This is a genomic window from Bradyrhizobium sp. 956_D2_N1_4, from assembly GCF_052076025.1.
GTDB lineage: Bacteria > Pseudomonadota > Alphaproteobacteria > Rhizobiales > Xanthobacteraceae > Bradyrhizobium > Bradyrhizobium barranii.
This window is the reverse complement of sequence record NZ_CP197237.1, coordinates 8787364-8898863: the sequence shown is the minus strand read 5'-3', so window position 1 is coordinate 8898863 and position 111500 is coordinate 8787364. Positions and strand designations below refer to the sequence as shown.

Annotated in this window: 110 protein-coding genes, 1 tRNA gene and 1 pseudogene (1 of these 112 running past the window's edge); 50 read left to right on the top strand and 62 right to left on the bottom strand. The window is 65.2% G+C overall.

The features are described from left to right. Nucleotides 1–291, top strand: the final stretch of a protein-coding gene (locus AB7535_RS42185; protein ID WP_354114295.1) for an NAD(P)-dependent oxidoreductase. Its footprint begins 618 nt before the window's first position; 291 of the gene's 909 nt are visible here — the last part of the coding sequence; its start codon lies off the left edge, out of view; its stop codon occupies nucleotides 289–291. 207 nt (nucleotides 292–498) lie between these two features. On the opposite strand, the gene lysA is transcribed toward AB7535_RS42185, so the two are convergent. From lysA to argH, 3 genes are all read right to left on the bottom strand, one after another. Beyond that, nucleotides 499–1764: a diaminopimelate decarboxylase gene (gene lysA / locus AB7535_RS42180; RefSeq protein WP_354114296.1), complete on the bottom strand. Its 1266-nt coding sequence runs from the start codon at nucleotides 1762–1764 to the stop codon at nucleotides 499–501. A gap of 23 nt (nucleotides 1765–1787) precedes the next feature. Next, nucleotides 1788–2081, bottom strand: a complete 294-nt coding sequence (lptM, locus tag AB7535_RS42175; protein WP_063985789.1) for an LPS translocon maturation chaperone LptM — start codon at nucleotides 2079–2081, stop codon at nucleotides 1788–1790. Between the two features lie 93 nt (nucleotides 2082–2174). After that, the gene (argH, locus tag AB7535_RS42170) at nucleotides 2175–3572 is read right to left on the bottom strand and encodes an argininosuccinate lyase (protein WP_354114297.1); all 1398 of its coding nucleotides are present in this window, start codon (nucleotides 3570–3572) and stop codon (nucleotides 2175–2177) included. A 109-nt stretch (nucleotides 3573–3681) separates the two neighbouring features. Between argH and tlpA the strand changes: the two genes are divergently transcribed. Further along, complete coding sequence (tlpA, locus tag AB7535_RS42165) at nucleotides 3682–4347, top strand: thiol:disulfide interchange protein TlpA (RefSeq protein WP_166103824.1); 666 nt, start codon at nucleotides 3682–3684, stop codon at nucleotides 4345–4347. Nucleotides 4348–4357: 10 nt separating this feature from the next. Here the strand turns inward: tlpA and AB7535_RS42160 are convergent, their stop codons facing one another. The 6 genes from AB7535_RS42160 to AB7535_RS42135 form a co-directional block, all read right to left on the bottom strand. Then, nucleotides 4358–4552 (bottom strand): hypothetical protein, encoded by a 195-nt coding sequence (locus AB7535_RS42160; RefSeq protein WP_015688853.1) that lies wholly within the window; start codon nucleotides 4550–4552, stop codon nucleotides 4358–4360. A gap of 237 nt (nucleotides 4553–4789) precedes the next feature. Beyond that, nucleotides 4790–5671 carry a 3-hydroxybutyryl-CoA dehydrogenase gene (locus AB7535_RS42155; protein WP_063985792.1) on the bottom strand — a complete coding sequence of 294 codons (882 nt, stop codon included), beginning with the start codon at nucleotides 5669–5671 and terminating at the stop codon, nucleotides 4790–4792. 210 nt (nucleotides 5672–5881) lie between these two features. Further along, nucleotides 5882–6826: an electron transfer flavoprotein subunit alpha/FixB family protein gene (locus AB7535_RS42150; RefSeq protein WP_063985793.1), complete on the bottom strand. Its 945-nt coding sequence runs from the start codon at nucleotides 6824–6826 to the stop codon at nucleotides 5882–5884. Then, entirely contained in the window at nucleotides 6826–7575 is a 750-nt protein-coding gene (locus AB7535_RS42145; protein ID WP_166103829.1) for an electron transfer flavoprotein subunit beta/FixA family protein, read from the bottom strand. Before AB7535_RS42145 ends, AB7535_RS42150 begins: the two co-directional genes overlap by 1 nt. 125 nt (nucleotides 7576–7700) lie before the next feature. Next, complete coding sequence (locus tag AB7535_RS42140) at nucleotides 7701–8273, bottom strand: cob(I)yrinic acid a,c-diamide adenosyltransferase (protein ID WP_014491644.1); 573 nt, start codon at nucleotides 8271–8273, stop codon at nucleotides 7701–7703. A gap of 2 nt (nucleotides 8274–8275) precedes the next feature. Beyond that, nucleotides 8276–8470, bottom strand: coding sequence for a twin transmembrane helix small protein (locus tag AB7535_RS42135; protein ID WP_028147306.1), 195 nt, complete (start codon nucleotides 8468–8470; stop codon nucleotides 8276–8278). Nucleotides 8471–8711: 241 nt separating this feature from the next. On the opposite strand from AB7535_RS42135, the gene AB7535_RS42130 reads away from it, so the two are divergent. After that, the gene (locus AB7535_RS42130) at nucleotides 8712–9605 is read left to right on the top strand and encodes a YihY/virulence factor BrkB family protein (RefSeq protein ID WP_166103836.1); all 894 of its coding nucleotides are present in this window, start codon (nucleotides 8712–8714) and stop codon (nucleotides 9603–9605) included. Here the strand turns inward: AB7535_RS42130 and AB7535_RS42125 are convergent. Together AB7535_RS42125 and gluQRS are read right to left on the bottom strand one after the other, a co-directional pair. Continuing rightward, nucleotides 9532–10806 (bottom strand): ATP-binding protein, encoded by a 1275-nt coding sequence (locus AB7535_RS42125; RefSeq protein ID WP_063985796.1) that lies wholly within the window; start codon nucleotides 10804–10806, stop codon nucleotides 9532–9534. The genes AB7535_RS42130 and AB7535_RS42125 overlap by 74 nt on opposite strands. A gap of 103 nt (nucleotides 10807–10909) precedes the next feature. After that, a complete protein-coding gene (gene gluQRS, locus AB7535_RS42120; RefSeq protein WP_354114298.1) occupies nucleotides 10910–11782 on the bottom strand; it encodes a tRNA glutamyl-Q(34) synthetase GluQRS in 873 nt (290 codons plus the stop codon). A gap of 224 nt (nucleotides 11783–12006) precedes the next feature. Between gluQRS and AB7535_RS42115 the strand changes: the two genes are divergently transcribed. Then, a complete protein-coding gene (locus tag AB7535_RS42115; RefSeq protein ID WP_354114299.1) occupies nucleotides 12007–12660 on the top strand; it encodes a DNA-3-methyladenine glycosylase family protein in 654 nt (217 codons plus the stop codon). A gap of 147 nt (nucleotides 12661–12807) precedes the next feature. Here AB7535_RS42115 and AB7535_RS42110 read toward each other — a convergent pair whose 3' ends face one another. Beyond that, nucleotides 12808–13695 (bottom strand): LysR family transcriptional regulator, encoded by an 888-nt coding sequence (locus AB7535_RS42110; RefSeq protein WP_354114300.1) that lies wholly within the window; start codon nucleotides 13693–13695, stop codon nucleotides 12808–12810. Nucleotides 13696–13876: 181 nt separating this feature from the next. On the opposite strand from AB7535_RS42110, the gene AB7535_RS42105 reads away from it, so the two are divergent. The 7 genes from AB7535_RS42105 to AB7535_RS42075 all read left to right on the top strand — a co-directional run bounded on the left by AB7535_RS42105 (nucleotide 13877) and on the right by AB7535_RS42075 (nucleotide 22537). Next, nucleotides 13877–14851, top strand: coding sequence for an NAD(P)H-dependent flavin oxidoreductase (locus AB7535_RS42105; protein WP_354114301.1), 975 nt, complete (start codon nucleotides 13877–13879; stop codon nucleotides 14849–14851). 51 nt (nucleotides 14852–14902) lie between these two features. After that, on the top strand, nucleotides 14903–16078 hold the full coding sequence (locus AB7535_RS42100; protein WP_354114302.1) for an ABC transporter substrate-binding protein: 1176 nt from the start codon (nucleotides 14903–14905) through the stop codon (nucleotides 16076–16078). A 10-nt stretch (nucleotides 16079–16088) separates the two neighbouring features. Beyond that, nucleotides 16089–17615 carry an acyl-CoA synthetase gene (locus AB7535_RS42095; protein ID WP_354114303.1) on the top strand — a complete coding sequence of 509 codons (1527 nt, stop codon included), beginning with the start codon at nucleotides 16089–16091 and terminating at the stop codon, nucleotides 17613–17615. Nucleotides 17616–17713: 98 nt separating this feature from the next. Then, on the top strand, nucleotides 17714–18799 hold the full coding sequence (locus AB7535_RS42090; RefSeq protein WP_354114304.1) for a DUF2855 family protein: 1086 nt from the start codon (nucleotides 17714–17716) through the stop codon (nucleotides 18797–18799). A gap of 77 nt (nucleotides 18800–18876) precedes the next feature. Beyond that, the gene (locus tag AB7535_RS42085; protein ID WP_439037193.1) at nucleotides 18877–20652 is read left to right on the top strand and encodes a flavin-containing monooxygenase; all 1776 of its coding nucleotides are present in this window, start codon (nucleotides 18877–18879) and stop codon (nucleotides 20650–20652) included. Nucleotides 20653–20781: 129 nt separating this feature from the next. Beyond that, complete coding sequence (locus AB7535_RS42080; protein WP_354114306.1) at nucleotides 20782–21759, top strand: peptidyl-alpha-hydroxyglycine alpha-amidating lyase family protein; 978 nt, start codon at nucleotides 20782–20784, stop codon at nucleotides 21757–21759. 220 nt (nucleotides 21760–21979) lie between these two features. Then, entirely contained in the window at nucleotides 21980–22537 is a 558-nt protein-coding gene (locus AB7535_RS42075) for an HNH endonuclease (RefSeq protein WP_063985805.1), read from the top strand. 90 nt (nucleotides 22538–22627) lie between these two features. Here AB7535_RS42075 and AB7535_RS42070 read toward each other — a convergent pair whose 3' ends face one another. The 3 genes from AB7535_RS42070 to AB7535_RS42060 all read right to left on the bottom strand — a co-directional run bounded on the left by AB7535_RS42070 (nucleotide 22628) and on the right by AB7535_RS42060 (nucleotide 26677). After that, on the bottom strand, nucleotides 22628–24019 hold the full coding sequence (locus AB7535_RS42070) for an NAD(P)/FAD-dependent oxidoreductase (RefSeq protein ID WP_439037192.1): 1392 nt from the start codon (nucleotides 24017–24019) through the stop codon (nucleotides 22628–22630). 139 nt (nucleotides 24020–24158) lie between these two features. Then, nucleotides 24159–25673 (bottom strand): GH1 family beta-glucosidase, encoded by a 1515-nt coding sequence (locus tag AB7535_RS42065; RefSeq protein WP_354114308.1) that lies wholly within the window; start codon nucleotides 25671–25673, stop codon nucleotides 24159–24161. A 2-nt stretch (nucleotides 25674–25675) separates the two neighbouring features. Next, nucleotides 25676–26677 carry a glycoside hydrolase family 16 protein gene (locus AB7535_RS42060; protein ID WP_354114309.1) on the bottom strand — a complete coding sequence of 334 codons (1002 nt, stop codon included), beginning with the start codon at nucleotides 26675–26677 and terminating at the stop codon, nucleotides 25676–25678. Nucleotides 26678–26998: 321 nt separating this feature from the next. On the opposite strand from AB7535_RS42060, the gene AB7535_RS42055 reads away from it, so the two are divergent. Further along, nucleotides 26999–28246 (top strand): glycosyltransferase family 87 protein, encoded by a 1248-nt coding sequence (locus AB7535_RS42055; RefSeq protein ID WP_354114310.1) that lies wholly within the window; start codon nucleotides 26999–27001, stop codon nucleotides 28244–28246. 5 nt (nucleotides 28247–28251) lie between these two features. On the opposite strand, the gene AB7535_RS42050 is transcribed toward AB7535_RS42055, so the two are convergent. Further along, nucleotides 28252–29133, bottom strand: a complete 882-nt coding sequence (locus AB7535_RS42050) for a DMT family transporter (RefSeq protein ID WP_354114311.1) — start codon at nucleotides 29131–29133, stop codon at nucleotides 28252–28254. Nucleotides 29134–29279: 146 nt separating this feature from the next. Here AB7535_RS42050 and AB7535_RS42045 point away from each other — a divergent pair, with 146 nt between their 5' ends. The 4 genes from AB7535_RS42045 (at nucleotide 29280) to AB7535_RS42030 (ending at nucleotide 33593) form a co-directional block, all read left to right on the top strand. Beyond that, nucleotides 29280–29501, top strand: a complete 222-nt coding sequence (locus AB7535_RS42045) for a dodecin (protein ID WP_085401916.1) — start codon at nucleotides 29280–29282, stop codon at nucleotides 29499–29501. 179 nt (nucleotides 29502–29680) lie between these two features. Beyond that, nucleotides 29681–31585 carry a sensor domain-containing diguanylate cyclase gene (locus tag AB7535_RS42040; protein ID WP_354114312.1) on the top strand — a complete coding sequence of 635 codons (1905 nt, stop codon included), beginning with the start codon at nucleotides 29681–29683 and terminating at the stop codon, nucleotides 31583–31585. A gap of 229 nt (nucleotides 31586–31814) precedes the next feature. Then, nucleotides 31815–32840 carry a helix-turn-helix domain-containing protein gene (locus tag AB7535_RS42035; protein WP_208084320.1) on the top strand — a complete coding sequence of 342 codons (1026 nt, stop codon included), beginning with the start codon at nucleotides 31815–31817 and terminating at the stop codon, nucleotides 32838–32840. Between the two features lie 129 nt (nucleotides 32841–32969). Beyond that, nucleotides 32970–33593, top strand: coding sequence for an HAD family hydrolase (locus tag AB7535_RS42030; RefSeq protein WP_439037191.1), 624 nt, complete (start codon nucleotides 32970–32972; stop codon nucleotides 33591–33593). A gap of 24 nt (nucleotides 33594–33617) precedes the next feature. Here AB7535_RS42030 and AB7535_RS42025 read toward each other — a convergent pair whose 3' ends face one another. The 6 genes from AB7535_RS42025 to AB7535_RS42000 form a co-directional block, all read right to left on the bottom strand. Continuing rightward, complete coding sequence (locus AB7535_RS42025) at nucleotides 33618–34586, bottom strand: ABC transporter ATP-binding protein (RefSeq protein WP_071909320.1); 969 nt, start codon at nucleotides 34584–34586, stop codon at nucleotides 33618–33620. Then, the gene (locus AB7535_RS42020) at nucleotides 34583–35578 is read right to left on the bottom strand and encodes an ABC transporter ATP-binding protein (RefSeq protein WP_354114314.1); all 996 of its coding nucleotides are present in this window, start codon (nucleotides 35576–35578) and stop codon (nucleotides 34583–34585) included. The genes AB7535_RS42025 and AB7535_RS42020 overlap by 4 nt, the downstream gene beginning before the upstream one ends. Next, entirely contained in the window at nucleotides 35578–36495 is a 918-nt protein-coding gene (locus tag AB7535_RS42015; protein WP_014491615.1) for an ABC transporter permease, read from the bottom strand. The genes AB7535_RS42020 and AB7535_RS42015 overlap by 1 nt, the downstream gene beginning before the upstream one ends. Further along, nucleotides 36461–37420, bottom strand: coding sequence for an ABC transporter permease (locus tag AB7535_RS42010; RefSeq protein WP_152103647.1), 960 nt, complete (start codon nucleotides 37418–37420; stop codon nucleotides 36461–36463). Before AB7535_RS42010 ends, AB7535_RS42015 begins: the two co-directional genes overlap by 35 nt. Nucleotides 37421–37449: 29 nt before the next feature. Beyond that, entirely contained in the window at nucleotides 37450–39240 is a 1791-nt protein-coding gene (locus AB7535_RS42005; RefSeq protein WP_071909319.1) for a peptide ABC transporter substrate-binding protein, read from the bottom strand. Nucleotides 39241–39500: 260 nt separating this feature from the next. Next, complete coding sequence (locus AB7535_RS42000; protein ID WP_354114315.1) at nucleotides 39501–40919, bottom strand: M20 family metallopeptidase; 1419 nt, start codon at nucleotides 40917–40919, stop codon at nucleotides 39501–39503. A gap of 284 nt (nucleotides 40920–41203) precedes the next feature. Here AB7535_RS42000 and AB7535_RS41995 point away from each other — a divergent pair, with 284 nt between their 5' ends. From AB7535_RS41995 to AB7535_RS41985, 3 genes are all read left to right on the top strand, one after another. Further along, nucleotides 41204–42175 carry a S1C family serine protease gene (locus tag AB7535_RS41995; RefSeq protein WP_354114316.1) on the top strand — a complete coding sequence of 324 codons (972 nt, stop codon included), beginning with the start codon at nucleotides 41204–41206 and terminating at the stop codon, nucleotides 42173–42175. Between the two features lie 29 nt (nucleotides 42176–42204). Beyond that, nucleotides 42205–43275 (top strand): phospholipase, encoded by a 1071-nt coding sequence (locus AB7535_RS41990; RefSeq protein WP_354114317.1) that lies wholly within the window; start codon nucleotides 42205–42207, stop codon nucleotides 43273–43275. 82 nt (nucleotides 43276–43357) lie between these two features. After that, complete coding sequence (locus AB7535_RS41985) at nucleotides 43358–43564, top strand: hypothetical protein (RefSeq protein WP_085401909.1); 207 nt, start codon at nucleotides 43358–43360, stop codon at nucleotides 43562–43564. Between the two features lie 78 nt (nucleotides 43565–43642). Here the strand turns inward: AB7535_RS41985 and AB7535_RS41980 are convergent, their stop codons facing one another. The 3 genes from AB7535_RS41980 to AB7535_RS41970 all read right to left on the bottom strand — a co-directional run bounded on the left by AB7535_RS41980 (nucleotide 43643) and on the right by AB7535_RS41970 (nucleotide 45306). After that, a complete protein-coding gene (locus AB7535_RS41980) occupies nucleotides 43643–44302 on the bottom strand; it encodes a DsbA family protein (RefSeq protein WP_208084313.1) in 660 nt (219 codons plus the stop codon). Between the two features lie 98 nt (nucleotides 44303–44400). Then, the gene (locus AB7535_RS41975; RefSeq protein ID WP_354114318.1) at nucleotides 44401–44877 is read right to left on the bottom strand and encodes a PaaI family thioesterase; all 477 of its coding nucleotides are present in this window, start codon (nucleotides 44875–44877) and stop codon (nucleotides 44401–44403) included. Between the two features lie 3 nt (nucleotides 44878–44880). Beyond that, nucleotides 44881–45306: an acyl-CoA thioesterase gene (locus tag AB7535_RS41970; protein ID WP_166103918.1), complete on the bottom strand. Its 426-nt coding sequence runs from the start codon at nucleotides 45304–45306 to the stop codon at nucleotides 44881–44883. A gap of 111 nt (nucleotides 45307–45417) precedes the next feature. Here AB7535_RS41970 and AB7535_RS41965 point away from each other — a divergent pair, with 111 nt between their 5' ends. After that, a complete protein-coding gene (locus tag AB7535_RS41965; protein ID WP_166103921.1) occupies nucleotides 45418–45966 on the top strand; it encodes a TetR/AcrR family transcriptional regulator in 549 nt (182 codons plus the stop codon). Nucleotides 45967–46006: 40 nt separating this feature from the next. Here AB7535_RS41965 and AB7535_RS41960 read toward each other — a convergent pair whose 3' ends face one another. Next, complete coding sequence (locus AB7535_RS41960) at nucleotides 46007–46498, bottom strand: hypothetical protein (RefSeq protein ID WP_439037190.1); 492 nt, start codon at nucleotides 46496–46498, stop codon at nucleotides 46007–46009. Nucleotides 46499–46697: 199 nt separating this feature from the next. Between AB7535_RS41960 and AB7535_RS41955 the strand changes: the two genes are divergently transcribed. Together AB7535_RS41955 and AB7535_RS41950 are read left to right on the top strand one after the other, a co-directional pair. Further along, the gene (locus tag AB7535_RS41955; RefSeq protein ID WP_166103925.1) at nucleotides 46698–46988 is read left to right on the top strand and encodes a PsiF family protein; all 291 of its coding nucleotides are present in this window, start codon (nucleotides 46698–46700) and stop codon (nucleotides 46986–46988) included. 101 nt (nucleotides 46989–47089) lie between these two features. Then, nucleotides 47090–48175 (top strand): AbrB family transcriptional regulator, encoded by a 1086-nt coding sequence (locus tag AB7535_RS41950; RefSeq protein WP_071909311.1) that lies wholly within the window; start codon nucleotides 47090–47092, stop codon nucleotides 48173–48175. Between the two features lie 163 nt (nucleotides 48176–48338). On the opposite strand, the gene AB7535_RS41945 is transcribed toward AB7535_RS41950, so the two are convergent. Then, nucleotides 48339–48878, bottom strand: coding sequence for a disulfide bond formation protein B (locus AB7535_RS41945; RefSeq protein ID WP_166103928.1), 540 nt, complete (start codon nucleotides 48876–48878; stop codon nucleotides 48339–48341). Between the two features lie 158 nt (nucleotides 48879–49036). Between AB7535_RS41945 and AB7535_RS41940 the strand changes: the two genes are divergently transcribed. Continuing rightward, nucleotides 49037–49121 (top strand) — tRNA-Leu (locus AB7535_RS41940). Between the two features lie 192 nt (nucleotides 49122–49313). Further along, nucleotides 49314–49616, top strand: coding sequence for a hypothetical protein (locus AB7535_RS41935; RefSeq protein ID WP_166104306.1), 303 nt, complete (start codon nucleotides 49314–49316; stop codon nucleotides 49614–49616). A 35-nt stretch (nucleotides 49617–49651) separates the two neighbouring features. Here AB7535_RS41935 and AB7535_RS41930 read toward each other — a convergent pair whose 3' ends face one another. After that, a complete protein-coding gene (locus AB7535_RS41930) occupies nucleotides 49652–50101 on the bottom strand; it encodes a DUF6314 family protein (RefSeq protein WP_224580946.1) in 450 nt (149 codons plus the stop codon). 176 nt (nucleotides 50102–50277) lie between these two features. Between AB7535_RS41930 and AB7535_RS41925 the strand changes: the two genes are divergently transcribed. Further along, nucleotides 50278–50508 (top strand): hypothetical protein, encoded by a 231-nt coding sequence (locus tag AB7535_RS41925; RefSeq protein ID WP_063985827.1) that lies wholly within the window; start codon nucleotides 50278–50280, stop codon nucleotides 50506–50508. 7 nt (nucleotides 50509–50515) lie between these two features. Here AB7535_RS41925 and AB7535_RS41920 read toward each other — a convergent pair whose 3' ends face one another. After that, nucleotides 50516–51475 (bottom strand): AraC family transcriptional regulator, encoded by a 960-nt coding sequence (locus AB7535_RS41920; RefSeq protein WP_208068187.1) that lies wholly within the window; start codon nucleotides 51473–51475, stop codon nucleotides 50516–50518. Between the two features lie 301 nt (nucleotides 51476–51776). On the opposite strand from AB7535_RS41920, the gene AB7535_RS41915 reads away from it, so the two are divergent. The 5 genes from AB7535_RS41915 (at nucleotide 51777) to AB7535_RS41895 (ending at nucleotide 58056) form a co-directional block, all read left to right on the top strand. Next, nucleotides 51777–52019 (top strand): hypothetical protein, encoded by a 243-nt coding sequence (locus AB7535_RS41915; protein ID WP_063985829.1) that lies wholly within the window; start codon nucleotides 51777–51779, stop codon nucleotides 52017–52019. A 24-nt stretch (nucleotides 52020–52043) separates the two neighbouring features. Next, entirely contained in the window at nucleotides 52044–52295 is a 252-nt protein-coding gene (locus AB7535_RS41910) for a GCG_CRPN prefix-to-repeats domain-containing protein (RefSeq protein WP_071909307.1), read from the top strand. A 274-nt stretch (nucleotides 52296–52569) separates the two neighbouring features. Next, complete coding sequence (locus tag AB7535_RS41905) at nucleotides 52570–55317, top strand: DUF2235 domain-containing protein (protein WP_354114111.1); 2748 nt, start codon at nucleotides 52570–52572, stop codon at nucleotides 55315–55317. A gap of 121 nt (nucleotides 55318–55438) precedes the next feature. Then, a complete protein-coding gene (locus AB7535_RS41900) occupies nucleotides 55439–56122 on the top strand; it encodes a response regulator (RefSeq protein ID WP_028170124.1) in 684 nt (227 codons plus the stop codon). Continuing rightward, nucleotides 56119–58056: a sensor histidine kinase gene (locus tag AB7535_RS41895; RefSeq protein ID WP_354114110.1), complete on the top strand. Its 1938-nt coding sequence runs from the start codon at nucleotides 56119–56121 to the stop codon at nucleotides 58054–58056. Before AB7535_RS41900 ends, AB7535_RS41895 begins: the two co-directional genes overlap by 4 nt. A gap of 139 nt (nucleotides 58057–58195) precedes the next feature. Here the strand turns inward: AB7535_RS41895 and AB7535_RS41890 are convergent, their stop codons facing one another. Next, the gene (locus AB7535_RS41890; RefSeq protein WP_014491556.1) at nucleotides 58196–58477 is read right to left on the bottom strand and encodes a hypothetical protein; all 282 of its coding nucleotides are present in this window, start codon (nucleotides 58475–58477) and stop codon (nucleotides 58196–58198) included. Nucleotides 58478–58703: 226 nt separating this feature from the next. On the opposite strand from AB7535_RS41890, the gene AB7535_RS41885 reads away from it, so the two are divergent. Continuing rightward, a complete protein-coding gene (locus AB7535_RS41885; protein ID WP_354114109.1) occupies nucleotides 58704–58928 on the top strand; it encodes a cysteine rich repeat-containing protein in 225 nt (74 codons plus the stop codon). A gap of 130 nt (nucleotides 58929–59058) precedes the next feature. Here AB7535_RS41885 and AB7535_RS41880 read toward each other — a convergent pair whose 3' ends face one another. The 7 genes from AB7535_RS41880 to AB7535_RS41850 all read right to left on the bottom strand — a co-directional run bounded on the left by AB7535_RS41880 (nucleotide 59059) and on the right by AB7535_RS41850 (nucleotide 64776). Next, nucleotides 59059–60948: a hypothetical protein gene (locus tag AB7535_RS41880; RefSeq protein ID WP_354114108.1), complete on the bottom strand. Its 1890-nt coding sequence runs from the start codon at nucleotides 60946–60948 to the stop codon at nucleotides 59059–59061. Between the two features lie 2 nt (nucleotides 60949–60950). After that, nucleotides 60951–61418: a hypothetical protein gene (locus AB7535_RS41875; protein WP_354114107.1), complete on the bottom strand. Its 468-nt coding sequence runs from the start codon at nucleotides 61416–61418 to the stop codon at nucleotides 60951–60953. A gap of 8 nt (nucleotides 61419–61426) precedes the next feature. After that, entirely contained in the window at nucleotides 61427–61648 is a 222-nt protein-coding gene (locus AB7535_RS41870; protein ID WP_354114106.1) for a hypothetical protein, read from the bottom strand. Nucleotides 61649–61778: 130 nt separating this feature from the next. Next, nucleotides 61779–62465, bottom strand: coding sequence for a hypothetical protein (locus AB7535_RS41865; RefSeq protein WP_354114105.1), 687 nt, complete (start codon nucleotides 62463–62465; stop codon nucleotides 61779–61781). 87 nt (nucleotides 62466–62552) lie between these two features. Beyond that, nucleotides 62553–63260 (bottom strand): hypothetical protein, encoded by a 708-nt coding sequence (locus AB7535_RS41860; RefSeq protein ID WP_166104261.1) that lies wholly within the window; start codon nucleotides 63258–63260, stop codon nucleotides 62553–62555. Between the two features lie 131 nt (nucleotides 63261–63391). Further along, nucleotides 63392–63640, bottom strand: a complete 249-nt coding sequence (locus AB7535_RS41855) for a hypothetical protein (protein ID WP_028147356.1) — start codon at nucleotides 63638–63640, stop codon at nucleotides 63392–63394. Between the two features lie 170 nt (nucleotides 63641–63810). Then, nucleotides 63811–64776: an NAD(P)H-dependent flavin oxidoreductase gene (locus AB7535_RS41850; protein WP_354114104.1), complete on the bottom strand. Its 966-nt coding sequence runs from the start codon at nucleotides 64774–64776 to the stop codon at nucleotides 63811–63813. Between the two features lie 108 nt (nucleotides 64777–64884). On the opposite strand from AB7535_RS41850, the gene AB7535_RS41845 reads away from it, so the two are divergent. Next, a complete protein-coding gene (locus AB7535_RS41845) occupies nucleotides 64885–66447 on the top strand; it encodes an AMP-binding protein (protein WP_439037189.1) in 1563 nt (520 codons plus the stop codon). A 421-nt stretch (nucleotides 66448–66868) separates the two neighbouring features. Here AB7535_RS41845 and AB7535_RS41840 read toward each other — a convergent pair whose 3' ends face one another. From AB7535_RS41840 to AB7535_RS41810, 7 genes are all read right to left on the bottom strand, one after another. Beyond that, nucleotides 66869–67642 (bottom strand): thioesterase family protein, encoded by a 774-nt coding sequence (locus AB7535_RS41840; RefSeq protein ID WP_354114102.1) that lies wholly within the window; start codon nucleotides 67640–67642, stop codon nucleotides 66869–66871. 149 nt (nucleotides 67643–67791) lie between these two features. Then, nucleotides 67792–68760 carry an NAD(P)H-dependent flavin oxidoreductase gene (locus AB7535_RS41835; protein ID WP_014491545.1) on the bottom strand — a complete coding sequence of 323 codons (969 nt, stop codon included), beginning with the start codon at nucleotides 68758–68760 and terminating at the stop codon, nucleotides 67792–67794. A 155-nt stretch (nucleotides 68761–68915) separates the two neighbouring features. Beyond that, on the bottom strand, nucleotides 68916–70316 hold the full coding sequence (locus AB7535_RS41830; RefSeq protein WP_354114101.1) for an aspartate ammonia-lyase: 1401 nt from the start codon (nucleotides 70314–70316) through the stop codon (nucleotides 68916–68918). A gap of 27 nt (nucleotides 70317–70343) precedes the next feature. Then, a complete protein-coding gene (locus tag AB7535_RS41825; RefSeq protein ID WP_354265347.1) occupies nucleotides 70344–70883 on the bottom strand; it encodes a hypothetical protein in 540 nt (179 codons plus the stop codon). 122 nt (nucleotides 70884–71005) lie between these two features. Beyond that, nucleotides 71006–71608: a YqaA family protein gene (locus tag AB7535_RS41820; protein WP_081369120.1), complete on the bottom strand. Its 603-nt coding sequence runs from the start codon at nucleotides 71606–71608 to the stop codon at nucleotides 71006–71008. Nucleotides 71609–71741: 133 nt separating this feature from the next. After that, the gene (gene hisE / locus AB7535_RS41815) at nucleotides 71742–72146 is read right to left on the bottom strand and encodes a phosphoribosyl-ATP diphosphatase (protein ID WP_028147364.1); all 405 of its coding nucleotides are present in this window, start codon (nucleotides 72144–72146) and stop codon (nucleotides 71742–71744) included. A 148-nt stretch (nucleotides 72147–72294) separates the two neighbouring features. Then, the gene (locus AB7535_RS41810; RefSeq protein ID WP_208084267.1) at nucleotides 72295–72669 is read right to left on the bottom strand and encodes a hypothetical protein; all 375 of its coding nucleotides are present in this window, start codon (nucleotides 72667–72669) and stop codon (nucleotides 72295–72297) included. Between the two features lie 227 nt (nucleotides 72670–72896). Between AB7535_RS41810 and AB7535_RS41805 the strand changes: the two genes are divergently transcribed. The 6 genes from AB7535_RS41805 (at nucleotide 72897) to AB7535_RS41780 (ending at nucleotide 80524) form a co-directional block, all read left to right on the top strand. Continuing rightward, complete coding sequence (locus AB7535_RS41805) at nucleotides 72897–73946, top strand: ABC transporter substrate-binding protein (RefSeq protein ID WP_208084266.1); 1050 nt, start codon at nucleotides 72897–72899, stop codon at nucleotides 73944–73946. A 91-nt stretch (nucleotides 73947–74037) separates the two neighbouring features. Then, nucleotides 74038–75834 (top strand): glucan ABC transporter ATP-binding protein/ permease, encoded by a 1797-nt coding sequence (locus AB7535_RS41800; RefSeq protein WP_354114099.1) that lies wholly within the window; start codon nucleotides 74038–74040, stop codon nucleotides 75832–75834. A 176-nt stretch (nucleotides 75835–76010) separates the two neighbouring features. After that, on the top strand, nucleotides 76011–77480 hold the full coding sequence (locus tag AB7535_RS41795; protein ID WP_354114098.1) for a D-alanyl-D-alanine carboxypeptidase family protein: 1470 nt from the start codon (nucleotides 76011–76013) through the stop codon (nucleotides 77478–77480). Nucleotides 77481–77671: 191 nt separating this feature from the next. Beyond that, nucleotides 77672–79357, top strand: coding sequence for a long-chain fatty acid--CoA ligase (locus AB7535_RS41790; RefSeq protein WP_354114097.1), 1686 nt, complete (start codon nucleotides 77672–77674; stop codon nucleotides 79355–79357). Nucleotides 79358–79387: 30 nt separating this feature from the next. Then, nucleotides 79388–79942 carry a DUF924 family protein gene (locus AB7535_RS41785; RefSeq protein ID WP_354114096.1) on the top strand — a complete coding sequence of 185 codons (555 nt, stop codon included), beginning with the start codon at nucleotides 79388–79390 and terminating at the stop codon, nucleotides 79940–79942. Between the two features lie 96 nt (nucleotides 79943–80038). Then, complete coding sequence (locus AB7535_RS41780; protein ID WP_007597501.1) at nucleotides 80039–80524, top strand: peroxiredoxin; 486 nt, start codon at nucleotides 80039–80041, stop codon at nucleotides 80522–80524. Between the two features lie 138 nt (nucleotides 80525–80662). Here AB7535_RS41780 and rnhA read toward each other — a convergent pair whose 3' ends face one another. From rnhA to ispH, 3 genes are read right to left on the bottom strand one after another with little or no spacing between them, the layout of a single operon-like run. Then, on the bottom strand, nucleotides 80663–81127 hold the full coding sequence (rnhA, locus tag AB7535_RS41775) for a ribonuclease HI (RefSeq protein WP_354114095.1): 465 nt from the start codon (nucleotides 81125–81127) through the stop codon (nucleotides 80663–80665). After that, nucleotides 81124–82107 carry a homoserine kinase gene (locus AB7535_RS41770; protein ID WP_354114094.1) on the bottom strand — a complete coding sequence of 328 codons (984 nt, stop codon included), beginning with the start codon at nucleotides 82105–82107 and terminating at the stop codon, nucleotides 81124–81126. Before AB7535_RS41770 ends, rnhA begins: the two co-directional genes overlap by 4 nt. A gap of 6 nt (nucleotides 82108–82113) precedes the next feature. Then, nucleotides 82114–83082, bottom strand: coding sequence for a 4-hydroxy-3-methylbut-2-enyl diphosphate reductase (ispH, locus tag AB7535_RS41765; protein ID WP_354114093.1), 969 nt, complete (start codon nucleotides 83080–83082; stop codon nucleotides 82114–82116). 265 nt (nucleotides 83083–83347) lie between these two features. On the opposite strand from ispH, the gene AB7535_RS41760 reads away from it, so the two are divergent. Further along, a complete protein-coding gene (locus tag AB7535_RS41760; RefSeq protein ID WP_354114092.1) occupies nucleotides 83348–84043 on the top strand; it encodes a DUF1013 domain-containing protein in 696 nt (231 codons plus the stop codon). Nucleotides 84044–84346: 303 nt separating this feature from the next. Here AB7535_RS41760 and AB7535_RS41755 read toward each other — a convergent pair whose 3' ends face one another. The 5 genes and pseudogenes from AB7535_RS41755 to AB7535_RS41735 all read right to left on the bottom strand — a co-directional run bounded on the left by AB7535_RS41755 (nucleotide 84347) and on the right by AB7535_RS41735 (nucleotide 90231). Further along, on the bottom strand, nucleotides 84347–85093 hold the full coding sequence (locus AB7535_RS41755) for an OmpW/AlkL family protein (RefSeq protein ID WP_247313474.1): 747 nt from the start codon (nucleotides 85091–85093) through the stop codon (nucleotides 84347–84349). Nucleotides 85094–85274: 181 nt separating this feature from the next. After that, nucleotides 85275–85535 carry a hypothetical protein gene (locus AB7535_RS41750; RefSeq protein WP_071909285.1) on the bottom strand — a complete coding sequence of 87 codons (261 nt, stop codon included), beginning with the start codon at nucleotides 85533–85535 and terminating at the stop codon, nucleotides 85275–85277. Between the two features lie 170 nt (nucleotides 85536–85705). Further along, a complete protein-coding gene (locus tag AB7535_RS41745) occupies nucleotides 85706–87616 on the bottom strand; it encodes a propionyl-CoA synthetase (protein ID WP_354114091.1) in 1911 nt (636 codons plus the stop codon). Nucleotides 87617–87950: 334 nt separating this feature from the next. Further along, nucleotides 87951–89335 (bottom strand): annotated as a pseudogene (locus AB7535_RS41740) (tetratricopeptide repeat protein). A 131-nt stretch (nucleotides 89336–89466) separates the two neighbouring features. Next, complete coding sequence (locus AB7535_RS41735) at nucleotides 89467–90231, bottom strand: tetratricopeptide repeat protein (protein WP_354114089.1); 765 nt, start codon at nucleotides 90229–90231, stop codon at nucleotides 89467–89469. Nucleotides 90232–90348: 117 nt separating this feature from the next. On the opposite strand from AB7535_RS41735, the gene AB7535_RS41730 reads away from it, so the two are divergent. Together AB7535_RS41730 and AB7535_RS41725 are read left to right on the top strand one after the other, a co-directional pair. Then, a complete protein-coding gene (locus tag AB7535_RS41730; protein ID WP_354114088.1) occupies nucleotides 90349–91926 on the top strand; it encodes a cation:proton antiporter in 1578 nt (525 codons plus the stop codon). Between the two features lie 86 nt (nucleotides 91927–92012). Further along, on the top strand, nucleotides 92013–92783 hold the full coding sequence (locus AB7535_RS41725) for a hypothetical protein (protein ID WP_085400939.1): 771 nt from the start codon (nucleotides 92013–92015) through the stop codon (nucleotides 92781–92783). Nucleotides 92784–92949: 166 nt separating this feature from the next. On the opposite strand, the gene AB7535_RS41720 is transcribed toward AB7535_RS41725, so the two are convergent. From AB7535_RS41720 to AB7535_RS41700, 5 genes are all read right to left on the bottom strand, one after another. Then, nucleotides 92950–93756, bottom strand: a complete 807-nt coding sequence (locus tag AB7535_RS41720; RefSeq protein ID WP_063985858.1) for an SDR family NAD(P)-dependent oxidoreductase — start codon at nucleotides 93754–93756, stop codon at nucleotides 92950–92952. 42 nt (nucleotides 93757–93798) lie between these two features. Beyond that, nucleotides 93799–94212 (bottom strand): DUF1850 domain-containing protein, encoded by a 414-nt coding sequence (locus AB7535_RS41715; protein ID WP_166348701.1) that lies wholly within the window; start codon nucleotides 94210–94212, stop codon nucleotides 93799–93801. Further along, nucleotides 94173–96281, bottom strand: a complete 2109-nt coding sequence (locus AB7535_RS41710) for a TRAP transporter permease (RefSeq protein WP_439037188.1) — start codon at nucleotides 96279–96281, stop codon at nucleotides 94173–94175. Before AB7535_RS41710 ends, AB7535_RS41715 begins: the two co-directional genes overlap by 40 nt. Nucleotides 96282–96465: 184 nt before the next feature. Next, nucleotides 96466–97413, bottom strand: a complete 948-nt coding sequence (locus AB7535_RS41705; protein ID WP_166348695.1) for a TAXI family TRAP transporter solute-binding subunit — start codon at nucleotides 97411–97413, stop codon at nucleotides 96466–96468. Nucleotides 97414–97622: 209 nt separating this feature from the next. Continuing rightward, nucleotides 97623–98102: a hypothetical protein gene (locus tag AB7535_RS41700; RefSeq protein WP_354114086.1), complete on the bottom strand. Its 480-nt coding sequence runs from the start codon at nucleotides 98100–98102 to the stop codon at nucleotides 97623–97625. A gap of 197 nt (nucleotides 98103–98299) precedes the next feature. Between AB7535_RS41700 and AB7535_RS41695 the strand changes: the two genes are divergently transcribed. Then, a complete protein-coding gene (locus AB7535_RS41695; protein WP_166353586.1) occupies nucleotides 98300–98608 on the top strand; it encodes a hypothetical protein in 309 nt (102 codons plus the stop codon). A gap of 172 nt (nucleotides 98609–98780) precedes the next feature. Here the strand turns inward: AB7535_RS41695 and AB7535_RS41690 are convergent, their stop codons facing one another. Next, on the bottom strand, nucleotides 98781–99995 hold the full coding sequence (locus AB7535_RS41690; protein ID WP_166348689.1) for a hypothetical protein: 1215 nt from the start codon (nucleotides 99993–99995) through the stop codon (nucleotides 98781–98783). A gap of 56 nt (nucleotides 99996–100051) precedes the next feature. Further along, nucleotides 100052–100678 (bottom strand): NUDIX hydrolase, encoded by a 627-nt coding sequence (locus AB7535_RS41685; protein ID WP_354114085.1) that lies wholly within the window; start codon nucleotides 100676–100678, stop codon nucleotides 100052–100054. 71 nt (nucleotides 100679–100749) lie between these two features. Here AB7535_RS41685 and AB7535_RS41680 point away from each other — a divergent pair, with 71 nt between their 5' ends. The 7 genes from AB7535_RS41680 to AB7535_RS41650 all read left to right on the top strand — a co-directional run bounded on the left by AB7535_RS41680 (nucleotide 100750) and on the right by AB7535_RS41650 (nucleotide 106229). Continuing rightward, nucleotides 100750–101175 carry a PaaI family thioesterase gene (locus AB7535_RS41680; RefSeq protein WP_354114084.1) on the top strand — a complete coding sequence of 142 codons (426 nt, stop codon included), beginning with the start codon at nucleotides 100750–100752 and terminating at the stop codon, nucleotides 101173–101175. Nucleotides 101176–101545: 370 nt separating this feature from the next. Beyond that, the gene (locus tag AB7535_RS41675) at nucleotides 101546–102568 is read left to right on the top strand and encodes an aldo/keto reductase (protein WP_354114083.1); all 1023 of its coding nucleotides are present in this window, start codon (nucleotides 101546–101548) and stop codon (nucleotides 102566–102568) included. Between the two features lie 12 nt (nucleotides 102569–102580). Beyond that, nucleotides 102581–103897 carry a tetratricopeptide repeat protein gene (locus AB7535_RS41670; protein WP_354114082.1) on the top strand — a complete coding sequence of 439 codons (1317 nt, stop codon included), beginning with the start codon at nucleotides 102581–102583 and terminating at the stop codon, nucleotides 103895–103897. A gap of 202 nt (nucleotides 103898–104099) precedes the next feature. After that, complete coding sequence (locus AB7535_RS41665) at nucleotides 104100–104675, top strand: hypothetical protein (protein WP_071917092.1); 576 nt, start codon at nucleotides 104100–104102, stop codon at nucleotides 104673–104675. Nucleotides 104676–104730: 55 nt separating this feature from the next. After that, nucleotides 104731–105078: a DUF3088 domain-containing protein gene (locus AB7535_RS41660; protein WP_354114081.1), complete on the top strand. Its 348-nt coding sequence runs from the start codon at nucleotides 104731–104733 to the stop codon at nucleotides 105076–105078. 133 nt (nucleotides 105079–105211) lie between these two features. Continuing rightward, entirely contained in the window at nucleotides 105212–105787 is a 576-nt protein-coding gene (locus tag AB7535_RS41655; protein WP_354114080.1) for a cysteine hydrolase family protein, read from the top strand. A gap of 121 nt (nucleotides 105788–105908) precedes the next feature. After that, complete coding sequence (locus AB7535_RS41650) at nucleotides 105909–106229, top strand: hypothetical protein (RefSeq protein ID WP_354114079.1); 321 nt, start codon at nucleotides 105909–105911, stop codon at nucleotides 106227–106229. A gap of 46 nt (nucleotides 106230–106275) precedes the next feature. Here AB7535_RS41650 and AB7535_RS41645 read toward each other — a convergent pair whose 3' ends face one another. From AB7535_RS41645 to AB7535_RS41635, 3 genes are read right to left on the bottom strand one after another with little or no spacing between them, the layout of a single operon-like run. Further along, the gene (locus tag AB7535_RS41645) at nucleotides 106276–107544 is read right to left on the bottom strand and encodes a flavin monoamine oxidase family protein (RefSeq protein WP_354114078.1); all 1269 of its coding nucleotides are present in this window, start codon (nucleotides 107542–107544) and stop codon (nucleotides 106276–106278) included. 9 nt (nucleotides 107545–107553) lie between these two features. Continuing rightward, complete coding sequence (locus AB7535_RS41640; RefSeq protein ID WP_354114077.1) at nucleotides 107554–108264, bottom strand: RibD family protein; 711 nt, start codon at nucleotides 108262–108264, stop codon at nucleotides 107554–107556. Between the two features lie 19 nt (nucleotides 108265–108283). After that, nucleotides 108284–108946 carry an FABP family protein gene (locus tag AB7535_RS41635; RefSeq protein WP_354114076.1) on the bottom strand — a complete coding sequence of 221 codons (663 nt, stop codon included), beginning with the start codon at nucleotides 108944–108946 and terminating at the stop codon, nucleotides 108284–108286. A 143-nt stretch (nucleotides 108947–109089) separates the two neighbouring features. Between AB7535_RS41635 and AB7535_RS41630 the strand changes: the two genes are divergently transcribed. After that, on the top strand, nucleotides 109090–111210 hold the full coding sequence (locus AB7535_RS41630; protein WP_354114075.1) for an ATP-binding protein: 2121 nt from the start codon (nucleotides 109090–109092) through the stop codon (nucleotides 111208–111210). The last annotated feature ends 290 nt before the right edge of the window (nucleotides 111211–111500 follow it).

The window sequence follows — 111500 nt, the reverse complement described above, 5'->3', positions numbered from 1 at the left end:
GGCTCCGGCATGAACACCGCGAGCCGCGACAAGTTTCCGCGCTCGGTGCTGCCTCGGACCTTCGACTTCGGCTTCGCCACCGGATTGATGGTGAAGGACGTGCGGCTGGCGCTGGAGGAGATGAAGTCGCTCGGCCTGTCGATGGAGGTCGCGGACGCGGTCGGACGGCTATGGGAGACCGTGATCAGCGCGGAAGGCGCCGAGTCCGACTTCACCGCGGCGATCAAGCCGATCGAGAAGAAGGCGGGAGTTGTGGTCGGCGGAACGAAGGGTGGATTGGCGGGGAAGTAGCCGCCCCGCACGCTCGTCGTCCCGGGGCGTGCGAGGCGCGAGCCCGGGACCCATAACCACAGGCGGATGTGGTTACGGGGACTCGGAGTTACAGCTCAGCCAAACAACCACTTCTTGTGGTTATGGGTCCCCGCCCCTCGTGCGCAATTGCGCACTAGGCGGGGACGACAGCGAGGATGAGGCGCGGCCTTACCGCCCCTCAATCCCTCACAGCCACGGCGCCGGCGTGTCCATCGCGATCAGCTGCTCGACCTCGATGCGCGGGCGCACGACGGCGTATTGATCGCCCTTTACCAGCACTTCCGGAACCAGCGGCCGCGTGTTGTAGGTGCCGGCCTGCACCGCGCCATAGGCGCCCGCGGTCATGATGGCGATGAGATCGCCAGGCTTCGGCGTCGGCAGCGTGCGATCCAGTGCGAGATAGTCGCCGGTCTCGCAGACCGGGCCGACGACGTCGGCCATGATCGTGGCGGCGCCCGCGGCCGGCTGCGTCACCGGCAGAATGTCGTGATGCGCCTCGTACAGCGTCGGGCGGATCAAATCGTTCATGGCGGCGTCGATGATGACGAAATTCTTGCCGTCGCCGTGCTTCACGTAGATCACCCTGGCGACCAGGATGCCGGCATTGCCGACGATCATGCGGCCCGGCTCGAACATCAGCGTGCAGCCGAGATTGTGGCTGACGCGCTTGACCATGGCGGCATAGGCGTCGGGCGCCGGCGGCGCCTCGCGGTCCATGTAATAGGGAATGCCGAGGCCGCCGCCGAAATCGACGTGGCTGATGTTGTGACCGTCGCTGCGCAGCGTCTGCACGAATTCGGAGAGGATGCGGAACGCGGTCTCCATCTTGGAGAGATCGGTGATCTGGCTGCCGATATGCACGTCGGTGCCTGTGACCTCGATGCCCGGAAGTTTTGCAGCGCGTGCATAGACCTCGCGGGCATAGGCGATCGGAATGCCGAACTTGTTCTCGGACTTGCCGGTCGAGATCTTGGCGTGCGTGCCGGCATCGACGTCGGGATTGACGCGCACGGAGATGCGCGCGGTCTTGCCCATCTCGGTCGCAAGCCGCGACAACAGCTCGAGCTCGGGCTCGGATTCGACGTTGAGGCAGAGGATGTCGGCGGCGAGCGCGGCGCGCAGCTCGGCCTCGGTCTTGCCGACGCCGGAGAACAGGATCTTGCTGGCGGGAATGCCGGCGGCCAGCGCACGCTTCAATTCGCCGCCGGAGACCACGTCGGCGCCGGCCCCGAGCTTGGCCAGCGTGCGCAGCACCGACTGGTTGGAATTCGCCTTCATGGCGTAGCAGACCAGCACCTTCTCGCCGGCGAAGGCGTCGGCGAAGACGCGGTAGTGCCGCTCGAGCGTCGCGGTCGAATAGCAATAGAACGGCGTACCGACGGTTGCGGCCAGCTCGGACAGGTTCACGGCCTCGGCGTGCAGGACGCCGTTGCGATAGTCGAAATGGTTCATGGCGTCGGCTCAGCTATCCCGGCTCATTTTTTGCCGGGAGGTTCGTCCAGGAGCGGGTCGAGGATAAACGATTTCTTCTTGCCCTTGGCGGCGGCAGGCGCTGCGTCCGCACCGTAGCCGGGATTGAACACGCTCGGCGTCCTCTGGGCTTCGGTCTCGGTGTCGGTCGGAGCTGCGACATTGGCCGTGGATGCACTGGAGGCGGTCGGCGGCAGATCCAGCGGGCCCTTGCGGCCGCAGCCGGCAAGCGCGAGCGCCGTCAGGCTCAAGACAATGATGGCCCACCCCGAGCCGGCCGGGCGAAACTTTGACGTCACGACGAAATCCCCACTACGCGGGCCGCACCATACAGAGATTGGCGCGCTCTGGCGAGAGCCGGATGACCATGAAACATAAGCGAAATTTTGCCCTCAGCCCAATTTTCGCTCTTTTTCCAGCCGCTTCGCCCAGGCCTTGGCCTGCGACGCCACGTTCTTCGGCGCGGTGCCGCCGAAGCTGGTCCGGCTCTTCACCGACGATTCGACCGAGAGCACGCCGAGCACGTCCTTGGTGATCTTTGGCTCGATCGCCTGCATCTCCTTCAGCGGCAGCTCGTGCAGCGCCACGCCGCCCTCGGCGGCCTTCGCCACGATACGGCCGGTGACGTGGTGGGCGTCGCGGAACGGCATCTTCAGCGTCCGCACCAGCCAGTCGGCAAGGTCGGTCGCGGTGGCATAGCCCTCGCCCGCCGCCGCCCTCATCTTCGCTTCGTCGGGCACGAGATCGCGGACCATGCCGGTCATGGCGCGGATCGCGAGCGACAGGGCAGCAAAGCCCTCCATCGCGCCCTGCTTGTCCTCCTGCATGTCCTTTTGATAGGCGAGCGGCAGGCCCTTCATCACGATCAGGAGGCCGTTGAGCGCGCCGATGACGCGGCCGGTCTTGGCGCGCACGAGCTCGGCGGCATCCGGGTTGCGCTTCTGCGGCATGATCGAGGATCCCGTGGTGAACTTGTCGCTGAGGCGGATGAGACCGACCAGCGGCGAGGTCCAGATCACGATCTCTTCGGCAAAGCGCGACATGTGCACGGCGCAGATCGAGGCTGCCGACAGCGTCTCCAGCACGAAGTCGCGATCGGAGACCGCATCGAGCGAGTTCGCCATCGGGCGGTCGAAACCGAGCGCCTTCGCGGTGGCGTGGCGGTCGATCGGGAACGAGGTGCCGGCGAGCGCGGCGGCGCCGAGCGGCGATTCATTGAGCCGCTTGCGGGCGTCCTGGAAACGGCCGCGGTCGCGCGCCGCCATCTCGACATAGGCGAGCAGATGATGGCCGAAGGTCACGGGCTGCGCGGTCTGCAGATGCGTGAAGCCGGGCATGACGGTCGCGGCATGTTCGAGCGCGCGATTGACGAGCGCGGCCTGGAACGCGGCGAGCGCTGCATCGGTCTCGTCGAGAACGTCGCGGACATAGAGACGGAAATCGGTCGCAACCTGGTCGTTGCGCGAACGCGCGGTGTGCAGCCGGCCGGCGGCGGGGCCGATCAGCTCGGACAGGCGGCTCTCGACGTTCATATGGATATCTTCGAGGGCACGCTTGAACGTGAAGCCGCCCTTGCCGATCTCTGACAAAATCGTGTCTAGACCCTTGCCGATATTTTTCGCATCAGAGCCCGTGATGATGCCCTGCGCGGCAAGCATCGCGGCGTGCGCCTTGGATGCGGCAATGTCCTGGGCGAAGAGGTGACGATCGACGTCGATGGAGACGTTGATCTCTTCCATGATCTCATCGGGACGTTCCGAGAACCGGCCGCCCCACATCTTGTTGCTCATGATCCCCTGCTCACGCCTTGCTTGCCGCTGCTGCCGCACGTTTGCTGGCCGGAGCCAGCCGTATTAAGAGGCCCCTGATAGCCATATCTGCGACCGGATGACAAACGATATGCTCGACAAGACGCCCTCCGCCACGCGCCGGATCCCCCTCGTCATCGCCACCGTGGCGATCGGTGGGCTGGCCGGCTTCGCCGCGCTGTACGGGCTGGGCCTGAACCGGGCGTCCTCAGGCGATCCGGCCTGCCGGGCCGCGGTGGCAACGGCGCAGAAAATCGCCCCCCTCGCCCATGGCGAATTGGCCGCCCTGACCATGGCGAGCGCGCCGCTAAAACTGCCCGACCTGGTCTTCGAGGACGCCGACGGCAAGCCGAAGAAGCTGTCCGATTTCCGCGGCAAGACGCTGCTGGTCAATCTCTGGGCCACCTGGTGCGTGCCCTGCCGCAAGGAAATGCCGGCGCTGGACGAGCTCCAGGGCAAGCTTTCGGGCCCGAATTTCGAGGTGGTGGCGATCAACATCGACACCCGCGACGCCGAGAAGCCCAAGACGTTCCTGAAAGAGGCCAATCTGACCCGGCTCGGCTATTTTAGCGATCAGAAAGCCAAGGTTTTCCAGGATCTTAAAGCCATAGGCCGGGCCCTGGGCATGCCGACCTCGGTGCTGGTCGACCCACAGGGCTGCGAGATCGCGACGATCGCGGGGCCGGCGGAATGGGCGAGCGAGGACGCGCTCAAGCTGATCCGGGCTGCGACGGGCAAGGCCGCCGCGTCGCTCTAGGCGGTGTGTACTAAGCCGTGACGTTTAGGTTGCCGCCGACGCCGGCGCCGACATTGGCGAGCGAAGGCTGACCGGCGCCGAGCAGCGTCAGGACGGTGGATTTCTCCATATCCGCGTTCTGCTTCATCAGCGTCGCCGAGATATTCGACTGTAGCGCGCCTTGCTGAGCGGCCAGCATGGTGCTGACCATCGCCATCATGTCCATTACGCAAACCCTCTTACCGGGCGCAGCCTAGGGGCGAGCGGTTAACGCGACATGAATTGTCACGGTGCGGATGCACGGCCTGAGGGCGAGAGCGCCGTAGGGTGGGCAAAGCGGCTTGTCCGCCGTAGCTCGAAGAGCGAAGGCGGAAGCGTGCCCACCAATTTCCACCGCATAATTGGAGAGATGGTGGGCACGGCGCTTTGCGCCTTTGCCCACCCTACGGCATCGGAAATTGGATCAGCGCGTCGGAACCGGCTTGGCGCCGCGGTAGTCGTAGAAGCCGCGCTGGGTCTTGCGACCGAGCCAGCCGGCCTCGACGTATTTCACCAGCAGCGGGCACGGGCGATATTTGGAATCGGCGAGGCCCTCGTGCAGCACCTGCATGATCGACAGGCAGGTATCGAGGCCGATGAAATCGGCGAGCTCGAGCGGGCCCATCGGATGATGCGCGCCAAGCTTCATCGCCGCGTCGATGGCCTCGACATTGCCGACGCCTTCATACAGCGTGTAGATCGCCTCGTTGATCATCGGCAGCAGGATGCGGTTGACGATGAAGGCCGGGAAATCCTCGGAGACCGCGACCTGCTTGCCGAGCTTGGAGACGAATTCCTTGGACGCCTCGAAGGTCTGGTCGTCGGTGGCGATGCCGCGGATCAGCTCGACCAGCTCCATCAGCGGCACCGGATTCATGAAGTGAATGCCGATGAAGCGCTCGGGCCGGTCGGTGGCCGCGGCAAGCCGCGTGATCGAGATCGAGGAGGTATCGGAGGCGACAATCGCCTCCGGCTTCAGCACCGCGCAGAGCTCGTGGAAGATCTTGCGCTTGACCTCTTCCTTCTCGACCGCGGTCTCGATCACGAGGTCGCAATCGGCGAGGTCGTCGAGCTTCTCGGCGAGCTTGATGCGGGCCATCGCCTTGGTCTTGTCGTCCTCGCTGACGGCCTTCTTGGAGACCTGGCGCGCCAGATTACCGTTGATGGTGGCCATGCCCGACTTGAGCCGGTCGGCCGAGACGTCGTTGAGCACCACGTCGAAACCGGCCAGCGCCGCGACATGCGCGATGCCATTGCCCATCTGACCCGCGCCGATCACGCCGACCTTCTTGATCACTGCCGCCATAATGTCATCCACCGGAACGGCGCGCAGATCGCGCCTGCCTCATCCCCCGAGCCGGGAGGTCCGATTTAATCAGAAACTCGATTAGATCAGAATCCTGGCTCGAAACCTAGATTGGATCGCTTCCCCGGCGTGCCCCACGCCAAAGAAAACGCCTTGAAAAAGAAAAACCGGCCGGAGTGTACCACTCCGGCCGGTGTTTTTAGCGCGTTTTTACTTGCCGAGCTTGGCGAGCGCTTCGGTGAGCTCAGGAACCGCCTGGTAGAGGTCGGCGACCAGGCCGTAATCGGCGACCTGGAAGATCGGCGCGTCCTCGTCCTTGTTGATCGCGACGATCACCTTGGAGTCCTTCATGCCGGCCAGATGCTGGATCGCGCCGGAAATGCCCACCGCGACATAGAGCTCGGGGGCCACCACCTTGCCGGTCTGGCCGACCTGCCAGTCGTTCGGCGCATAGCCGGCATCCACCGCCGCGCGCGAGGCACCGACGCCGGCACCGAGCTTGTCGGCGAGCGGCTCGATGTACTTGGCGAAGTTCTCGCGGCTCTGCATGGCACGGCCACCGGAGACGATGATCTTGGCCGAGGTCAGCTCGGGGCGGTCGCTCTTGGCGACTTCCTCGCCGACGAATGACGACAGGCCCGGATCGGCCGCCGCAGCGACGTTCTCGACGGCGGCGCTGCCGCCTTCACCCGCCGCCGCGAAGGTCGACGTGCGCACCGTGATGACCTTCTTGGCGTCCTTCGACTTCACCGTCTGGATGGCGTTGCCGGCATAGATCGGGCGCTCATAGGTGTCGGGGGCGACCACCTTGGTGATCTCGGAGACCTGCATGACGTCGAGCAGGGCTGCGACACGCGGCATCACGTTCTTGAAGCGCGAGGTCGCGGGGGCGACGATCGCGTCATAGCCGGAAGCCAGCGAGACGATCAGCGCGGCGAGCGGCTCGGCGAGATCGTGGGCGTAAGTCTCGCCCTCGGCAAGCAGCACCTTCTTTACGCCGGCAAGCTTGGCGGCAGCATCCGCCGCAGCCTTGGCGTTCTGGCCGGCCACCAGCACGTCGACATCCGCGCCGAGTGCGGCAGCCGCGGTCAGGGCCTTGTTGGTCGCGTCCTTCAGCGACGCATTGTCGTGTTCGGCAATCAGAAGCGTCGTCATCAGAGCACCCCGGCTTCGTTCTTGAGTTTCGACACCAGCTCGGCGACGTCCTTGACCTTGACGCCCGCCTTGCGGCCCGCCGGCTCCGTCGTCTTGAGAACCTCGAGACGCGCGGCGACGTCGACGCCGTAATCGGCAACGGTCTTCTCCGCGATCGGCTTCTTCTTGGCCTTCATGATGTTGGGCAGCGAGGCATAGCGCGGCTCGTTGAGACGGAGATCCGTGGTGACGATTGCCGGTCCCTTCAGCTTGACGGTCTGCAGACCGCCGTCGACTTCGCGGGTGACCTTGAAGTCAGAGCCTTCGACCTCGAGCTTCGAAGCAAACGTCGCCTGCGACCAGCCGAGCAGCGCGGCCAGCATCTGACCGGTCTGGTTGCTGTCGTCGTCGATCGCCTGCTTGCCGAGGATGATCAGGCCGGGCTGCTCTTCGTCGGCGATCTTCTTCAGAATCTTCGCGACCGCGAGCGGCTCGACGATGCCCTCGACCTTCACCAGGATGCCGCGGTCGGCGCCCATGGCGAGACCGGTGCGGATCGTCTCCGAGGCCTGCGCCGGTCCAATGGAAACCACGACGACCTCGGTGGCCTTGCCGCCTTCCTTCAGGCGCAACGCTTCCTCGACCGCGATTTCGTCGAACGGGTTCATCGACATCTTCACGTTGGCGAGTTCAACGCCCGATCCATCGCCCTTGACGCGGACCTTGACGTTGTAATCAACCACCCGCTTTACCGGCACCAAGACCTTCATCGATCCTCTTTCACTCAATTTGGGAGGGGGGTTATCAACTGGCGCGGAACCTAAAGGCCTGATCCGGCCCGGTCAACGCGCGACAGGGCCAAATTTTAGACCTTAGAAATATCGACCTCAATGGGTCAGCGATTCTGGCCCGGAACCCAGAGCACGTCGCCGGCGCCGTTATGGTTGGCGGCACGGCTGGCGACGAACAGGAAGTCGGACAGGCGGTTCATATACTGGATGCCAGCGGCGCCCACGGGCTCGCCGGGCCGGGCCGCCAGTTCCACCATCACGCGTTCCGCCCTGCGGCAAATCGTACGGGCAACGTGGAGGTAGGCGGCGGCCGGCGTGCCGCCCGGCAGCACGAAGGAGGTGAGCGGCGCCAGCTTGTCGTTGAGCGCGTCGATGTCGCGCTCGAGCCGCTCGACCTGGCTTGCCACCACCCGCAGCCGCTCGGCCTTGCCTTCACGCTCGGGCACTGCGAGGTCCGCGCCGAGGTCGAACAGATCGTTCTGGATGCGGCCGAGCATCGCGTCGAACTCGGGCATGTCATGGGTGTGAAGCCTGACAACGCCGATCGCGGCATTGGTCTCGTCCACGGTGCCATAGGCTTCGATGCGCAGATCATATTTCGGACGGCGCTCACCCGTTCCGAGCGCCGTCGTGCCGTCGTCACCGGTCTTCGTATAGATGCGATTCAGCGTGACCATTTTTAACGCCCCATCGCCCAGACTGCGAGCATGGCAATCACGATCGCCACGAACTGAAGCAGCACGCGCCAGCGCATCAGCTTCTGCGAGGTGTTTGGCGAGCCGCCGCGCATCATGTTGACGAGACCGAGCAGCAGCACCACCGCCACGGCGCCGGCCGCTACCGGCAGGATGAAAGTACTCAGGAGAGATGCCATTTGGGGTAGATAACACCGTGCTTGCGGATGCGCCATGGTGCCGCGGCAGCCGCCGCCGTCATTCCGGGGCGATGCGAAGCATCGAGCCCGGAATGACGACGGGGGCGCTTCGCGATCTGGCTTTTAGGTCAATAATATCAGATGGTAGTGCGATGATTTCTGGTCTGCGCCAATTGCCCGGCTTTTTCGCCTCTCCCCGCGCACGGGGCGAGCGAGCGGCATCTGTCGTGTAGGTGGGCGCGTGAGGGCAATCCGCACCATCTACGTCGTCGTGGAAGACGCCTTCTACACCTTCCTCGCCGACGACGGCTGGGCGATCGCGAGCCATATCGCGCTGTCGACGCTGATGGCGCTGTTCCCGTTCCTGATCGTGCTGACCTCGCTCGCCGGCTTCTTCGGCTCCAAGGAACTTGCCGATCAGGCCGCAAGCCTGATGCTTCAGGTCTGGCCGAAGCAGGTCGCCGATTCGATCTCGGGGGAAGTCCACGACGTTTTGACCACGACCCGCACCGGCGTGCTGACGATCGGCGCAGCGCTGTCGGTGTATTTCGCCTCCAACGGCGTCGAGGCGCTCCGCGTCGCGCTGAACCGCGCCTATGCGGTGGTGGAGATGCGGCGCTGGTACTGGCTGCGCCTTGAATCGATCGGCTACACGCTGGTCGCGGCCTTCACCGCGCTCGCGATGGCGTTCCTGATCGTGCTTGGCCCGCTCTTCATCGAGGCGGCGCGGCGCCATATCCCGCTGTTCGTCGAGTCCAACGAGAGCATCCTCACCTGGCTGCGCTACGGCATCACCGTGGGTGCGCTGGTGGTGGCGCTGATCATCCTGCATGCCTGGCTGCCAGCGGGACGGCGCGCCTTCCTCCAGATCCTGCCCGGCATCGTCTTCACCATCGTGGCGTCGCTGATCTCGGGCATCGTGTTCGGCCAATATCTGGCGCGCTTCGCCAACAACTACGTGACGATGTATGCGGGGCTCGCCTCGGTGATCATCGCGCTGGTGTTCCTGTATTTCATCGCCGCGATCTTCGTCTACGGCGGCGAGCTCAACGCCGCGATCATCAAGTCGCGGCTTCCTCACGGCGTTTCGCTTCAAGCAGCGCAGTCGCTAAAGCGCGCGGAGACACAGGCTTGACCAGGAAGGCGTCGGCGCCGGCCTCGCGCGAGGCCGCCTCGTCCTCGCCACGGCCGGACACGCCGATGATGGGGATCTGAGCCAGCGGCGCCGGCATGGTCCGGATCCGCCTGATGGCCTCGACGCCGTCGATGCCAGGCAGCACCATGTCCATCAGCACCGCATCGAACGCGCCCTGAGCGAGCCGGTTCACCGCGTCCTCGCCGCGCCCGATGAACTCGGCATGGTGGCCGAGCTCGGTCAGGATGGTGTTGAGCACGACGCGGCCGAACGGATTGTCCTCGACGCTGAGCACGCGCAGCGCGGCCATCGCATCCGCCTCGGCTTCGCCCTTCGACTTGCGGGACTTGCGCGATTCCGTCGCGTCGAGCGACATCGTCAACGTGAAGGTGGCGCCGCCGCCGCGCCGCGGGGCGACCGTGATGTCCCCGCCCATCGCGCGCGCCAGTTGCTTGACCGAGGAAAGGCCCAAGCCGGCGCCGCCGAAGCGCGAGGCGATGGTGACATTGGCCTGGGTGAAGGGGCGGAACAGCCGCTTGATCTCGGCCATGGTCAGGCCGATGCCGCTGTCGGACACCGCGAAGGCGACGCCGACCTTGCCCTTCGCCTTGTCTCTGGCCTTGCCTTTGGCGGGACGCCAAGGCGCGACCGCGAGCGCGACACCGCCCTGCTCGGTGAATTTGACGGCATTGTCGATCAGGTTCTCGAGCGCGGCGCGCAGGCGGACGGAATCGCCGACCACCAGCCCCGGCAGCTTCTCGGAGATATCGACCTGGGCCTGGAGGCCCTTGGCCGCGGCGCGTCCGGCGAGCGAATCGCCGGCGCTGCGGGCGAGCGCGCGCAGATCGAACAAATCCTGCCGCAAGGCACTTCCACCCTTGCCCGCCCCCTTGCCGGTTCGGGCAGCATCGACGAACAGGGTGGCAAGGCTCGCCAGATGCTCGGCACCGGCCTTGATGGTGTCGGCCCAGCGCCGCTCGCGCTCGCCGAGATCGGAGGTGGCGAGCAGGTCGCTGATCGCGAGAATACCGGTCAGGGGGGTACGGACCTCATGGGCGAAGGCGGCGAGCGCGGCCTGGACCACGTCCGGCGCCACGGCCTTGGCGCTGCGCTTGCGCAACCGGCCGGTCGCCCCGGACCGCTTCCGAGGCGGTCGCCTGGACGTTCGCGTGGTGCGCGCTGAGCGCGTTTTCGCCGCCATGAATCCCTTCGAAGGGTCCCCTTCGATCCCCAGGCTCTCAAGCAAGCATCGCACGGGGGAACCCCCGGAGTCACGGCGGCGTTTTGCTAACCCCCAGAGAAACTTAACCTAATCCCACCAACCGGCGGATGCCGGCGGGCGTGGCGCCGGCAGCGCGCAGCTCGCGCAGGCCGGTCGAGCGGTCCGATTTCGACAACTTCCGGCCCGCCTCGTCCAGAATCAGGGCGTGGTGGCGATAGGCGGGTTCCGGCAGATCGAGCAGGACCTGGAGCAAGCGGTGAACCGAGGTGGCGTGAAACAGGTCCTGCCCCCGCACGACCTCGCTGATGCCCTGAAGCGCGTCGTCGACGACGACGGACAGATGGTAGCTGGTCGGCGTCTCCTTGCGGGCCAGGATAACGTCGCCCCAGGCCTCGGGCCGCGCGGGGACGGTACCTTGCTCGCCGTCGGGGCCCACGCCCAGCTCAGTCCACCTCAGGCCGGCAACGCGTCGGCAGGCGACCGCCATGTCGAGCCGGAGCGCGTAAGGCACGCCAGATGCAATGAGCCGGTCGCGCTCGCCGACCGACAGCGATCTGGCGTCACCCGGATAAAGCGGTGCGCCATCGGGATCGCGAGGCCATGGCCCGGCGGCCCCGCGCGCGGCCACGAGCCTGGCGATCTCCGCGCGACTTTCGAACGCGGGATAGACGAGACCAAGTGCCGAGAGTTTCTCGAGCGCGGCGCGATAAACGGCGAGATGCTCCGACTGCCGCCGCACCGGCATCTCCCAGGCGATGCCGAGCCAGGCGAGGTCTTCGTAGATCGCCACCTCATATTCCGGCCGACAGCGCGTCGCGTCGATGTCCTCGATCCGCAGCAACAGCCGCCCGCCGGTCTCGCGCGCACGGTCGAAGTTGAGCAGCGCCGAATAGGCGTGGCCGAGATGCAAGAGGCCATTCGGGCTGGGGGCAAATCGGAAAACGGGTGGCGCCATTCGGTGAAACTCGTCATGGCCGGGCATAGCCGTCCGAAGGGACGGCGTCGCTTCCGCTCGCCTATGTCCCGGCCATCCACGTTCTTCGGTGCGATACAGCGATCGTGTCAAGTCGTGGACAGATACGAACACTGTCACCCATGCTAGACATGTCGTGTGGTTAGAGAGACGTGGATGGCCGGGTCAAGCCCGGCCATGACGCCGGAGAGAGTTTGCCGACCCAAATGACCATCCACCTCGAAACCCAGTCCGATCTCGAAGACGCCGTCCACGCGCTGATCAAGCGCGACCCGCGCCTCAAGCCCGTGCTCGAGATCGCCGGCATGCCCGCCTTGCGGCGGCGTGAGCCGGGTTTCACGGGGCTCGCCCATATCGTTTGCGGGCAGCAGCTTTCGACCGCGAGCGCCGCAGCGATCTGGGGGCGGCTGTCGGCCGCGTTCGATCCGTTCGACCATGAGGCCGTGAGCCGCGCCCGCACCGACCGGCTGGGACGGCTCGGCCTGTCCGCCGCCAAGATCAAGACGCTGAAACATCTCGCGCGCGAGATCAATGCGCAGCGGCTGAACCTCGATGTGCTTGCCGAGGAAGACGCCGAGGCCGCGCACCATACGCTGATCGCGCTGCCCGGCATCGGGCCATGGACCGCCGACGTCTATCTGCTGTTCTGCCTCGGGCACGGCGATGCCTGGCCGGCCGGCGACATCGCCGTGCAGGAGGGGATCAAAGTTGGCCTGGGCCTTCAGGCGCGGCCGACGGAGAAGCAGATGGCGCCGCTCGCCGAACCCTGGCGTCCCCTGCGCGGCGCGGCCGCGCATCTGTGGTGGAGCTATTATCGCGTGATCAAGAAGCGCGAAGGTGTGATCGCAGGTCAGGCCTGACGACTAGATAAGTCGTGTCCCGGACGCGGTGCGGCACGAAGTGACGCACCGCAGAGCCGGGACCCATGGACTTGGCGAGTTGGAGCATGGGCCCCGGCTCAGCAGCGCATCACTGCGTGCTGCGCTGCGTCCGGGGCACCAGGCCCCCTAGCCCCGCAGCCGCTCGCGATCGGCACGGGCGCATTCCGCGACGAAATCGATGACGGCGCGCACCGCAGACAACTCGACCAGATCGGGATGGGCGAGCAGCCAGAGATCGGCGACGCTGACAAGTTTCTGCGGCGCGACGCGCACGAGGTCCGGATAGCTTTCCGCGACGAAGCAGGACAGCGCGGAGATGCCAATTCCCGCGCGCGCCGCCGCCAGCATGTCGCCCTGCGACGAGCAGCGCATCACCATGGTGCCTTGCCGGGTGATCGCATCGCTCCAGCGCGCCAGCTGCGCATTCGAATCCTGATCGGCGAAGCCGATGACGCTGTGCCCCTTCCACTCGCCGCTCCGCTCCGGCATGGACCGGCCCGCGGCATAGTCGCGCGAGGCATAGAAGCCGGTGCCGAGGCGGCCGACCCTGCGACCGACCAGATTTTCCTCGCCGCTATCGACCGGTCGCAGCACGACGTCGGCCTCCCGCCGCCGCACGCTGGCTGGAAACGGATGGGTGATGATCTCGAGCCGAATGTGGTCATGCGCGCCGAGAAACGATCGCAGCCGCGGCATCAGCCAGTGCGAGGCCAGCGTCGCGCCGATCGACAGCTTGACCGTGCCGCGCGCCTTGCGCCCGCCGGCGCCAACGGCGGCTTCGGCCCGGAGTGCGGCAACGGCCATCGCCTCCGCGTGCTCTCGCAGCGTACGTCCATCGGCGGTGAGCACGAAGCCATCGGCGGCCCGTGCCAGCAGCTTGGTGCCGAGCTGTGCCTCCAGCGCCGCGATCTTGCGGCTGACGGTCGGATGACTGGCATGCAGACGTTTTGCCGCAGCGGTGAAGCTGCCGGTGTCGGCGACCGCGACGAAGGTCTTGCAGAGATCCCAATCCACCGCCGGCTCCGTACAAATCTGATGATAGGCTTGTTCAATATTGAACGATCCGCTGCCCACCGTCCAACCCTATAGTGGGATCAAAGCGCTGGACGGCGGACACCCCGCCGGCGCGACAATCGACATGGAAGCGCTCACAATCGGCCGGCAGGCCGTTGACGCGCGTCGTCAGGAGGATCGGATGGCACTGCCCGCTCTGCTCAAGAACAATCTGGAGCTGCCCGTGGTCGGCTCGCCCCTTTTCATCGTCTCCGGGCCGGAGCTGGTGATCGCCCAATGCAAGGCCGGTGTCGTCGGCTCGTTTCCGGCGCTCAACGCCCGTCCGGTGGAAAAGCTCGACGAATGGCTGAGCCGCATCGAGGACGAGCTCGGCGAATACAAATCGCGCAATCCCGGCAAGAAGGTCGCGCCCTACGCCGTCAACCAGATCTGCCACGCCTCCAACGACCGGCTGATGAAGGACATGGAAACCTGTGTGAAGCACAGGGCGCCCATCATCATCACCTCGCTGCGGCCGCCCGCCGAGATCGTCGAGGCCGCGCACTCCTATGGCGGGCTGGTGTTCCACGACGTCATCAACGTCAAGCATGCGCGCAAGGCCGCGGAGCAAGGCGTCGACGGACTGATCCTGGTCTGCGCCGGCGCCGGCGGACATGCCGGCATGCTGTCGCCGTTCGCGCTGGTGCGCGAGGTCAAGCAATGGTTCGACGGCGCGATCCTGCTGTCGGGCGCGATCAGCGACGGTTTTGGCATTGCCTCCGCGCTGACGCTGGGCGCTGACCTCGCCTATATGGGCACGCGCTTCATCGCGACACAGGAAGCCAATGCCGACGAAGCCTACAAGGCCGCGCTGACGCAGCACGCCGCGCACGACATCGTCTACACCAACCTGTTCACCGGCGTGCACGGCAACTATCTCGGCCCCTCGATCGCCGCCGCCGGGCTCGATCCGGACAATCTCCCGGTTGCCGACAAGACGAAGATGAATTTCGGCTCCGGCGGCAACATGAAATCCAAGGCGTGGCGCGACATCTGGGGCTCGGGCCAGGGCATCGGCCAGATCCTGGATGCGCCGCCGGTGGCCGAGCTGGTCGACCGGATGAAGGGCGAATTCGATCAGGCCCGGCAGGATTTCCTGATGCGCGCCAGCGCCTGACGGCTTGGTCCGACAAGAAAATTGGACTGACACGACAAACGGGAGGACATCATGAAGCTGACAGCCGCGCTGACAGGCCTGTCGTTGCTGACGCTTGCCGCCGGCAGCGCCAGTGCGGACGAGATCCGGATCGGGCAGACCCTGCCCTATAGCGGCCCTGCCTCCGGCTTCGGCGCGATCGGACGGACCCAGGAGGCGTTCTTCGAGAAGGTCAATGCCGAAGGCGGCATCAACGGCCGCAAGGTCAAGTTCATCACGCTGGACGACGCATACTCGCCGCCGAAGACGGTCGAGCAGACCCGCAAGCTGGTGGAGCAGGACGAGGTGCTGATGATGTTCGGCTCGCTCGGCACCGCCACCAACAGCGCCGTGCAGCGCTACCTCAACGCCAAGAAGGTGCCACAGCTGTTCGTGCTCTCGGGCGCCACCAAATGGGCCGATCCGCAGAAGAATCCCTGGACGATGCCGGGCATGGCGGCCTACGAATCCGAGGGCGTCGTCTATGCCAAGTATATCTTGCAGGCCAAGCCCGACGCGAAGATCGCAATCCTGTCCCAGAACGACGATTTCGGCCGCGACTATGTCGCGGGCTTCAAGCGCGCGCTCGGGCCCAAGGCCGCAAGCATGATCATCGCAGAGGCGAGCTACGAGACCAGCGCGCCGACGATCAGCTCGCAGCTCTCGACGCTGAACGCGTCAGGCGCCAACGTGCTGTTTGGCGTGGTGCTCGGCAAGTTCACCTCGCAGATGGTCAAGGGTGTAGCCGAGATCGGCTGGAAGCCGGAGCTGTTGTTCGTGCCGACCTCGGCCTCCTCGATCTCGTTCCTGGAGCCGGCGGGACTGGACAATGCGGTCGGGCTGATCTCGTCGAGCAACCAGAAGGACACGATGGACCCGCAATGGGCCGACGATCCCGGCGTGAAGTCATATTTCGCGTTCATGAAGCAATACATGCCGACCGCGGATCTCTCGAACTCCAACTACGCCGCGGGCTATCACTATGCCACGCTGCTGATGACGGTGCTGAACGCCTGCAAGGACGATGTCAGCCGCGACAACATCTTGAAGCAGGCCGCGTCGCTGAAAGAGGTGAAGCTGCCGCTGCTGTTGCCCGGAATGAGCGTGTCGACTGGTCCGGACGACTATCTGCCGTTCCAGCAGCTGCAGCTCCGCCGCTTCAACGGCAAGAGCTGGGTGCCGTTCGGCGGCATTCTCGATGACCGGTAGAGGACATCCCATGATCATCAGCGGCGAGCGCAGGATCGATTATGCAGAACTCCATGCGCGGATCAGGCGGGCCGCAGGAGGGATCAGCGCGCTCGGCGGGCGCGAGGGCACGCCGGTCGCCATGATGCTGCGCAATGACTTCGCCCTGTTCGAGGTGGTCGCGGCTTCCGCCGCGCTCGGCCGACCGGTGGTGCCGATCAACTGGCACCTGAAGGCCGCCGAGGTCCGCTATATCCTGGCCGACAGCGGCGCCAACATTTTGATCTGCCATGCCGACCTGCTGCCGCAGATTCGCGACGGCCTGTCGGAGGGCCTAGCGCTGATGGTCGTGCCGACGCCGCCGGAGATCGCCGGCGCGTTCGACATCCCCGCTGCACTCACAAAGGTGCCGGACGGATTGACCGATTGGGACAAATGGCGTGACGGCCAGGCGGAACTCACCCAGCCGCCACGTCGCAGCGCGCCGATGTTCTACACGTCGGGCACGACGGGCATGCCGAAGGGGGTGCGGCGCATGCCGATGCGCCCCGAGCAGGTCGCGGCCTCCGAGCGCGTCGGGGCGATCGCCTATGGCGTGAAGCCGAACGAGGATCAGGTCGTGCTGATGAACGGCCCGATGTACCATTCCGCTCCGCACTCCTACGGCATGCTGGCCTATCGCAGTGGCTGCACCATCGTGCTGGAGCCGCGCTTCGATCCCGAAGACCTGCTGCAACTGATCGAGCGCCATCGCGTCACGCACATGCACATGGTTCCGACGATGTTCGTGCGCCTGCTGCGGCTGCCCGAAGACGTGAAGCGACGTTACGACTTGTCTTCGCTGCGCTTTGTCGTTCATGGCGCAGCGCCCTGCCCGCCCGACGTGAAGAAGGCGATGATCGATTGGTGGGGAGGCGTCATCAACGAATATTTCGGCTCGACCGAGACCGGGATTCCGGTGTGGCACTCCGCCGAGGAAGCGCTGAAGAAGCCCGGCACCGTCGGCCGCGCCATCGAGGGCGGTGTCGTCAAGATCTTCCGCGCCGACGGCAGCCCGTGCGACGTCAACGAACCCGGTGAAATCTACATGCGGCAGGCCTCGGTGCCGGATTTCGACTATCACGGCAAGGCCGAAGCCCGCGCCGAGGCGGGCCGCGACGGTCTCGTCAGCGTCGGCGACGTCGGCTATCTCGACGCGGACGGCTATCTGTTCCTGTGCGACCGCAAGCGCGACATGGTGATCTCCGGCGGCGTCAACATCTATCCCGCTGAGATCGAGAACGCGCTGATCGGAATGCCCGGCGTGCGCGATTGCGCCGTGTTCGGCATTCCCGACGCCGAATTTGGCGAGCGGCTCTGCGCCTATGTCGAGCCGGAGCCGGGCGCAGCGCTCTCGCCCGCCGCGGTCCAGTTGTTCCTGCGCGAGCGGCTTGCCAATTTCAAGGTGCCGAAGGACGTCGAATTCCGCGACGCGCTGCCGCGCGAGGCGACGGGAAAGATCTTCAAGCGCAAGCTGCGGGAGCCCTATTGGGCGGGTCACGCACGCGCCGGCGCGTAACGAACGGCTGCGAACGGCGTTTTAAACTATGTTGCTGTTGCAAAAAGATCATGGGTGAACGATGAAATGCCGGCGCGGACAAAGCCGGGATCAAAGCCATGACATCGATCGACTTCGTCGTTGCGAAAGATAACCTCGACCAGTGCAAGGTGGTCGCGACCGAGCGTCCCGGCGCGGATGCGCTGCCGACTGACGCCCTGCTCGTCAAGGTCGACCGCTTCGCCTTCACCGCCAACAACATCACCTACGCGGTGATGGGCGACGAGTTGAAATACTGGCAGCTCTTTCCCGCGCCGAACGGTTTTGGCAACATTCCGGTATGGGGCTTTGGCGAGGTGGTCGCCTCCAGGCATCCGAACATCGCCGTGGGCGAGCGCCTGTTCGGCTATTTCCCGATGGCGACGCATCTCGTCATCGAGGCGACCGACGTGAGCAAGCGCGGCCTTCGCGACGGTGCCGCACACCGGCAGGGCGTGGCGCCGGTCTACAACGCCTATGCACGCGTCAGCGGCGATCCCGCTTACACCGGCCAGAAGGGCGATTACCAGGCGCTGCTGCGGCCGCTGTTCATGCTGTCGTTCCTGGTCGACGACTTTCTGGCCGAGAACGACGACTTCGGCGCACGCACCGTGCTGCTCTCCAGCGCCTCGAGCAAGACCGCGTTCGGCCTCGCCCATCTGCTGCACACCCGCGGCCGCAAGGCGATCGGGCTGACGTCCGCCGGCAATGTCGACTTTGTCTCGTCGCTCGGTTGCTATGACGAGGTCGTCACCTATGACCGCATTGCGTCGTTGCCATCGGGCGCGCCGGTCGCCTTCGTTGACATGGCCGGCAACAGTGCGCTGCGCGCCGGATTGCATCAGCACTTCGGCGACCGGATGAAATGCTCCGTACGCGTCGGATTGACGCATCGCGCCACCGAGCCCGACGAAGGCGGGCTGCCCGGTGCAAAGCCGCGCTGGTTCTTCGCGCCCGAACAGATCCGCAAGCGCGCCAAGGAATGGGGCCCGGGCGGTATCGAGCAGCGCTTTGGCGCGGCATGGTCCGGCTTTGCGCCGCTGCTGGAGAGAAGCCTGACCGTGGTCGAGAGCCGCGGCCCCGACGCGGTGCGGCAGGTGTTTCTCGACACGCTGAAAGGGCGTATTCCGCCTGAGCAGGGCCACATGCTCTCGCTGCTCGGGTAAACCGCTTTCGAGGCCCGTCGAACCGGTATAGCGTCAACCTCAGAGGAAACGCCGCGAAGACGGCCACGAGGTCGCGCATGCTGGACAAGACGAAGGATATTTCCGTCTCGGCGCAAGCCTGGCTCGATGAGTTCGAGCGCACGCTCGGCGAGCCTGATCCGGCCGCACTCGACCACCTCTTCCTCACCGACAGTTTCTGGCGCGATGTTCTGGCGCTAAGCTGGAACCTGCAAACGATCGCTGGCCACGACCGGATTGCCCAAGCGCTGGGGGCGCTCGCGCCACCGGCGGCGCCGGCCAGCTTCACGATCGCGCCCAACCGCGCGGCGCCGCGCTGGGTCACGCGCGCCGGCACCAGCAATATCGAGGTCATCTTCAATTTCGAGACCGAGATCGGTCGCGGCAGCGGCATCGTCCGGCTCGTGCCCGATACCGCCGACGGCGACCGGCTGAAGGCGTGGACGCTGCTCACCGCGCTCGATGAGCTCAAAGGCTTCGAGGAGCAGCTCGGCACGTCGCGGCCGCGGGGGCAGGCCTATTCACGCGATTTCCGCGGGCCGAACTGGCTCGATTTGCGCAACGCAGCGCGCGACTACGCCAATCGCGATCCCACCGTGCTGGTGGTCGGCGGTGGCCAGGCCGGCATTGCGATTGCAGCACGGCTGAAGCAATTGAAGATCGACACGCTGATCGTCGATCGCGAGACGCGGATCGGCGACAATTGGCGCAAGCGCTATCACGCGCTGACCCTGCATAACCAGGTGCAGGTCAATCATTTGCCCTACATGCCGTTCCCGCCGAACTGGCCGACCTACATCCCGAAGGACAAGCTCGCCAACTGGTTCGAAGCCTATGTCGACGCGATGGAGCTGGATTTCTGGACCGCCACCGAATTCGAGGGCGGTACCTACGACGACGCGAAGGGCTGCTGGACCGTCACGCTGCGCCGCGCCGACGGCAGCAAGCGCACCATGCAGCCGCGCCATGTTGTGATGGCGACCGGCGTCAGCGGCATCGCGAACGTGCCTGATATTCCGACCCTCAGCAATTTCAAAGGCACGCTGCTGCATTCGAGCCGCTACGAGGACGGCGAGAACTGGACAGGCAAGCGCGCCATCGTGATCGGCACCGGCAACAGCGGCCACGACATCGCGCAGGATCTCTGCTCCAGCGGCGCCGAGGTGATTCTGGTGCAGCGGTCGCCGACGCTGGTCACCAATATCGAGCCGTCGGCACAACTCGCCTATGCGACCTACAATGAAGGCACGCTCGAGGATAACGATCTGATCGCGACCTCGATGCCGACGCCGCTCGCGAAGAAAACCCATGTGATGCTGACCGAGCAGTCGAAGGAGCTCGACAAGGAGCTGCTCGACGGCTTGCGCAAAGTCGGATTCAAGCTCGACTTCGGCGAAGCCGGCACCGGCTGGCAATTCAAATACCTCACCCGCGGCGGTGGCTATTATTTCAATGTCGGCTGCTCCAACCTGATCGTCGAGGGCGCGATCGGGCTCAGGCAGTTCGCGGACATCGAGAGCTTCACGGCCGAAGGCGCTCGGATGAAGGACGGCGCGATGATCGCGACCGATCTCATCGTGCTGTCCACCGGCTACAAGCCGCAGGAATATCTGGTGCGAAAACTGTTCGGCGACGGCGTCGCCGACCGCGTCGGCCCGGTCTGGGGCTTTGGCGACGGCCTGGAGCTGCGCAACATGTATGCGCGCACCGGGCAGCCCGGCCTCTGGTTCATCGCCGGCAGCCTCGCGCAGTGCCGGATCAACTCGAAATATCTCGCGCTCCAGATCAAGGCGATCGAGGAAGGGATTTTGGGGCGTGAGGCGGGCGCCGCTTAAGCCTCGTCATTGCGAGCGCAGCGAAGCAATCCAGGATCTTTCCGCGAAGACAGTCTGGATTGCTTCGCTGCGCTCGCAATGACAGTGTAGAGACGATCGCGCCGCTGAAACGAAGAAGAGGAAAAACAAATGCCTGCCATTCTCGGCACCGGCGAGCACCGCTACCGCGTCGTCGACAATTTTGCGAAGCTGCCCGACGGCTGGACACTGACCGACGTCGCCTCGGTCGCCGTCGACAGCAAGGACCGCGTCTACGTCTTCAACCGCGGGGCCCATCCGATGGTGGTGCTGGATCGCGAGGGCAATTTCCTCCGGAGCTGGGGCGAAGGCCTGTTCTCGCGCGCGCACGGCCTGCACATCGATGCCGACGACCATCTCTACTGCACCGATGACGGCGACCACACCGTGCGCAAATGCACCACCGACGGCAAGGTGCTGCTGACGATCGGCATCCCCGAGAAGCCGTCGCCGTTCATGAGCGGCGATCCGTTCCATCGCTGCACCCATACCGCGCTGTCGCCGAAGGGCGAGATCTACGTCTCCGACGGCTATGGCAATGCGCGCGTGCACAAGTTCACGCCGGACGGCAAGCTGCTCAAGAGCTGGGGCGAGCCCGGCACCGACCCCGGCCAGTTCAACATCGTGCATAACATCGCCGCCGACGCCGACGGTTTTGTCTATGTCGCCGACCGCGAGAACCATCGCGTGCAGGTGTTCAATGGCGAGGGCAAGTACGAGACGCAGTGGAACAATCTGCACCGTCCCTGCGCACTGTGCTGCTGTGGTGGCGGCAAGAGCCCGACATTCGTAATCGGCGAGCTCGGCCCGGGCCTCGCCGTCAACCGCAAGGTGCCCAATCTCGGCCCGCGGCTGTCGATCGTGGACGCGCAAGGCAAACGCATCGCGCGGCTCGGCGGTGAGGAAGGGCCGGGTGTCGCCAGCGGAAAATTCCTGGCTCCGCACGGCATCGCGCTAGATTCGAAGGGCGCCATCTATGTCGGCGAGGTCGGCGTCACCGACTGGAAGACGAGTTTTCCGGACCAGGAGATGCCGGCCGTGGTGCGCGCCACGCGGTGCTTGCAGAAGCTGGAGCGGGTGCGGGAATAGTTGGGCGGGCGAGGCCGCGACGCGCTGTCGGGTCGACCCTGCCTCCCCCGGCGTCGTTCGCGCCCCCCAAATCACGGCGGTTTTGAGCGCTTTGCCACCCCGCCGCCGCATTGCTTGCATCTGAATAAGTCGCTCAACGGGCTTCACAATCCCGTCACGCTGCATGTAGTATGTCAGTACATGCTGCTTCGCAGCGTATATTGGAGGCCGGGAGCGTTACTTGAACGCACATGTCTCGCAAGGCAGTTGGCCGGTGTTGGTGCTGAATGCGGACTTCCGGCCGCTGAGTTACTACCCGCTGTCTCTCTGGTCGTGGCAGGACGCGATCAAGGCAGTGTTCCTCGACCGCGTCAACATCGTCGCGCATTACGATCAGGCGGTTCACAGTCCCACGCTGCAAATGCAGCTGCCGAGCGTTGTCTCGCTCAAATCCTTCGTCAAGCCGACCACGCATCCCGCGTTCACCCGGTTCAACGTCTTCCTGCGCGATCGTTTCGCCTGCCAATATTGCGGCTCGCCCGAAGACCTCACCTTCGACCACATCGTCCCGCGCAGCAAAGGCGGCCAGACCACCTGGGAGAACGTGGTCGCGGCATGCTCGCCCTGCAATCTGCGCAAGGGCAATCTGACGCCGGCGCAGGCAAAAATGTTTCCGCGCCAGAGCGCGTTTGCGCCGACCGTGCACCAGCTCCACCGCAACGGCCGCCTGTTTCCGCCGAACTATCTGCACGATAGCTGGCTGGACTATCTCTACTGGGATACGGAGCTGGATCCGTAGGGCGACGCGGTTCGCGCTCGGCCGTTCGTGCGACGTGCTGAAATCGAAAGATCGAGGACCCGTCGGGTCCTCGGTTCGTTTCATCGAACGTCACGCATTCTGCGCCAGCGAATGAGCCTCGATTCGTTGGCGGATATCGGGCGAATTGATCAGGTCGAACGGCTCGACGAGTTGCACGACATCCGAGAACGCGCGCTGAACCACCGGATCGGCCACGACGGCCCGGAATAGAGCCGCCTCGAACTGCCGGCTTTCCTCGTACCGCTCCGGGCGCTGGCCCCGTGTGGTTGGATAGGCGAAGTCAGCGTTCACGCCCATGTTCCAGGGTGCCTGAAGCAGCGCGCCCACTTCGGACATGAACCCAGCCTGGAGGGCCTCGATCGGGTCCGCCTCCCCGGCGACGCGATCCAGGATCTCGCGCAGCAACTTTGCCTCTCGCGCGGCGACCGTCATGCCCTGCCCGTAGACCGGATTGAACCGGCACAGCGAGTCCGCCACGGGGAGAATCCCGCGCGGCAGCCGCTTGAGCCGTTCAAAATGCCGCCAGCGGCTCGCGTCAAACACGAAATGCCGGAGGCCTCCGGGTGGCAAGAGCTTGTAGACTGCGTTGTAGATCGCCGGCGTCTTCAATTGGCGTGCAGCCGCAAGATAGTCCTCCCACGTGCCGGGGCGATTCGTCGCGCCGTGATGGGAGATCGATGTAAACCAGCGCCCGCCTTCGAGAGGAATGATCAAGCCGGCTGTCGCCGACGTGGCGGGATCGGGCAAGGTGACCAGATTTTGCCAGTCGAACGAGGTTCGCCCCGGCCGCAGAACCGCGGTGGTGTAGCTGATGTCGACGCCCACGACGGTCTCCTGCGGCCGCTCCCAGCCAAGCACATCGAGCAGGCCGAGCGTCGGCGCGCCGCGGCCGGATGCGTCCACCACGAGATCCGCCTCGATCGCCGCACCAACGCCTGCGTCGTTCTCGAACTTCACCATCGGCCGGGTTGCAGCCGGCACAATCTCCGTCACGCGGCTCTGCGATTGCACTTTGACATTGGCGATCGCAGTCACCTTTCGGCGCAGCGTATGCTCGATCAGCGGCCGCGAGCCACACAGCAGCGACGTCCCGCAGTCGCGCCTTGGCAGCGCGCCGACATCTGGCCGCTCGTACTGGACGTCCTTGAAGACATTCACGGGAACTGCACCGGCGGCGGCAAGATCCTGCGCGAAACCCGGGAAAAGGGAGTCGAGGGCCTGCAGCCCACCGGCCAGAAGAAGATGCGGATGCCGATCCTGGGGAACGCCGGCGCGGGACATGATCGAAGCCGGCAGGACATCGCGTTCGAGAATGAGGACTTCCTGGAAGGCGGAAGCAAGCGCACCGGCGGCAGACAATCCTCCAATCCCCGCTCCGATGACAACCGCGCGTTGCCCAAAATGACGGCTCATACTTATTCCTTTGGTTCGATTCACCACCTTTCTGTGCGTGGACCGCACTACGGGAATGTTTCCAATCGCGGGATCTTTGTTTCGATTGCAACGGAGCGGCCGCGATGCGCGCTTCAAGGAGAAACGAACGGCGCCGTGGCGCGGGTCTATTGTGGGTCAGGAGAGTAGCGGGGGCTAGGCGTCCAGCTCACACCCCGATCGCATTCCGCATCACCACGTCGCGATAGAACGCCGCGCTCAGCTTCGGCACGCGCGCTTGGGTCTCGAAGTCGACCCGGTAGAGGCCGAAGCGCTTGCCGTAGCCGTAGATCCACTCGAAATTGTCCATCAGGCTCCACAGGAAATAGCCGCGAATCGGCACGCCCTCGGCGATCGCACGCTGCATCTGGGTCAGGTAATTGCGCAGGAACATGATGCGGTCGAGATCGTAGACCTGGCCGTCGGCGGAAATCTTGTCCTCGGACGAGGTGCCGTTCTCGCTGATATAGATGGTCTCGATGTTCCAGATTTTTGCGGCGAGACGCGGGGCCCAGTAGATCACCTCAGGGCCGACCCGCAGCCATTCCGAGTTCATGTGCGGGAACGAGGTTGGGAACGGCAGCACGCGGAAGCCCGACGCGCGATCGGAGGCCGTGACGTAGTATTGCGGCGCGTAGATGTTGAGCCCGACGAAATCGTTCGGCGTGCCGATGATCTTCAACTCGTCAGGGGTGAATTTCGGCGCATCCGCGCCGGCATAGGCGAGGAAGCCGTCGGTGTACTTGCCCTCCAGCACCACGCCGAGAAAGCCGGCATTGAGCTCCCGCGTTGCTATCTCGGCGGCGCGGATATTTTCCGGCGTCGCGATCGCGGGCACGCAGGCCGCGATGTTTTCGGCGGCACCGACGCGGGTGCCGGCGCGGCCCGACGCGCGGATCGCCTGCACGGCGAGGCCATGCGCCAGCGCGACGTGGTGCCGGGCCTGGTTGAGCTGCTGCAGCGGCAGCTTGAGGCCGGGCGCATCGATGCCCCAGCCATAACCGAAATTCACGAAGCGCCCGACCTCGTTCACGGTGAAGATGGTTTTGACGCGATCGGTCAGGCGCGCGGCGACATAGGCGGAGTAATCTGCAAAAGCCTGCGACGTGTCGCTCGACTGCCAGCCGCCGACGCGATCCTGGAGCGCCTGCGGCAGGTCCCAATGATAGAGCGTCGCATAGGGCTCGATGCCGTTCGCGAGCAACTCGTCGACGAGCCGGTTGTAGAAATCGAGCCCCTTCGGATTGGGCTGGCCCGATCCATCCGGAAACACCCGCGGCCACGCAATCGAGAAGCGGTAGGCCTTGACCCCGAGCGCCCTAATCAGCGCGACGTCGTCCTTGTAGCGGTGATAGTGCTCGTTGGCGCGGTCGCCGGTCGAGCCGTCCTCGATCTTGCCGGGCGTGTGGCTGAAAATGTCCCAGATCGATTTGCCGCGGCCGTCCTCGTCGATGGCGCCCTCGATCTGGTAGGACGAGGTCGCCGTGCCCCACAAAAAGTCCTTGGGAAAGAGCGCGGGCGCGTGGCGATCGGCCGACGCGGGCGTCTCATTATCTGCAGCCTTGTTATCTGCAGCCTTGTTCTCTGCAGCCTTGTTATCTGCAGCCTTGGCACCCGCCGCTGCACCAAGCGCGACGAGCCCCGCGAGCTTCGCAAGATCGCGCCGCGAGACATCAGCTGACATCGCTATCTCCGAGCCTGCTCCATATCGATCTGATAGGCGGAAATCCGGTCGATCTCGAATGCGACGGTGGGTGGCGATTCCGCATCGACCGGACCGACGCCGAGAAAGAATTTCGATCCGATCGCGAGATTGACGATCATGTACATGGGATCGTCGAAGCCGATCGGCACCTTGATGTCGGAGACCGGCTTGCGGTCGATGAAATAGACCAGGCGATCCTCCTCCCACAGCACACCGTAATTATGGAACGTGCTCGAAGCATCGCCGACCGCATAGTCGAAGCCGCAGGACTGGATCTTCTGGGTCGACGGAATCCGCCAATGCGTCGTCATCACGAGATCGCCGGGCCGCTCGCCGCGGCCTTCCAGCACGTCGACCTCCGGCGGCCAGCCGCCGTCGTCCGCCAGCATCCAGAACGCCGGCCAGACCGCATGGCCGACCGGCACCTTGGCGCGGATTTCGAAATAGCCGTGCTTCTGCGCGAATGTGCCCTGCGTGGTCAGGATTCCCGAGATGTACTCGTTGTTGAATAGAACGGACTTCAGTTCCGGCGGCGTGCGGCTGGCGACGATCGAGAGCACGCCGTCCCTCACCTTGAACGGATCAAGCCCAAGCGGCGTCCCCGCACGCCCCGAATAGCGCGGATCGACGTAGATCTGCTGCTCGCCATTGGCGCTGGTCTTGCGCTTGAAGTCGGAGCCGTCACCGCCCCAATAGCGCGCTTCCGGCCACGCCGCACCGCCGGCGTAATGCGGCACCCAGCGACCTGTCGCAAGCGGATGCTCGTCAAAGTCATCGTTGAAAGTCCGGCGCAGCGGCAGGAACGCGAGCAAGGCGGGATTGACCGTCTCAAGCTTGCGGCACTCGATCATGGAGGGATCGGTGGTCACTTGCAGCGTCATCGTGCCGGGCGCAGCATCAAGATCGTCCTGCGCGACGCCCGGCGCGGGCACGGCAGACAGGCCGATCGCGACCAGAGCGCCCTTCGTCCAACTGTCGATCATCACCGCACATCGAACTTGGCAGGATGTACGGAGGTTAGCTCGCCTGTCTTCGAGCGGGCAAGCACGGCCATCTGTGCGGGCGGGCGATTTCGAAAAGGTCATCTCGACGTCGCATCCAGGTTCGCCCGGAAATCGCTTCACCCCGGCGCAAGATCGGCGGTTAACCGGGCCAGTTCCGCGCGCTCCAGCTCCGCTAGGGAGGCGCGGGCGCCAAATCCTTCCGCATTCGTTACCGTCCCTTAAGCCTCCGATGGCAGTTTGGCCGGGATCCGCGGCCCTGCCCGTCCAACCGCCGATCCATCAGGTCCAAGGTCGTCGCTCATGTTCGCCGAGACGCTGGAAGCGGTTCAGTCCTCGCCGTCGAAGCGGACTGCCTATGTCCGCTTCGTGCTGGCGGCGCTGGCGTCGATCGCCGTGTTCAAGGCCTTCTGGTTCGCACGCTTCGGCGGCTGGACGGATCGCGAGCTCGCCGACTTCGATGCCTTCCATATCGTCGCGCAGCACGTCTGGCGCGGCGATCTCGACCAAGTCTATCATTTCGATGCCCTGCTGAAGATGCAGATGGAGGCCGCCGGCGGCGCCACCGGCTTCATGCCCTGGACCTATCCGCCGCAATACGACCTCCTGCTCGCGCCGTTCGCATTCCTGCCGGTCGGCGTCGGCTATTTCCTGTTCACCGCCGCGACGCTTGCACTCTATCTCGTGACGCTCCGGGCGATCGCCGGCCGGAATTTCGCGCAGGTGCTGGGGATCCTGTTTCCGGCGATGGCGATCACCATCGGCTGCGGGCAGAACGGCTTTCTGACGGGGGCGCTGATCGGGCTGGTCTGCCTCAACGTGGAGCGGCGGCAGCTGTTGGCCGGCCTCGCGCTCGGCGCCATGGTGATCAAGCCGCACCTGGCGATTGCCGCCGGCGTCTATCTGCTGGTGACGCGGCGCTGGATTGCGCTCGGAACGGCCGCGGCCGTCGTATTGGCGAGCTCACTGCTCTGCACGCTCCTCTTCGGGGGGCAGATCTGGTTCGCGTGGCTCGGAGCGATCAGGGAATCGGCGGGCTATCTCGAGCAGGGCTTCTACCCGCTCTTCCGCATGATCTCGACCTATGCGGCGCTGTACAAGGCCGGCCTTCCCGCAAGCGCCGCCTTCTGGGGACAGACGGCCGTCGCCGGGCTGGCCTTGTTGGCCGTCCTTCTCGGTGCGGCGCGAGGCGCTTCACCGGCCTTCACGCTCGGTGCCGCCGTGATGGTATCCGTGATGATCAGCCCCTATGCGTATGATTACGATCTGCCGATGGTCGGGATCGGTCTGGCCCTGATGCTGCCCGATCTCGCCAGGATGGCGAGCCCGCGCGAGCGGAGCGTCATATACGGGCTGATCCTGTTCGCCGGAGCCTATGGGCTGTTGCAGTCGGGGCGGCTCGCGGTGCAATTCGGGCAGAAGGCCGATCCCGACCAACATTTCGCGCCCGCCCTGGGCGGCTTCGCCCTGATGGCGCTCCTGGTCCTGCTGCTGCGGCTGCTGTGGCGCGGGACGCAGCCGGCGCCCATCCTGTCGCAGGCCGCGGAATAACGCCTCTAGGCCCGCTGCAATGCCAGCGTCACGCCGCCGAGCGTGAGCGCCATCGCCGCCCATTCGCGCAGGCCCAGCGGCTCGCCCAGGATGACCGCGGCGGAGACGACGCCGATCACGGGGACGATCAGCATGCCGGTCGAGGCCGAGGTCGGCGGCAGGCGGCGCAACGTCTCGAACCAGGTGACGTAACAGACGCCCATCGGCACCAGCGTCATATAGACGAAGCAGCCGAGTCCCAGCGGGGTGATCGCGGTGATGTCGGGATGCTCGAACAGGATGCCGAGGATCAGCATCGTGGCGCAGCCTAGCCCAACCTGCCAGGCGACGACCACCAGCGGCGGCATCGGCAGCGGCTTGCGGTTGAGCACATTGCCGAGCGCGAACAGGATGGCGCAGAGCAGCGCGAGCGCAATTCCGAGCAGCTTGTCGGCGCCGAACGCAAAGCCGTTGCCGCCGAGGAGCAGCGCGACGCCGGCGACACCGAGGACGAGACCCAAAATATCCCGCATGGTCGGCCGCGTACCCAGCACCGGCCAGGCGAACAGCATGGCCCAGATCGGCATCGTATAGGCGAGCAGAGCCCCTTCGCTCACGGTCACATATTTCATCGCGACCGTGCCGAGCCCCATCCAGGCAAGGACGTTGGTGAGGGTCGCAAACAACAGCCGCGGAATCGCCTCGCGCGGAACGGCGAAGGATTCCTTCCGACTCAGTGCCAGCGCGCCGAGAATGAGCGAGGCGCAGACGCCGGCCAGCCCGCGCGCGAACAGCGGCGGCCATTGCTGGAGCAGCAGCTTCATCAATGGCCAGTTCAGCGCCCAGCCAAGCGCCGTCACGCCAAGGCAGAGAGAGCCGATCGTCCTGTCGCGCCGCGCCGAATCCATGGACAGCGCTTAGCAGGCGGGTGCGGCGCACTCCACCTCGGCTGGCGCATGCGGGCCATGGCGGACGATGGAACCGGGAACGCCGGTACCCGTTCAAATGGGAGCGGGTGGCGGTGGTGCCGCAACGCAAACGAGGGAGACGTACCATGCCCACAGCCGAGTCGGATCACGTCTACAAGATCCTGGAGCTGGTCGGATCATCCGAGACCTCCATCGAGGATGCGATCAAGAATGCGATCAGCCGCGCCGCCAAGACCGTTCGCGAAATGAAATGGTTCGAGGTGGTGCAGACACGCGGTCACATCGAGAATGGCGCCGTCCGCCACTACCAGGTGACGCTGCGCGTCGGCTTCACGCTGATGGACTGACGCGGCAGACGCCGCGCGAAACATCATGCCGCGGCAGCGTGGTTAACATCCGGCGATGAGAGTCGATCAAAATATCGACGATCTCCTCCGGCTGACTACGGACGCGCAAAATCATCGCGGAAGGTGCAACAGGCCGTTAAGACCAAAGTGAGAGCTTTGCTCCGATTTGGAGCAAGCCGATGGTCACGGACCGCGAACTCGGCAAGACGCGCCTTCCGCTCTGGGCGGGCGGATTCGTCGTGCTGATCTGCGTGGCGATCCTCGGCTTGAGTGTCTGGCGCGAATGGGAAACGCACAACGCCGATCTCCGGAATGCCGAGACCGACGTCGCCAACCTCGCGCATTCCCTGGTCCAGCACGCGGACGACACGTTCGAGCTTGCCGATACGATCCTGGTCGGACTGGTCCATCGCCTCGAACTCGACGGAACCGGCCCGGACACGATCGCGAAGCTCCAGACTTACCTGCCGACCCGCAAATCATCGGACCGCATCCGCGGCATCTTCGTCTATGACGAAACCGGCCGATGGCTTGCCACGACCGAGCATGTCGACTTCTCCAAGCTCAACAACAGCGATCGCGAATATTTCCGGCAGCACCGAGATTCCCCGGCGAAGGACACGCTGATCGGGCGGCCCATCAAGAGCCGCGCCGGCGGCCAGTGGATCATCACCGCGTCACGCCGGATCAACCACCCCGACGGCAGCTTTGCCGGCGTCGCGCTGCTCACGATCGACGTCGCCTATTTCGCGAAATTCTACGAGCGCTTCGACGTCGGGTCGAACGGCTCGGCATCGCTGCTCAACGGCTCCGGTATCATGCTGGCGCGCAGCCACGACGAGAGCGGCGCCTTCATCGGACGCGACCTCTCCAACGCGCCGCTGTTCAGGGAATGGAAAAGCCGTCCGGCGGCAGCGGTCTACTATTTCAAGTCGCCGCTCGATGGCGTGCAGCGGCTGAGCTACTACCAGCGCAGCAGCCGCTATCCGCTGATGGTGCTGGCGAGCAAGTCGCAGGACGACGTGCTGGCGCCCTGGCGACGCGCGGCAGCCGCACGCACGGCCTTTGTGCTCGGCCTCGTCGCGCTGATCGCGGTGATCGGCTTCTACCTGGTCCGCCAGCTCTGGCAGCGGCAGCGAATGGCGCAGGCCCTGGTCGCGAATGAAGCCCATTTCCGCCTGCTCGCCGAGCAATCCAGCGACATGGTATCCCGGATCGGGCTGGATAACCGGCTGCTCTACGTCTCGCCCTCGTGCGCGCGCATCACCGGCTGGTCTCCCGAGGAACTGCTCGGCACGTCGGCGGTGGCCGGTATCCACGCGGACGACATGGAGCGGGTCGAGCAGGCCATCGCATCGCTGAAGAACGGCGAGGCCGAGGAAGCGCGGTTCGTCTATCGCCAGCGCCATCGCGACAAGGGCGATATCTGGGCCGAGGCGGCCTTGCACGTGACCCGAGCCTCCGACAGCGGCGAGGTCGACGGTGTCGTCGCGGTCGTGCGCGACATGACCGAGCAGAAGGACTTGCAGGACAAACTGGCATCGCTCGCGACCACCGATGGCCTGACCGGCCTTGCCAACCGCCGCGCGTTCGACGAACGCCTCGCGGAGGAATGGACGCGCGCCCGGCGCGACGGCACGCAGATCTCGCTCCTGTTGATCGACGTCGATCAGTTCAAGAAATTCAACGATCATTACGGACATCAGGCGGGCGACGGATGCCTGCGCGCACTCGGCCGGATCCTGTCCGCTCAGGCTAGGCGCCCGGCTGACCTCGCGGCGCGCTACGGCGGCGAGGAATTCGCCGTTCTGTTGCCGAACACCGGCCCGGATGGTTGCGCCGAAGTCGGCGAAGGGATTCGCGAGGCACTGCACGACCTCGCCATGCTGCATACGCAAAATCCGCCCTCCCGGCTGGTTACGGCAAGCATCGGCGCTGCGACAAGCCTTCCATCTCAGACCGCGCCGGACTGCAACACGCTGGTCGCCGGCGCCGACCGCGCGCTCTACTCCGCCAAGGACAGCGGCCGCGACCGTATGGTGATGTCGGGACAGGTCGTGCCCTGGCCCGCGAAGAGCGCGTGACGAATCCTGCCAGACGTAGCGAACGCCGCCCTTTCCTGCGTAGCTGGCAAGCGCGGCTAACGCGGTGTGCACATGCGGCGCATCGGCGCGCGCCAAATCCCGCCCACCATCGCTTGCGCACTGATTTCTGAATGGCTACATCCCGAGGCGATGTTGGGGGGCCGCCGGACTTCGACGATCGAGTCCATGCGGTGGGGCCTCATCGTGGGGCAATGCAGACGAGACGGCCGTGAACGAGACCATGCCGGCGGACATCCCGGGGCGCGGGGTGGACGCGCTGAGACAGTTGCGCGCCATGACGGCCGACATCTGCGATGTCGTTCCGCTCACCACGGAGGACGACTTCCATGTCACCACCGTGACGATGATGACCCGCAATGCGTTGCTGGTCGATACGCGCGCGACCGATCAGGAATACGACCGGACGCCTGCACACGTCGCCCGCGGTGCGATGGATCACTTTCAGATCACCTTGTGTGTCGAAGGCGAGATGCGGTTCAGCTCGGGCCGGCGCGAGGTGACGATGGGGCCCGGCGCCATCTGCCTGATCGACATGGCGCAGCCGAACCGGACCGTGTTGCGCGGCGGCGGCAGTCGTACCCGCCTGATGGCGATCATCCTGCAACGCGCCATGCTGGCACCGCGGCTTGCTCATCCGGATTCGGCCACGGCAACCTTGCTGCCGTCAAACCATCCTCATACGCGCCTGCTTGCCAGCCATTACGCGGCGCTTACGCTGCCACCCGAGCCCGAGGCGGGCAGCGCCGAGGCCACGATCGAAGCGATCGCCGACATCGTTGCCGCGGCCGCCGGCGGGACCGCCGACATTGCGGCCGGAGTCGAACGCGCCGAGCGGCATCTTTATCTTGCGATGATCAAGCGCCGCATCGCGGACAATCTCGAGACCGACGCGCTCACCGCAGACGAGTTGTGCCGCCACTTCCAGATTTCGCGCGCGACCCTCTATCGGCTGTTCGAGGCGGATGGCGGGCTCTCGCACTATGTGAGGGAGCAGCGCCTCAATCTCGCTTTCCGCCAGCTGATATCGCCGTCCGCGGAGGACACGCGGCTGATCGACCTCGCCGTCGGCATGCGCTTCAGCAGCGATTCCACCTTCATTCGCGCATTCCGCCGCAAGTTCGGCTTGACGCCGGGCGAACTGAGGGAGCTGGCCGACAATTGGCTCCGCGAGACCGGTGCGGTCCCGACCATCGACACGGTGCTGCATCAACTGGCCCGCCGCCGCACCTCGTAGCCATGAAGCTGCTACGCTCGACACCAGTATCGCAACGTTCGGCCTTTGCGCCCGGATTTGTCGCCCGCGTTCCGGTGGGATATGACTTTGAGCACGGCCGGATATTTTGGTCCGGCCGGGAGCGTTCCCGTGCCTGACGAGATCAAGCTTGTCCTCTTTGATATGGACAATGTCCTCTGCGAATACGACAGAGGGAGGCGCGTCGCGTTTCTGGCGGAGCTTGCGGGGACCACCAGTGAGTTCGTCTACAAGGCGATCTGGGAGAGCGGCTTCGAGCTTCTCGGCGACTCCGGCACGCTCGATGCCGCCGACTATTTGCGGGGATTTGGCGAGCGCATCGGCTATTCCCTGTCGCTCGATGAGTGGGTGGAGGCACGCCGCCGTTCGATGAAGGTCGATCGCGCGATGCTGGAGATTGCGCACCGCCTGCATGAGACCATCGATGTTGCCGTCCTGACCAACAATACCACGCTGGTCGCCGACCATATCGACACGCTGCTGCCGGAATTGCGTCCGCTGTTCGGCTCCCGCATCTACACGTCGGCCCGGCTCAAGGCGGCCAAGCCGGACCCGCGCTGCTATCGCCTCTGCCTGTCGGAGCTACAGGCGACGCCGCAGACCGTTCTGTTCGTCGACGACCTCGCGGCAAATGTCGCCGGCGCGCGGGAAGCGGGCCTCTGCGCGCATCATCACACGTCGGTGGAGGCTTTCCGGCAGGCCCTTTCGGCGCACGGCCTGCTCAGGGACGGATGAACGGGCGCACCGCCTCGCGCGACGTCAGGCGAGGTGGCACGCCACGAAGTGCCCGCCCGCCCCTTCCTTCAGCTCGGGTGCGCTTTCCGCGCAGCGCGGCTGGGCGATCGGGCAGCGGGTGTGGAAGTGGCAGCCGGATGGCGGCTTCATCGGGCTCGGCACGTCGCCCTTGAGGCGAATGCGTTCACGCTTCAGCTTGGGATCGGGCACCGGCACCGCCGACAACAGCGCCCTGGTGTAGGGATGCTGCGGATTGCGGTAGAGATCGCTCGCTTTCGCCAGCTCGACGATCCGGCCGAGATACATCACGGCGACGCGGTCGGAGATGTGCTCGACCACCGACAGGTCGTGCGCGACGAACAGATAGGTGAGGTTCAGCTCCGCCTGGAGATCCTCCAGCAGATTGATCACCTGCGCCTGGATCGACACGTCGAGCGCGGATACCGGCTCGTCGCAGACGATCAGCTTCGGCTCGACCGCGAGCGCCCGCGCGATCACGATGCGCTGGCGTTGGCCGCCCGAGAATTCGTGCGGGTAGCGGCGCATGTGCTCGGCCTTGAGGCCGACCTTCACGAGCAGGCTGGCGACGCGCTCCTCGCGCTCCTTGGCCGACGACCCGAGCTTATGGATGATCAGGGCCTCACCGAGGATGGCGCCGACCGTCATGCGCGGATTGAGCGAGGCGAACGGATCCTGGAACACCAGCTGCATGTTCCGCCGCATCGCGCGCAAATCATTGCCGCTGAGCTGGCGCACGTCCTGACCGTCGAACACGACCTCGCCGTCGGTCGGCTCGATCAGGCGCAGCACGCAGCGGCCGGTGGTGGATTTGCCACAGCCGGATTCGCCGACGAGGCCGAGCGTCTCGCCGCGGTTGACCGAGAACGAGACCCCGTCGACCGCATAGACGCTGCCGACCTGGCGCGACAACAGGCCGCCGTGCACGGGGAAATATTTCTTCAGGCCGCTGACGCGGAGCAAGGGCTCGGTCATGCCGTGCCTCCCATCTGCGTATCTCCGAGGTGACAGGCCATGCGATGGCCGGGCGCGATCTCGCGCAGCAGCGGCTCCTTCTCGGTGCAGACGTTCATGGCAAACTTGCAGCGCGGGGCGAAGCGGCAGCCGACCGGCGGATTGATCAGGATCGGCACCGAGCCGCCGATCGCTTCGAGCCTTGTCTTGTGCTCGCTGTCGAGATCGATGCGCGGGATCGAGCGGATCAGCCCCTGGGTGTAGGGGTGGCCGGGATTGCCGAAGAGGTCGTCGACGAGCGCTTCCTCCACCACCTTGCCGGCATACATTACGACGACGCGCTGCGCGGTCTCGGCGACGACGCCCATGGCGTGGGTGATCAGCATCACCGCCATGCCGAAGCGCTCCTTCATGTCCTGCAAGAGGTCGAGGATCTGCGCCTGGATGGTGACGTCGAGCGCGGTGGTCGGCTCGTCGGCGATGATCAGCTTCGGCCTGCAGGCGAGCGCCATCGCGATCATCACGCGCTGACGCATGCCGCCTGAGAACTGGTGCGGATAATTGTGCACGCGGCCTTCGGCGTTGGGGATCTGCACCAGCTTCAGCATCTCGATGGTGCGCTCGAGCGCCTGCTTCTTCGTCACCGCTTCATGCCGGCGCAGGCTCTCGGCGATCTGCTCGCCGATGGTGAGCACCGGATTGAGCGAGGTCATCGGCTCCTGGAAGATGAAGCCGATCTCCTTGGCCCTGATCTCGTCGAGTTGACGGCTCGTCAGCGGCACGAGATCGCGGCCCTCGAAGATGATCTGGCCCGCCGCGATGCGGCCGGGCGGCATGGCGATCAGCTTCAGGATCGACATCGCGGTCACGGTCTTGCCGCAGCCGGATTCGCCTACGACACAGAGCGTCTCGCCCTTGTTGATGGAGATGTCGACACCGTCGACGGCCTGCAAGATGCCGTCGTCGGTCGAGAAGTGGGTTTTCAGCCCTTTGATTTCCAGCAGCGGCGCCATCAGATCACCCGTCGCGCATCGAGCGCGTCACGCAGGCCGTCGCCGATGAAGTTGATGGCGACCACCGCGATGAAGATCGCGCCGCCCGGGAACAGCGCCCAGTGCGGGCCGATGTCGAGGAAATCCTTGGCGTCGTACAGGAGTCGGCCCCAGGTCGGCGTATCCGGCGGGAAGCCGAGGCCGAGGAAGGACAGCGTCGATTCCGCGATGATGGCGGCAGCGACGTCGATGGTGCCGGCGATGATCACGGGACCGAGCGCATTGGGCAGGATGTGCCGCACCACCTGGCGCACCGGACTTGCGCCGAGCGCACGGGCGGCCTCGACGAACTCCTTCTCGCGGATCGACAGGAACTGCGCGCGCACCAGCCGCGCGACTGGCATCCAGCGCAAGCCGCCGATCACGAGCACGATCAGGATGAAGATGCCGCCCTCGGGACCGAACATCTGCTTCAGCCCGTCGCGGAAGAGATAGATCAGCAGCAGCAGCAGCGGCAGTTGCGGCAGGGACAGGAAGAGATCGGTGAGCCACATCAGGCCGTGGCCGAGCGCGCCGCGCGACATGCCGGCGAGCGCGCCGATCAGGACACCGATGAAGACCGAGACCAGCATCGCGGCAAGGCCGACCGCGAGCGAGATGCGGCCGCCATAGATCATGCGGGCCAGGATGTCCTGCCCGAGATCGTCGGTGCCGAACGGATGGGCAAGCGACGGCCCCTGCATGCCCGCCACGATATCGATGTCGTCGATCTTGACCCGCCAGACGAAGGGGCCGGCCACCACCGCCAGGATCAGAATGAGGAGCAGAAACGCACTGACCACGGCGAGCTTGTGGCGGCTGTAGCGCCGCCACATCTCGCGCCAGGGCGAGTAGACGCGCCGCTCAGCGGAGGGAGATGCGAGGGTCAAGCCAGCCATAAAGGACGTCCGCGATGAGATTGAACAGCACGACGAGGCACGCGAAGACAAAGGTAACGGCCATCACTACCGGTGTGTCGTTGGAAAGGATGGAGGAGATCAGCAGCGAGCCGATGCCGGGGATGCGGAAGATCTGCTCGGTGACGATGGCGCCGCCGAACACGGCCGGCATCTGCAAGGCGATCAGCGTTACGACCGGAATCATGGCGTTGCGCATCACGTGCTTGACGATGACCTTGGCCTGCCCAAGCCCCTTGGCGCGCGCCGTGGTGACATAGTCGAGCCGGATCACGTCCAGCATCGCCGAGCGCACGAAGCGCGTCATCGACGCAGCCTGGAACAGACCGAGCACCGCCACCGGCATGATCGCCTGCCGAATCATCTCCAGCACCCAATGGATGCCGGTGCCCTTGATGTCGGTCGTATAGACGAAAGGCAGCCAGTCCAGCGTGACCGAGAAGATCAAGATGAACAGAATGCCGGTGAAGAAGGTCGGCAGCGAGAAGCCGACGAAGGCGAGCGTATTGGCGATCTGGTCGAACAGCGAATAGGGCTTTGTCGCCGCATAGACACCGACGGGGATCGCAATCAGCAGCGCCAGGATCTGCGCCGAGCCGATCACGTAGAGCGTCGCCGGCAGACGCTGAAGGATCAGCGTGTCGACATTCATTCGGCTGACGAAGGAGAAACCCCAGTCGCCGTGCAGCATGGCGTTGAGCCAGTGCAGGTAACGGAGGTGGATCGGATCGTCGAGGCCGAACTTGGCCCGAAGTGCGGCCTGCACCTCGGGCGGGACGTTCGGGTTCGTCGCCAGTTCCGAGAACGGATCGCCTGGCGCAAGCGCCAGCACGACGAACAGCACGACCGAGATTCCGAGAAGACTCGGAATCGCGATCAGGAGGCGACGCAGGACGTACTGACTCATAGGGAAAGACCCCGTCTAGAGCTGGGGGATCATTCCTCGCGGTACCAATCGTGCAGATTGTCGGTTTCGTTGGCCCAGCCGCTGATGATAGGACGCAGATTGTTGGCTGCCGCTTCCACCTTTAGGCGATGCTGCGCCGGGATGAACACGGTGTCCTGGAACATGAGGTCGTTGGCCTTGATATAGTGCGCCGCGCGCTTGACCGGATCCATTTCGCCTTCGGCTGCTTCGATCGCTGCGTCATAGTCCTTGTTGACCCAGCGCGGGAAGTTCGTGCCCTGCCACTTGTTCTCCTTCGTGGCGACGTTGGTCGACAGATAGCGGCGCATATGCTGAGACGGATCCGGCTGGCTCAGCGGGATCTGGAACATCTGGAGATCGGCGTAGAAATGCGCGTAGGTGTCGGGGTTGGCGACATCGGAGGAGAAGAACACGGACGCCACCACCGACTTCAGCTCGACGTCGATGCCGGCCTTCTGACAGGCCTGCTTGACGATCGCCTGGGTCTTCTGACGCGGTCCGTTGATCGAGGTCTGGTACAGAAGCTTCAGCTTCTTGCCGTCCTTCTCGCGGATGCCATCCGCGCCGGGCTTCCAGCCGGCGTCGTCGAGCAGCTTCGAGGCCTTCTCGATGCTGAATTCCCAGGTCGTGTTCTTGGAGACGAACTTCTCGGGACCATTGAGGAAGTTGGCGGTGGTGCGGCCGGCGCGGCCGTAGATCGCCTTCTTGATGGACTCGCGGTCGACCAGCATCGACAGCGCCTTGCGTACCGCCGGATCGGAGAACAGCGGATGCTTGGTCTTCATCGAGGAGCGCTCGCCATCGACCTCGGTGTTCGGATCGGTGAAGTTGAGCGCGATGAATTCGGTGTCGCCGCCCACGGCATAAACGGTCTTGCCCTTGCCGCCCTTTTCGAGGCGCAGCAGCACGTCGTCCTCGACCTGGATGTTCCATCCGAAATCATATTCGCCGGTCTGGATCACCGCGCGCGCCGCAGAGACGGCGTCGCCGCCGCCCTTCATCTCGACCGTGTCGAAATAAGGCCGGTTCGGCATGTGGTAATCGGGATTGAGCTGGCCGCGGACGAGATCGCCCGGCTTGAACTCGACGAACTTGTAGGGGCCAGTGCCGACCGGCGAGAGGTTGGTGGGCGCTTCCCGCGATTTGGACCCCTTGTAGTCGGCGAACAAATGTTTGGGGATGATGGTGTTGGGAGCCCCGACAAAGGCGTCGGCCCAGAACGGCGTCGGCTTGTTAAAGAGGATGCGAACCGTGAGGTCATCCACCTTCTCGACCGTGATGTCGCGGAGCGTCGCGATGGTCAGGGCGGAGGTCGCCGGATCCCTGGCATATTCCCAGTTGAACACGACGTCATCGGCGGTGAACGGCTTGCCGTCATGCCATTTGACGCCTGGTTTGAGCTTCCAGGTCACCGACTTGCCGTCGGCGGCGAGGCCGCCGTTCTGGATCGAGGGAATTTCGGCCGCCAGAACCAGCTTCATGTTGCCGTCGGGATCCCAACAAGCGAGGGGCTCGTAGAACAGGCGCGCGCCGTCCTGGTCCTTGGTGCCGGTGGCGAAATGCGGATTGAGCAGGGTCGGCCCCTGCCACCACAGCAGCTTCAGCGCACCGCCGCCGCCGCGCTTGGTCGGCTTGTAGGTCTGGGCACCTTCCGCCATGGCGACGCCGCCGAGCGCGAGGATCTGGTTGGCGAGGGGTGCGGTGAGGCCAACCGCGGCCATACGCATGATGAAGGCACGGCGGTCCATCCGGCCGTCCTTCACGTCACCGATCATCGAACGCAGTTCTTTATCCAGCATGGTTGTCCCCCGTCTGGTTCCCGTATGGATGCAGGCAGCCGCACCGCGGCCGCCGGGTTTTGCTGGCGGTAGATGGCACACCGAATAGGCCGCGCGTCAACTGCGACCATGTGTATGCAAACGGTGTTCTGGCTGTCTGTTGGGCAAAACTCTGTTCCGCAGCCCAAGCGTTCGGCAATCCGGCGCTAAATCGCGCCGGAATCCACGTTGCACTGCGGAAAATTTGTTCGCGGCATCAGACGAAGTATCGAGGCGAAATTCTACGCCACGGACATGGTCAGCGGCGGCGCGACGTGGTCCGGCAGCGGACAGACGTAAGGTGTCTTGGCGGTCCGCTTCTGCAAGTCCGCTTTCGCGGCCTTGATCAGCTCCGGATCCGTCAACGCCTTGATGCCGATCCCGGCCATCGCCTTCGCCGCCTGCACCATTGCCTTATGAGCGTGTCCGCTCTTGCCCTGCGCCACCACCTGCCACGTGTGGAACGGCGTGCCGATTGCAACCGTGGGTGCGTGAACCTGCACGGTCGGCACCACCCAGCTCACGTCGCCGACGTCGGTCGAGCCGACCAGCGGGTTGCGCTTGGCATCGAGCGGCACCAGGAAGTCGGCCAGCGGCCGATCGGTCGGCTCCATGCCGATCGCGTAATAGACCGACGCGATGTCCTTGTCGGTCAGCGTGGCGCGGATCTGGCTGGCAAAGCCCTTGTCGGCGTCGTCGAAATGCGGCGGCCCCAGCTCTTCCATCACCCGGTGCAGCGCCTGCTCCAGCGGCGTGTTCGGTAGGATGTTGGAGACCGCGGAGATGATCTTCATCTCGACCTTGGTTTCGGTCATCAACGCCGCGCCTTCTGCGATCTTGCTGACGCGTCCGACCAGCTCGTTCATGCCGGGCAGATCGCGGGCGCGGATCGAATAGCGCACGCGCGCATGCGCCTGCACCACGTTGGGAGCGATGCCGCCGGTGTCGAGCACGGCGTAATGCACGCGGGCGTCGCTCGGCATATGCTCGCGCATGTAGTTCACGCCGACATTCATCAGCTCCACCGCGTCGAGCGCGGAGCGGCCGAGATGCGGCGAGGCCGCCGCGTGCGACGTGCGACCGGTGAAGATGAAATCCGCACGCGTGTTGGCGAGCGACGGCGTTACCGCGACTTCCCAGAAGCTGTGCGGATGCCAGGTGATGGCGATGTCGGCGTCTTCAAACACGCCCGAGCGCACCATGAAGGCCTTGGCTGCGCCGCCCTCTTCCGCCGGGCAGCCGTAATAGCGAACGCGGCCGGGCACCTTGTTCTCGGCGAGCCAGTCCTTCATCGCGGTCGCGGCGAGCAGGGCCGCGGAACCAAGCAGGTTGTGGCCGCAACCATGGCCATGGCCGCCGGTCTCGACCGGACGGTGCTCGGCGACGCCGGCCTCCTGGCTAAGGCCCGGCAACGCGTCATATTCACCCATGAAGGCAATGACCGGACCGCCCTCACCCCACTCGCCCATCACCGCGGTCGGGATGCCCGCGACGTTCTCGGTGACGCGGAAACCCTGGTGGCGCAGCTCGGCGAGATGCTCGGCGGCGGACCGCGCCTCGGTGTAGCACACCTCGGGCATGCCCCAGACCCTGTCGCTGAGGTCGATGAAACGCGCCTTGATCGTGTCGACGCCACGCCAGATGTCGCTGCGATTATCCATGCTTCGGTCCGTGATCTCTTGGTCAAACGAAGCGGCAATGGTTAGCAGCTTCATTGCACCATGCCTAGCACGTCGCGGGACAGCAGCCATGCGGCCGGTGCTGGATCGCGCGGCCGCTTGCCACCTGTGCGGGCGTCCTGTGCCTGTCGAAGATTTCACGCGGCGATCTCCGGAATAGTTGGGAACGAGGCTTTCAAGACGGCCTCCTCCAGCCTAAATTATGAGTGCTTCGCGCGTCGTTCCGCCGGCCAAGGCGGAGCAATGCTCTCAGCCAGGAGAACTCCATGCCCGCCCTGACCGAATGGAGAGTGCCGCCGGCCAATCAGCCGCGCGCGAGCGATTACGGTTTCGATCTCGACCGCTCGCTCGCGTCCGTCGTCGGCCTGCACGCCATCATCCCGCCCGACGCCTTCAGTGCCGAAACGCTGGGCACCGAACGCGCCGGCAACGGCGTCGTGATCGACAACGGGCTGGTGCTGACCATCGGCTACCTCATTACCGAGGCGGAATCGGTGTGGCTGCATCTCGCGGACGGGCGCGTCGTCGAGGGGCATGCGCTCGGTTTCGATTCCGTCACCGGCTTCGGCCTCGTGCAGGCGCTCGGTCAGCTCGACGTCGAACCCTTGCCGCTCGGCAACTCGGCGAAAACAAGGGTCGGCGACCACGTCGTGGTCGGCGGCGCCGGCGGGCGCACGCGCTCGGTCGCGAGCCAGATCGTGGCCAAGCAGGAATTCGCCGGCTACTGGGAATATCTGCTGGACGAGGCCGTGTTCACCTATCCCGCGCATCCGAACTGGGGCGGCACGGCGCTGCTCAACGAGCGCGGGGAGCTGATCGGCATCGGCTCGCTGCAGCTCGAGCGCGAACGCGAAGGCAAGGCCGAGCATGTCAACATGATCGTGCCGATCGACCTGTTGAAGCCGGTGCTCGACGATCTGCGCAAATTCGGCCGCGTCAACAAGCCGTCGCGCCCCTGGCTCGGGCTCTATTCGACCGAAATCGACAACCGCCTGGTGGTGATCGGGATCTCCACCAACGGCCCGGCTGCGCGCGCGGAGCTGAAGACCGGCGATGTCATCCTTGCGGTAGACGGCGAGGAGGTGACGAGCCAGACCGCCTTCTACAAGAAGATGTGGGCGCTAGGCGCCGCCGGCGTCGACGTGCCGCTGACCGTGCATCATGAAGGTGTCACCTTCGACGTCACGGTGACGTCGACCGATCGCTTCAAGTTGCTGAAAGCGCCGAAGCTGCATTGACACCACCGAACTGACGCAAGGAAGCGGCGATGACCGAGGCCGTCGTTGACGACATCGTGACCGTGCTGCCGCCGCTGCTCAACGCGCTGGAAGCACTCGGCTTCTTCACCCGGAATCTGCATCCGCCGGCCTTTGCCTCGGTGATGAATGCGATCGGCACGCCCGACGAGGCGCTGCGAGCGGCGCACGCTGCGATCGGCGCCTGGCCCGAGCAGTTCACCGGGCTGCGCGAGCGGCTCGACCGCGCCTGCAACGAGACGCTCGCCGCCTTTGCCGGCATACGCGAGGTCGAGCGCGGCAATGGCGATCTCGTCGCGGTCTTCCGCGCGCTGCGCCATCTGCCTCGTGCACAAGAGGCGCTGTATCCGCTGTCGACCCAGTTTCCGCCGGTGAGCAGCTTCTTCCTCAACGCCGCCAATCGCGAGAATGACGATCTGCTGACGCGGCTGGAAGCCGAGGCGGGCGAACACACCGGCATCTTCCACGACCACAACGAGCCCGGTAGCCGCGGCGGCTTCTCGGTCTATGTGCCAGAATATTATTCGCCGGAGCGCGCCATGCCGCTGGTGATGGCGCTGCACGGCGGCAGCGGCAACGGCCGCGGTTTTCTCTGGAGCTGGCTCCGCGACGCCCGCAGCCTTGGCGCGATCCTGGTGGCGCCGACCGCGACCGGCCCGACATGGGCGCTGATGGGCGACGATAGCGACACGCCGAACCTCATGCGCATTCTCGACACTGTGCGCAGCCGCTGGACCGTCGACGGCTCGCGCCTGCTGCTGACCGGCATGAGTGACGGCGGCACCTTCTGCTACGTCACCGGGCTCGACGGCGCCTCGCCCTTCACGCATCTCGCGCCGGTGTCGGCGACGTTCCATCCGCTGATGGCGGAGATGGCGGACGCCGTGCGCCTGCAGGGGCTGCCGATCTTCATCACCCACGGCAAGCTCGACTGGATGTTTCCGGTACAGACCGCGCGCCAGACGCAGGCGGCCCTCTCCGCCACCGGCGCCGATGTCACCTATCGCGAGATCGACGACCTCAGCCACACCTATCCGCGCGAGATCAACGCAGAGCTGCTGGAGTGGCTGAACCGCGGATGAACGGGTCGTCCTTATCTGCGCCGTACTGCCGCGGAACCATCACTCCGGGCCGACGTTATCGCCCGTCACCGGAGGTTCGCAGATGCAGACGTTTTTCGGAATGATTTTGGGCGCGCTGCTGCTCGGTTGCGGCGTGTACGTCTATGACTCCATGCAGACGTCGTCGGTCGCCAATGGCGAGGTCGCGACGTCCAATCGCACCATCGTGAACTGGGACGTCGCCAAGGCCGATTGGGATGCGCTGCGCGATCGCGCGCACAAGGACTGGGTCCGCATCTCGTCGAAGTAACGACGCGATATCACGAACAAGGCGCCGTCGCGGGTCCGCGGCGGCGCCTTTGCGTTGACGGCGATCGATGTGCTCGCGTCAGTTCATCTTGGCCTTGCGGGCATCGGCGATGACCTGCTCGAACTCGGTCATGCTGAGCACGCCCGGCACGCGGTACTTGCCGACGATGAAGGAGGGAGTACCGCTGAAGCCGAAGGCTTCGGCCTGCTCGTTGTTGCGCTTGAGGACGGCGTCGATGTCCTTGGCACGGTCGGTGAGATCGCGCTTCAGGCGGTCCATGTCGACGCCGGCGGCCGCGAGCAGCTCGTTGATGCGCGGCTCTGTCAGGCGCGAGCTGACACCCATCATGGCGTCATGCGCCTGATGGTATTTGTCCTGGAATTTTGCCGCGAGCGCGATCCGCGCCGCGGTGACCGAGACCGGCCCGAGGATCGGCCAATCCTTCATCACCAGCCTGACCTTGCCGTCGTCCTGGACCACCTGGCGCAGCTCCGGCTCGAGCTTGCGGCAATAGGGACAATTGTAGTCGGACCATTCGATGATGCTGATGTTGCCGTCGGGATTACCGGCCACGGGAACATCGGGGTCGCGCAGCACCTTGGCTTCGGTCAGCACCTCGTCATCGGCGGCGGCCGCGCGCGCAAAGGTGATCCGACCTGCCGCAAGGGCACCCGCCCCGATCAGCGTCAGCGCCGCACGCCGCGTCGCCACGAGGCCCTTGTTCCTGAATCCAGCCATATCTCGTCCCGTTTCGGTCCCATCGCTGCAAATACGGTTCGCAACCGGGAACTGTTACGCGTCATATAGAGCGTTGCGGGCGCGATGTCATCGCCATGCTATGCGCGGATCGCCGCCGGCGCTGGCGAAGCCGCCGCGCGGGGCAGCATCGCCATCAGCGTCCCGGTCATGGCGGCGATCAGCGTGGTATTGCCCTCATGCTCGGCAAAGGCCCGGGCCTCGCAGAAGGTGAGCGTGCGGCCGGGCTTGACCACCTCGGCCTTGAAGACGAAGCGCGTGCCGCGGGCGGGTGCCAGCAGCGTGGTCTTGAACTCGACAGTCAGGATGTGGGTCTCGCGCGGCATCAGGGTGAAGGCGGCGACGCCGCAGGCATTGTCGAGGCCTGCCGTGATGATGCCGGCATGGATAAAACCGTTCTGCTGCGTGAAGGCCGCCGAATGCAGCATGGCCAGTTCGACCTCGCCCGGCGCGAGGCGGACGATCACGATGCCGAGCGTGCGCATCGCCGGCTGGCCGTCGAACATGGCAATGGCGGCAGCGCGATAGCCCGGATTTTTCGGCTCGAACGCGGCCATGGCTCAAACCTCGGCCGGCTCGGCAAGATGTTGCAGAGCGACCGCGCGGATCGCATCCGTGAACGGCGCCGACTTCCGCTGGCTGCGGTCCATGTGCACGCCGGTGATGTCGCAGAACGCGGCGATCTCGCCGGTCTCGGCATTGGTCATGTCGTGCCGGAAGCGGATCGACTTGTCGCGGACCTCCAGCAAATGGCTGCGGATCTCGACGATGTCGCCGGCGAGCAGCTCCCGCCTGTAGGTGATGTTCTGCTGGACGGCGGCCATGCCGCGGCCGGAAGAGCGCAGATAGCTCGGCGTCAGCCCGAGGCGGGCGAACAGATTCCAGTTGGCCTCGTCGAATTTTCCGACATACCACATGATGTTCATGTGGCCGACATGATCGCACTGCCACGGATAGACCGTGCCGCGATAGGTCGCCTCCTGCATCGCAATTCCTCCTGCCGTTTTTCCGCCCTCTGATCATTGATACGGTAGCGTATCAGCGCCTCCGCGCGTTAGCAATACGGTACCGTATCAAGAACCGGTGAGGCTTCCTTCATGAACGACGGCAAGGGCGATGTCTGGGTCGAGGCAGGGTTTACCGAGCTCGCCCGCTCGGGGGTCGAGGGTGTCAGGGTCGAGCTGCTCGCCAAGAATCTCGGCGTCACCAAGGGCGGCTTCTACCGCCGCTTCGCCGACCGTGCCGCGCTGCTCGATGCCATGCTGGAACGCTGGCGCGAGGGACGTGCAGCGTCGATCGCGCAGCAGACGAGCCTCGATGGACAAGAGCCCCGCGAGCGGCTGAAGGCGGTGATCCAGCTTTATTCCGAGCGGCTCAATCCGGAGGGCATGGCGATCGAGCTCGCGATCCGGCAATGGGCCCGCTCGGACGAAAACGCGGCCACGGCGGTCGCGAGCGTGGACGCGGCGCGGCTCAAGCACGTCGCCGAGCTCTATCGCGCGACCGGCCTCGAGGCCGAGGCGGCCGAGGCGCAGGCCTTCCTGTTCTATTGCTTCATCTTCGGCCAGAGCTTGCTGTTCGTCGAGCGCGGTCCGCGCAAACGCTCGCAGCTGGTGGCGAAGTCGGCCGAGAAGCTGTTGGGCTAATGGCCGGAGCTTTGCTCCGGCCATCGCATCATGTCGAAGCTCAGGCGGCGCCCTTCAGCTTCTTGTTGCACTCGCTGTAATAGCCGCCGCCCTTCTCGATCCACTTCATGCCGCCATTGCCGTTGGTGGTCTTGTTGGCATTGTACTGATCGACGCAGGTGTGGAGGCGCGCCTTGCCGGCGGTCTCCTTGGCGTATTTCGGATCGACCGCATTCGGATAGATCGCGGGTCCGGCCGGCAGGGTTGGCGCGGCAGCGGGGGCCGCCTCCTTCTTCGCCTGCTTCGGCTCGGCAGGAGCGGCGGGCGCAGCCGGAGCAGCGGCGGCCGGCGCGGCGGCAGGCGTCGCATCCGCTCCGCACTGGGCCTTGCGGAAGTCATTCCACTTCGTTGTGCCAAGCGAGCCGTCCCTCTTGGCGGCCTGGTATTTCGCACTGCACTCCTGCGAGGTCAGCGCCTGCGCCGGCGCGCTCGCGACCAGCGCGGCAAAGCCCGTCAATGCAACCGCACACAGCAATTTTGATTGAATGGTCATCCTTGGTCCTCCTCCTTGGTCTTCCCCGACGGAAGCGAAACGAGGATTGCTATCCTAGCGTGCCGCCCGGCCGCGACAAGGAAGCGATGGCGCCTGCCGCCAAAATATAGTGATCCCCCCGGCTCGGATTATTCATGTCGCGTTCAGCAAGGCGAGCCGACGTTCCCAACCCTCCGCAATCTCGCAAGAGTGCACCACCATGACCTTCACGTCTCGCCTCGCCATCGTCGCCCTGACCTCCCTGCTCGCCACCGGCACCGCCTTCGCGCAGACCGCCGCGCCGGCTGCCAAGACCGACGCCAAGACCACAACTGCCGCCGCTCCCGTCGCCGACAAGAAGGCGCCGAAGGAGCGCTCGGCGGAGTCGCTCGAATGCTCCAAGCAAGCGGACGCCAAGGCACTGAAGGGCAAGGAGCGCAAAAAATTTCGCCGTGAATGCATGAAGGAAGCGAAGGCCGGCACCGCCGCCCCCGCCGCCGACAAGAAGTAAATCCGTCACACTACGGTTTGCGAGCATCCGTGAGAGGCGCGCGCATTGCGGCATGACGAGGCTGCAATTGTGTGCCTCCCGCTGATTTGCGATAAGGTGGCGTGAAGCAAATCACCGCCTCCCTGCCGTTCGAATGGCCAAGCCGTGCCAAGATCTTGAGCACGGTGGAGACGCTCGTCATCGGCACCGCCGGCGGCCTCGTGTTTCTGGTCGCCGGACTTCCCGGGGGACTGATCTCGGGCTCGATGATCGCGGTCGGGATCGCCGCGATCGCCGGCCGCCAGCTGGCACTGCCCCCGATCCTGACCCAGACCGTGCTGGTGCTGCTCGGCATTTCACTGGGGTCGGTCGTCTCGCGCCATCTGCTGCAACAGGTCAGCGCCTATCCCCTCACCATCGGCCTGCTTGCGCTCGCGACCTTCTGCTCGACCTTCGGCTCGAGCTATTACCTCCAGCGCATCCATGGCTGGGACCGCACCTCGGCCTTCCTTGCCGGCAGCCCCGGGGCGCTGTCGCAGATCACGATCCTGGCGGTCGAGCGCGGCGCCGACCTGCCCGGCATCGCGGTGGTGCAGACCCTGCGCGTCATCATCCTCACCGCGGCGCTGCCGATGGTGCTCGCGTTCGCGGGCGTGGCGCCCTCCGTCGCGCCGTCGCTGACGACGACGATCGCCTCGCCGTTCGAGCTCGTGGAGCTGGTCGCGGCCTCGCTGGCCGCGGCGCTCCTGCTGCGGCTGATCAAGTTTCCGGCGAGCTGGATGTTCGGCGCGATGATCGCCTCCAGCGTGCTGCATGGCGCAGGCTGGGTCGAGGGCGGCCTGCCGAACTGGGTGCGCGGCGTGGCGCTGATCGGCATCGGCGCGCTGATCGGCAGCCGTTTCGCGCGGATGCGGATCAAGACGCTCGCCGGCCACATCCATGCAGCGCTGGGCTCGTTTGCCGTGGCCATCGCCGTCTCGGCCATCTTCGTCGGCATCGTCGCACTCACCACGCAGGTGAAATTATCGGATGTCGTCGTCGCCTTTGCGCCGGGCGCGATGGATGCGATGCTGGCGCTCGCGCTCACGCTGCACATCGACCCGATCTTCGTCGGCGCCCATCATTTGTCGCGCTTCGTGTTCGTGACGATCGCGACCCCGGGCATCGTGCACCTGTTCGGCCGCACGCAGGACGATGTGGATGATTAGCGAAGCGCCGCAGTCGTAGCGGAGCTCCGGTCTCGTAGGGTGGGCAAAGGCGCGCTAGCGCCGTGCCCACCATGCTCCCGCAATATCGCTAAAAATGGCGGGCACGCCTTCGCTCTTCGAGCTACGGCGGACAAGTCGCTTTGCCCACCCTGCGGCAGCTTGCCTAGCGCTTCGCCGTCCGCAAAAATCCCCACGCCGCGATCGCAGCCATCAACAGCGAGATCAGCACATTGTAGCCGGCGAGCGAGAGACCGAGGAAGCGCCACTGCACCTCGTCGCAGCGCACCACCTTGACGGTATCGAGCTTGGACAGCAGGTCGGCGGCATTGCCGAGATTGATGACGGGACCGGAGCAATCGGTCGGGCCCTTCCAGAAACCCCATTCGACGCCGGAGTGGTAGGTGCCGAGGCCGGCATTGGCGAGTGCCGCCAGCGCGAGGATCGCAAGGCCCGCGAGCAACAGCGGCCGCGGCGCCCCGCTCCGCGCCGCAAGCGCCGTGAGCACACCGACCGGGATCGCGAGATAATAGGCGTAGCGCTGCTCCAGGCACAGCGGACAGGGCAGGATCTCCAGCACGAGCTGGAAGAACCAGGCGCCGGCGATGGTCGCGGCGGCAATCAGCGTGACGAGCACCGAGGCGGTCAGCGCGGGACCGGTCCCAGCCGGCCTGAATGCAGGTATTGCGGCACTCTGGGTCGTCACGGCAGCCTCTTCCGGATGGGTCGCTTTCCTAAGGCTCTAACCCCGGCCCAGGCGGCTGTCGAGAACGGCCGGGATCACTTTGGCGCGGGTTGACCCTGCCCTGTCCATGGCTATAGTCCGCCCGCTTTGCGAGGCCCTTTTCCGGGGGCCGACCGGGAGCCCCTGTGGCGGAATTGGTAGACGCGCTCGACTCAAAATCGAGTTCCGCAAGGAGTGCTGGTTCGATTCCGGCCAGGGGCACCAGCCTTCGCTGCTTCGCAGCTACGGCTGGGCGAGCCGGGCGCAAATCGATCCATGCGAAGCAGCGAAGGCTGTCCCGCCGGAGCCTTGGCGAAGGCGGACTAGATCAACGAGTCCGGTATTCCCCTCCCCTTCCAATCGTCACATCCCACCTGTATAAACCGGTAGCTTCTTCTGTAACTCGAAGGAGCTCACATGAACGACCTGCATACGTGGCTTTCGCAACAGCACCACGGCCTGCGCACCTTCCGGACATTTCAGCAAAAGCTCGAGACGCTCGGCCGGGACGATCCCGCCCAGCGGGGTCTTTGCCGCCTGTTGAGCGGCCTCGTCGGCAGCTATGTCGAGGCCTTTGACGAGGAGCCGTTGCCGGTCGAAATCGCCGATGGCGCATATCAGCGTCTGCTAACGCTGGTTGAGAGCATCGATCTTCACGGCGACGCCAACCGCCGGCTCGCCGATATCAACCGCGTGGCGGAGAGTGAGCTCTGGCGGTGAGAGGCGGCACGGCCGTCGCCATCGCGCCGGCATGATCACGGGAAACGCGTGTAGGTCGTGTTCATCGTGTAGTCCTTGCGTGGACCCGATACGACATGACGGACGACGAACGTTCCATCCGGCCGAAACATGTAGGCCGACTGATAGTCGTCGTGCTTGCAAAGATGGCGCGCACGTCCGCTCAGCTTTCCTCCGGAAGCTGCGGACAGTGAAATCTCGTGAAACAGCCGCGGCGGATCTTCCCTGAAGAAGACCTTGAATCCGCCCTCGCTGTTGCTGAAGACGTATTCGCGTTCGGCCTGCACAATGGTGCCGTTCGCGAGCTTCAGATGTCCCTGCTCGCGATAGGCCAACCGCCCCCCGTCCAGGGGCGTGAAGATCGCGATACCCTGCATCGTAGCCTGGCCTTCGATGACGCGGTTGAAGGACCACGAGCCGATCAGCCTTTTCGTGACGTCCGAGGCGTCACCCCAACTATCGATCATCGCTTCATTCATATCTTCAGACCTGCTCTTCAGACCTGCTCTTTAGACCTGCTCTTTAGACCTGCGCAATTAACCAGCCGGTCCAGCCTCACAGGACCCGCAGCGGGGAGTTCGACTTCAGCGAGCCGATACCTATATCCTATCGCAACGAAATGGTGATCCAGCGAGCAGCTTTGATGGCCAGGAGACGCACGACGGAAGCGGACGCCGACGACCTCCCCCGCTATTTCGTCTGGGTCCGGGGCCTCGAAGGCCCCGAGCCGCAGAAATGGATGGCGATGGATTTCGGCATCGGTGACTGGAAGCGGCCGCAAGTGCTGGCCTTTCTGGAGCTGCCGGAAGGCGAACGGCACCTGCCGCTGTCGGCGCTGGCGCGCCGCTATCCGCCGCCGCGGGTGGAGACCTAGCGCTCTCTCACTTCCCCCTCGCCGCGGTCGGCGTCAACCCAAACCGCCTGCGGAAGCAGCGGTTGAAATAGGAGAGGTCGTTGAAGCCGCAGGCAAAGGCGATGTCGCTGATGCGGCCCTCGCGGTGTGCCAGGAGGTCGGCGGCCTTGCGCAGACGCAGTTCGGTGAGGCGGGTGGTGAAGCTGGCGCCAGCCTCGAACAGCAGCTCGTTGACGTAGCGCTCGGATAGGCCGGCGGCGGCGGCAAGCTTCTGGGCGGAAAAACCCGGCTCGTGGAAGCGCGCCTCAAGAATCGACAGCACGGCCTTGAGCCGCACGGCGCGCAGGCCCCCGCGTCGCGCGGCAGTGGCGATATCGCTGCGGGCACCGAGACCGATCGCGGCAAGGTCGAGCAGATGGCCGGCGATCGCCATGCCGGCCTCGTCGGCGGCCGTGGGATTGCGGAGGAGGAGATCGCTGTAATCCATCGCCAGCGACAGCGCGCCGCCGGGCTCGAGCTCGCAGCCGACGAGATCGTCGATGTCGGCGACCATCGCGCGCAGCGTATCGACCGGCAGATGCACGTTGGTGAAGCGCTTTTGGCTCGCGCCGTCGGCCGCGAAGAACGGCTCGTCCAGCTTGAGCAGCACCATCGCTCCCGGCCGCATGGTGAATTCGCGGCCACGATGGATCACCTGAGACGGAAGATCTCCGGTGTTGCGCGCGAGGCAAAAGCGGTCGTCGCCGGTCTCGATCACCTGGCGCTTCTCGCGCCGGACCGTGACGAAGCTGCCGTCGCAACGGCCGAGCATGGTGGTGCCGATATGGATAGAGTTCATCGTGGCGCGAAACGGCACGTCGGACGCCGGATCGAGCTCGCCGGTGTTGGAGAAATGCTCGAACAGCTCCGCGAAGCGGATGAAGCGCTGCCGGTCGGACAAGTCCTGTGGCAGCATCTCGGTCGAGAGCGACTTCCTGATGACGGACATCGAGAACGACTTTTCGAGAATGGCTTTTCTAAGTTCTTAAAAAAAGGCTTGGCGCTCGCCGAACCTCGCACGCCAAACGGACGCCCGCAGAAGACCAGCATACCGCAAGCTATCAGCACGCCAACGTGAATCAAGCCGCGCTGGTCAGTCCAAGCTGCGACGGCGCTGGCGCCGGTCAGTCCAAGACGCCCCGCACAGGCGGGCCCTATTCAGGCCGCGGATGCAGCATCCCGGCACAGACCGGACTGCGTCCGGGCAAACGGGCGGCCCCAGCCTGACGCCCGCTGGAGGAGACAACGACATGCGAACCTCTCTACCCCGCAGCCTCGTGCTCGGCGGCGCCATCGCGACCAGCCTCTGCATCGGTTACGCGCTGGGCGCGCAGCCGCACATGGACGAAGCCATCGCGATCCTGCAATCGGCCCGCGCCGAGCTCGGCAAGGCCGAGCCGAACAAGGGCGGCCATCGCGAGAAGGCGATCGGGATGATCGACCAGGCGATCGCCGAAGTACGCGCCGGCATCGCGTTCGCCGCCGGCCATTGAAGCAACGGCATTCGGGAGGAAGACATGATACGCACCCTGTTTGCCACGGCTCTCACGCTCGGCGCGATCACGGGCGTTGCCCAGGCCATGCCGCTCACCCTGCTCAACGCAGGCGCGAACGGCGACGTCATCGCGGTCGCCGGCGGCTGCGGCCCCGGCTGGCACCGCGGCCCCTATGGCGGCTGCCTCAGGAACTACGCCAACCCCGCCGCGCATGCCTGCCCGCGCGGCTACCATATCGGCCCCGGCGGCGCTTGCCGCGGCAATGGCAGGTAGGAGCTGAACACTCCGCCTCTCCCCACTCGCAGGGGAGAGGCGTCCGCCGACATCACGCCTCTCGCCACGGGCACCAGCAAGACCAAACGTTTTCGTAACCGTCATTGCCGCGGCGTCCGACCGCGGCAGGGCGGCGGCGCGATCCCGCTTGCTACCTCAACGGGACTATGCACAGAATGCACCTGCTTTTCATGACGCAACCATTGATTGAAATCGTGGAATGCTGAACGGCGCCAGCCTGAAGTGCTTCACCGTCGATTGCCAGAGGGGCCCCATGACCCAGCATGATGGCGCGCAGAATGGTAATTCTGCCAGACCCAAGCACACGCATGACGATGCAAGCGCCGGCGGGACGACCGCCACCACCCTGTCGAAGCGCAAGCTGGTGCTGTTCGCCGACGGCACGGGCAACGCGTTCACCGCCCAGGAATCCAGCGTCTGGCGGCTCTATGAAGCGCTCGACCACACCCAGCCCGACCAGATCGCGCACTACATCAAGGGCGTCGGCACCGCCGGCTGGGCGCCGCTCGCGGCCATCGACGGCGCCACCGGCATCGGCGTTCCCTCCAACGTCCGCAAGCTCTACCGCTTCCTGTGCTGGAACTGGCGCGAGGGCGACGAGATCTACATCTTCGGCTTCAGCCGCGGCGCCTTCACCGCGCGCACGCTGGCGGCGCTGATCGCGAGCCAGGGATTGGTGCCGGCGGAGATCAAGGGCGAGCCGGTCTCGCATGCCGAGATGGAGCGCAACGCCATGTCCGCATGGCGGGAATACCGCAAGGAATCGGTGGGCTATCGCAGCCTGCCGACGATCTGGATTGCGCGCTGGATTCGCGACCTGCTGCTCATCATCTACCATTTCGTCTGCTGGCACCGCTCCTATTGCACGGTCCGCAAGGCCATGGCCGGCCGCAAGAACGTCAAGATCGAATTCCTCGGGCTGTTCGACACGGTCGAGGCTTTCGGCGTACCGATCGAGGAGCTGCGCGTCGCGATCGACTGGGCGATTTGGCCGATTTCGTTCCGCAATCACCGGCCCTCGCGCAAGGCGAAGCACATCTGTCACGCGCTCGCGCTCGACGACGAGCGCACCACCTTTCATCCGCTGCGGATCGACCAGAGCCGTCTGGCGAATGATCAGACTGTCAAGGAGGTGTGGTTCGCGGGCGTCCATTCCGACATTGGCGGCGGTTACCCGGAATCCACCCTCTCCTTCGTTCCGCTGGTCTGGATGACCGAGCAGCTCGGTGGCCAATTGCGCTTCCAGAACGGCACGATCGAGCGTTTCCGCGAGTATCAATCGGCGATCGGGCCAAAGCACGATTCACGCAGCGGCGCCGCCGTGCTTTACCGCTACGGTCCGCGGCCGATCCTCGAAGGCAATGTGAACGGCGGCAAACCGGTCGTTCACTTCGCCGTGGTCGAACGAATGCTGTTCGGATGCGACGATTATGCGCCGATCATGCTGCCAGCGAACGCGCGGGTGCTGATGCCCGACGGAAGCATCAGGGAGCTCACCAATGACGGCGCGCACCAAGCCATGCATGACGCCTACGCGAAGAAAGCGAGGCGCCCGATAAGCAAAGAGGAATCCGACGCCTTCACTGGAATGAAAGCGCCAGACGCGGACATGGCGATTCTGGCGCGCGGCGCCGTGTGGTGGCGACGCGTGGCCTATTTCTCGCTCCTGATCATGACGGGCATCATTGCCGCCTGGCCGTGGATCGCCCACAAGATCATAGATACATCCGGCAAGAGCCTGCGCGATTTTGTCAGCAACATCGACTGGGGTTTCAGCGCCATACTCGGCTCCGTCGCGAACCTGCTCAAGAACGTGTTGCCCTCCTATGCGGGGCCATGGCTCAATATCGCACTCTATTATCCTGTCGCGACCTCACTCGTCGTGCTGGTCACGTGGTGGGTCTGGAGCATCAACGCCTCGCTGCGTGATGGCATCCAGGAGCGGGCGCGGCTCGCCTGGTACCGGCCGGAACGGAAGGCGAGCGCAAAAAACCTCAGCCGGATGAGTTGGTTGTTCAGGTTTGGCGGTTTGATGCAGCGAAATGCGCGGTGGATGAGCTTTCCGTTCACCAAGATCATCTTTCCCATTGTCTCCATCGTCGTCATCTACGCCGCGGGCTTGCTGATCGCCTCGAGCAGCTTCTTCACCTGGCGCGTCGCGACCGGACAGGTTTGTGAAGCCCCGGAAACAAAAGCCGCAGAGGCGAAGAAAAAGGGAGCGAACGTCGCGGTAGACATTCCGCCAGCCAAGCCGGTGGGCGACAACGCGCTTCCTGCGGCCGAGCTTTTCAACGTCAACCAGTTCTGCTGGGCAAGCGGGCTCGCCGTGGAGAAGGGCCGCAAATACCGGGTCTGGATCGATATCGACCAACGCTGGTTCGACCGCACGATCATGACCGGCGTCAACGGATTCCAGACCTACGAAAACCACCATTACCTCGCTCTCCCGACCCGGCGACTGTTCGGCGCGGACTGGTTCCAGCCGGTCGTACGCGTCGGCGAGAAGGGCCTGAACGATCAGCCACTGCAGGCCATGAACGTGATGTCGGCAGATGAACTGCCGCGCCGCATTGACCCGACCCTCCCCGAGGACAATGCTCAGGATGAGCCAAAAAACAGATATCCCGTCCGCATCGAAAACGCTGAGGAATCGAGCACGGACGATGCGGCGAAGCTGACGAAACTCAAGGCCGATATCGCGAAGATGGGCACATTCGATGCGCTTCCGCCAGACGAGTCGGCCCGCAAGGTCTGGGACACGCAGAAACTTGCAGACCGGATGGTGGCCGAATTCACCGCACCTGATTCCGGCGAGCTGTTCTTCTACGTCAACGACGCCGTGCAGATCGTCCCGGGCTTCCTGCGATGGCTGGCCCCGGCAAAATACGCCGACTATTTCGGGTCGGACGAACAATACTACAAGAACAACAGCGGCACGGCGCGGATCACGGTACAGCGTCTGCCCGCGCCGCCGACGCCATCGGCTGCGGCAAAGCAGTAGGCGCCGGCCACAACGGAGCGGAAGAGTGACAACGCCCCCATGATTATGGGTGTCGCGGCGTCCGCGCCGCGGCTAAACTTGGCCTCGCGCCGCGGGGGACACGCGGTGCGGGACGATGAACATGAGCGAACAGGGCGAGACGGGTGAGGCCATCACCATCCTCCTCGTCGAGGACGACGCGCCGACCTGCTGGCGGCTCCAGGATGCGCTGGTCAAGGCCGGCTACAAGGTGCGCAGCGCAGCCACGCTCGGCGAGGCGCGCCAGGCCCTGAACGGCGGCGCGCCGCGCGTGCTGCTGACCGATCTGCGGCTGCCCGACGGCCATGGCATCGAGCTGATCCGCGAGACCCGGCAGCGCTTTCCCGACACCGAGATCATGGTGATCTCGGCGCTCGGCGACGAGGAGAGCGTGATCTCGGCGATCACCGTCGGCGCCACCGGCTATCTCCTGAAGGACGCCTTCCCGACCGACATCGCCACCACCGTGCGCGATCTGGTCGCCGGCCATTCGCCGATCTCGGCCTCGATCGCCCGTTTCATCGTGCGCAGAACGCAAGGCGCCGCGCCGAGTTCGGCCGAGCCGCCGCGGGGTCCCGTGCTCAACACCGCACGGCTCACCCCGCGCGAGATCGATATCCTCTGGGGCATCGCCAAGGGTTTCAGCTACGCCGAGATCGCGAGCCATCTCGGCCTCTCCAGGCAGACCGTGCCCGGCCACATCAAGAACATCTATCGCAAGCTCGAAGTGCACACGCGCAGCGAAGCGGTGTTCGAGGCGGTGCAGCAGGGCCTGATCAAGCTGTGAGCGAGATCGCGGCGAAGGCATCTGCACGCCCGCGGCGCCGGCTGATCGCGGCGCGCCTGGTGCCCTATCTGCTGCTCCAGGCGCTGATCGTGATCGTCACCATCCAGGGGCTGCGGCTGCTCCAGCCCAGCGACCCCGACGATTTTGCCGTGAGCGAATTTTCGCTGTGGGAGGACGGCACGACCCGGGCGGTGACGTTGCCGCATTTCACGTCGTCGCGCTACGCGCTCCAGGACCCGCCGCTCTATTCGGGCACGTTCGTCTTCAAGCCCGATGCGGCAAACACGGCCTGGTCGGTCTTTCTGCCGCGCTTCAGCAATGGCGTGGAGGTCGCGGTCAACGGCGTCGCGATCCTGGACTCCCGGCGCGATCCCACCGCCAACCGGCCGGACCGCAACACGCCGGAGATCACGGTGATCCCGTCGTCGCTGCTGCGCGACGGCAGCAACGCCATCACCGTGCGGCTGTTGGTGTGGGGTCCGCTGCGAGGCTTCCTCGACACCGTCTATGTCGGGCCGGACGAAAGCCTGCGGGGAGCCTACGAGACGCGCACGCTGCTGTTCGTGACGCTGCCCGTGGTGTTCTCGGCCTGGCAATCGTTGCTGGCGGTGATCCTCGCCATCATGTGGCTGATGCGACGCCGCGAGCCGGTCTATGGCGTGCTGGCGGCAGGAATGCTCGTCGGCGCGATGCAGGCCTTCGCGCCGGCGCCGCTGCCGCCCGCGCCTTATCCGCGGCTGGCCGCCATCCTGCTGGCGTCCGCGCCGATCGAGAGCGCGCTGGTCGTGACGTTCGCGGTGCTGTTCTTCGGCTGGCGCTGGCCGCGCTACGGGCTGCTGTTGTTCGCGCCGGGGCTCGTCATCCTGCTGGTCGGGCTCTTTGCGGGCCAGCCGATCCCGCGCATCACCTTCCTGTTCCTCGGCGTGCCGACCGTGGGCCTGTGCCTGATGCTGCTGGTCGTCATCCTGACGTGGGCGGTGATCAGGCGGCAGGACGCGGCGAGCTTTACCTTCGGCTGCGCCGTGACCATCGTGCTGACCTGCTGGTTTCACGACATGCTCTCGGCGTTCGAGTTCGTGCCGGACGATCGCACCTTCGTCACGCGGCTGTCCTATTCCGCGATGCTGGTGGCGATAGGCGCCGGACTGACCTGGCGCTTCGCCCGCGCGCTCAACGAGGTCGACAGCTTCGCCGGCCAGCTCATCGCACGCGTGCGCGAGGCCGAGGAGCGGCTGAAGGCAAGCTTCGCCCGCGAAGAAGAGCGTGCGCGGGCCGCCGCACTCGCCAACGAGCGCACGCGGCTGATGCGCGACCTGCATGACGGCCTCGGCGGCCAGCTCGTCAGCATCGTCGCGCTCTCCGAGCGCGGACACGAGGGCGCGACCATCACGGACGCGGCGCGCGCCGCGTTGAAGGATCTGCGCTTGGTCATCGATTCCATGGACGACATCGGCGGCGACCTGATGCTTGCGCTCGGCTCCTGGCGCGAACGCGCGGCGGCACAATTGCGGCCGCACGACGTCGCCCTCGGATGGCACGTGGCGACGCCGCAGGGCCTGCCGCTGCATCCCGAACTGCGGCCATGGCACGTCATCCAGATCGTGCGCATCCTCGACGAGGCCGTGACCAACGCGGTCAAGCACGCGCAGGCGCGCCATATCGTTGTTACCATCGAGACGCTCGACGATGGCCAGGGAGATGGTGACCGGCCGCGTGGCATGATCAGCGTCGCGGACGACGGCAAGGGCTTTGCCCTGTCCGGCAACGGCGAAGCCGGCAGTGCGGGCCAGACCGCGCGGGGTCTGCGCAACATGCGAAGCCGCGCCGCGCGCTGCGGCGCGGTGCTGGATCTGGCCTCGGATTCCTCGGGGACGCGCGTACGGCTGCAACTGCCGAAAACCTTTCCCGATAGCGACGCCGCCGCCACGGGCTGAAAAGCCCCCTCCCCGAACGTGTGGGACGCACGGAGAGAGGGAACGGGCCGGATTATCGTCATGCGGAGGACGGGGGGGGTTCGTCCGCAAGTCATCCTTTCGCCCGAAGCGATGCAATCAACTCAATCAAACGAGATCGTCAGCGCACGCCGACGCGATTGACCGGGCCCCCGCGATTCATCGGCGTCCCCGCACGAACGCCGACACCGGGCGCGCCGACCCCGGGCGTCGCCACCGCGACCGCGGCGGCCGGCGCAACCACCACCGCCCCGGTCGGCCGCACCACGCAGCCCTTGGGCACGCCGACCGTCTTGCAATAGACCACCGCCTGCGCCGGGCTCGTGCCCAGTGACACCATCGCCGCACCCGCAAGCATCATGACCGTCAGCCCGGCACTCAGCGCTCCCACGTTTTTCGACATCTTGCTCTCCTGCTTCCCGTTCGGCGCCCCGATGCAATCACCGGGTTTCGCAGCCGACGTGCAGCCTGAATGGCAAAAGACGGCGCGCGGATACATGCCATGAAGATGGGGGTGCGCCGAGCGAGCCGATGCCATGAACATGGCATGGACCGGTAACGGCCCTCCGCGAGATGGTCCGGCTCACCCGATCCCAGCGGGACCCGTCACAATCCCAAAGAGGTGTTTCATGAAGACTTCAGTTCTTGCCGCGCTGCTGCTCGCTGCCTCCATCCTGCCCGCCGCTGCGCAATCCGGTCCGACGCCGCAGGAGCAGATGGCCTGCCGCGGCGACGCCGGCAAATTCTGCGCCGAACATGTCGGCAAGCCGCCGCAGATGAATGCCTGCCTGCGCGAGAACAAGACAAAGCTCTCGGACGCCTGCCGCAAGGTGGTGGAGTCGCACGGCGGGTGATCTTCTTCCCCTCTGAGGGAGAAGGTGCCTTGCCGATGGCAAGGCGGATGAGAGTTGCCTCGACGCACCCGAAGCAGAGTCTCTCTGCCGCGAACCACCCTCTCCCGCGAAGAAGGGAGAGGGACAGCAGCTAGTTCGTCAGGCCATAGACGTCGATGCGGCCGTCATAAGTCGGACGATAGATGCGGCCTTTCCAGACGATCGGACGGTTGAACTTGGGATGCATGAAGGCGTGCTCCGGCCCCCAGTCCTCGCTGTCCCAGATCACCTGGAGCCGTTTGGAGCCATCCGGATTGGTGGCGAAATTCTGCGCGTCGTAGACCAGGAAGCGGCCCGGACTGAGAATCATGTTGCTGTCCTGATAGGGCACCATCGCCACGATGATTCCATCAGTGCCGTTGTTGGCGGCAAGCGTGATGCTCCAGCCGGGCATGCCGCCCGGCGGACGTGGCGATTGCGGCGAGGCGATCTCGTTGCCCCCGGCGAGATAGGTCGTTCTCCCGTCGGCCGCAATCGACCAGGCCCGCAAGGCGCTGTTCTCGCCGCCGACGAAATGCATGGTGCCGTGGGTGGCGGACTGGAACAGCAGCGGCGTGCCATGTAGATGCCGCGTCGCGCCGCCGGGAAACACGTTCAGCTCCATCGGTGACGCCGGCGCCGGCGGCACGGCGGGATCGAAATACGTGTACAGGATCGGTGGCATGAGAAGCCTGTTGTAATTCGCCGCGAAATGGCCGGCCGCAAGCTCGCCCGGCTGCGTCTTGCCGAGCGCATTGGCATTGCCGGTGTAGAGGATGCCGTCCTTGCCCGCGGCCAGAATGGCATGGGCGGAGGCGACATAGACCGGACCGCCGGAACCGAAATCCTGGTCGCCCCACATCGACTCGTTCATCGCCTCCATGTGATGCGCCACGGCCGGCGCGATCTGCGCATCGGTTGCACTGCGACCCGAGGTGACCGCGACATGTGGCATCTCGCGCGCATACCGAGGCTTCAGCGTCATTCCCATGCGCCTCGCATGCGCGATCACGGAGGGCAGGGAAACGTTCGACGGCAACGCCAGTTCGTCATTGTCGTCGTCGGCGGCTGCTGCGTCCGCGGCCGCGCCGACCCGGTTGGCGTCGGTCCATGGCGCCCACCACGACATGACTTCGAAATGCGCATGGCTTCCGGTGTGCAAGGCGAGCCGCACGATGCTCTCGCCGAAATCGCCATGCTGCGGCGAGAACGCTCCGTTGCCGGTGATGACGTAGATTGAACCGTCGGGAGCGAGGGCCGGGCCGGCCCCGCTCTGCCACAGCCCGCCGCCGGAGCCGGTGACGGTGGAGCACCACGACGCAGCGAGCCGCCAGGCATGGACGTCGACCGCGAGCAGCCAGCCGCGCGCCGTCTTCGACGTCTCGGCGATCGTGCCGAAAGGAATCAGCACGTGGTTCCGCGTCAGCGTCAGGGCGCTGCGCTGCTTGCGCTGGGCCGAGACGAATTTCTGCACCGGCAGGCCGTTCGGCGGCGTGTAGACCGCGCCCTCCAGGTTCAGCAGCCCATGCACCTTCGAGCCGTCGCGGATCCGCAGCGCCGCGAGGAAATGCTGCCCCTTGGCGACGCTGCCGTCGTCGCTGATCCAGGCGCAGGCGTAGAGAATGCCCGCCCCCTCGTCGATCACCGGGGTCGAGAGAATGCCCCAATGGACGTTGGTCATGTGGCCGTCGATCGCCCTCGTTCCGACGATGGGACGCCCCAAGTTGGTCGCCCAGATCTTCTCGCCGGTCAAAGCGTCGAATGCATAGACCCAATTGCCCATGCTGGCCTGGAAGATCAGGTCGCGGGTCTTGCCATCGGCTGTGTGCAAGCCACCGACCGCCAGCGGCTGCGCCTCGAGCCTGGGATCGTCGGGAATCGGAAGGCTGAAGAGTTTGATGATGCCCCTGGTGCGGACGGCGGTCGCCGTCAGCACCGTCTCGGAATTGTTCGTACCGGTACGGGCACGGTCGTAGCTGCGGGTCGTGACGGAGGCGACCATGGTCAGGCTCCGTAAGCGAGGAGGCTTCCGGCCGCAATCAGGCAAGCCGCTGCGAGCGGTCGTACGTCGCGCAAGCCTGCGCGCCACCCGCGCGACACGACGGCTCCGCAGGCAAACCCAAGCCCGGCCATCATCGCACTCGACAGTGCGGCAACGGCCGGCGCATCAGGCGAGCGCGACACGAGATTGTCGATCGCCAGCAGCGGTGGCAGCACATAGAGCCAGCCCGGCGCATTCAAAAGACGTTGCGTGATGGGGTGGCGCACCACCAGCGATGCGCCGCACGCGATCAACAGGATCGCTGCGAGCCCGCCCGCGACCGGCATCGTGACGCCGAGCGCGGAACCCAGTGCATCGCAAGCGCCGAACATCAGAATGAGCGACAGCACATGCCATTGCGGAACGATGAATGCGAGTGCAAAGGCCACGATGAGACTGTCCGCGGACGTCCACAACAGATATATCGACATGGAAACCTCTAAAAGGTTTGCAATGCGAGATAAGTGAGGTCAGTCGAGAAGGCCGCCCCGCCATCCGCCTTCGCGGGCAATTGCAGCGCGGTGAGGCCGCGATTCCGCGCGTGTCGTGCGAGAAAGTGGAGCAGCCAGGCAATGCCGGCTCTATCAACCGGCGTCGGCACGGTGACGCCTTCGCGGTCCGGCGCGAAGAAGCGACCCCAAGCTAACAGCGCTACGCCCATGACGCGGCCTTTGGCTAGCCACGCCAATCATGCATTGAACGGAGATCGTCTGGAAGTTGAAATTCGAGGCAAGCGCGTCCGCAGAACGAACCGTCGCTCACGATCGCGTGCGCGACGGCGGGGATCGGCGCTAATCGTCGTCGGACCCGAACAGCCTGATCTGCGGCAAGCCGCCGCGCGGCCGGCTCGCGACATCGCGCGCATCGGAATCTTCGCGGATGTTGCGCGCGACGTCATCCCAATCGGTGCGGTCGCGCATGCCACGCGGCTCGCGGGGATCGTAGTGCCGGCGCTCGGCCCAGCGCTCGCGGCGCTCCATGCGGCGCCGTTCGGACGCGGCGCGCTTCACATCGGAATCCCTGGCCTTGGCATAGGCGTTGTCGGGTGAGGATGGCGGCTCTGTCGATGCCTGCTGCTCGGCAGGCCTTGCGACTTGCGGAGGCGATGCCGGTGCCGCCGGCTTGGGCGGCTCGGCCGCGGCCGCCTGGGAAGGCTGCGGCGCTGACGGCTCGGCGTTCGCGTGACTTGCCTGCGTGTCGGACTTTGCGGGTTCGGATTTGGCTTTGGCCTGTGCCGGCGCGGCGATCATGGCGCCGAAGGCTTGCGAGCCGGTGAGATATTGCAAGCGCTCGGAAGGCGCGTCCGTCATCGCGGGTTTGGCAGCTTCAGCGCGCTGCGCCATCTTGCTCGTGTCCGGCCCCAGCTTGGGCGCGACCGGATTCATGATATTGCCGGCGACGATGCCGCCACCGAGACCAATGGCGATGGCCGCGACGATCGTTCCTGCACCGACGAAATAAGCTGTCGAGGCGCGCATTGGTCCACTCCCTCTTTGGAGCGGGCAACGTTTGTCGATTGCCGGATGTTCCCGATGCAGGGCGCAGTTCCCGGAGGAACTTGCGCGTCAGATCTGCTGCGCGACTTTTTCGAGCCCGATGATGCGGGCGAGCTTGCGCACTTCTTCCTTCTGATCCTCGCGCAGCTGGAACAGCAGCGGCATTGCGGCCGACTTCAACTGCTGGACCTCGTCGCAGTTCGGATCGATCGGCACGCCCGGCGCGTTCGGATTCGAGAGCTTGTTCGCGGAGATCTTGCGGACGACATTGCGCAGCGCGGTCTCGACCGAGGGCCAGTAATATTCCTGCGATGACGATAGTTTCAGGCGATCCCTGATGCCTGCGATCTGCACGTCGGACAGCAACGAATAGTTTTTCTGCGGCTGCGGCTTGGCGGCGACCTTCGGCTTGGCCGGAGCTTCGACGGGAGCTTCTGCGGCGGCAGGCGCTTCATGCACACTCGCCTTGGGCATCGGGAAATCGGCGGGCGTCGCGGCGGCAAACGCCTGGCGCAGCGGCTCGGTCAGCACCGGCGCCTGTGAGAGCTTGTCGGCAGAGACCTGGACCGGATCGATCGCGGCCGAGGCCAGTGCCAGCGTCGGAACCAGACGGTCGGCCTTGGCGGCGCGATTTGTCGAAAGCTGCTTGGGCGGCGGGGCCTGCGTGATCATCTCCGCGCTGACGCTGGGCACGCTGTCACGGCCGAGGATGGCGGTGGTGGCGGCGCCGAGGACGAGGAAACAGGTCAGCACGACGATGGTGATGGCTTTGGACAAACGTCTCTCCAGGCCCAGCTTCAAGTCCACGTGACGAGTGCCCGGAAACTGGGCGGTAAATAAGGCTTAACCGAGCCATCGCGACGGCAATCGCGCGGACTGTGGCGACATGCCCCGAAATCTCAAGGAAATCAGGCAGCTAGCGCCAGGTCGTAGGCATCCTGGATGTCGGCGACGATCTCGGAGGCCTCCCAGACCGCGCGCGGCTCGACCGATTGCAGCGTCACCGTCCAATTGCCGCCCCGGCGGGTGCGGGGGACGCTGAGGATGTCGAAGCGCACGTTGCGGCACAGCGGATGACGGGCCAGAGCATGGGCCACGCGGACCCGGATTTCGTCCAGCGTCGCGGCTGTCTTGCTATTGAGAAAATCGAAGTCCATCGCCTGTCCCTCTCGGTCCTGATTGGCGGCCGTGAGGGGGATTCTTGGCGGGCGTTGGTTAATCTGCCGTTAAGTACGGGGCCGCGGAGGAGCGCTCGATTAACTGTGATCGGGAGCGACGGCTCCTCCTCTCCCTCCCCCACAAGCGGCGGCGAGGGGAAAGACGCCGCCTACCGCCCGCCCGCTTCGCGATATTCGGCAAGGGTCCGCGCCACGAGATCGTCGACCGCCATCACGTCGGTCACGCCCGATGTCGCGTGTCCTCCGCTCCAGATATCGCGCCAGCGTTTCGGGCGGTTTTCGCGTGCGTCGACGTCAATGTCCTTGCCGATGTCGATCGCGCCCCGCGCCGGCAGATCGTCGGGATCGAGGCCCGCAGCCACGATCGACGGCTTCAGCATGCTGGTCTGCAACCCCGTGAACGCGGTGGTGAGCAGGATGTCGTCGGCGCTGCTGTCGACCAGCATGTCCTTGTGGCGCTCGTCCGCCATGCTCTCGCGCGTCGCGATGAATTTCGTGCCCATGTAGCCGAGATCGCAGCCGAGGACTCCAGCCGCATGCAGCGCGCGGCCGTCGCTGATCCCTCCGGCGAGCACGATGATGCCGTCAAAGAATGCGCGCACCGCGCGGACGAAAGCGAACGGATTGAGCCAGCCGGTCTGCCCGCCTGCGCCCGCGGTGAGCAGCACCAGCCCGTCGGCGCCGGCTTCCGCCGCGCGCTGGGCGTGGCGGATCGAGGCCACGTCCGCCAGCACCAGCGCGCCGGCATCGTGCAGCGGCTTCAACACCGGCGCGGGCGCCCCAACAGAGGTGATGACGATCTCCGGCTTGTGTCGCAGCAGCACCGCGAGATCCTGCTCAAGCCGCGCGTTGGAGCGATGCACGATCAGGTTCGGGCAAAGCGGCGCGGCCTTACGACCTGTGTGATCTTCGTGTTGCCGCAGTCGCGTTTCGATCTCGGTGAGCCACGCCTCGAGCTGTTCCGTGCCGCGGCAATTCACGGTGGGGAAGCTGCCGATCACGCCATTGCGACAGGCCGCGACCATGAGCTCGACGCCCGACACCAGAAACATCGGCGCCGCGATCAGAGGCAGAGCGAGACGATCACGGAAGTGTTGCAGTCGATCGGATGCCACTCACGCCTCCTTGCACGGGCTTTGTCGTTCCAACCCGCCGTCCCTGTGCTAGCGTTGCGCACAAACATTGGCACGTCAAAAGCCGATGACAAAGCAACGGGGAAACATATGTCCGATCCGCTCCACGCATCGTCCCCGACTTGCGCGCAGACGCTGCGGGCACTGTCGCGCTATCCCGGCCGCACCGCTTTTGCCTGGCCCGGTGGATCGCTGAGCTATCAGGGCACCATCGACCTGATCGGACGCATCCAGGCCGTGTTCATGCGGCTGGGATTGCAGCCCGGCGCGCGCGTCGCCTTCCTCACTGCGAATCGCGCCGACACCTGGTGCGCCGGCGTCGCCGCGCAATTATCCAGGCTCTGCGTCACCTGGCTGCATCCGCTGGGATCGCGGGCAGACCAGCTCTTCCAGCTCGAGGATTCCGAGGCCGAGATGCTGGTGGTCGATGCCGCCACCTTCCGCGATCGCGGCGGCGAGCTTGCCGCGAGTGCGAGCCGACTCAAGGCGGTCTTCACCACGGGACCGGCCGACTATGGCGTCGACCTCCTGCAGGCGATCGAGATCGAGGGCCATGCCAGCGCGCATTGCTTCGCCGGCCCCGACGATCTCTCCACGCTGAATTACACCGGCGGCACGACCGGCAAATCCAAGGGCGCGCTGCGCTATCACCGCGAGAACGCCGGGGGGGCTGCCGCGATCCTCGCCGACTTCGAGATCCCGAACACCCCGCACTATCTCGCGGTTGCCCCGATCAGCCATGTCGCCGGAACGAAAGTCGTGCCGACCCTGATGCGCGGGGGCACCGTGCACATGCTGAACGGCTTCGATCCCGAGGCGGTGCTGGCGACGATCGCGCGCGAGCGCATCAATTTCACGCTGTTCGTGCCGACCATGATCTATGTGCTGCTCGATCACCCCGCGCTGAGCAGGACCGATCTGTCCTCACTCGAGCTCGTGCTCTATGGCGCTTCCGCGATGTCGCCGAGCCGGCTGGTCGAGGGCATCGAACGCGTCGGGCCGGTGTTCTCGCAGCTTTACGGGCAGACCGAATGCTATCCGATTTCGGTGCTGCGCAAGGCGGATCACGATCCAAAAACACCGGAGCTGTTCCTGTCCTGCGGCTTCCCGATCTCGACCTGCGAGGTCAGGATTCTCGACGACAACGACCAGGAAGTGAAGACGGGCGAAGCCGGCGAGATCTGCGTGCGCGCTCCGCATGTCATGGCCGAATACTGGAAGCGGCCCGACATCACGGCCGAGACGCTGAAGAACGGCTGGGTCCACACCGGCGACATCGCGCGCAAGGACGAGCGCGGCTACATGTTCATCCTCGACCGCAAGAAGGACATGATCGTCTCCGGCGGCTTCAACATCTTCCCGCGCGAGGTCGAGGACGTGCTGTCGCAGCATGCGGATGTCGCGATGGTCGCGGTCGTCGGCATTCCCGACGAGAAATGGGGCGAAGCCGTCACCGCCATCGTCGTGCCGCGCGAGGGGGCAAAGCCCGATCCGGACGAGCTGATCAATCTGGTGAGGACGCGAAAAGGCTCGGCACATGCACCGAAGCAGATCCAGTTCGTCAAGCAGCTGCCGATGACCGGCGTCGGCAAGGTCGACAAGAAGGTGCTGCGCGCGGGCTTCTGGAGCGGACGGGACCGGATGGTGGGGTAGTCATCCCCGATGCAACTTGTGGCAGGCAGCACCGCACGTATTCCCGCGGCCGGACCCCGGGGTTCTACGGGTCGCTGTGACCCGCGAACAACAGCTCGGAAGGGACTTTTCAGGCACGCCGTCCGCGCAATTGCAGGCGAATCAACGAATCAACTAGACCGCTGACGGGGCTGGGAAGCGGAGTATCAAATGAGAGTCGCTTCCTTGGAAAGTGCGTTGGCCGCGATCACGTTGATCACGGCTATCATCGTCCTGCTGTGGGAGATCAAAATCGTCTACGGCAGCTGAACTGGCAGGACGCTGGCGTCGAACAGAGACCTCCGGACAAGAAGAGGTTCGCGACCAGGGCATCCCTTCCGCGGCGGCGGAAGTCTGCCGTTCCATCGGCTCAAAGGAGCGATCACGGCGCTTGCCGTCACGCTTAGCGCTTTTCGATCACCAGACTCTGCACCGCACGGCCGAAATAGCCGTGACGATCCGCGAGCCGCGACATCGCGAGGCCGGCGCCGTCGGGACCGATCCAGGATTCGCCGTCGAGCAAGATCCACTCGCCGACCGGCTGGCGCGACAGGTTCACAGTAAGGTCGGCATTGATGTAGGTCCAGGCGCGGAAGTCGAGCGTCGAGGCGGTGCCGTTGGAGAAATCGGCAGCGACCACGGCGCGCATCGCCTGCGAGACCGCTTCGCCTTCGACCAGCGGATGGTCGAGGCGAAACCAGATCGCGCCGGCGCCGGCCTGGCCGAACCGGCCGCGCGCGGCGCGCATCGAGACCATGCCTGCGAACGGACTGGTCGCCCCATGGCCGTCCTCGGCCAGCGAGTCCTCGGGCGACGGCAGCGTGACCGGCAACTCCTTGACGTCGTCCGGCAACGGCTGTGATTGCCGCTTGATCTTGAGCACGGTGGCACCAACGACCTGAACACCGTCGGAGAACAACTTGATCTCGCAGAGCTGGATCTTGCGCCCCTCGCGCAAAACCTCGCTCTCGATCGTGAGCGGCGCCACCGGCACCGGGCGCATCAAGTCGATGGTGACGCGCGCAACATTCATCGGCACCGGCGTCGGAATGCGTTCGGCCGCCCACGTCACCAGCGCAGACGGCGCCGAGCCGTGCTGCATGCGCCGGTCCCACGGACCGGCAGCATTGGGGCTGGTGACGACGTTGTTGCCGTCGACGCGGTAGATGGCGGTCATGTTTGCACGATATCTCGGCTGGCGTTCCCCGGACGCAGTGCAGCGCGTAAGCGGTGCGCTGCAGAGCCGGGGTCCATGTGCTGCAGCGATGAGTCTCGGCTCCGCGCAGCAGCGTTGCACGCTGCAGCGCGTCCGGGACACGAGAGCGGTTAGAGCGGCGGGTCGATCGCCTCGTCATATTCCTTCTTGAAGCGCGCGATCAGATCGGCGGCGGGGATGATGCCGTCGACGCTGCCGATGCCCTGGCCCGAACCCCAGATCTCCTTCCAGGCTTTCGGCTTGGCGCGCTCGCCGGAGGCATCCGTGCCGAAGTTCATCTTGGACGGATCGGACGTCGGCAGGTTTTCCGGATCCATGCCGGCCGCGAGGATCGAAGGTTTCAGATAGTTGCCGTGCACGCCGGTGAAGAGGTTCGAGTAGACGATGTCGTCGGCCGTCGAACCCGCGATCATCTCCTTGTATTTCTCGACCGCGTTGGCCTCCTTGGTCGCAATAAAGGCCGAGCCGATATAGGCGAAGTCTGCGCCGAGGATGCGCGCGGCGCGGATCGCCTTGCCGTTGCCGATAGCACCCGACAGCGCGATCGGGCCGTCGAACCATTTTCGCGTCTCTGCAACGAAGGCCAGCGGCGAGATGGTGCCGGCGTGGCCGCCGGCGCCGGCCGCAACCAGGATCAGACCATCGGCCCCCTTCTCGATCGCCTTGTGGGCGAACTTCTGGTTGATCACGTCGTGGAAGACGATGCCGCCCCAGCCGTGCACCGCTTGATTGAGCTCCTCGCGCGCGCCGAGCGACGAGATGATCATCGGCACCTTGTACTTGGCGCAGAGCTGCATGTCGTGATCGAGCCGGTTGTTCGACTTGTGCACGATCTGGTTCACCGCAAACGGCGCCGACGGCTTGTCGGGATGGGCACGGTCATAGGCCGCGAGCTCTTCGGTGATCCGCGCCAGCCATTCGTCGAGCAGCTCCGGCGGCCGCGCGTTCAGCGACGGAAACGAGCCGACCACGCCGGCCTTGCACTGCGCGATCACGAGATCGGGCACCGAGATGATGAAGAGCGGCGAACCGATCACGGGGATCGACAGGCGTCCCTTGAACAAGGCAGGCATGGACATAGGCGAAACGATCCTTTGGTGGCGAGCAAATCGAAAGCTGGAGGCCATACCAACAAGGCAATCTTTCCACTGTCAAGTATTGCGTTTTGACGCCGTGGCGGATGCCGTTACCGCAATTCCAACATGCGGAATTCGCTACGCAAATGCGGGCGGCATCACCCAATCAAATCCGGATTGATCAGCCGCTCGAACGAGAACATCTCGTCCCATTTCTCCTGTGTCAGCAGCTTGCGCTCGACCACGACGATCTGGTGCAGCGACTTGCCGCTCTTGTAGCCCTCGCGCGCGATCTCGGCGCATTGCTTGTAGCCGAGCAGCGGCTTCAGCACGGTGACGATGCCGAGCGAGTTCAGCACCATGTTGCGGGTGTGCTCCTCGTTGGCGGTGATGCCGACAACGCAATTCTCGCGCAGGCTGTTGACCGCGCGCTCCATGGTGCGGATCGAGAAGAACAGCGCGAACGAGATCACCGGCTCCATCACGTTGAGCTGAAGCTGGCCGGCACTTGCGGCGAGCGTCACCGTGGTGTCGAGGCCGATGACAAGGAAGCTGGTCTGGTTGACGACCTCGGGGATGACAGGATTGACCTTGCCCGGCATGATCGACGAGCCCGGCTGGAGCTGCGGCAGGTTGATCTCGTTGAAGCCGGCGCGCGGGCCCGAGGCCAGCAGGCGGATGTCGTTGCAGATTTTCGTCAGCTTGCTCGCCGTGCGCTTGAGCACGCCGGAGAGCTGCACATAGGCGCCGGTGTCCGAGGTCGCCTCGACGAGATCGCCGGCGAGGATGAAGTCGACGCCAGTCAGCGCGCTCAAATGCCGGACCGCGAGTTTTGGATAGCCGACAGCCGCGGTGACGGAGGTGCCGATCGCGGTGGCGCCGAGATTGATCTCGCGCAGCAGCGCGCGCGCCTCGGAGATGCGGTCGACCTCCTCGCCGATCGTGGTGCCCCAACCGCGGAATTCGGCGCCGAGCGACATCGGCACGGCGTCCTGAAGATGCGTGCGCCCCATCTTCAGCACGCGTTCGAACTCGCGGCCCTTGGTGAAGAAGGCCTCCTGGAGCTGGCGCAGCGCCGTCATGTAGCTCTCGAGCCGCAGGATCAGCGCCAGCCGGAACGCGGTCGGATAGGTGTCGTTGGTCGACTGGCCGTAATTGACATGGTCGTTCGGGCTGACATGCTGGTAGTCGCCCTTGCTGAAGCCGAGCGATTCCAGCGCGAGATTGGCGATCACCTCGTTGGCGTTCATGTTGGTGGAGGTGCCGGCGCCGCCCTGGATGAAGTCGGTGACGAACTGATCCATCATGTCGCCGGCGATGACGCGGTCGCTGCCCTGGATGATCGCGTCCGCAACTTTCGCATCGACCGCGCCGAGGTCGCGGTTGGCCATCGCGGCAGCCTTCTTGACGTAACCGAGCGCCTTCACGAAGTAAGGCTCCTGGTTCATCGGAATGCCGGTGATGTGGAAGTTCTCCTTCCCGCGGATGGTCTGGACGCCGTAGTAGATGTCGTCGGCGATCTCGCGCTGTCCGAGGAAGTCCTGCTCCGTGCGGCTCATGGGCGCTCCTTTGCTGGCGCTACGTCCTCAGTTCTGGCACAGCGCGCTGGTGACGAAGGTATCGGTGCGGCAGTCATCCGGTTTGCGTTGCCGGCCCGGGATCAGAACCTTGGCCGAGCATTTTTCCGCGGAATCGGCGTTCAGGCTCTTGCCTTCCTTGTAGCCCTTGCTCTGGCAGAGCTGGTCGGCGGCTTGCTTGCAGTCGGGTGCGCCATTCGACGAGGCGGGGCAGGCCATGCGCCCCGACACCATGGCCGACGGCGTCGCCAGCCGCGACAGATCGTTCATGGTCTCGCTCGGGCTTTTGATCGGCGGCAGGATCGAGGGCAGCTTGTCGAACAGCTTGCCCATTTCGTTGATCAGCCCGGGATTTTCCTCGCGCGCCGGCGGCGATGAAGGTGCCGATGTCGAGGGCGGCGGCGCGGTCTGCGGTCCCTGCTCCCGCAAGCCGAGCGCCGGCGGCGCGGATTGCGGCCAGCCGGTGCCGCCGGCACCGAGCAGGAGCGAAAGCACTGCAAATATCAGCGTCCCCGGTCGGAGGACCGGATTGCCGGATCGAACCATCATGACGGCAACCGTAGCCGAACCCGGCGCAGCGGCAAAGCGCGCGGTTATCGAGCGAACATGATCTTTGCGGAGAACGGCTTCACACGTTGCGCTGAGGCGGCCCTTCGGGTCCGGATCATTCCCTAGATCAGCTTGACCGCGACGACGAAGCCGAGCACCAGCACGGCGGCGCCGAGCGCCACCCAGAGACCGAGATGCTTCTCGATCCTGACGCGGATCCAATCGCCATAGCGGTTGAGCAGGATCGCGACGATGAAGAAACGGCCGCCGCGCGCGACGATCGAGCACAGGATGAACAGGCCGATATTGTAACCGGCAAAGCCCGAGGTGATGGTGACGAGCTTGTAGGGGATCGGCGTCAGGCCCTTGAGCAGGATGATCACCGCGCCCCACTCCGCATAGGAGGCGCGGAAGGCATCGACCTTGTCGCCGAGGCCATAGACCTGGATCAGCCAATGGCCGACCGAGTCAAACAGCAGCGCACCGATGGCGTAGCCCAGCAGACCGCCCACCACCGAGGTCGCGGTGCAGACCGCGGCGTAGAGCCAGGCGCGCTGCGGGCGCGCCAGCGACATCGGGATCAGCATCACATCCGGCGGGACCGGAAAGAAGGAGCTTTCTGCGAAAGCCACGGCTCCCATGATCCAGAGCGCGTAGGGCTTGTGGGCGGCGTCGATGCACCAGTCGTAGATACGTTTCAGCATGGCGCCGCGATGAAGCACCATGGGACGGATTTGTCCATCGCGAGTTTTGTGACGATTTGGCGTGATCCGGAACAGTGTGTCGCGGTTTTCCGAAAGTTCACGCGCAAACAACAACCTAAAGCGCGATGACGCTTTGCTCCGGTTTCATCGCGCTTTAGTGGCGCTTGCGCGAGACGCGCCCTTCCAGCGCGACAATTGGCCGCCTGGCGGCAACGCGCGGTGACGCGACTTTGGGCAGCTTCATCGGCGACTTCGGCAGCTTCTCGGCAATGCCGAGCATGTCTTCCCGCCGCGCCATCTCGCGCCAGACATCCTCCGGGCGCACGCCGGCCGAGGCCCAGAGCACCGTGAGATTGTAGAGCAGGTCGGCGCTTTCCCGGATCACGGCCTCGCTATCGCCATTGACCGCGTCAATGACGACCTCAATGGCTTCTTCGGCCAGTTTCTTCGCCATTTTGGATGGCCCACGCTGAAACAGCCGGGCGGTACGCGATGTTGCCGGATCAAGATCCTTGGCCGCGAGCACAGCCAGATATAGCCGCTCAAGCGAATCACTCATGGTACTCAAAACTACCCTAAACCAATGGCGAGCGCGTTAACGCGCAGGGTTAAAAGCGAAAAACAGGCCGCCGCGGCAAGCGCGACGGCCTGTTTTGGTCAAGACTTGGTAGCCAGGGACTTGGTAGCCAAGGACTTGGCAGCCAAGGCTAGTAGCAGTTCTGCATGTAGCCCTGGCCACAGAGCTCCGACGGAGCCGTGCCGCCATAGCGCTGATATTGGTAGTTCGGGCCCGGGCCGTAGTAAGGACCGTAGGCGGGGCCACTGTAATAGGCAGGGCCGCCGTAATAGCCATAACCCGGACCCGGACCGTAATCATAAGCGTAGGCGTCACGGGTCGCAGCGATCGCAAGGCCGGTGCCGATGATGCCGGCAAAGGCCGCGGCAGCCGCAGCACCGCCACCGCCATGCCAGTGGCGGCCGCCTGCGTATGAGGCAGTCGGGGCGACCGCGGTCAGCGCCAGCACCGCGGCGGTGGCAAAGACGGCCTTGCGGCCGGCAAATCTCGAAAATCGGTCAAACATGTCCTGGACCCTCCTTGGGACCTCGAATGGTGCCTGACGACAGGCTCATGTCTTTCAAACACCCGCAGCCCATGTTGGGTTCCCGAACCCCAACAGAAGCTGAACGGGGTTGCGTGATCATGACGCAACCCCCGCTCATCCGCCGTTCATGTTGGCGCGCGCAGGCTCGTCGCTGGCCGGCGCTGCGAGCGTCACGAAACCACAACAATGCGGGACCGGCGCGACTGATGTTTGCATTCAAGACGATCGCCCTTCGCGGCCTGCTGGCCATTGCAATCTCGCTCGCCGCGCTGGCTGCGCGCGACGTCAGCGCGGCCGAGACTGCTGCGCCGTCCACTGCCATCCACTTCACATTCGATCGTCCTGTCGATGCGAGCATGGCGCCGTTCTTCCTCGCCGCGAAGGACGGTAATTTCGGCGCCGAGCGTCTCAACGTGTCCTTCAATAGCGCAGCCGGATCGCCAGAGGCGCTCGCGCGCGTCGCCAAGGGCGATAGCGAGCTCGCGCTCGTCGACATCAACGAGCTGATCCGCTTTCGCGACAAGGACGATGCCGCGCCGGTCAAAGCCGTGTTCGTGTTGTTCAATCGCGCGCCTTACGCGATCGTCGCGCGGAGGAGCCGCGGCATTCACTTGCTGCCCGACCTCGACGGCAAGACCGTCGGCGTCGCCGACGGCGATCTGTCGATGCGGCTGTGGCCGGCGCTGGCGCAGCAGAACGGCATCAACGCGTCGCAAGTGAAATTCCACAAGATCAGCGCCGCGGTCCGCGAGCCGCTCCTCTCCGCGGGCCAGGTCGATGCCGTCGCCGGCTTCAGCTATCTCTCGGCGGTGAACCTGCGCGACCGCGGCGTGCCCGGCGGCGATCTCGTGGTACTCCGCTATGCCGACTATGGCTGCGAAGCCTACGGCTTCGCCGTGGTGGCCAACCCCGCTTTCGCCGCCGCGAAGCCCGACGCCGTGAAGGGATTCGTCCGCGCATTGATCGCCGGCGTCAACGCGACCATCAAAGAGCCGGCCCGTGCGGCGGACGAAGCCACGAGCCGGATCGACGACGGCGACCGCGACCTCGAGCGGGAACGCCTGCGCAGCGTGCTCATCGACAACATCCTGACCGACGAGGTCAAGCGCAACGGCCTCGGCGGCATCGACCCGGCGCGCCTGGACCGCTCGATCGACCAGATCGCCCAGGATTTCAAATTCCGCAAACGGCCGGCGGCGGGCGATATCTTCGACGACCGGTTCCTGCCGCCGGTCGCGGGACGGCTGATCAACTGAGCAAAACCGGCAGCTTCCGCTGTATCTCGCGGGCGATCCCTGATTAGAATATGGGCTCACCTCGTTCGATCCGCCTGAGTTCCTCGCCCGCATGTCCATTTTCAGCCTCTACACCCGCGTTCTTGAGCTGCTCGGCAAGGAGGCGCGGCTGGGCTGGCTGCTGGCGTTCGCCAATCTGCTGCTCGCCGCCTCGCAATTCGCCGAGCCCGTGCTGTTCGGCCGGATCGTCGACGTGCTCTCCGGCAAGGCGGTCGCCGGGTCGAATTCGGCCTGGCCGTTCCTGCTGGCCTGGGTGGCGTTCGGGCTGTTCACCATCGGCTGCAGCGCGATCGTGGCGTTGCAGGCCGACCGGCTCTCGCACCGCCAGCGCCAGGCGGTGCTGACCGACTATTTCGAGCACATTCTGCAGCTGCCGCTGACCTTCCACTCAGGCACCCATTCGGGCCGGCTGATGAAGGTGATGCTCAACGGCACCGATGCGCTGTGGCGATTGTGGCTCGGCTTCTTCCGCGAGCACTTTGCCGCGATCCTGTCGGTCGTGGTGCTGCTGCCATTGTCGCTCTACCTGAACTGGCGGCTCGCGATCCTGCTGTTCGTGCTCTGCATCGTCTTCACCGTGCTGACGACCTTCGTCGTGCGCCGGACCTTCGGCATGCAGATGCAGGTCGAGGAGCACTACAGCGAGCTCTCCGCGCGCGCCTCCGACGCGCTCGGCAACGTCGCGCTGGTGCAGAGTTTTGTGCGCGTCGAATCCGAGGTGAAGGGCTTGCGCTCCGTCGCTGATGACCTGCTCGCGGCGCAGATGCCCGTGCTGTCGTGGTGGGCGCTCGTCACCGTCATCACGCGCGCCTCCACCACCATCACGGTGCTCGCGATCTTCACGCTCGGCATCGCGCTGCACGACCAGGGGCTGACCTCCGTCGGCGAGATCGTGATGTTCGTGAGCTTCGCGACGATGCTGATCCAGAAGCTCGAGCAGGTCGTGAGCTTCATCAACAACGTGTTCATGGAAGCCCCGCGGCTGCGCGAGTTCTTCAACGTGCTCGACGCCGTGCCCGCGGTCCACGACCGCCCCGACGCGATCGATGCCGGGCGGCTCTCCGGCCTCGTCGAATTCAACGACGTCACCTTCTCCTATGACGGCAAGCGGCCGGCGGTCGAGGACCTCTCCTTCACCGCGCTGCCCGGCCAGACCATCGCGCTGGTCGGCGCGACCGGCGCCGGCAAGTCGACTGCGATCGCGCTTCTGCATCGCGCCTTCGATCCGCAGTCCGGCTTCATCAGGATCGACGGCATGGACGTCCGCGGCGTGACGCTGACGTCGCTGCGCCGGAACATCGGCGTGGTGTTCCAGGAGGCGCTGCTGTTCAACCGCTCGATCGCGGAGAATTTGCACGTCGGCAAGCCGGATGCGACCGAAGCCGAGATGCGCAAGGCCGCGGAGCGCGCGCAGGCGCTCGAATTCATCGAGCGCAGCGGCGGCTTCGAGACCAATGCCGGCGAGCGCGGCCGCATGCTCTCCGGCGGCGAGCGCCAGCGGCTGTCGATCGCCCGCGCGCTGCTGAAGGACCCGCCGATCCTGATCCTGGACGAGGCGACCTCCGCGCTCGACGCCGTCACCGAGGCCAAGGTGAACGCCGCTCTCGACGAAGTGATGAAGGGACGCACCACGTTCGTGATCGCCCACCGTCTCTCCACCATCCGCAATGCCACGCGGATCCTGGTGTTCGAGAACGGCCGCGTGATCGAAAGCGGAACTTTCGATGAACTCGTGGCCAAAGGCGGCCATTTTGCCGAGCTCGCCAGGGCCCAGTTCATGGTTCAGGAAAATGCACGGGCCAGCGTGACGGCCGCTGAGGCTGCCGCGACTGCGGTCAAGTCCCCATAGCATCGTCGAAATTCGGCCTATTTCATCACGGAATACCCGGCCGAAACCCCTATTCTCGACGCACGAGCCGGTATAGGTTTGCGACGCCGCAAGCGGCGGCGCCGGATTTCAGAACCGAACATCAGATCACGAGAGCCGACCGGAACCGGCGGGTCTCCAAGGACCGGAATCGGATAGTGCACGCCCTTCGCCCGCTGCTTCGCAAGTCCCTGTTCAACCTGTTCGCTGCGGCCCTCGCATCCGCGGTGCTGCTTGCGCCGCGCACGGCCAGCGCCGAAGCACTGCTGCTGATCGAAGCCGACAGCGGCAAGGTGCTGCAGGCCGAGAACGCGACCATCCCGTGGTATCCGGCCTCCGTCACCAAGATCATGACCGCCTACGTGACGCTGAAGGCGGTGAAGGACGGCAGGCTCACGCTCGACACGCTGATCACGGTGTCGCCGACGGCGGCTTCGCAATCGCCGTCGAAGATGGGGTTCCGTCCGGGAACGCAGCTCACCGTCGACAACGCGCTGAAGATGATGATGGTGAAGTCGGCGAACGACATGGCCGTGGTGCTCGCCGAAGGCGTCGGCGGCTCGATCGACGGCTTCTCGGCGATGATGAACGACACCGCGCAGAAGCTCGGCATGACGCAGACGAGCTACGTCAATCCGAACGGCCTGCCCGCCGACGGCCAGATCACGTCCGCGCGCGACCTCGGCATTCTCGCGCGCTCGTTCCTGCGCGACCTGCCGGAATACGAATATTTCGTGCACATCCCGGCAATCCGCTTCGGCAAGCGCGTCACCGGCAATTTCAACAAGCTGATCGGCCGCTACCCCGGCGCCGACGGTTTCAAGACCGGCTTCATCTGCGCCTCCGGCTACAATCTCGTGGCGTCGGCCACGCGCAACGGCCGACGGCTGATCGCCGTGGTGCTCGGCGCCAACTCCGGCACTGCGCGTGCGGTGAAGGCGGCGCAGCTGCTCGAACGCGGCTTCAGCCAGGACAACCTCACCTGGCTCCGCCCCTCGCTCGGCACCGTCGATAGGCTGGTGCCGGTCGACGCCTCGCCGCCGAACCTGCGCGAGGACATGTGCGGCGGTCATCGCAAGCGGCCGGCCAGCGACGATGACGACGCGCTGATCGCCACCAATGGCGGCACCTCCGGATCGGCCTCCGCCACCGGCGGCGAAGCCCAGGTGACCTTCTTCACCGCGGGCCTTCAGCCGCCCCTGATGAAGGCCTCCGAGCTGATGGCCACGGCGCCCGCGGCGGCCGAGCCCGTGCTGGTCTATACCGGCCCGACCCGCACCGGCACCGCCCTGATCGCGGCGGTCGCGGCCGATGCCGACCAGCAGGCCACGCCAAAGCCGCGTGGCAAGAAGTCGCGCGTCGCCAGGAAGCCCGACGCGACCGACAAGCCAGCCGACAAGCCGAAGGATGCCAAGACGGCGGCGGCAAAGCCGGCTGCCGCCAAGCCTGACGCCAAGAGCGATACCAAGTCCGCGGCAAAGCCGGCCGCGACCAAGCATGCCGCGGCCAAGCACGATGCGGCGGCGAAACCCGCCGAGAAGCCTGCGGCAAGCGGCGATCAGGCGGCCAAGCCCGCCAAGCCCAAGGCAGCGACCAAGCCCGCCGCCAAGCCGGCCAACAACAGCTAACGGCACCCACGGCAAGCCGCCCCCGCGCTTCGCACCTGCGGCAGAGCGGCTTGCGACAATTCCAGTAGCCACTCCCTGACCTTTGTCCTAAGCCTCGACCGGCTTGCCACCCGTTCCGGCAGGCTCGATACTGGCCGCAATGAGGCAAGCCCGAGACACAACGGGCTCTGGTAAATTGAGGGGAGTTTTCCATGGAGCGCATCTGGCTCAAGCAATATCCGCCCGGCGTGCCTGCTGATATCGAGCCGACCCAATACGCATCGCTGGTCGACCTTCTGGAGGAGAGCTTCGCCAAGTTCGCCGACCGCAAGGCATTCATCTGCATGGACAAGGCGATCAGCTATCGCGACCTCGACCAGATGTCGCTGGCGCTCGCCTCCTATTTACAGGGCCGTGGCCTGCAACGTGGCGCCCGCGTCGCGATCATGATGCCGAACGTGCTGCAATATCCGGTCGCGACCGCTGCCGTGCTGCGCGCCGGTTTCGCGGTGGTCAACGTCAACCCGCTCTACACGCCGCGCGAGCTCGAGCATCAGCTCAAGGATTCCGGCGCCGAAGCCATCATCGTGCTGGAGAATTTCGCCCACACGGTCGAGCAGGTGATCGCGAAGACGCAAGTCAAGCATGTCATCGTCGGCAGCATGGGCGACCTGCTCGGCTTCAAGGGCGTGATCGTCAACCTCGTCGTCCGCCGCGTCAAGAAGATGGTGCCGGCCTGGTCGCTGCCAGGCGCGGTGTCCTTCAACGACGCGGTATCGGCCGGCCGCAGCCTGACGTTCAACAAGCCGAAGCTGTCGCCGGGCGACGTCGCCTTCCTGCAATATACCGGCGGCACCACCGGCGTCTCCAAGGGCGCCACCCTGCTCCACCGCAACATCGTCGCCAACGTCCTGCAGAACGACGCCTGGCTTCAGCCGGCACTCGCCGCACCGCCGCATGTCGATCAGCTCATGATCGTCTGCGCGCTGCCGCTCTATCACATCTTCGCGCTGACGGCCTGCTACCTGCTCGCGGTGCGCGCCGGCGGCTGCAATCTGCTGATCCCCAATCCGCGCGACATCGCGGGCTTCGTCAAGGAGCTGGCGAAGTACCAGGTCAACAGCTTCCCGGCCGTGAACACGCTCTACAACGGGTTGATGCACCATCCCGACTTCAAGAAGCTCGACTTCTCCAAGCTGAAGATCTCGAACGGCGGCGGCATGGCGGTGCAGCGCCCCGTCGCCGAGCAGTGGAAGGCGGTGACCGGCTGCTTCATCGCCGAAGGCTACGGCCTCTCGGAGACCTCGCCGACACTGACCTGTAATCCCGCGACCACGACCGAGTTCTCGGGATCGATCGGCATCCCCGTGCCTTCGACCTGGATCTCGATCCGCGACGACGACGGCAACGAAGTCCCGCTCGGCCAGCCCGGCGAGATCTGCGCCAAGGGCCCGCAGGTGATGTCGGGCTACTGGAACAGGCCGGAAGAGACCGACAAGGTGATGACCGCCGACGGCTATTTCCGCACCGGCGACATCGGCGTGATGGACGAGAAGGGCTACACCAAGATCGTCGACCGCAAGAAGGACATGATCCTGGTCTCGGGCTTCAACGTCTATCCGAACGAGATCGAGGAAGTGATCGCGAGCAATCCGGGCGTGCTCGAATGCGCCGTGATCGGCATCCCCGATTCCAAGTCGGGCGAGGCGGTGAAGGCATTCGTGGTGAAGAAGGATCCCAACCTCACCGCGGAAGCCGTGATCAAGTTCTGCCAGGAGCAGCTCACGGGCTACAAGGTGCCCAAGCACATCGAATTCCGCGCCGACCTGCCGAAGACCAATGTCGGCAAGATCCTGCGCCGGCAGCTCCGCGACGAGAAGAAGGCGGAGGCGGCGTAAGCCGCGCCTTGGTTCATGACTCTTGGGTTCATGACTGACGTCGGCGACATCACGCCATCAGGCATTCTCGCCTTCTGGCGCGAGGCCGGCCGCGAGCGCTGGTACAAGCGCAGCGACGCTTTCGATGCGGAGGTCAGGCGTCGCTTTCTTCCCCTATGGAAGCGGGCGACCTCCGGCGAGCTGGCCTCCTGGGAAGAAAGCGACGAGGGCGCGCTCGCGCTCGTCATCGCGCTCGACCAGTTTCCCCGCAACATGTTTCGCGGCACGCCGGAAGCCTTCGCCAGCGACGCGCCGGCGCGCGACGTCGCCCGCCGCGCAATCGATCGGGGCGTCGATCGCAGGATCGATCCAATCCTGCTCGAATTCCTCTATCTGCCCTTCATGCATTCCGAGCACCTGCCCGACCAGCTGCATTGCGTCGCGCTGTTTCAGAACACCGACAATGCCGAGAACCTGAAATACGCGCGGGAGCACGCCGACGTCATCCAGCGGTTCGGCCGCTTTCCCCACCGCAACCGCCTGCTCGACCGCGCCACCACCGAGGAAGAACAGGCCTTCCTCGACGGCGGCGGTTTTGCCGGCTGATGACAGAACGGTGAAGGACCGCGACCCTCGCCGCCAATGTTGTGCAGCGCCGCCGCACGGTCTAAAAAGCGGGACCGATTTTCAGGGAGACTGACGATGGCGATCCAGACTGGCGACAAGCTGCCCGAGGCGAAATTCCGCGTGATGACGGCCGAGGGTCCGCAGGTGAAGACCACCGACGACATCTTCAAGGGCAAGAAGGTGGCGCTGTTCGCAGTGCCCGGCGCCTACACCGGCACCTGCCACAAGATGCATCTGCCGAGCATCTTCCTCAACGCCTATGCCATGAAGGATAAGGGCGTCGACACCATCGCCATCGTCTCCGTCAACGACGCTTTCGTCATGAACGCCTGGAAGCGCGATACCGACCAGCGCGACGAAGCCATCTTCCTCGCTGACGGCAATGCCGACTTCGCCAAGGCGATCGGCATGGAGCTGGACGCCTCCGGCAACGGCCTCGGCATCCGCTCCAAGCGCTATTCGATGCTGGTCGAGGACGGCGTGGTGAAGAAGCTGAACCTCGAAGCGATGCCCGGCAAGGTCGAAGTCTCCGGCGGCGATACGCTGCTGGGGCAGCTGTAAGCTTTACGCGAAGCCCTTTCCAAGGATGACGTCATGCCCGGGCTTGTCCCGGGCATCCACGTTCTTGGTCGCGCGCGGTAAGGCGTGGATGGCCGGGACAAGCCCGGCCATGACGAATGGAGAGAGCGAGCCCCCTCGCTATTCGCTGATCCGAGTCTGCGTCCTCGCCTTCACGATCCCGTCCCGCGCCAGCTGATCCGCGCGCTCGTTCTCGGGATGCCCGGCGTGGCCCTTGACCCAGTGCCAGCGCACCTCATGCGCCTTCAGCGCCGCATCGAGGCGCTGCCATAGCTCGACATTTTTCACCGGCTTCTTGTCGGCGGTGCGCCAGCCGTTGCGCTTCCAGCCGTGGATCCAGCCGGTGATGCCCTGCCGGACATACTGGCTGTCGGTGTAGAGATCGACGGTGCACGGCTTCTTCAGCGCTTCGAGCGCGGAGATCGCGGCCATCAATTCCATCTGGTTGTTGGTGGTGTGGCGTTCGCCGCCGTTCAGCTCTTTTTCCTTGTCGCCGAACTTCAGGATCGCGCCCCAGCCGCCGGGCCCGGGATTTCCCGAGCAGGCGCCGTCGGTATAGATCGTGACAATGGGAAGCTCGCTCACGCGACCAGTCCTGACGGCATCAGCCCGTAGTCGCGCACGCTGGAAACGCTCTGGTGGAAGCGCAGCTTGCGAAAATATTCCAGCGGGTCCTTGGGCTTGACCAGCGCTCCTGGAGGCACGTTGAGCCAGTCGACCAGCCGCGTCAGCAGGAAGCGGATCGCGGCGCCGCGCGCGAGCAGCGGCAGCGCGGCTTCTTCCGCCTCGGAAAGTTTTCGCACACGGCCATAGGCATTGAGGAAGGCGCGCGCCTTGGTGACGTTGAACGAATGGTCCGGCTCGAAACACCAGGCATTCAGGCAGATCGCGACGTCATAGGCCAGCATGTCGTTGCAGGCGAAGGTGAAGTCGATGATGCCGGAGAGCTTGTCGCCGAGGAAGAAGACGTTGTCGTTGAAGAGATCGGCGTGGATCACGCCCTCCGGCAGATTGCTCGGCCAGACCCCGCTCGAGAGATAGTCGAGCTCGGCGGCGAGAAACGCATGCAGGCCCGGCTGGACCTCATCGGCGCGGCTTGCCGCCGCGTCGAACAGCGGCCGCCAGCCGGAGACCGACAGCGCATTGCCACGCTTGATCGCAAAATTGGCGCCGGCCAGATGCATCCTGGCCAGTCCCTCGCCGACGCCAGCGCAATGGGCCACGATCGGCTTGCGCGGCCAGACGCCTTCGAGAAAGGTGATGATCGCGGCCGGCCGGCCCGACAGCTCGCGCAGCGCCTCGCCGTCCCCGGCCTTCACCGGCAGCGGGCAGGTGACGCCGTGCTCGGCGAGATGCGTCATCAGCGCGAGAAAGAACGGCAGGTCGTTCTTCGCCACGCGCTTCTCATAGAGCGTGAGGATGAACGAGCCTTTGCTGGTGTGCAGCAGGAAGTTGGTGTTCTCGACGCCCTCGGCGATGCCCTTGTAGGAGAGCAACTCGCCGAGATCGTATGGCTTCAGGAAATCCGCAAGCTCGTCGGCGGCAACGTCGGTGTAGACCGCCATAAAAGTCTACTCGGCGGCGGCTTCGGGACGCACCTGGCGCGGCAACGGGAAGAACTCGTTCTCTTCCGCGGCCGAGACCGTCTCCACATGCAGCGTGTAGCGCTCGGCGAAGGCGTCCATGATCTCCTCGACGATCACTTCCGGCGCGGACGCGCCCGCGGTGATGCCGAGGCTCTTGATGTTGCCGAACCTGGTCCAGTCGATGTCGGTGGCGCGCTGCGCCAGCACCGCAATCCCGCAGCCTTCGCGCTCAGCGACCTCACGCAGGCGCTGCGAATTCGACGAGTTCGGCGCACCGACCACGATCAGGGCGTCGACCACCGGCGCCACCTTCTTCACCGCGAGCTGGCGGTTGGTGGTGGCGTAGCAGATGTCTTCCTTGTGCGGGCCGTTGATGTTCGGGAAACGCTCCTTGAGCAGCGCCACGATCTCCGCGGTGTCGTCGATCGACAGCGTGGTCTGCGTCACGAAGGCGATGTTGTCGGGGTTCTTCGGGACGATGGTCTTGGCGTCCTCGGCGGTCTCGATCAGGGTTACGGCGCCGACCGGAAGCTGGCCGAGCGTGCCTACCACTTCGGGGTGGTGGGAGTGGCCGATCAGGAAGATCTCGCGGCCACGCTTGAAGTGGATCGCGGCCTCGCGGTGCACCTTGGTCACCAGCGGGCAGGTCGCATCCAGCGAGAACAAATTGCGGGAGGTGGCGTCGGCCGGCACCGATTTCGGCACGCCATGGGCCGAGAACACCACCGGCGCGGTGGTGTTTGCCGGGATTTCGGCGAGCTCTTCGACGAAGATCGCGCCCTTCTTCTTCAACCCGTCGACGACGTATTTGTTGTGCACAATCTCGTGGCGAACATAGACGGGGGCGCCGTATTTATCGAGCGCCCGTTCCACGGTGTCGATCGCCCGGACCACCCCGGCGCAGAAGCCGCGGGGAGAACAAAGCACGATCTTGAGGTCTGGTTTGGCTGACATTGAGCGATCTCGGGACCGAATCACCCGTCTCGCCTTCTGGCGGGGGCGGTCAATGGATGGAATTGGGCTTTAATGGGTCTGCTAGGACTTTACAGGCGCTTCCAAGGGAATTGGGCCCCCTTTCGGGCGCTGTCAAGGCACTATCTATAGCAGAACCATTGCGTGGCTAGCCCCTCCGGGCTTATATAGCGCGAATTCCCTGTCATCGCTGATGACCACCGGTTTCGCCTCCAGAGGGGTGGGCGAAGCACAAAGGAGATTTGCCATGAGCAACGCACCTCTGATGCCCAAGGCGACCGCCGTCTGGCTGCTCGACAACACCGCGCTGACCTTCGACCAGGTCGCCGATTTCACCAAGATGCATCCCCTCGAGGTGCGTGCGATCGCCGATGGCGACGCTGCCCAGGGCATCAAGGGCATGGATCCCCTCTCCAACGGCCAGTTGACCCGCGAGGAGATCGAGAAGGGCGAGAGGAACCCGGACTACCGGCTCCGCCTCCAGGAGAGCAAGGTGATTCTGCCGCCCCAGCCCAAGCGCAAGGGCCCGCGCTACACCCCGGTCTCCCGCCGTCACGAGCGCCCGAGCGCCATCCTCTGGCTGCTGCGCAGCCATCCGGAGCTCAAGGACGCCCAGGTCATGCGCCTGGTCGGCACCACCAAGAGCACCATCGCCAGCGTTCGCGACCGTACCCACTGGAACACCTCCCAGCTGACCCCGATCGACCCGGTGACGCTTGGCCTTTGCTCGCAGATCGAGCTCGATTTCGAAGTGGCGCGCGCGGCGAAGGAAAAGCCGATCGACACAGCCTATGGCGGCGCCACCCTGCTGCCGGCCTCCGAAACCACCAAGAAGGACGAGTTCGAGCCGGCGGAGCGATCGAACGACGATCTCAACGTCGACGCCGTGTTCGCCAAGCTGAAGACGCTCGGCGGCAAGAAGCAGGACGAGGAGGAGGAGTAGGCTCCCCTCTCAATTCGTTATCGAACGCAATCAAAACGCGGCGGGGAAACCTGCCGCGTTTTTGCTTTGCGGAGACCCTCGCGATCGGCACAGATGCAGCCACACGCAAGCTGCAGTCCCCTCCCCCCTTGCGGGGGAGGGTTAGGGAGAGGGGTTGCCCCACGGGGACTTCCTCCATCAATTCAAAGCGTCTGGCGAAGCTCTCTCGCGCCTTTTGCTGGGCTGCCCCTCTCCCCCGCCCTCCCCCGCAAGGGAGGGAGCGCAGGGTCAACCGCGGCCACAGCTCGTCTTCAAACAACGCCCTCAAAACTTGTACGTGACACCGCCACCGACCAGCCACGGATCGATATGCGCGGTGCCTGTGACCGGCAGGCCGCTGACGGTCGCTGAGTAATCCGGCCGCAGCCAGAGCTTCTTGACGTCGACGTTGAGACCCCAGTGCCGGTCGAGCATGTAGTCAAAGCCGAACTGCACGGCGCCGCCCCAAGCGTTGCTGACGTGCACGCTGGTGGTGGTGGCAACGATCGCGGGCGGACCGACGATGGCGGCTGGCGTATTGGCAGCCGAATTGTTGAAGAACACGGTGTAGTTCACGCCGGCGCCGATATACGGCTTGAACGCGCCGAAATTGTCGAAGTGATATTGCAAGGTCAGCGTCGGCGGCAGCAGCGTGGTCTTGCCGATCGGCAGGTTCGCGAGCGAGCCGTTGCCGCTGATCGAGTGCCTGGTCACGCCGAGGATCAGCTCGGCCGCGATGTTCTTGGTGAAGAAATAGCTGATGTCGAGCTCGGGCACGACCTGGTCGCTGATCGAGAGCCCGGAATTCGGCGACGACAGCGACGGCACGCCTGCGACATTGACGGTTGAGCCACCGGCATCCGGCAACACGCCAAGCACGCGCAGACGCACCATCCACGGATTGAACGCTTCTACCGGCGGCGGTGCCTTCTTATAGACAGGCAGATCGGCCGCCTGCACCGAGCCAAAAGTCCCCACGAGCATCGCGCCAACCGTCGCAAGCCGCGCCAGGTTTTTTGTCGTTCCGTTCATTGCATTCCCCTTCAGCCATCTCTCGCGCGTCGTTGCGCGACATCAGCGTCAGAGCAGAAAGGGGATGGTGATGGATTTGACGCCGATCAAATCAGGACTGACGCGACACGATTTGGTTGTGGCGTTGCCGATGTGTCACGAGAAACGCGAATGAATGCGCAGGATAATTCCGTAGCCGATGTCACGGCCGCTCGGGATGGTTCAGCATGTACTCGCCGAGATCGCGCTGACGGCGGTCGGACCGGGCGGTGGCAGCGTTGCGCTGGACGTCGCGGTCCTTGCGGCAGGCCACGTATTCGGGCGAGCCCTGCGCATAGCCGCGACTCTGACAGACCGCGTCGTCATCGTCACCGCCCACCGCCACCGGCGTCTGGTAGCGCGCGGAGCAGGCGGAGAGCATCAGGCCCGCAAACACGATCGCAAGAAACGACTTCGAATACATGGCAGCTCTTTTGTCCTCATGGTGAGGAGCCCGCGCAGCGGGCGTCTCGAACCATGCAGGCCCGGATGCAGCAGCGGGGCCTTTCATCCTTCGAGACGCGCGCCGGGCGCGCTCCTCAGGATGAGGGTTGAGCGGAAAAATGCGGCCTATTCAAGCCCCATCTGACCACCTCACACCCTGCCCTTCAGCGCCTCGCCGATCTCGTCCAGCACCTTGGGATCCTCGATCGTGGCCGGCATGGTCCAGGCTTCGCCATCGGCGATCTTCTTGATGGTACCGCGCAGGATCTTGCCGGAACGCGTCTTGGGCAGGCGGCCGACGGTGATGGCGAGCTTGAAGGCGGCGACGGGGCCGAGCCTGTCGCGCACCAGCGCGACGATCTCCTTTTCGATCTCCGCAGGCGCGCGCTTCACGCCGGCCTTGAGCACCAAGAAGCCGCAGGGCACCTCGCCCTTGATCGCGTCCTTGACGCCGAGCACGGCGCATTCGGCGACGTCCGGATGCGAGGCCAAAATCTCCTCCATGCCGCCGGTGGAGAGCCTGTGGCCGGCGACGTTGATAATGTCGTCGGTGCGGCCCATCACGAAGACATAGCCGTCCTCATCCTTGTAGCCGGCGTCCGAGGTTTTGTAGTAGCCGGGGAATTCAGTGAGGTAGGCTTCCTTGAAGCGCGCATCCTGATTCCACAGCGTCGGCAGGCAGGCCGGTGGCATCGGCAGCTTGATGACGATCGAGCCCATGGTGTTGGGGCCGACGGGCTTTGCGGCTTCGTCGACGACGTCGACCTGGTAGCCCGGCATCGGCACCGTCGGCGAGCCATGCTTCACCGGTAGCATGCCGAGACCGACCGGATTGCCGGCGATGCACCAGCCCGTCTCGGTCTGCCACCAATGGTCGATCACCGGCACCTTGAGCTGCTGCTCTGCCCATTCCACCGTCGGCGGATCGGCACGTTCGCCGGCGAGGAACAGCGTGCGGAATTGCGACAGATCGTACTGCCGGATGAACTTGCCTTCCGGATCCTCTTTGCGGATCGCGCGGAACGCCGTCGGTGCGGTGAAGAAGGCGACCGCCTTGTGCTCGCTGATGACGCGCCAGAACGCGCCGGCATCGGGCGTGCCGATTGGCTTGCCCTCGTACATGACCGACGTCGCACCATGCAGCAGCGGGCCATAGATGATGTAGCTGTGGCCGACCACCCAGCCGATGTCGGAGCCACACCACCAGACCTCGCCCGGCTTGACGCCATAGAGATTGAACATCGACCATTTCACCGCGACCAAGTGCCCGCCATTGTCGCGCACGACGCCCTTGGGGATGCCGGTCGTGCCTGAGGTGTAGAGGATGTAGAGCGGATCGGTGGCGGCGACAGGCACGCAAGGGGCCTTCTTGCCGTCGTTCAACGCCTTGCGGCGAAGGCTCGCCCAATCGTAGTCGCGGCCCGGCGTGAGGTCGCAGATGTGCTGGGGACGTTGCAGCACGATGCAGGCCTTCGGCTTCGTGCCCGCAAGCTTGATCGCCTCGTCGAGCAGCGGCTTGTACTGCACGATCCGGCCGGGCTCGATGCCGCAGCTTGCGGAGAGAATGAGCTTCGGCTGCGCGTCGTCGATACGGGTGGCGAGCTCCTTGGCGGCAAAGCCGCCGAACACCACCGAGTGCACCGCGCCGATGCGCGCGCAGGCGAGCATCGCGACGACGGCCTCCGGCACCATCGGCATATAGAGGATGACGCGATCGCCCTTGGCGACACCAAAATCCTGCATGATGGCGGCGAGCGCCTGCACCTCACCCAATAGCTCGGCATAGGTGAACTTCGTGACCGAGCCCGTCAGCGGCGAATCATGGATCAGCGCGACCTGGTCGGCGCGGCCGCGTTCGACATGGCGGTCGAGCGCGTTGTAGCAGGTGTTGACGACGCCCCCCATGAACCAGCGGCCGTAGACGCCCTGCGAGGCATCGAAGATCGTCTTTGGCGGCTCGATCCAGTCGATCTCCGTGGCCGCCTCGGCCCAGAAGCCCTGGGGATCAGCCAGCGAGCGCGCATGGACCTCGTGATAGAGGCTCGTTCCCTTGACGTTCATTCCCGCGCTCCCATCCCTTTATTCGCCTGGCCTTGACCTGACCGACAGGACGAGCGTCCCGCCATGACAGGGATCAAGTGCCGGCGTTGTTTGAGAGGTATTTTCCCGGGAACGGGCCGCGGTTCAAGCTGAAAAGGATGGGTCTTTGGGAGGGAGGGAAGAAAGGCCATCGCAGCAAGCTGGAGCCACGACAAAAGGTGAGCCCTCTCCCCCCCTTGCGGGGGAGAGCGGGAGAGAGGGGTGGCCACGAACTCAGTCCAGAGTTTGTGGCCACCCCTCTCCCTAACCCTCCCCCGCAAGGGGGGAGGGAACGCAGTGTGCGCGTAGAGGCGCCTCAACTCTCCATCGCATTCAGCCGCTGCAACCGTTCCTGCATGATCTTCTTCAGATCGTAGCCCGACGGCGGAAGCTGGCATCACGGGTGGTGAGGAAATCGCGCTGGGTCTTGCGCAGGTCGCCGGCCGAACGGCCTTTCGTGGCCTTCAACACGCGCTCATAGGTCTCGGCGATCTGGCGATCGAGCACGCCGAGTTGCGGATCGGCGCAGATCACCTTCTCGACCTCGCGCTTCGCCGTGGCGCAATCGAACGACGGGCCGTTGCCGGAATTCGCCGCGAGCGGACGCAGGGGCTCGGCACCGAACTTCGCGATCTCCGCGATCACAGTGCGGCGGCCGTTGGCCGCGTTCTCGTTGCCGGGATCGAGCTTCAGCGCCGTCTCGTAATCGGCCAGCGCCTTCTTGCGCTCGCCCATCTTCTTGTAGAGCACCGCGCGGTTGTTGTAGGTCTGCGCGAAATTCGGATCGATCTTCAGCGCGGCCTCGTAGTCGCTAAGCGCCGCGCCAAGCTCGCCCTTGAGCTGGTAAGAGTCGCCGCGGTTGGTGAAGAAGTTCGGCCGCGGCGCCAGCCGCAGCGCCTGGTCGTAGTCGGCGATCGCCTTGTCGTACTCACCCATCGCGGCCAGCACCAGGCCACGATTGTCGTAATATTCGGGGACCTTCGGATCGAGCCTGATCGCCTCGCCGTCATCGGCGACCGCCTTGTCGAGCTGGCCGAGCTTCTTGTAGGCCGCGCCGCGATTGGTGTAGGCGCGCGGCCGGTTCGGATCGAGCCGCAGCGCCTCGCTGAGATCGTGGATCGCCTTCTCGTTGTCACCGCCGAGATAATAGTTCACGCCGCGGTCGGACCAGGCCTGCGCATCATCCGGCTTCAGCTTGATCGCCTGATCGTAATCGGCGAGCGCGCGGTCGAGCCGGCGCTGATTGGTGTAGACGACGCCGCGCAGCTCGTAGGCTTCCGCGTCCTGTGGATCGAGTTCGATGGCCTTGCTGAGATCAGCCGCGGCACGGTTGAGATCGCCGCCGGCCTCGCGCAGCAGGTCGCCGCGCAGGCGCCATGCCTTTGCATTCCTGCCGTCCAGCGCGATGGCGCGGTCGATATCCCGCAGCGCCTGCGTGAGGCCGCCTGAGGTTCGCGCATTGGCGTCGGCGCGCACCAGCAGCGCGGCGGCGCGGTCTGAGCTCGAATTGGTGGTCTGGTCGATGATGGCGCCGCACGCCGTGATCAGTTCGGCGGGCGCAGTCTTGCTGCCCATCACGCAATCGACGGCAGCAGAGGCCGGGGCGGCGAGGACAAGGCTCATCGCAGCGCTGAGCAGGAAGGCGCGAAGCGGAATTTTGGCAAACGGGAACATTTGCGCGGAAGAACGCGTGCCGCACATCAGGGAGACTCCGTGACATCAGGTTTTCACCATTGTCGCGGCGGGCGAGGAATGGGTTCAATTCGGCCCTGTTGGGACGCACCGCCGCCCGCACTCCCTCGCCCCGCTTGCGGGGAGAGCCGAAGACCGCCTCAATACCCGTCCACCCCGTTCAGCCGCTGCAATCTGTCTTGCATCGCTTTCTTGAGATCATAGCCCGGCCGGCCAAATCCAGCATTGCGGCGGACAATGAACTCGTCCTGCGCGCGCTGAAGCGCCTTGGCTTCCGCAGGATTGCGCGCCTCCCGGATCACGCGGGCGTTCGATGCAAAAATCTCCCGATCGAGATCGGCGAGCTCGCGGTTGGCGCAGATGGCCTTCTCGACCGCCCGGGCCGCACTCCTGCAATTGAAGCTGGGCTTGCCGGCCACCGCCATCTGCGCGCCGATCCGCTCGAGCTCGCGCGCCATCGCCTTGTGATTGGCCTTGGCCTTCTCGTGGTTCGGATCGATCTTCAGTGCGGCGCCGAAATCCTGCACCGCCTTCGGCTTGTCGCCCTTCTTCAGCCAGAGCTCGCCGCGGGCGTTGAAGAGGTCGGCCAGGGTCGGATCGAGCTGAAGAGCACGGCTGTCGTCGGCGATCGCGCGGGCGACCTGATCATGCCGCGCATAAAGCGCGCCGCGCGCGACCAGCGCCTTGACCAGGTCCGCCTTGGCCGTCTTCTCGTTGTCGATGACGGACGCGCAGGCGGGGCCGGCCTTGTCCATGTCGTCGGCGGCAGCAGCAGCGAGGCACGGCGCGACATCGACCTGCACGACGGCGGCGGGCTCACCGCCGGTCGCGGCACGGGCCGCCCCGAGCGAAAGCGCACAGAGCGCCACCGCGCCGGACAATCGAATGAGATTTTGAGAACGCATGCTAGCTGCAGTCGGAAAGTCTTGGCTTGAGTCTTGGCCTGGGTCTTGGCCTGGGTCTGGCTTGAGCCTTGCCTTGAGGGTGCACTATCCATCATACGGCCGGATTGGTGCTAGCTTGTGGCACGGCCAAAATCGGTTTCGGGGATCAACGTGTCGACATTCGAATGGATCATCGTGCTTCTGCTCGGCGCCGTTGCATTATCGGCGCTGGCGCGGCGGATCAAGGTCCCCTACCCGACCTTTCTCGCCATCGGCGGCGCGCTGATCGCCTTCGTGCCGAACAGCCCCTCCTGGACGCTCGAACCCGACCTGGCCTTGGCACTTTTTGTCGCACCGGTGCTGATGGATGCCGCCTTCGACACCTCGCTGCGCGATCTCCGCAACAACTGGGTTCCGGTCTCGACCCTGGTGGTCGCCGCGGTCGGCCTGACCACGGTCGGCGTGGCCTTCGTCGCGCACCGGCTGATGCCTGACATGCCCTGGGCCGCCGCCATTGCGCTCGGCGCCATCGTGGCCCCGCCGGATGCCGCGGCAGCGGTTGCAATCCTGAGCCAGGTCAAGCTGCCCTATCGCATGGTGAAGGTCCTGGAAGGCGAGAGCCTGCTCAACGACGCCAGCGCGCTTCTGATCTATCGCATCGCGGTCGGCGCCGTCGTCATGGAGCATCTGAAATGGAGCGAGGTCGCGCCGACGATTGCACTCGGGCTGGTCGGCAGCGTCCTCGCCGGTCTTTTGGCCGGGCGCATCATCCCGCTGTTCCTGGAACGCGTGAAGGAAGCGCCGAGCGCGATCATCGTGCAGTTCGCCACCACCTTCATGGTCTGGATCGCAGCCGAGCATCTCGGCCTCTCCGGCATCCTCACCATCGTCGTCTACGCCATCACCGTCGCGCGCACGGCGGGGGCGCGCATGCCGGCGCGGTTGCGGGTGCCGTCCTATGCGGTCTGGGAGACGATGGTGTTCGTGCTCAACGTGCTCGCCTTCATGCTGATTGGCATGCAGATGCGGCCGATCTGGACGCGGCTCGACGCGGAGGTGCGCTGGGAATATTGCGTGGCCGCAGCCTGGATCCTGCTCACGGTGGTCCTGGTGCGGCTTGCCTGGATCACGTTCTACCGCGCGACGCTGCGCCTCCTGATTGCGCACGGGCTCTATCATCCGAAGGATCCCAAGCAGGTTGCCTCGCCGAAGGGTGGCCTCATCATCTCCTGGTGCGGCATGCGCGGTCTCGTCACGCTCGCCACCGCCTTCGCCCTGCCGGAAAACTTCCCCTATCGCGACTTCATCGTCTTCATCGCCTTTGCGGTGGTGCTGGGCTCGCTGGTCATCCAGGGCCTGACGCTGCGGCCGCTGATTCTCGCCTTCGGCCTCAAGGACGACGATCCCGTCGGTATCGAGGTCGCGCGCGCCCGCGCAGTCGCCTATCGCGCCGCGCTCGATGCGATCGAGGACGATCCGTCGGAGGAAGCGGAAATCCTGCGGCTCGAATACCGCGCCATCCTGATGCAGGCCGACGACGATCCGCACGGCGGCATCGCCAACGGCGAGTTGCCCGCCGATCCGCTGCGCCGCCGCGCCATCGAGGCCGCGCGCAAATCGATACTCGGCCTTCGCGATACCGAAGTGATCGGCGACGACGCGTTTCACCGGATCGAGGAAGAGCTCGATCGCGCAGAATTGAGCGCCGGCGGTTAAACTCCGCTCGAGCGTTGAGCGGCGTGCCGGCCTATCCAGGTGGTTAGGAGCTTGAACCAAACACCGCCTCTCCAGACTCATTCCAGATGACGACCTTGATCGACGACCGTCGTGTACGCGCGCGTGATGCGTCGCCTGCACGGTATTTTTATCTCAATATGGCACTGGCCTGCGCAGCCACCGCGTTTCTCGGCTTCGCGCCGACCTATTTCGTACCGCTCGCGCAGCGGACGTTTTCGGCGAGCCCAGTCATTCATTTTCACGGGCTCCTGTTCTTCACCTGGTCTCTCTATTTCGTGATCCAGACCTGGCTCGCGGCGTCGGGCCGCGTGGTCAATCACCGCGCGCTCGGGATTGCCGGCGTGTCGCTTGCGACCGCGATGACGATCTTCGGCTTCCTCGCCTCGGTGCACGTGATGCAGCACGCCGCGGCGCTCGGCCAGAAGGATGCCGGCATCGGCTTCTCGATCGTGCCGATGAGCGGCATCGCGTTCTTCGCGGTGGTGTTCGTGCTCGCGATCATCAACACGCGAAAGCCCGAGATTCACAAGCGCCTGATGCTGCTTGCCGCGGTCTCGATCCTCGATGCCGCGATCGCGCGCTGGTTCATTACCTTCCTCGCGCCTCCCGGACCGCCCGGCCCGCCGCCGGTGCCCGTCACGATCGCCCCGGCCGTGGTCGCTTCGCTCCTGCTCGTCGTCGCCATGGTGCGCGACTGGCGCACCGATGGCCGCGTGCATCCGGTCTACATTTACGGCACGCTCGCGCTGCTGGCGGTGAAGGTGCTGAACTGGCCGATCAGCGAGAGTGCGGCGTGGCATTCGTTTGCCGGAGGCATCCTGGCGCTGGCGCAGTAGTCACCGCTGTCGTCCCGGACAAGCGCAGCGCAGATCCGGGATCCATAGCCACAGGACGTGGTTTGGCGAAGACTCGGAGTTGCTAGCTCGCGCGGCAACTTCGTCCTGTGGTTATGGGTCCCGGGTTCGCGCTTTGCGCGCCCCGGGACGACGACGGAAATTGGAGCTACGCCCCCGCCTTGCACGTGATCCCGCCGTCGACCACGAGCTCGATCCCCGTCACATATTTCGACTCGTCCGACGCCAGGAACAGCGCGGCATTGGCGACGTCCCAGGCCTCGCCCATGTGCCCCATCGGCACCTGCGCATCGCGGGCGCGCCACATCGCCTCGACGTCGCCCTTGGCGTAGCTATTCGCGAGACCCGCGGAATGCTCCACCATCGGCGTCTTCATCAGGCCGGGCAGGATTGCATTCACCCGCACATGGTTCTTCGCGAACTCGATCGCGGTGGAGCGCGTCAGCTGGTTCATTGCCGCCTTGCTGGCGTTGTAGCTGACATAGGAAATCCCGACATGCCGGATCGAGGCGATCGAGGAGATGTTGATGATCGAGCCGCCGCCCTGCTTCACCATCACAGGGACGACATGTTTCATGGCGAGATAGGCACTCTTGAGGTTGACAGTGAAGACGCGGTCCCAGCTCTCCTCAGCGACCTCGACCACGCTGCCCATCTCGGCGATGCCGACATTGTTGTCGAGCACATCGATGCGGCCATAGGCCTTCAGGCACGCCGCCACCATCGCCTCAATCTCGCTCGCGCGCGAGACGTCCGCGGTGAAGGCAGTCGCATTGCCGCCCTCACCCGTGATGATCTTCGCGGTCTCCTCGGCTGCGGCACCGTTGCGATCGACGCAAAACACCTGCGCGCCCTCGCGCGCAAAGGTCACCGCGGTCGCCTTGCCGTTGCCCCAGCCGGGCCCGATCGAGCCGGCGCCCACCACCATCGCAACCTTGCCCTTGAGCCGATCCATCGCGTTTCTCCCTTGTTGTTCTTGTAGCCCGGGCGTGGCGAGCTACGGATCGTTACAGACTTTCATCGTCGTGACGTTAGCACCGATCGGATGCCCGACAATCTCCGACAACGTCCGGCAGCTTCCATCATGACACAGCCGCCATTCCCCGGCCGCGCCGGAATTGCCAAGCACGACCTCCGGCATCGGTGCCCGCTGCGGCTTCCACTGAAACCAGCCGTCGACGAGCCGCGCCTCGGGCGGCGGCTCCATGCCGGGACCGGTGCCCTTGACGCGGGCCTGCACCAGCTCGAGGCCGGCGGGGGTGACGCGCCAGTCTTCCTGCCAGTCCACCTTCGCGATCGAATGCGTCCACACCAGCGTGAAGGCGGAAAGCGCCAGCGCTTTCACGCCACCCGCTGTTGCGAAGCAGAGGCTCACGTCGCTTCGACGATGGCCGGCGGACGCTGCCTCCATTGCCACAGCACGAGCGCGGCGGAGAGCAGGAAGCCCACAGTGTCGCTGAAGGCGAAGTCACCGAGCAGGCAGAGCGCGGCTCCGAGCGCGAGCACGCGTTCGAGCAGCGTCATGCGCGTGAACAGAAAACCGATCGCGACCATGCCGAACAGGCCGATCGCCACCAGCGCCTTGAAGGTCGCGAGCGCCACCGCGCCGTAGAAGCCGAGCTTGGCCGCCATAGGATCGCCGGCCTGGAGCATCAGCGCCGGCGAATAGACGAAGATGAACGGAATGACGTAGCCGGCGAGCGCGATGCGCATCGCCTCCCAGCCGATCTTGTCCGGGTTCTCCTTCGCGATCGGCGCCGCCGCCAACGCGGCGAGTGCCACCGGAGGCGAGAGGTCGGCCATGATGCCGTAATAGAACGCGAACATATGGCTCGCGATCAAGGGCACGCCGAGCTTCGCCAGCGCGGGCGCAGCGAGCGCGGCGGTGATGATGTAGGTCGGGATGGTCGGAATGCCGGTGCCGAGCAGGATCGACAGCAGCATGGTCATGATCAGCGCCAGGAACAGGCTCTTCTCGCCGAGACCGATCACCCAGCTGCCGAAAATGGTGCCGACGCCGGTCTGCGACATCATGCCGATGATGACGCCGACGATGGCGCAGGCCATACCCACCGTGATCGCCGACTTCGCACTCTCGGCCAGCGCATTGCGGCATTCGCGCAAGGCCGCGAACCCGCCGCGCACGAACGCCGTGATCACGATCAGCCCGACGACGACGCTCGCGACCGGCACGATCTGGAGACCGTCGCGCGACAGCGCGCCGACGACGAGCGCAAGTCCGATCCAGAAGATGGAGCGGACGACCATCGAGGAGGCGCCGGCCGTGATGCTGGCGCCCAGGATCAGCGTCACCGTGAGCGCAAGGCCCATGCTGCCAGCATAGAGCGGCGTAAAGCCCTCGAACAGCATGTAGACGAGCGCCGCGAGCGGCAGCACGAGATACCAACGCGTCACCAGCGCCTTCCAGGCGCTCGGAATCTCGGAGCGCTTCATGCCGACGAGGCCGTGCTTGCCGGCTTCGAGATGGACCATCCAGAAGGCGGAGGCGAAATAGAGGATGGCGGGGATCGCGGCCGCCTTGACGATCTCCGAGTACTGAACGCCGAGCGTCTCCGCCATGATGAAGGCGACCGCGCCCATCACCGGCGGCATGATCTGGCCGCCCATCGAGGCCGTCGCCTCGACGCCCGCCGCAAACGCGCGGCGATAGCCGAACCTGATCATCAGGGGAATCGTGAACTGGCCGACCGTGACGACGTTGGCGACGCCGGAGCCGGAGATCGTGCCCATCATGCCCGAGGCGAACACCGCAACCTTCGCAGGTCCGCCGCGCGTCCTGCCGAACAGGCCGAGCGAGACATCGGTGAACAGCTGGATCATGCCGGCGCGCTCCAGGAACGAGCCGAACAGGATGAACAGGAAGATGTAGGTCGCCGAGACGTAGATCGGCACGCCGTAAAAACCTTCGGTGCCGAACGACAGATGCGTGACGATCTGGTCGAAGTCGTAGCCGCGATGGTTGAGCGGCGACGGCAGGTATTGGCCGAAGAACCAGTAGACGAGACCCGCGCCGCACATCAGCGGCAGCGCTGCGCCCATCAGGCGCCGCGTGCCCTCGAAGATCAAGACCGCGAGCAGGGTGCCGACCGCGAGATCGAGCCGGGTCGGATCGCCGTCGCGCGCGATCAGGTCGGCATAGAAGATCCACTGGTAGAGGCCGCAGAAGAAGCCGGCGCCGCCGATCACCCAGCCGAGCGTACGGCCGACATCGCTCTTCGCGGTAAAGTTGGCGATCAGGCCGAAGGTGAGGAGAACGAGGAAACCGACATGGACGCCGCGCACCACCTGGCTCGGCAGATAGTTGAAGGCGGCGACATAGAGCTGGAAGGTGGCGAAGGCGATGCCGATCCAGTAGGCGAGAGTGCCCCACCAGCCCGGACCAAAACCTTCCGGAAAACCGTGCTCGAAATTGTCGAATTCAACCTTGATAGGCCCTGCGGAGCCCTCTGCCTGCAACATCGATATGTCCCCAACCGTCCAGCGCTTTTAACATCGCACAGCGTCTCGAGACCGTCATGCCCGGGCTTGTCCCGAGCATCCACGGACTTTCTCGCCTAGCCTTAGAACGTGGATGGCCGGGACATCTGCGCGAAGACGCGCTTCGCGCTTTTGCCCGGCCATGACGTCCGATAACGAAAGCTGACTACTTGATCAGCCCTTTTTCCTTGTAATAGCGGATCGCGCCGGGATGCAGCGGAACCGGGCTGCCGGTGGCGGCCGCCTCGAGCTTGATCTCCTTGCCCGCGGCATGGGCGTTCTGCAATTCGGGCAGCGACTCGAAGATCAGCTTGGTCATCTGGTAGGCGAGGTCGTCCGACACCGCGGAGCTCGTCACGAGATAGTTGACTACGGCCGCGGTCGGCACGTCCTTGTCCTGGCCGGTATAGGTATTGGCCGGAATGATTGCCGAGATGAAGGGCGGGCCGATCTTGTCGATGGTCTCCTTCGGCACCGACACCACGGTGATCGAGGCCGAACTCGAGAGATCCTTCAGCGAGGCGACGCCAAGGCCGGCCGATTGAAGCGTCGCGCCCAACTGGCGGTTCTTCATGAGGTCGACGGATTCGGCGAACGGCAGATATTCGACCTTGCCGAGGTCCTTATAGGTCATACCTGCGGCCGCGAGGATCGCACGGGAATTGAGCTCGGTGCCCGACTTCGGCGCGCCGACCGAGAGGCTCTTGCCCTTGAGGTCTGCGAGCGTCTTGATGCCCGATTCGGCAGTCGCGACAATCTGGATGTAGTTCGGATAGATCGCGCCGATGGTGCGCAGCTTGTCCAGCTTGGTTTTGAAGCCGGCTTCCTCGTCGCCCTCCCAGGCGGCTTTGAGCGAGTCACCCAGCGTGAACGCAATTTCGCCGCGGCCCTGCTGGAGCAGGATCAGGTTCTCGACCGACGCCTTGGTGGCCTGCACCTGCGTCTTCACGTTCGGAATCTTGTCGCCGTAAATCTTTCCGATCGCGACCCCGAGCGGATAGTAGACGCCGGAGGTGCCGCCGGTCAGCACGTTGATGAAGGATTGCGCATGCGCGCAAGGTGCCGATGCCGCCAGGGCAAGAGCCGCGGCCGCGCCGAAAATCGTCCGTTTCATGGTTGTTGTACTCCCCAAACCGGCCGGGAAATTGGCCGGATGGGGGAAGCGGGTCAACCCATCCAAAAGTCACAACAGGACTGCGGTAAACGGCTGACCCGGCTCGATTTTTGGGGAACCCGCGGGTGCGGCGAGGTGGCGCAGTCAGGGTCTGGCGCGTGTCTCGCCGCGCAGGCAAGCCTTACTGGCACGCTCTTGCTGGCAAGCCCTTATTGGAAGGTCATGTCCAGGCACTTGGAGATGTCGGAGCCGAGGCCGGAGGAGATGATGATGCAGCCGCGCACCTTCTGCGCGGTGACGTCGGCGGCCCAGACCGAGTAGCCGCCGGGGCCGAAGAACGAGTTGGTGTTCGGCGGTTCGGTCTCGGTCGCGTCGAAATCGTATTTGCCGTCGGTCTCGAAGATGCGCGGCTTCTTGGTGCAGCCGCCGTCGGTCTGGACGTTGATGACTTCCTTGTTGTCGCGGGTCAGCGCCAGCGAAACCTGGCAGCGGAAATATTCCGAGGTCTTGGTATTGAACAGGTAAGTGTAGGACTTGCAGGTCGCGGTGTTCAGCTTGCCCGGGGCGAGGCCACGGCTGCACGAAATCCGCTGGTTGTGGCTGAGCTGGTAGTCATCCGCCCGGGCGGCGGGCGCCAGCGCCGTCACCAACAGCGCGGCGGCTGAGCAGGCTTTCACGACATGGTTCATCCGAATCATCCCCCTACCAATATTTTTGTCGAATTGCGTTCTAGACTGAAAGCGGAACATAGTCGCGCGGGGACGAAGGGAAAATCACAAACTGCTGGGCAGGACGTGATGCGCTGCGGCGCTTTCGCAAATTGACCTGCAAACGCCGTTCGTGATTTGTTCAAGATGGCAACCCCAACGATGGGGAGGATGGGATGATGGCATTTTCAACGAAGACATTTGCACTTGCACTCACTGCAGCGCTCGGCGCGTTCAGCGCACCCGCATTGGCGCAGACCGCGGCAACGCCCTGGGAGCTCAAGCCCGACACCGGCTATGCCTATGACAAGGAAGGCAAGACCTTCTCCTACAAGATGGGCACCAACAATGCCGGTGAACTCCTGAAGGGCGCCAAGAAGGTGCCGAAAGGCACGCTGTTCTTCATCGGCCACAACGGCCAGCTCTACATGCGCAGCGGCCCGTATCTCGAAGGCGACGGCAAGTTCAAATTCGGATCGGATCAGTAAGGGGCGACGGCCAACCCAAGCATTCGGTGTCATCACCCGCCTTGTGCGCGCTTGCGCACTGGGGCGGGTGATCCAGTATTCCAGATGCCGTTGTGCTTCAATCGAGAGGCTGCGGCGTACTGGATGCCCCGGTCAAGCCGGGGCATGACAGCGGAGGATGTGGCAGCGAGGACTAAAACGCCCCTGCCAGCTCCCGCGCGCCGGCATTGTTGCTGTTACTGTCCATCCGCGTGTCCGTCACCGCCAGCAGCTTGGCTACCGTGTTGTGACGGATCGCGACCGGGTTGCGCTCGTAGCCGCCGCGCTGGAAGAAGTTCGAGGTCGGCACCTGCTCGCGCATCGCCTGCGGCATCGTCACCATGTCGAGGCCGGTGCCATCGCCGGTGAGGTTCATCATCTCGAGCTCGGCGGCGGTGAGCGGCCGGGTGTAGCCCTTGGTGCGCGCGAACAGCACCGAAGTCAAAAGCTTATGGGTTTGCAGCATCGGGCCGATATCGATGTCCAGCACCATGGCATGCATGGCCCAGCCCTGCGCGGTGTTGCCGATCTTCTCGTGCTCCGACCAGGTGTCCGGCACCGATTTCGCTTGCGCCACCATCTTCTTCAGCACGGCAAGCTTGTGCTCGAGCGGCTGGCGCGCCGGTCCCGACGCCCGCGCCACCTTGTCGGAAAGCGCGCGGATGAGTTCATGGCCCTGCTCGGCCAGCAGCTCGACGCTGTTGGTGGTCAGGAGCTGGTTGTAGCCCATCGCGGTCGAGATCGCGCGCTTGCCGCCATGCTCAATACCCGCCTGCACGTCGTAATTGCCGGTGCCGCCGGTCTCGAACGAATAGACCCGCACCGCCTGCTCGCGCGTCAGCCCCGAGGCGAGCGCGTAGCGCGCATAGGCGCGTTTGAACTCGACCTCGCTGGACGGCCGCTGCGGCGTGAACTGATAGAGCTCCCGCGCCGCCTGCAGGAGATCGGCGACCACCGGTATCGGCTTTCTGGTCGGACGATCCGGCGTTTCCTCCGGCTCCGGATTCACCGGCCGCTTCGGCCCGTTATAGAGCGGCGGATGCTGCAGCACATAATCGTCAAGCGTCACTTGCTGTCCGCTGCGCCGCTTGGCGTTGCGGCCTTTCCGCTTCTCGGAGATCTGGCTCCAATAGGCACCCGCCTCTTCGTCGAAGGCCCCGCGCGCCGCCTGATATTCCTGCAGCTTGCGGCGATATTCGAGCACGGCCGGCGACGCCCCACCCTGCGCAAAGAACTGCGACAAGAGCTGGGCCTTGGCATCGCGGACGGCCGGCGGCAGCGCATCGGCCTCGCCGCCTCGCGCAGTGGGCGCAAGCAGGACGAGCGCGAATGGAACCAGCGCGAGATGTTTTCGAATCGAATGATGCATGCTGCCCTCTTAGCAGGCATCCGGTAACCGTCACGTTAACGCGCCGTTTACCATCGTCACTTCCAGGCGAACACCGGCTGTTCCAGCTCGGTGACGCGGGTGTGACGTCCCGCCAGCACCTCACGGAACTGGTAGATCAGCGCCGCCGTCGGCGCGTGGATCAGGCTCGTCTCGTGATGGAAGCGGATCACGCGGCCGGAGCTTTCGGGAATCGCGATGAAGTCGAACGCGTCTTCGCGCTCGATCGTGGCGAGCGCGATGTGGTGGACCGAGGCGACCTCATCCGGGTTCGGCCGGATCGCGGCACTGTCGGCCGTCCAGACCACCACCGGCGTGATCAGATAGCCGGAGCGGGTCGGATAATCGTCGAGCGTGCCGAGCACCTCCGCATGCGAAAGGCGGAGGCCAAGCTCCTCATCAAGCTCGCGCAGCGCCGCTTCGACCGGCGTCTCGCCGGCATCGCAGCGGCCGCCCGGCAAGGCCCATTGGCCGCGATGGGCGCGCAGGTGTGACGCGCGCAGCGTGAGCAGGAATGCGGTGTCATCGCCGTCACTCGCCGCGGTCAGCGCAACCGCCACCGCGGCGCGCTTCAATGCGGCCGGCGCATCGTCCTCGGGCAGCCGCGTGAAGGCCGCGCAGGCAGCCGCGATATTCCGCCGTGTGGCATCGTCGAACGGTCTCATGATGCTTGACTACACCACGTCCGGCCCCGATGAAATGAGCTCGCAAGGCCCGCGCAGCAATGGACGACGACATGACCAACAAGGCCGCCACAAGGCTCAAATCGGACGGCTGGAGCATCCTGGAGACCACGGGCTTCATGCACCTGATCGGCCCGCTATGGGAGCGCAAGGTCGACGGCCATTACGAATTCGCGCTCGCCACCGAGGACAAGCACCACAATCGCCGCGGCATGGTCCAGGGCGGCGTGATGATGACGTTCGCGGACCGCACCTGCGGCATGACCGCCCGTTACGTTTCCGGCAAGGAATTCATGGCGACGGTGCAGCTCGACACCCATTTCGTCGAGGCCGGCCAGATCGGCGACATCCTGATCTCCCGCCCGCGCGTGGTGCGCTCGACGCGCAGCCTCATCTTCATGAGCACCGAAGTCACCGTCGACGGCCGCTGCATCGTGATGGCGAATGGCGTGTTCAAGATCCTGAAGGGGCCGGGGTAGGGTCGCGCAGTCGGCCCACCGCGCCAACCACACCCACCGCCGTCATTCCCCGCGACCCGGCTACGCCAAGGCTTCGCCGAGGTTTCGGTCTCGGGCGCGCCGAAGCTTTAGCGTAGGCGGCAAGCGGGGAATCCAGTACGCCGCGGCTTCTCCGCTCAATCACGAACGTCTCGGAATACTGGATCGCCCGATCAAGTCGGGCGATGACACCGAGTATGAGGCATGATCGTGCCCCAATCTCGTCATTGCGAGCGCAGCGAAGCAATCCAGTATCTCACCGCGGATGCATCTCTGGATTGCTTCGCAGCGCTCGCAATGACGGAATTAGCTGGCTATGCTGCCAGCTTCGATAGCGTTGAGGAAACAGCCCATGCAATACCGCCAGCTCGGCCGCACCGGCCTGAAAGTCTCGCCGATCTGTCTGGGCACCATGATGTTCGGCGGGCCGACCGATGAAGCCGCATCAAACCGGATCATCGCCAAGGCGCATGAGGCCGGGATCAATTTCATCGACACGGCGGATGCCTATTCGAAGGGCGGCTCCGAGGAGGTGGTCGGCCGCGCCATCGGCAACAACCGTCACGCCTGGGTGCTCGCCACGAAACTCGCCAACCCCATGAACACTGGTATGGGCGACGATCCCAACCGTGTCGGCCTGTCGCGGCGCTGGGTGTTGCAGGCCGCCGATGAGAGCCTGAAGCGGCTCGGCACCGACCACATCGACATCTACTATCTGCACAAGGAAGACCATGCGACGCCGCTGGAGGAGACGGTGCGCGCGATGGGCGATCTGATCCGCGCCGGCAAGGTGCGCTATTTCGGCGTCTCGAACTACCGCGCCTGGCGCGTCGCCGAGATCTGCAACATCTGCGACCGGCTCGGCATCGACCGTCCCGCGGTGAGCCAGCCTTATTACAACGCGATGAACCGCATGCCGGAGGTCGAGCACTTCCCGGCCTGCTCCTATTACGGCCTCGGCATCGTGCCCTACAGCCCGCTGGCGCGCGGCGTGCTCACCGGCAAGTACAAGCCCGACGCCGCGCCGGACAAGGAGACACGCGCCGGCCGCAACGACACCCGCATGATGCAGACGGAATGGCGGCCGGAATCGCTCCAGCTCGCGCAGGAGATCAAGACCCACGCCGAGACGAAAGGCATCACCGCCGGTCAGTTCGCGGTCGCCTGGGTGCTGAACTCCGCCTTTGTCAGCTCGATCGTCGCCGGCCCGCGCACCGAGGAGCAGTGGGACGGCTACATCCGCGCGCTCGACTACCGCTTCACGGCGGATGACGAGGCGCTGATCGACAGGCTGGTCGTGCCGGGCCATCCCTCGACGCCGGGCTACAACGACCCCGCCTATCCGATCGAGGGACGCCGCGCGCGGACGGCTTGAGAGCTGAAGACGATGACGGCGCACGAAGACCGCTACGGCCTTTCACTCTCGACGTCTTCGCACGAGGCGGCAAGCGCCTATCGCGAAGGCGTCGATCTCATGCTGGCCGGTTGGACCGGCACGGCGGAGGCGCTGGAACGCGCGATTGCGGCCGATCCGGATTTCGCGCTTCCCCATATCGCCCGCGCCCGCGTGCATGCCTTCTATCAGCAGGGCGACCTCGCCCGGCAGAAGGCGGCACGCGCGCGCGAGCTCACAGCGAAACGCGGCACGGAGCGCGAGCGCTCGCATGTCGAGACGCTGGCGCTTGCGATCGAGGGCCGGCTGCCCGAGGCCATCGCATCGACGCTGAAGCATGTCGAGAGCTGGCCGCGCGACGCCGTGGTGCTGTCGCTGCCGCTCGGCGCGTTCGGCCTGTTCGCGTTTTCCGGCATGCCCGATCACGACCGCGCCCGGCACGAGCTGTGCGAGCACGTCGCGCAGCATTATGGCGAGGACTGGTGGTTTCTCACCATGTCCGGCTGGGCGATGACGGAGAATGGCGACGTCGCGCGCGGCCGCGGCGTCACCGAACGTGGCTTCGACCTGCGCCGCCGGAATGCCCACGCCGCGCACGCCGTGCTGCATGCAATGTTCGAGGACGGCTCGATCGACGCGGCTGACCGTCTCGTCGACGAATGGATCCCCTCTTACGACCGCACCGGTATCCTGCACGGCCATATTCGCTGGCATCAGGCGCTCGGCGCGCTCGAACATGGCGATGCCGCCCGCGCGCTTGCGATCTATGCCGACGTCCTTCGACCCTCCGCCACGCAGGCGCCGCCGCTCAACGTCGTCACCGACAGCGCCTCGCTGCTCTGGCGTTTGTCGGCTTACGGCCACACCGTGCCGGAGGCACTCTGGCTCGAGGCCGACGCCGCCGCGCAAAAACTGTTTCCGAAATCGAGCCTGCCCTTTGCCGACGTCCACATGGCGCTGTTCGCTGCGGCGACGCAAAACCAGGAGGCGCTCGCCGCGCGCCTCGCGGCGATCGAGCAGCGGCTCGGCGACGGCAAGCTGCCGGCCGGTCCCGTGGTGCCGGCGATCTGCCGTGCGCTCGTGGCCTTTGCCCGCGAGGATTACGCGTCATGCGTGCAAACGCTCGCGCCCGTCCTCGGCGAGGTCGTGCGCATCGGCGGCAGCCATGCCCAGCGCGAACTGATCGAGGATACCTACATCGTCGCGCTCATGCGCAGCGGCGAGCTGCCCCGCGCCCGCGCGCTGCTCGATGCCCGCCTGCACCGCCGGCCGTCCTTGCGCGATACGCGCTGGCAGGCGGCGACCGTCTAGCTCTGCCACGAAAAAAACATCGGTCTGGCAGCAAGTGGCCTGCTAGGACGGGATGGGGCGATCGGATGAATCGCCGATGGGTGGTGCGGTGGTATTCCAGTCGGGTTTAGCTGAACAAACGGGATCGCAACCAATTTGTGGTTCGCTCGTTGTTGAGCGGAACTTTTCCGCCGCCGTGGCCCCCTGGCATACGAGCCTGATGATGCGCCTCCGCCGACCGGTCCTCGCCGCGGCCCTCGCGACTCTCGCAAGCCCTTGTTTTGCCGAGTCTTCCGCGCCCATTCCCGTCAACAACCCTCCGGCGCAAAACGCCTTCATCGACCTGCTGGCGCTGATGTCGGGCCACTGCAAGACGCTGAAAGTTGCGGGGCGCACCTTCGCTTGCAAGACGGTGGCTTACGCCCATGGCGACAAGGGCCGGGTCAATTTCGCGGTCGCCGTCGACGATCCCTCCGACGCCAACCATGTCGTGTCGTTCTCCGGCGAGAACGGCCAGCGCGCGGACGACAATTCCTACGAGCTGCGAATCGACCGCATGCTGCTCAATTCCAAGGACCGCCCCAAGGTCGACGGCCTGCCGGTGCCGGCCGAGCAGACCTCGACCGGCGTCTGCCGCCAGACCGGCAATTTCGCCGCAAGGAAGGTCACGGACGTCACCTGCACCGCGACCGACAGCGAGGGCCGCCGGTACGAGCTGCTGTTCGTCTCCGACGGCAAGCCGGTGAGCGTACGCCGCATCCGGCAATCGTCGCCATCGATCCAGGATCCGTTCAAGTAACGGCATCATCAGCTGCTGCCGGCATGTATGATCGCGCCATGCTTTGGAGCGATTCATGACGCGCGACCGCCTGTTTCTGCTGCGCCCTGGTTTCGAGGATCCCGCCTTTCCGGGCCAGCGCTTCTATTGCTGGCATTGCGCGCTGATCGAGGGCGTGCTCGCCTCGTTTCCGCAACTCGCCGAAAAGCTCGACGTTGAGCACATCGCATGGCCGCGGCCAAGGCTGCCGGTGATCGCGCTGGTCAGCGAAGAGAACCAGTCGCTGCCGCTGCTCGTGCTGGCCGACGGGACGACGTCGCCGCACCAGACCGGCAGTCACCACGGCCGCGCCTTCATCGCCGACAAGGACGCGATCCTCGCCGCGCTCACCGAACGCCACGGGTTTCCCGATCCGCATCCGTGAAGGCCGAGCACTCGCGCAGCTCTCCGTGTCCGGGGCACGAGAGCTGTCGCGAAACGAGGGAAAATCGACATTGCCTGTCATGTCGGCCGCCCCGCATACTTCGCGCAGCAAGCAAGTCTGAAAGCCGCTCCTCATGATCAGCCCCCTCCCCGCCCTCGTCGTCGTCGACGTTCAGCGCGCATTCGACGAATGGGAGGCGGCCGGCAAGCGGCGCAACAATCCGGATGCGGTGGCGCGCATCGTCGATCTGCTCAAGGCATTCAGGAAGCGCGGCGCGCCGATCTTCCACATCCGCCACGAGGGCACCAAGCCGAATTCGTCGTTCCTGCCGCAAAGCTCCGGTTACGCGGTCAAGGACGAGGCGCGCGAAGCGCCGGGCGAGGCGGTGATCGTCAAGCGCGTCAACAGCGCCTTCATCGGCACCGATCTCGAGACACGCCTGCGCGCAGGCAACATCACGACGCTCGTGATCTGCGGCGCCACCACCAATCATTGCGTCGAGACGACGACGCGGATGGCCGGCAATCTCGGTTTCGACGCGAGCCTCGTGCGCGATGCGACCTGGACCTTCGACCGGATCGGACCAGATGGCGACAAGCATTCGGCTGAAGAAATTCATGCGATGACGCTGTCGAATCTCAACGGCGAATTCGCGCGCATCGTGGCCGCCGCCGACGTGATCGCTTCGCTCGAAGCGATGCGACAATAGATCGCGCCACATCATTCACACGTCGATCGGAATTTCGTCTGCGTCGTTTCGACGCCCGCACTGGCCGGAACGCAGCGGACAGCCATCTGTTATCACGCGACTTCTCAACTGGAGTGATGACATGAAGTATCTCTTTGTCGCGATGGCTGTGGGTGCAGCGGCGCTCGCCGGCGGATCCACGGCCAACGCGGCGGGCAAGGCCAGCGCGAAGCAGAACGCGCCAGCCGGCCAGTCCACCGACATCAGCGCACAGCACAGGCACCACCACCATGGCCATCGCCACCACCAATGGCGCCATCACAACCACGGCTACTATCGCCCGCACTACCGGAACTATGGCTACTACCCGCGGCACCAAGGCTATTACGGCGGCGGACCGTACGGCTACTATGGCGGCGGAGGTCCCGGCGTAACGTTCAGCTTCGGCGGCGGCCGCTGGTGAGAGATTGCTGGTGAGAGATTTAGGCCCGCCTTGTGCGGGCCTTTTTTCATCCCCGCAAAATCATCTCCGCCGTCTCCAGCCCGCTCGCCAGCGCCGCCTCGACCGTCCCCATGTCGCGGCCGCGATAGAGCGCTTCGCCGGAGAACAGTACCGGACCGTCGGCGCGCGCAAGGATCGCCTGGGCCTCGCGCGTCCGCGGCGTCGCCCAGGAATAGGCGCCGCGGGCGAAGGGATCGTGCAGCCAGTTGGTCGCCGCAGCCGCCACGAGATCGCGCGCGATGTCGTCTCGCGACACGCCGAAGATGGCCGCGAGCGAATCGACCCCGGCATCGATCAGCCCTTGCCGATCGAGCTTCGCAAGCTCGGCCGTGCGCGGCCCGCCGAACCAGCCGGTGAGCACGGGATGCTGGTCCGGATGCCGCGTCCACCACACCGGGATCGACTGGTCCGACAGCAGGAAGGTCATGTCCGCGAGATCTTCGTTTCGCTCGCGCCACCACGGCCGCGCGAACCGCAGCAGGATTTTTATCACGCTGCCGAAGCCGATATCGTCAGCTGCCGCAGCCTTCGCGCGTGCGGGCTCCGGAAGCGCGATCTCGCGCAACAACGGCAGCGGGACGGTGAGGATCACGCGATCGCAGCCATGCACGTCGCCGCCGGCACAGCGGACGGCCAGCGCGCCGCCCGTCTGCTCGATCGCCGACACCGCGCGGCCGAAGCGAAACGTCACGCCAAGCCCGCGGCACTCGCTCGCCAGAAAATCGATCAACGCGCCGTAGCCGCCGACGATGCGCGCCTGGGTGTGATGCCCGCCGTCCATCCATTCCTCGCGCAGCGCCAGCGTCGAGGCGCGCTCGGGGTCGGCGGCGTCATAGCCCTCGACCATGCGCTCGATCGAATGGCGCAGCCGGTCATAGCCAGGCCCGGCGAAGTGGCCGCGGAGGAAATCGGCAACCGTGAGATCATCCTTCAACGCCCCCAGCGCGGCGTACAGCTCTGCCTCGTGCGGATCGTGACGGTCTTCGTGCGAGAGCCTCGTGCCGTCAAAGCTCCACTGGATGCCTTCGATCTCCTGCAGCGACAGTCCCGCCTCGCGTACAAGCTTGCGCGTGACCGGCGCCTCGCCATGGACGAATTCGGCGCCGCCATCGGCGGGGTAGCCGAACTCCGACGCCGGCAGCGGATGGATGCGCCCGCCGCAGCGCTCGCGCGCCTCCAGGATCGTGACCGTCCTGCCCGCGCGTGCCAGCTCGCGCGCCGCCATCAGCCCGGCCGCGCCGGCACCGACGATGACGATGTGCTCCAATTGTCCCATGCCGATGCCTTACTTGGGCATCGCTTGCGGGTCGTTCTTGATCAGATAGCGCAGCAGCAGAACGCCGCCGCCGAGGTCGCGCGTGCTCTCCAGCGTCATCGCGGCGAGCGGCGCGCGCTTGTCGCTGTCCGCGTCCGTCGAATCGAACACGAAGGGTGCGCCCCTGGCGCCATCGATCGCGGGGCTGAGGATCAGGTTGAATTCGTCGATGAGGCCGGCGCGCAGGAAGGCGCCATTGGCGATGCCGCCGCCCTCGACCAGCAAGCGCTTCACCCCTAACTCCCGATTGAGGATGTCCAGCGTCAGCGCCAGGTCGATCTCGGACTTGCCGGCGAAGATGTAGGACACACCCTCGCCGCGCAGCCCGGCCAGATGCGAATCCGGCACGCCCTCGGTCAGCACCACGACGATCGGGTCACCGCCGATGTCTGACCGGCCCCAGCCGATCTTGCCCTGCGCATCGAGCACGACGCCGTAGGTTTGGGCATCGCGCCGCGCGAACCAGCTTTGGCGGGGAAATGTCTCGCCCGCCGTTGCGGGATAGGGCTTGCCCTTGGCGAACTCCGAGCCGGTGACGCGGCCGATCACCCAGGCGTCGCCGCCGAGTTCGTCATGGATCTTCTCGAACCAGTCTGTGCCCGCCCCCTTCGGCCGCCAGCGGCTGGGATGCGTGCGGCCGTCCAGGCTGGAGTGCATCAGGCAAATGACGTAGGGCTTCATGCAATTCTCCGGGTACGCTTCAGGCCGACGATCCATCGCACCCGGCACGATCCTTCACGATCACCGCCAGTGGATTGAGCTTGGGCGGCGCGACGAGCTTGAGCGTGTTGCTGTCGTGATGGTTGAACGGCGCGCCGCGCACGAACAACTCGGTCTGGATCAGATAGCTCCAGCTTCCATCATCGTTGAAGGTGATGTCGCAGCGATAGGAGTCGGTGCGGAAGGCCTGTTCCAGGAAATCGGTCGAGCAGATTCCATAAGCGGTATCGCCGCGCTTCGCCGTGACCGATATCTTCCTGTCATCCGGCCCGGCCTTGCCCGAGGCGAGCAAGACCTGTCCGCGCGGAATCGCGAGCGTCTGCATGATCAGCCCGGTCGCGGGCTCCCACAGCCAGTAGCCGACCTGGTCGTGGAAGGTGATGTCTTCCTCGGGCGTGTTGATGTGGATGTGATAGCGCAGCCCGTAAAACAGCTGCGGCCCGTTGGCCTGCGGGTCGATCGGGTCCATGCGGATGCGCTCGATGAAGGTCCGCCGCTCCGGCCCCTCCGCCTTCGGATTGATGTCGATGCCCTTGTCCGCCTGCCAGCTCCCTGCGAGACGGCGGAGCGGGCCGAGATTGGCAAGGCCGTCGGGCGAGACGTCCTCGGGCTCGGTGAAGATGTCGGCGGGAATGGGGAGCATGGGAACCTCGCGTCAAGTTGCGGGGAGCAGCAATAGCACAAGGACGGCGGGAATCGACTGGAATGGAACCAGAGCGCGCGCCGGGTGTTATCTGCGCTTGAGCACGAGCCCTCGAAAGCCGGCTCGAATGGGCAAGGACGCCCGTGTCACGCGTAGCGGGGGATCCGGTGCTGTCTGAGAAGGCTGCTCGGCGGTCGATTGAATTGGGCTTCCTCGCTGACGGAGGCAAGCTGGGCGCGATGATGAGCGCCCGCGACTGGTCGGATTCACCGCTCGGTCATCCCCGCGATTGGTCTCAGGCGCTGAAAACGACGGTCAGCATGCTGCTGGCCGCGCAAGCCCAGATCGTCCTGTTCTGGGGGCCCGACTTCGTCGCGCTCTACAATGACGCCTACGCCCCGGGCATCGGCGCCAATCATCCCCGCGCCCTCGGTCGCCCCGCGATCGAAAACTGGGGGGAGCTGTGGGACGATCTCGAACCGCTCCTGTCGGGCGTGCGCCGAACCAGAAAGACATTCGCCGCCAAGGATCGTCCGTTCTACGTCGAGCGCCACGGCTACGGCGAAACCAGCTACTGGGACGTCTCCTACTCGGCCGTACGGGACGATGACGGCTCGGTCGGCGGAGTGCTTTGCATCGTGTCCGAGACGACGGAGCGCGTACTGGGCGAGACGCGGCTGCGGGCGAGCGAAGCGCGATACAGGGAGCTGACCACGACCCTCGAGCAGCGCGTCGCCGAACGCACCGCCGAGCGTCATTTGCTGGCGACGATCGTGGAAACCACCGACGGACAGATCCAGGCGCTCGATCTCGATTATCGCTGGCTGGCGATCAACACGTCCTGCGCCGATGCCTATCAGCGCATCTACGGCAGGCGGCCGCAGATCGGCGATTCCCTGCACGAATTTCTGGCCGACCGGCCCGAGCATCTCGCTGCGGCGACCGCGATCTGGAGCCGGGCGCTGGCCGGCGAAGCCTTCACCAACATCGATGAGTTCGGCGATCCCCGGTTCGACCGCCGCGTCTACGAGATGAAGTTCGAGGCGCTGCGCGCTCCGGACGGCACGCGGATCGGCGCGTTCCTGACCGGGGTCGACGTGACGGATCGCCTGGAGGAGCAGGCGCGACTCGCGCAGGCCGAGGAGGCGCTCCGCCAGGCCCAGAAGATGGAGGCCATGGGCCAGCTCACGGGCGGCGTCGCGCACGACTTCAACAATCTGCTCACGCCGATCGTCGGCCTGCTCGACCTGTTTCAGCGCAAGGGCATCGGCGGCGAGCGCGAGCATCGCCTCATCGCCGGCGCGGCACAGGCGGCCGAGCGCGCCAAGACGCTGGTTCAGCGCCTGCTCGCTTTCGCGCGCCGGCAACCGCTTCAGGCCATTCCCGTCAACATCGGTCTCCTCGTTGCCGAGATGGGAGACCTGATCTCGAGCACGACCGGACCGCAAATCCAGGTGACGGTGGACACGCCGGAAGACCTTCCTGCGGCCATGGCTGATCCCAACCAGATCGAGATGGCGATCCTGAACCTCAGCGTGAACGCCAGGGATGCCATGCCCGGCGGCGGCAAGCTGCGCATCTCGGCGAAGGCCCGGACGGTTGGAGACTCTCACAATTCGGAATTGGCACCGGGCGCCTATGTCTGCATCTCCGTCGCCGATACCGGCATCGGCATGGACGAGTTCACGCTGGCCCACGCCGTCGAACCGTTCTTCTCGACCAAGGGCGTCGGGCGAGGCACCGGTCTCGGTCTCTCGATGGTCCACGGCCTTGCGTCACAGCTCGGCGGCGCGCTGACGATCAGGAGCGCCGTGGGCGCGGGGACGACGGTCGAACTGTGGCTGCCGGTCAGCCACGCCGTCGCGAGCGCCATTGATGCCGTCCCGCAATCAAAACTGCGGCCACAGCCCGTCGGCACGGCTCTGCTGGTGGATGACGAACCGCTGGTGCGCATGAGCACCGCCGAGATGCTGGGCGAGCTCGGCTACAACGTCGTCGAAGCCGCCTCGGCGGAGGACGCGCTTCAGCGCGTCAGGGAAGGCCTGCGGCCGAACCTGCTCGTCACCGACCATTTGATGCCCGGCATGAGCGGCACAGACCTCGGCCTCGCGCTGCGCAATCAATATCCCGAGCTCCAGATCCTCGTCGTGTCAGGCTACGCCAACAACGAAGGCATCACGCCGGACCTGTCGCGGCTGACGAAGCCGTTCCGAAGCGATGAGCTGGCGGCGAGCCTGGCGGGCTTGGCGAAGGCGGGGCGATAGAAGACGCAAGCGGACGAACAGCTCGTATGAGCGAGAGCGACATGCCGGTGCGATGACATGTATCGGCGATCACGCCGTGATGATCGATGCGCGGGCGACTGTACCCCAGTCCGATCGGAGGAGGCTGCCCAGCGGACGAACCTCCTCAACCCCAGCCGCATCTACTTCAACGCCAGACTCTGGGCGTGAACTGAGAAGACCGAGGTGGAGGCCCGCCGGTTCACGCTGGCGGGCTCGCTACGTTCTGAGAGCGTCAACCGCGTGGGCGACGAGAACGCCGATGCTGAGTA

Bases quoted from the DNA above. Each gene is read 5' to 3' on its own strand.
- ispH (WP_354114093.1), bottom strand. From the start codon at position 83,082: ATGTCAGCCAAACCAGACCTCAAGATCGTGCTTTGTTCTCCCCGCGGC.
- AB7535_RS41670 (WP_354114082.1), top strand. From the start codon at position 102,581: ATGACGGCGCACGAAGACCGCTACGGCCTTTCACTCTCGACGTCTTCG.
- AB7535_RS41910 (WP_071909307.1), top strand. From the start codon at position 52,044: ATGATACGCACCCTGTTTGCCACGGCTCTCACGCTCGGCGCGATCACG.
- AB7535_RS41900 (WP_028170124.1), top strand. From the start codon at position 55,439: ATGAGCGAACAGGGCGAGACGGGTGAGGCCATCACCATCCTCCTCGTC.
- lysA (WP_354114296.1), bottom strand. From the start codon at position 1,764: ATGAACCATTTCGACTATCGCAACGGCGTCCTGCACGCCGAGGCCGTG.
- tlpA (WP_166103824.1), top strand. From the start codon at position 3,682: ATGCTCGACAAGACGCCCTCCGCCACGCGCCGGATCCCCCTCGTCATC.
- AB7535_RS41750 (WP_071909285.1), bottom strand. From the start codon at position 85,535: ATGTATTCGAAGTCGTTTCTTGCGATCGTGTTTGCGGGCCTGATGCTC.
- AB7535_RS41865 (WP_354114105.1), bottom strand. From the start codon at position 62,465: ATGCGCGCCTCGACAGCTTATTTCGTCGGTGCAGGAACGATCGTCGCG.
- AB7535_RS41780 (WP_007597501.1), top strand. From the start codon at position 80,039: ATGGCGATCCAGACTGGCGACAAGCTGCCCGAGGCGAAATTCCGCGTG.
- argH (WP_354114297.1), bottom strand. From the start codon at position 3,572: ATGAGCAACAAGATGTGGGGCGGCCGGTTCTCGGAACGTCCCGATGAG.
- AB7535_RS41690 (WP_166348689.1), bottom strand. From the start codon at position 99,995: ATGCATCATTCGATTCGAAAACATCTCGCGCTGGTTCCATTCGCGCTC.
- AB7535_RS42095 (WP_354114303.1), top strand. From the start codon at position 16,089: ATGATCATCAGCGGCGAGCGCAGGATCGATTATGCAGAACTCCATGCG.
- AB7535_RS41715 (WP_166348701.1), bottom strand. From the start codon at position 94,212: ATGGAGGCAGCGTCCGCCGGCCATCGTCGAAGCGACGTGAGCCTCTGC.
- AB7535_RS41885 (WP_354114109.1), top strand. From the start codon at position 58,704: ATGAAGACTTCAGTTCTTGCCGCGCTGCTGCTCGCTGCCTCCATCCTG.
- AB7535_RS41845 (WP_439037189.1), top strand. From the start codon at position 64,885: ATGTCCGATCCGCTCCACGCATCGTCCCCGACTTGCGCGCAGACGCTG.
- AB7535_RS41640 (WP_354114077.1), bottom strand. From the start codon at position 108,264: ATGAAGCCCTACGTCATTTGCCTGATGCACTCCAGCCTGGACGGCCGC.
- AB7535_RS41990 (WP_354114317.1), top strand. From the start codon at position 42,205: ATGACCGAGGCCGTCGTTGACGACATCGTGACCGTGCTGCCGCCGCTG.
- AB7535_RS42045 (WP_085401916.1), top strand. From the start codon at position 29,280: ATGCCCACAGCCGAGTCGGATCACGTCTACAAGATCCTGGAGCTGGTC.
- AB7535_RS41835 (WP_014491545.1), bottom strand. From the start codon at position 68,760: ATGTCCATGCCTGCCTTGTTCAAGGGACGCCTGTCGATCCCCGTGATC.
- AB7535_RS41650 (WP_354114079.1), top strand. From the start codon at position 105,909: ATGAAGTATCTCTTTGTCGCGATGGCTGTGGGTGCAGCGGCGCTCGCC.
- AB7535_RS42060 (WP_354114309.1), bottom strand. From the start codon at position 26,677: ATGATCGACAGTTGGACGAAGGGCGCTCTGGTCGCGATCGGCCTGTCT.
- AB7535_RS41880 (WP_354114108.1), bottom strand. From the start codon at position 60,948: ATGGTCGCCTCCGTCACGACCCGCAGCTACGACCGTGCCCGTACCGGT.
- AB7535_RS41905 (WP_354114111.1), top strand. From the start codon at position 52,570: ATGACCCAGCATGATGGCGCGCAGAATGGTAATTCTGCCAGACCCAAG.
- AB7535_RS42155 (WP_063985792.1), bottom strand. From the start codon at position 5,671: ATGGCGGCAGTGATCAAGAAGGTCGGCGTGATCGGCGCGGGTCAGATG.
- AB7535_RS41955 (WP_166103925.1), top strand. From the start codon at position 46,698: ATGACCTTCACGTCTCGCCTCGCCATCGTCGCCCTGACCTCCCTGCTC.
- AB7535_RS41925 (WP_063985827.1), top strand. From the start codon at position 50,278: ATGGCCAGGAGACGCACGACGGAAGCGGACGCCGACGACCTCCCCCGC.
- AB7535_RS41840 (WP_354114102.1), bottom strand. From the start codon at position 67,642: ATGACCGCCATCTACCGCGTCGACGGCAACAACGTCGTCACCAGCCCC.
- AB7535_RS41685 (WP_354114085.1), bottom strand. From the start codon at position 100,678: ATGAGACCGTTCGACGATGCCACACGGCGGAATATCGCGGCTGCCTGC.
- AB7535_RS42090 (WP_354114304.1), top strand. From the start codon at position 17,714: ATGACATCGATCGACTTCGTCGTTGCGAAAGATAACCTCGACCAGTGC.
- AB7535_RS42005 (WP_071909319.1), bottom strand. From the start codon at position 39,240: ATGCTGGATAAAGAACTGCGTTCGATGATCGGTGACGTGAAGGACGGC.
- AB7535_RS41920 (WP_208068187.1), bottom strand. From the start codon at position 51,475: ATGTCCGTCATCAGGAAGTCGCTCTCGACCGAGATGCTGCCACAGGAC.
- AB7535_RS42010 (WP_152103647.1), bottom strand. From the start codon at position 37,420: ATGAGTCAGTACGTCCTGCGTCGCCTCCTGATCGCGATTCCGAGTCTT.
- AB7535_RS41710 (WP_439037188.1), bottom strand. From the start codon at position 96,281: ATGTTGCAGGCAGAGGGCTCCGCAGGGCCTATCAAGGTTGAATTCGAC.
- AB7535_RS41875 (WP_354114107.1), bottom strand. From the start codon at position 61,418: ATGTCGATATATCTGTTGTGGACGTCCGCGGACAGTCTCATCGTGGCC.
- AB7535_RS41645 (WP_354114078.1), bottom strand. From the start codon at position 107,544: ATGGGACAATTGGAGCACATCGTCATCGTCGGTGCCGGCGCGGCCGGG.
- AB7535_RS41745 (WP_354114091.1), bottom strand. From the start codon at position 87,616: ATGAACGTCAAGGGAACGAGCCTCTATCACGAGGTCCATGCGCGCTCG.
- AB7535_RS41890 (WP_014491556.1), bottom strand. From the start codon at position 58,477: ATGTCGAAAAACGTGGGAGCGCTGAGTGCCGGGCTGACGGTCATGATG.
- AB7535_RS41830 (WP_354114101.1), bottom strand. From the start codon at position 70,316: ATGAGCCGCACGGAGCAGGACTTCCTCGGACAGCGCGAGATCGCCGAC.
- AB7535_RS41975 (WP_354114318.1), bottom strand. From the start codon at position 44,877: ATGGCCGCGTTCGAGCCGAAAAATCCGGGCTATCGCGCTGCCGCCATT.
- AB7535_RS41970 (WP_166103918.1), bottom strand. From the start codon at position 45,306: ATGCAGGAGGCGACCTATCGCGGCACGGTCTATCCGTGGCAGTGCGAT.
- AB7535_RS41665 (WP_071917092.1), top strand. From the start codon at position 104,100: ATGCGCCTCCGCCGACCGGTCCTCGCCGCGGCCCTCGCGACTCTCGCA.
- AB7535_RS41660 (WP_354114081.1), top strand. From the start codon at position 104,731: ATGACGCGCGACCGCCTGTTTCTGCTGCGCCCTGGTTTCGAGGATCCC.
- AB7535_RS41985 (WP_085401909.1), top strand. From the start codon at position 43,358: ATGCAGACGTTTTTCGGAATGATTTTGGGCGCGCTGCTGCTCGGTTGC.
- AB7535_RS41790 (WP_354114097.1), top strand. From the start codon at position 77,672: ATGGAGCGCATCTGGCTCAAGCAATATCCGCCCGGCGTGCCTGCTGAT.
- AB7535_RS41935 (WP_166104306.1), top strand. From the start codon at position 49,314: ATGAACGACCTGCATACGTGGCTTTCGCAACAGCACCACGGCCTGCGC.
- AB7535_RS42055 (WP_354114310.1), top strand. From the start codon at position 26,999: ATGTTCGCCGAGACGCTGGAAGCGGTTCAGTCCTCGCCGTCGAAGCGG.
- hisE (WP_028147364.1), bottom strand. From the start codon at position 72,146: ATGAGTGATTCGCTTGAGCGGCTATATCTGGCTGTGCTCGCGGCCAAG.
- AB7535_RS41805 (WP_208084266.1), top strand. From the start codon at position 72,897: ATGTTTGCATTCAAGACGATCGCCCTTCGCGGCCTGCTGGCCATTGCA.
- AB7535_RS41755 (WP_247313474.1), bottom strand. From the start codon at position 85,093: ATGAACGGAACGACAAAAAACCTGGCGCGGCTTGCGACGGTTGGCGCG.
- AB7535_RS42065 (WP_354114308.1), bottom strand. From the start codon at position 25,673: ATGTCAGCTGATGTCTCGCGGCGCGATCTTGCGAAGCTCGCGGGGCTC.
- AB7535_RS42050 (WP_354114311.1), bottom strand. From the start codon at position 29,133: ATGGATTCGGCGCGGCGCGACAGGACGATCGGCTCTCTCTGCCTTGGC.
- AB7535_RS42105 (WP_354114301.1), top strand. From the start codon at position 13,877: ATGGCACTGCCCGCTCTGCTCAAGAACAATCTGGAGCTGCCCGTGGTC.
- AB7535_RS42100 (WP_354114302.1), top strand. From the start codon at position 14,903: ATGAAGCTGACAGCCGCGCTGACAGGCCTGTCGTTGCTGACGCTTGCC.
- AB7535_RS41930 (WP_224580946.1), bottom strand. From the start codon at position 50,101: ATGATCGATAGTTGGGGTGACGCCTCGGACGTCACGAAAAGGCTGATC.
- AB7535_RS41825 (WP_354265347.1), bottom strand. From the start codon at position 70,883: ATGATGGTTCGATCCGGCAATCCGGTCCTCCGACCGGGGACGCTGATA.
- AB7535_RS41810 (WP_208084267.1), bottom strand. From the start codon at position 72,669: ATGTTTGACCGATTTTCGAGATTTGCCGGCCGCAAGGCCGTCTTTGCC.
- AB7535_RS41680 (WP_354114084.1), top strand. From the start codon at position 100,750: ATGACCAACAAGGCCGCCACAAGGCTCAAATCGGACGGCTGGAGCATC.
- AB7535_RS41915 (WP_063985829.1), top strand. From the start codon at position 51,777: ATGCGAACCTCTCTACCCCGCAGCCTCGTGCTCGGCGGCGCCATCGCG.
- AB7535_RS41760 (WP_354114092.1), top strand. From the start codon at position 83,348: ATGAGCAACGCACCTCTGATGCCCAAGGCGACCGCCGTCTGGCTGCTC.
- AB7535_RS42140 (WP_014491644.1), bottom strand. From the start codon at position 8,273: ATGGTCACGCTGAATCGCATCTATACGAAGACCGGTGACGACGGCACG.
- AB7535_RS42115 (WP_354114299.1), top strand. From the start codon at position 12,007: ATGACCATCCACCTCGAAACCCAGTCCGATCTCGAAGACGCCGTCCAC.
- AB7535_RS41800 (WP_354114099.1), top strand. From the start codon at position 74,038: ATGTCCATTTTCAGCCTCTACACCCGCGTTCTTGAGCTGCTCGGCAAG.
- AB7535_RS41735 (WP_354114089.1), bottom strand. From the start codon at position 90,231: ATGCGTTCTCAAAATCTCATTCGATTGTCCGGCGCGGTGGCGCTCTGT.
- AB7535_RS41855 (WP_028147356.1), bottom strand. From the start codon at position 63,640: ATGGACTTCGATTTTCTCAATAGCAAGACAGCCGCGACGCTGGACGAA.
- AB7535_RS41655 (WP_354114080.1), top strand. From the start codon at position 105,212: ATGATCAGCCCCCTCCCCGCCCTCGTCGTCGTCGACGTTCAGCGCGCA.
- AB7535_RS41980 (WP_208084313.1), bottom strand. From the start codon at position 44,302: ATGGCTGGATTCAGGAACAAGGGCCTCGTGGCGACGCGGCGTGCGGCG.
- AB7535_RS41960 (WP_439037190.1), bottom strand. From the start codon at position 46,498: ATGACCATTCAATCAAAATTGCTGTGTGCGGTTGCATTGACGGGCTTT.
- AB7535_RS41725 (WP_085400939.1), top strand. From the start codon at position 92,013: ATGACGACCTTGATCGACGACCGTCGTGTACGCGCGCGTGATGCGTCG.
- AB7535_RS42020 (WP_354114314.1), bottom strand. From the start codon at position 35,578: ATGGCGCCGCTGCTGGAAATCAAAGGGCTGAAAACCCACTTCTCGACC.
- AB7535_RS41995 (WP_354114316.1), top strand. From the start codon at position 41,204: ATGCCCGCCCTGACCGAATGGAGAGTGCCGCCGGCCAATCAGCCGCGC.
- AB7535_RS42080 (WP_354114306.1), top strand. From the start codon at position 20,782: ATGCCTGCCATTCTCGGCACCGGCGAGCACCGCTACCGCGTCGTCGAC.
- AB7535_RS41820 (WP_081369120.1), bottom strand. From the start codon at position 71,608: ATGGTGCTTCATCGCGGCGCCATGCTGAAACGTATCTACGACTGGTGC.
- AB7535_RS42015 (WP_014491615.1), bottom strand. From the start codon at position 36,495: ATGGCTGGCTTGACCCTCGCATCTCCCTCCGCTGAGCGGCGCGTCTAC.
- AB7535_RS41700 (WP_354114086.1), bottom strand. From the start codon at position 98,102: ATGAACCATGTCGTGAAAGCCTGCTCAGCCGCCGCGCTGTTGGTGACG.
- AB7535_RS41695 (WP_166353586.1), top strand. From the start codon at position 98,300: ATGGCATTTTCAACGAAGACATTTGCACTTGCACTCACTGCAGCGCTC.
- gluQRS (WP_354114298.1), bottom strand. From the start codon at position 11,782: ATGGCGCCACCCGTTTTCCGATTTGCCCCCAGCCCGAATGGCCTCTTG.
- AB7535_RS42085 (WP_439037193.1), top strand. From the start codon at position 18,877: ATGCTGGACAAGACGAAGGATATTTCCGTCTCGGCGCAAGCCTGGCTC.
- AB7535_RS41635 (WP_354114076.1), bottom strand. From the start codon at position 108,946: ATGCTCCCCATTCCCGCCGACATCTTCACCGAGCCCGAGGACGTCTCG.
- AB7535_RS42145 (WP_166103829.1), bottom strand. From the start codon at position 7,575: ATGAAGGTCTTGGTGCCGGTAAAGCGGGTGGTTGATTACAACGTCAAG.
- AB7535_RS41720 (WP_063985858.1), bottom strand. From the start codon at position 93,756: ATGGATCGGCTCAAGGGCAAGGTTGCGATGGTGGTGGGCGCCGGCTCG.
- AB7535_RS42025 (WP_071909320.1), bottom strand. From the start codon at position 34,586: ATGACCGAGCCCTTGCTCCGCGTCAGCGGCCTGAAGAAATATTTCCCC.
- AB7535_RS41965 (WP_166103921.1), top strand. From the start codon at position 45,418: ATGAACGACGGCAAGGGCGATGTCTGGGTCGAGGCAGGGTTTACCGAG.
- AB7535_RS41705 (WP_166348695.1), bottom strand. From the start codon at position 97,413: ATGAAACGGACGATTTTCGGCGCGGCCGCGGCTCTTGCCCTGGCGGCA.
- AB7535_RS42150 (WP_063985793.1), bottom strand. From the start codon at position 6,826: ATGACGACGCTTCTGATTGCCGAACACGACAATGCGTCGCTGAAGGAC.
- AB7535_RS41675 (WP_354114083.1), top strand. From the start codon at position 101,546: ATGCAATACCGCCAGCTCGGCCGCACCGGCCTGAAAGTCTCGCCGATC.
- AB7535_RS42000 (WP_354114315.1), bottom strand. From the start codon at position 40,919: ATGGATAATCGCAGCGACATCTGGCGTGGCGTCGACACGATCAAGGCG.
- AB7535_RS42125 (WP_063985796.1), bottom strand. From the start codon at position 10,806: ATGGCGGCGAAAACGCGCTCAGCGCGCACCACGCGAACGTCCAGGCGA.
- AB7535_RS42135 (WP_028147306.1), bottom strand. From the start codon at position 8,470: ATGGCATCTCTCCTGAGTACTTTCATCCTGCCGGTAGCGGCCGGCGCC.
- AB7535_RS42160 (WP_015688853.1), bottom strand. From the start codon at position 4,552: ATGGACATGATGGCGATGGTCAGCACCATGCTGGCCGCTCAGCAAGGC.
- AB7535_RS42040 (WP_354114312.1), top strand. From the start codon at position 29,681: ATGGTCACGGACCGCGAACTCGGCAAGACGCGCCTTCCGCTCTGGGCG.
- AB7535_RS41785 (WP_354114096.1), top strand. From the start codon at position 79,388: ATGACTGACGTCGGCGACATCACGCCATCAGGCATTCTCGCCTTCTGG.
- AB7535_RS41870 (WP_354114106.1), bottom strand. From the start codon at position 61,648: ATGGGCGTAGCGCTGTTAGCTTGGGGTCGCTTCTTCGCGCCGGACCGC.
- AB7535_RS41770 (WP_354114094.1), bottom strand. From the start codon at position 82,107: ATGGCGGTCTACACCGACGTTGCCGCCGACGAGCTTGCGGATTTCCTG.